Genomic DNA, 114,188 nt, shown 5'->3' on the forward strand with positions numbered 1-114,188 from the left:
CTCGATCCGCGCCCACTGCGCGTCAGTCAACGGCACAACCAGACCAACGATCGGATGATCTGAACGAAACGGCCTAGCGCCAAGGTCTCGGCGACTGGGCTCCGCCCGACGCCGAGTAGAACCGAAAGGGCACCGTTAGCCGAGGGAGTTCCCTGGGACTTCCAGCCCCACCAACCAGCAGGGGCGTGAAACAACTCGTGGCAGGTCACCGCTGGCTGGTCTCTTCCGGGACATCTGAGAGCTCTCTGGAAGAGCACCGCCGGTCCCCTCCTGCACTGCACGAATACAGGGCAGGAGGGGACTCGTTGGGCACCCCTGGGACTTTTCCGGGACTTTCCGGACACTGGTCAGCGCATCACGTCCCACAACACGTCCGGCGGTCATGGGGGGACGTTCCCGCGGCCCGTCACTCACGGAGGCCGTTCCGGCGTGCCGTTGCGAGTGACGGGCGGAGAAGGGCGTCGCCCCTGAGCCATGCGGACCTCACGGCCCGGCCATACCCGCGGCGAGTGTCATACCGTCACCGGGATCGATCAGCAGGAACGAGCCTGTACGCCGTGAGTCCGCGTACCCGTCCAGGGCCAGCGGTTCGGCGACCCTGATCCGCACCTGACCGATCTCGTTGGCCACGAGGCGATCGGGGCGGTGCCCGCCGGACAGATCGTCCAGATCGAGCCGGGAGGTGATCTCGTCGACGATCCCCTTGACCGTCCTGGTGGTGTGTTTGAGCAGGACCCGCTGACCGGCTGTCAAGGGTCGGTCGGCCACGTGGCAGACCGTCGCCCCGACGTCCCGCGTGAGGGGAGGGGCTCCGTCGACGGGCACGATGAGATCGCCTCGGGCGATGTCGATGTCGTCCGCCAGCAGCAGCGTCACCGAGCAGGGCGCCGACGCCACGTCGACGGGTTCGCCCAGCAGGTCGATCCCGGCGATCGTGGTGGTGGTGCCCGAGGGAAGAACGACGACCCGCTCCCCCACGCGGAACGAGCCGACCGCTATCTGCCCGGCGTATCCCCGGTAGTCCGGCAGGTCGGGCGTCCCGGGGCGGATGACGTACTGCACGGGGAACCGGGCGCCGCACGTCTCCGTGTCCGTGTCGACGACCACCGTTTCCAGGTGTTCCAGAACGGTCGGGCCGCTGTACCAGCTCATGGTCGTCGAACGGTCCACCACGTTGTCCCCGGTGAGGGCCGAGATGGGGATGGCGGTCACCTCCGGGATACCGAGCGCATCGGCGTAGGCGGCGAACTCCTCGGTGATCGCCGTGAACACCGGTTCCAGGTAGCCGACCAAGTCCATCTTGTTGACGGCGAACACGACGTGCGGTACGCGCAGGAGGGCCGAAATGGCGGCGTGCCTGCGGGTCTGCTCGACGACGCCGTTGCGGGCGTCGACGAGGATCACCGTCAGTTCCGCGGTCGAGGCCCCGGTGACCATGTTCCGGGTGTACTGCACGTGTCCTGGGGTGTCGGCGAGGATGAACCGGCGCCGCGGGGTGGCGAAGTAGCGGTAGGCGACGTCGATGGTGATGCCCTGCTCGCGTTCGGCGCGCAGGCCGTCGGTGAGCAGGGCGAGGTCGGGCGTCTGCTGTCCCCGGTCCTGGGAGGCGTGCTCGATCGCCTCCAGCTGGTCCGCCAGGACGGACTTGGAGTCGTGCAGCAGCCGGCCCACCAGGGTGGACTTGCCGTCGTCGACCGAGCCCGCCGTCGCGAAGCGCAGCAGCGTCCCGGTGGCGCGGTCCGTGAAATCGGCCGCGGTACGAACCGTCGGTGCGGTCATGGCTAGAAGTACCCTTCCCTCTTGCGGTCTTCCATGGCGGCCTCCGAGAGTTTGTCGTCGGCGCGTGTGGCGCCTCGTTCGGTCAGCCGGGAGGAGGCGATCTCCGCGATGACGGCCGCGAGCGAGGTCGCGTCGGAGTCGACGGCGCCGGTGCAGGACATGTCGCCGACGGTCCGGTAGCGGATGAGCCGGGTCTCCACCCGTTCGGACTCCGAGGGCCCTCCCCAGGCACCGGAGGTGAGCCACATACCCGACCGTTTGAACACCGGCCGCTCATGGGCGAAGTAGATGCCGGGGAGTTCGATGTCCTCGCGGGCGATGTACTGCCAGACGTCGAGTTCGGTCCAGTTGGAGAGGGGGAAGACGCGGACGTGCTCGCCGGGGGCGTGGCGTCCGTTGTAGAGCTGCCAGAGTTCGGGACGCTGGCGGCGGGGGTCCCACTGGGAGAACTCGTCGCGCAGGGAGAAGACGCGTTCCTTGGCGCGGGCCTTCTCCTCGTCGCGGCGGCCGCCGCCGAAGACGGCGTCGAAGCGGTGCTGCTGGATCGCCTCGGTGAGCGGGACCGTCTGGAGGGGGTTGCGGGTGCCGTCGGGGCGCTCGCGCAGGGTGCCGTTGTCGATGTACTCCTGGACGGAGGCGACGTGCAGACGCAGCCCGTGCTTCTCGACGGTGCGGTCCCGGTGGTCGAGGACCTCGGGGAAGTTGTGCCCGGTGTCCACGTGCAGCAAGGAGAACGGGACGGGGGCCGGCGCGAACGCCTTCAGCGCCAGGTGCAGCATCACGATGGAGTCCTTGCCGCCGGAGAAGAGGATCACCGGCCGTTCGAACTCCCCCGCCACCTCGCGGAAGATGTGCACGGATTCCGACTCCAGCGCGTCCAGGTGCGTGGGGACGCTCTGGGTCGCGGCGGCCGGGGCGACGAGCCGCGCGGTCGTTGTCATGCGAGATTCCTCTCGTCGAGATGTGCGTGGATGGCTGCCACGGACTCGGCCACGGTCAGATGCTGCGTCGGAATGCGCAGGTCAGGTGCGGCAGGTTCCTCGTACGGGTCGTCCACGCCGGTGAGTCCCGAGATCTCTCCCGCCGCCTGCTGGGCGTACAGACCCTTGACGTCGCGCACCGAGCACACCTCGACGGGCGTGGCGACGTGCACCTGTACGTACGGTGTGCCCGAGGCGGCGTGCCGTCGGCGTACGGCCTCCCGGCCGTCGGCGTACGGTGCGATGACAGGGACCAGGGCCAGCACGCCGTTGCGGGCCAGCAGTTCGGCGACGAAGCCCATCCGGCCGACGTGGGTGTCGCGGTCCTGTCGGCCGAACCCGAGTCCGGCCGACAGGAAGGTGCGCATCTCGTCGCCGTCGAGGACCTCCACCCTCCGGCCCTCGGCACGCAGTCGGCCGGCCAGCGCGAAGGCGAGCGTGGTCTTGCCCGCGCTGGGCAGACCTGTCAGCCACACGGTGGCGCCCTTGGTCCGGCTCGGGTCCGTCCCCGCGTGATCGGTCGTGTCCGTGCCGTCGGGTACGCCGACAGCAGTGGTCCGGGTCTCGGTCTCGTTCCCGGTCTCGGTCTCGGTCTCGTTCCCGGTCTCGTTCCCGGTCTCGTTCCCGGTCTCGGTCTCGCTCATGAGGGCGTCTCCGTCGCAGGGGGTGTCACATCGGCGAGGGCGGCAAGGATGCGGACGTGGTCACCGGGGTGACAGACGACGAGATCGGGCAGCCACGGGTGAGCCTGGTTGTAGCGCAGGGGTGAGCCGTCGATGCGGGAGGCGTGGAGTCCGCGGGCGACGGCGACGGCCACCGGGGCGGCGGAGTCCCATTCGTACTGGCCACCGGCGTGGATGTAGGCGTCGGCCGTCCCCTCGATCACCGCGGCGATCTTCACGCCGGCCGATCCCATGGGAACCAGCCGGGCGTCGAGTCGCCGCGCCACGGGGCCGATGAGCGCGGGGGGCCGGCTGCGGCTGACCGCGAGACGCAGCCCCCGCCCCGGGCCGGGGCCTTCGGCCCGGGGCCCGGTCCGGCGCCGGGGACCGGGCACCGGCGCCGTGGTGAGGAGGGAGCCCCGCTCGGGCAGGGCGACGGCCGCGGCGGTCAGCCGTCCCTCCTCCCACAGGGCGACGTGGACCGCCCAGTCGCTCCGCCACGCTTCGGAGAACTCCCGCGTACCATCCAGGGGATCGATGATCCACACCCGGGAGGCATTCAGCCGGCCCGCGTCGTCGGCCCCCTCCTCGGACAGCACCGCGTCGGCCGGCCGGTGCTGCCGCAGGGCGGCGGCCAGGTGGCGCTGCGCTCCCGCGTCACCGAGGCGGGCCAAGTCCTGCGGTGGGGCACCGGTGTGCTCGGCCCGCAGAGCGAGCAGGACGCGCCCGGCCCCGGTCGCCAGCACGGCCGCCAGCGCCGTGTCGTCGGCGATCCGCGAGGTGCCGTCCAGCAACGGCTCGGTCCGCCCACCGCCCTCCGGGAGGGCGGGGTCCGACCGGCCGGGCCGCGCGCCGCCGCTCACCACGGTGTCTCGTCCTTCTGCTCCCAGGGCGTCTGGTAGGGCAGGTCCCGGGCGTAGCCGACCAGGACGTCCCGCTCCGCCCAGACCTTCCGTACCGCCTGGGCGTACAGATCCAGCAGGGGCGCCGCGTCGGGGTGCAGGTGCGCCTTCTGGATGACGAAGGAACCCTCGATCACCCGGCAGGTGGCGGGGGTGTCGTGAGGGCTCCAGCCCTGTACGGCCCGCAGTGCGCCTGGCGGGTACCCGACGGTGTCCAGCGGCCGGCGGAACACGGGCTGGGCGGGCAGCGGAAGGTGCTGGTACATCGCCGCCGGAACACCCTCGGCACGCAGGGCCCGGATGACAGCGGCCCGCAACGGCCCCGTCATCGCGGCGGGCAGCCCGAAGGCTTCCGGGTCGAGGCGGAAGCGCAGGATGTGCCAGGCGTGGGTGCGGTCGTCGGGGACGCTCGGGACCAGCAGGCCGGGGAGATCCCGCAGCCGGCTCAGGAACTCGCGCACATTGGTGTCCCTGGTCGCCGCGTCGTCCGGGAAGCGGCTCAGCTGGCTGCGTGTGAACGCGCACTGCAGCGAACTGGGCTTGTGGTTCCAGCCGAGGGCGTGCGACACGTAGAGGCGCGGCTTGCCGCTCTCGATGACTTCGCCGAACTGCCTCAGTGCCAGGGCGCGTCGGTGCACGTCGGGGTCGTCGGTGTTGACCAGCCCTCCCTCGCCGCAGGTGGCGAGGTTCTTGCTGACGTTGAGGCTGAAGGAGTTGACCAGACCCAGGGAGCCGACCCGCGCCCCGCGGTAGAGGGCGCCGTGGGCCTGTGCGGCGTCTTCGACGACGGGAATGCCCAGCGGTTCGGTCAGGGCCAGGATCTCGTCCATGTCCGCCGGGAGACCGTGGAGGTGGACAACGACGACAGCCCGGGTACGGGAGGTGAGTGCGGCGGCCACGGATGCGGCATCGACGTTGAACGTCTCCGGGTCGATGTCGGCGAACACCGGGGTCGCCCCGATGTGGAGCGGGGCGATACCGCTGGCGACGAAGCTCAGTGCCGGTACGACCACCTCGTCGCCGGGCTGCACCCCGGCGGCGGCGAGAGCCAGGGAGAGGGCGGCGGTGCCGTTGCTGACGGCCAGTGCGTACCCGGTGCCCACGTACCGCGCCCATTCCGCCTCCAGGGCCGGAATCTCCGTCTCCCCGGCCGCCGCCGCGGTGAACGCGCCGCTGCGCAGACTGCGCAGGACGGCCGCCTCGTCGTCGGGCGTCACCCGGGGCCAGGCCGGGATCCGCCTGCCGCGGGGAACGCTGCGGGGGCCTCCGAGCATGGCCAGACGGGAGTCGACAGCTGCGGTCACAGTTCCTCCAGAAGGTCGCTCATGGCGGACAGCACACGTGCGTGGTCGAGCAGCAGGTCGCGGTGGCGCCGGGTCAGGCTGTCCGAGGACACCTCGTGCCCGCGGGTGAGGGCGGCCAGGATGCGTACCGCGGTCCAGTGGTGGGCGAGGCGTTCGACGTCCCGGCCCAGTTCTGCCAGGGCGGGGACGGAGAGCCTGCTCCCCGTCGTACGCAGCCATTCGGCGTGCAGTGCGGTGTTCGCCAAGGTGGCGCCGGCCACGATGAACAGCTCGTCCGCCACGGGCTGCCCGGCGCTGTACCGCGCCTCGACGTCCGTCAGGAAGGCGGTCATCCCGGGCAGCCCGGTGTAGTGAGGTCCGACCTCACCGGTCGTGAAGCCCTGGTGGTTGCGGCGCAGCGAGGTCGCGACGGCGGACCGGTCGGGGGCCGGGACCGGCTCTCCCAGGCGGGGTTCGAGCCAGCGGTGGGAGATGTCCTGGTCGGCGAAGAACATGTCCCGCTCGTGTTCCCCGCGGTTGCCCGAACCGCGGGCGGCGCGCAGGACCGACTGGGGGATGTCACCGTCGAAGCGGGGCGGGACGGTGTCCATGACCCGGGCGGTGCCGCGCTCGTCGTCGAAGCCGTACACGATGATCAGATGGTTGGCGTGCACGTCCCGGTAGGCGGGGCGGAACGGCAGGCAGTAATTGTCGACGGCCACCGCCACCGGTGTGCCCCGGAGCAACGCCTCGCGCACCTGCCGCCATCCCTCGTCGGCATCCATCGGGCGGTGCCAGACGCTGTCCACCGGGTGGTGCGGGGCCAGGGTGCCGAACAGGGACCGGTCGGGGGCCAGGGGGAGGTAGTACTCCTCGCGACGGAAGTCGCCCTGGCGGTAGAGGAAGTGCCATCCGGAGCCGAGGGCGTCGAGCGGCGAGTGGCCGCCCTGGGCGAGGAGGGTGCCCGCACAGGCGTGCAGGCATCCGGCGAGATCGTGGCGCCAGGGGGTGACGCGGTCCAGGACGACGCGCATCAGGCCACCACCCTCTCGGTCCGGGCGCCGGCGGTGGCGGACAGAGTGAGAGCGAAAACGTGGATCGCGGGGTTGTACGGGAAGCGGATCCCGGCGAGTTCGGCCTCGCGCGGTACAGGAACGCGAACCCGCCACAAGGACGGACCCATGTCGCGCTGGATGTGCCGCGGGTAGTGCATGACGGGGAAGGTGATGCCCGACGTGAAGCCGAAGTGGGGTGGTGTCTGGGGCCAGAAGTCGGGCACCCGGAGCCATTCGGGGTCGGTGGTGCCGTCGGCGAAGTGCAGGTGGAGGACGTCCTCGGTGCGGCGTTCACCGGCGGCCAGCAGGTAGATCCAGTCGTACCGGCCCTTCGGCACGTCCAGTCGCTGCCCGGAGCAGCGCAGGTTGTCCGGTCCCTCGGTCTGCGCGGGGAACCGGAAGCGCACTCCGCCGACGTCGACCGTGCCGTCCGCGTCGGCCTGCGGCAGGTGCTGCGCGGGAAAGGTGTTCGCCCAGACGTTGAAGGCTCCGGCACCGAGGTCGTCGGGGCGGGTGACACCGGTGTTGTCCAGGTGGGGCCGTAGGTCCAGCTGGGTCGGTACGGCGGCGGGCGGGGCGTGTACGGCCGCCGCCGTCGGGTCTGCGGTCACGGGATCATCTCCTCGCGTGTGGATGGCACGGCCCGTCCGTGCGGGCGGGGCGCGATCCGGGCCTCGCGACCCGGGTTGTAGCGCCAGACCGCGAACCGCCACGGGTCGGCGGTGCGGGGCATGACGTGTGTCGGGAGGCGTTCACGGGGACCGGCGTACCGGGTGATGTGGGTGTCGAGTGGCAGCCCTCCAGGGGCCGGAGGTTCGCAGGCGTGATCCGCCGGGTGGGGGTTCATGTGGGCATCGGTGCCCGCGTAACGGACCGGTGCGTCCGGCCCGAGGTGCGCGGCCAGCGCGTCGGCGCCGCCACGGGCCGCGTCGGCGACACCGCGGTGGCGGCCGGTGACCGCGTACACCTCTCCCGCCAGGACGAACCAGCTGACGGTGGGCAGGAGAGCGGGCCAGATCCATTCTTCGGCGAGAGGCGCCGGGATGCCCGGGGAGCCGGGGCTGCGTTCCATCACCAGTTCGCTCAGCGGTTTACCGGGCCCCGGTTCCAGCCCTGTGACGCGGTAGCCCAGGCGGGCGTAGAGAGGGGGCAGTCCGCGTTCCACGACCGCGTTGAGGCGGATGGCGGGGATGTCCCGGTCGGCTGCGGCTCGTTCCAGCGTCGACAGCAGGAGGCGGCCGACCCCGCCGCCGCGCAGGGCGGGGTCGACGACCACGCGGTGGACGCACCAGGACCCGTCCTCCGTGCCGGTCACCCGCATCGCACCGGTGATCTCGGCCGAGGGGCTGAGCGCGATCCACAACGCGTCGCCGGCGGCGAGCTCGTCGAGGAGCGGCGCGGCCTCGTCGCCGGCCCCGTCGGGGCACGGCAGTCCGGCGATCTCGCCGGTGTCCGAGAAGGCCCTTCTCGTCAGCGCGGCGACCCGGTCCGCCCAACGGCGGGCCGCCGGGCCGGCCCCGGTGACGGTGAGGACGCGGCCGCTCACCGGTAACGCCTCAGCAGCGTCTCGAAGCAGTCCGCTCCGAACCGCAGCGCGTCCACCGGAACCCGTTCGTCGGGGGCGTGCAGCAGCCAGCGGTGCGGGGCCCCGGCCGGCAGGAGCAAAGGGGTCCAGCCGAAGCAGGTGATGCCCAGCTGGGCGAAGAGGCGGGCGTCGGTCGAGGCCGTCGTCATCATCGGTACCGGCACGCCGCCGGGGTCCTTCTCGGCGAGGATGCCGGCCAGGGTGTCGTAGAAGCCGTCGAGAACCGGGGGCGGCATCTCCTCGCCGAGCACCAGGATCTTTGCGTCGAGGGGGAATCCGACCAGCTCCGAGAGGTCGGCGACGAACCGTTCCGGCGGGTAAGGGCCGGGGAGGAGACGGCCGTCGAGTTCGACGTCGATCTCGGCCGGCAGAACGTTGGTGGCGACGCCTCCCCGCAGGACCGTGGGGTTGACCGAATGGCGGATGACCGAGCGGAAGTACTGGGCGTCGCGGGCGGGCAGGGCGTCCAGTGCGGCGGGGTCCGCGGGGTTCTCCCGCAGTCGTGCGAGCCCCGCGGCCGCGGGGCCGGGCAGCCGGCTGGCCAGTGCGGTGAGGAGTTGCTCGACGACCGGGGTGATGACCGGTGGCAGTCCGCCCGGCTCCAGGGCCGACAGCAGGCGGGTCAGCCGGCGCACGGCGGTGTCGGGGCCGGCGACCCGCGAGCCGTGTCCGGCGGGCCCCCGCAGAGTGACACGCAGCCAGCAGGCCCGCTTCTCCGCCACGACGACGGGGTGCACACGCAGCGCGCCGCCCAGGTCGAGCCCCGCACCGCCCTCCTCGCCGATCGCGTAGCGGGCTCCGGCGAACAGTTCGGGATGCTCGCGGAGCAGGTACGAGGCGCCCGCGGTGGAGCCGGACTCCTCGTCGCTGACCACGGCCAACACGATGTCCCCGGCCGGCGGCTCGCCGCCTACGCTCAGGCGGTGCAGGGCCGCCGTCATCATCGCCAACGGTCCCTTCATGTCGACCGCGCCGCGCCCCCAGACCTCCTGGCCGCCGCGGCCGTCGGGTACGAGGTCGCCGCTGTGGGCGGGACGGCTCCAGGGCTGCCCCGCGGTGGGGACCACGTCGGTGTGGGCGTGCAGCACCAGGGGCGGCGCCTCCCCCCGCCCCTCGAGCCGGGCCACCAGGTTGGGCCGGTCCCGGTCACCGGCCAGGACACGCGTGTGCAGCCCGGCGTCCGAGAGCTGGTCACGCAGCCACATGGTGCACGCGGCCGTCTCGCCGGGCGGGTTGGTGGTGTCGTGGCGGATGAGCCGGCGGGTCGTCCCGACCACGTCCGCTATGGCGAGGGACTGCCTCGCGGGGGCGTTCACGCGTTCCCGCCGTCGGCGGCGGGGTGCGGGGAGACCGCCGCCAGGCGTGAGGACGCGTCGGCGAGATCGGTCCCGACGAGGTCGACCAGGGGGCCTGGGGCCGCCATGAAGGCGTGGTGGTCGCCGTCCATGTCAACGAGGCGGAACTCACCGGTGTAAGCGGACCACGCCTCCATGGCCGCGCGCGGTATCTCCGGGCGCTGCCGCCAGTGCAGGGCGGTGATGGCACTCGGCAGCCTCTCGGGAGCCGACATCGTGTAGTGACGACTGGCTTCCAGGTCGCCCTCCAGTACGTCCAGGGCCAGGTCGAGCAGGAGCGGCGAGGGCTCCTGGCCCAGGGCGCGGGCGATGCGGCTCAGCTCGTCCGTGAGCCCCCGCCGGTCCAGTTCGAGGAACCGGTCGCTGGGGCACAGGTGCGGAGGGAGCTGGGCGGAGACGTACAGGCGCTCGGGTGCCGGCAGGCCGTCACGGGCCAGGCGGCGGGCGGTGGCATGCACGGGCAGGCTCGCGGCGCAGTGCCCGAAGAAGGCGAACGGCCGGTCCAGGTAGGGCTCCAGGGCGGCTGCGGCCTCATCCGCGAACTCCTCGAACGTCGCGGGGTGCGGTTCGCGCATCCGGTTCTCCCGGCCCGGAGGCTGGAGCACCACCACGCCCGTCGCACCGATGCGCCGCGGCCACGCGGCGTACATGGAGGCGCCCATGCCGCCGTACGGGAAGCAGAAGAGGCGGGTGGCGGCCTCCGGGTCCGGGTCGCGCAGCAGCCAGCGGGAACGAGGCACGGTCATTCCTCCTCGGAGGGATTGTCGTCGGTGACGGTGGCGGCGAGACCGGCCACGGTCGGGGCAAGATAGAACTGGCGCATCGTCAGATCGCTGTCGTACGCGAGGTTGACCTGTTCGACGATGCGCACGGCGAGCAGGGAGTTGCCCCCGAGCTGGAAGAAGTCGTCGTCGACGCCGATGCCCTCGACACCGAGGACCTCCTGCCACAGCGAGGTCAGCCGCGAGCCGAGTGGGCCGTCGGGCAGGCGCAGGGGCGCGTCCAGGTCCGCGGGGCGTTGCCGGGTACGGGGGCGTTCCAGCTCGGCCCGGTCGACCTTCCCGTTCGCCGTGAGCGGCAGGGACTCCAGCAGGGTGACCGAGCCGGGCACCGCGTAGGACGGCAGGAGGTCGGAGAGTTCGGCCCGCAGCCGGGCGAGGTCAGGGGTGCGGCCGGGCACGGGCACGACGAACGCGGCCAGGATCTTGCCGCCGGGCGAGGACTGCCCGACCACCACGGCGTCCGCCACCGTCTCGTCGGCGGTGAACACCGCTTCCACCTCGCCCGGTTCGATACGGAAGCCGCGGATCTTCACCTGCTTGTCGGCCCGCCCCAGGAACTCGATCACGCCGTCCGGGCGGCGCCTGACGAGGTCCCCGGTGCGGTACATCCGCCGGCCGGGGTGCGCCGTGCGGGGGTCCGGGAGAAAGCGCTCCGCGGTGAGCGCGGGCCGGTTCAGGTAGCCGAGCGCCACACCGGACCCGGCGGCGTACAGCTCGCCCACCGCGCCGTCCGGCACCGGCTCCAGATCGTCGTCGAGCACGTACACACGGGTGCCGCGGATCGCGCGGCCGATGGGCAGCGGCGACTCGACCGGTGTGCGGACCGTTCCGCAGCAGGTGAAGGTGGTGTTCTCGGTCGGTCCGTAGCCGTTGATGAGCCGCACCCCGGGGAGGGCCGCAAGAACGCGCTCGGCATGGGCCGGCGACAGCACGTCACCGCCGGCGAGCAGCGCACGCAACGAGGTCATCGCGGCGACCGGCCCGTCCGCCATCTGGTGGAACAGCCCGGCCGTCAGCCAGAGGATCGTGACCCCTTCCGCGGCGACCCCGGCCGCCAGCTCCCGCAGCGACGGCTCGCCGGGGGGCTGTACGACCAGAGTGCAGCCGTTGCACAAAGCCCCCCAGATCTCCAGGGTGGAGGCGTCGAAGGCGAGCGGGGCGAAGAGCAGGAACACGTCGTCGTCGGCGATGTCCAGGTAGTCGGGCTCCACCACCAGGCGCGTCACACCGGCGTGCGGGACGGCGGCCCCCTTGGGCTTGCCCGTGGAACCGGAGGTGTAGGCGACGTAGGCGACGTCATCGGTGGTGACGCGCACCTCAGGGGTGGTCGGCGGGCACCGGCCGATCACCTCGTCCTCTCCGTCCAGCAGAACGGTCCGGCAACTCCCGGCGAGGTCCCCGGCGAACGCGGTCCGCGTCACGACGGCCCGCGCGCCGGCGTCGGCCAGGACGTCGCGGCGCCGGGAGGCCGGATACCTCAGGTCCAGGGCGAGATAGGCCGCCCCGCACTTGAGGATCGCCAGCAGGGTGGTGACCATGTCGAGCGACCGCTCCAGGTTCACCCCGACCACGTCCCCGGGGCGCACTCCCGTGGTCAGAAGGTGGTGGGCGATCCGGTTGCTCCGTTCCTCCAGACCGGCGTAGGTGAGGCCGGCCCCGTCGCTCCCGGCCATGCGTACGGCCGTCGCGCCGGGGCGACGGGCCACCTGGGCGGCGACCGCGTGGTGCACCACCCCGCGGAAGCCGTCCTCGTCGCCCGGCAGTCCGCCGCCGGGAGACCGCTGCGTGTTCCGGGCATTCGCGTGCGCCGGGCGGTCGTCGCCCGCCTTCTGATGTGTGGTCGCTGTCATTCCCACTCGCTCCCGTCACGCGCGGCCGATGCCGCGAGCGGCCTCCGAGGCCGCGAGAAATGAGTCCGATCAGGACGCTAGGCCGTGGCGAGGAGGGCGGACCAGCAACAGAACCGCGCTTCTGCTCGGAGGCCGGGGAGCACGGTGATGGCACGGGTCAACGTCCCGCTTACCTCCGAAACAAACACGCCACCCGGCACACGGTCCGGCCGCCGGCGCCGCAATGGGCCACGAGCTGGGAATAATGCGCGCCGATCACACGCGGTCGCGGTGCGAGATTCGGCCACTCCGAAAAGATCATGGAATAGGTGCGACGCTCACGTTTGTTCACTGCATGCCGGGGGACCCGACAAGGAGTTCCTTTGCCTTGCCGGAAGGGTGTCGAATTGCGTGGAGGAGTAGGCTCACTTGTTCGTGGGGCCGCCGCCCGGAAGCGCACCGTCGGACCGACAGGTGTAGGCACCAAGGCGAACACGGCAAGCACCTCGTGGGATTGACGCGTACGGTCTGAACGCACATCGAATCCAGCACACTGCAACTCAAAATGACGAACAAGGGAACCGCATTGGGCACCTTAATCGCTGCAGAAGATGGGCTTCACAACCATGCGACAGACGAGTCGGGAACCTCCGGCAGAATGCGCTCCGGGGGCTTACGGATTCCGCAGAATGCGACGCAGCGCATTCTCGTGTGCGGCCGCCTTCCGATCATGCGGGACGCGATCTGCGGCTTCATCCGCAGTGAGCCCGGCATGGAGGTCGTCGGCGCGACCGACAGCGGCACGGACGCCGTCTCGCTGGCGCGTACGGCCCTCCCCCATGTCGTCATCACGGAACTCGACCTGGTGAGCCTGTCAGGGGTCGGCCTCATCCAGAAGCTCCGCCAGGACGGGGGCGGTCCGGCACCGCGCGTCATCGCGTTCACCCTGGGCGTGGACGACGAGATGCTCACCAGGATCATCCACGCCGGCGTCAACGGCGTGCTGGCCGAGAGCGCGACCCGCCACGAGGTCGTCGCCGCCGTGCACGCCGCGGCGAAGGGGTACATGTCCCTCGCCCCGCAGCTCGCGCAGCGCCTGATCGAATGGTTCCGGCTGAACAACGGGCACTTCGACGAACGGCTGCGGCAATCTGCGAGTACGCTCACCTCCCGCGAGCGTGAGGTGCTGACACTCATGGCGCGCGGGCGCACCATGGAGCACATAGCCGAGAAGCTGTGCATCGAGATGACCACCGTGCGGACCCACATCTACCGCATGCGTACCAAGCTCGTCATCCACGACCGGGCCCAACTGGTGGCCTTCGCCTACCGAGCCGGTCTCATGCAGGCCGCCTGAACGCCTCCGCCGGCCGCATGTGCGCCGCGGGTCCCGCCGGCCGCCGTCGTCGTCGGGGCAGCGCGGTCGGCCGGGAGCGCGCCCACCTCCGTGCGGGGGCCCGCACCGGGCCACCTGCTCCGCGGTCCGGCCCCCGCGCGACGCCCGCCGTCGGCCCCCGCGGGCAGGACGTGCGGCGACATACAGAAGCCGGTGGCGATCCGCTCCGGACCATGACCAGTCCCGCGCGGCCGAAGCGGCCCAGGCCCGGTGGAGCAGACGGCGGTCGGCCGGTGGCATCAGCGGGATCAGCCCGTAACCGTGCCCGGGGAGGACCGACCACCCCCGAACCCTCGGCGGCACCCTGGATCTTGGGACGCGACCCGGCGGGCGGCACGGGGAACGTACCCTCCGCCCGGACCGGCAGAGGGCACGTCCGCATGCACGCCCCACCTGCCGCCGCGCCCGGACGAGCCGGCGGGGTCAGGGCTCGCTCCGGCACCGGCGGGACCGGACACGGGTCCGTGCCTCACGTCCGACGGCGAACGCCGGCTCCCCCCACGGCTACGCGGGCAGCGCCTCCGCCAGGAGCTTCTCGTAGAACGGCAGGTGGTGGCTGAGGTAGCCGGCCAGCCGCTCGTCGCTCTCCACGTCGATCGCGTAGGCGTTCTCCTTGGTGTGCACGCCACGGCTGACGCTCGCGTCGCGGTGCCAGCGGGCCGACGGCGCCCACTCGCCACGCTCCCCGCTGTTCCAGGTGAGGGCCCCGGCGTCGTAGGCCAGCCCCACCGCGTCGCAGTAAGCCCTGACGGTCGCCTCCGGCCGCTCGGCGAACCGGTCGCCGTCGATGACCATGGGGGTGCGCCCGGTCGCGTTCCGTACCGCCTCGAACAGCTCGTGAACGGCTTCGAACCCGATCTGGTGGAGCCGCACATCCGGATTCAAGGCGTGGTAGGAGGCGATGGTCTTCTTCGGATGCCGGATCAGGAACGTGTGGACGGCATCGCGTGCGAGGAATTCCCGATCGGCCAGCACCCCGGGGTACCGCTCGTCGGTGGTGTCCTTGAAGAAGACACGCCGCTCCCGGTTCAGGTCGCGCAGCGCCGCCACGAGTTCGTCCTCGGTGGCCGTTTCCCGCCCCCCCACCTCGCACCTGCCGAACTCGGCCAGGTAGGAGAACGGTTCGTGCACGACGCCGAGGTCGCCGCGCTCCCCCATCACCCGGAAAAAGGCCGTGGACCGGCTCCGTGGAACGCTCCACAGAGCCAGCATCGGCTTACCGGCGTTCTCTTCCTGTGCCATGGACCCTCCACAGTTCTGTGACGGAATCTCCGCGTCGAACGGATCTTATGTCCCGGACAGACGGTCCCAGACCTCCGAACGGCCAGGTGCGCAGGACGGATTACCCGGTGTCGTCACTGTGTTGAGGGCGGCAGCGATTGTTCCACCTGGTGCGCATTCCACAGCCGCCGGGGGCGCGGCAGAATGTGTCAAGGAAAGGCCGGCCGGACCGGATTTCCATATCTTCCGAAATGAACGGAGAGCGAATATGGCTTCATGCCCGGAATGCAACGTCGAAATTTCCGCGCCGAACGTCTCGGCGGTGAGCGAGATCATCGAGTGCGGGGACTGCCGCAGCGAGCTCGAAGTCGTCGGTGTCAGCCCGTTGCGGCTGGCGACGGCGCCCGAGATCGAAGAGGACTGGGGCGAGTAGGCGTGCCGCAGTCCGCAGTACGCCTCGCGCTCGTCGCTTCCCGGATTCGCTCCGACGAGAAGCTCCTGCTGGCCGCCGCGGAGAAGCAGGCGGTGCCGGTCACCGTGGTGGACAGCCGGACCCTCACCTGTGCTCTGGACGCGGGCCGGCCGGAGTGGGACCTCGCGCTCAACCGCGAGATCGGCTACGCCCGCGCCCTCTACGCCGCGCGCGGCATCGAGGCCGCGAACGGCACCGTGGTCAACAGCGCCCGTGCCACGGAGCTGTGCGGCGACAAGTGGCAGACCTCGGTCGCCCTGGCCCGCTCCGGGGTGGCGACCCCCCGCACGGTCCTGGCCCTCACACCCGAGGCCGCCCTGGACGCGCTGTCCGAAGTGGGGTATCCCGCTGTCCTGAAACCGCTCGTCGGCTCCTGGGGTCGGCTGGTGACCCCGGTCGCCGACGAGGCGACGGCCCGGCTGATCCTGGAGTACGTCTCCGCCCTGCCGCATCCGACGTCCCACATCGTCTACGCGCAGGCGATGGTGGACAAGCGGGGGCGCGATCTGCGGGTCGCCGTCATCGGCGGCCGTGCGGTCGCCGCGGCCCACCGGTCGGGTCCGGAGTGGCGCACCAACGTCCATCTGGGGGCCACCGCGCGGGTCTGCGCCCTCACTCCGGAACTGGATCGGCTGGCCGTCGACGCGGCCGCCGCCGTCGGCGCCGAGATCGCGGGCGTGGACATCGTGGAGGACGCGGACGGCCGTCCCTTCGTGCTGGAGGTCAACCACGGTTTCGAGTTCACCGGTCTCCAGCAGAGCCTGGGGCGGACTGTCGACGTCGCCGGGGAGATCGTGGCCTACCTGGCAGGGCGTTCAAAGACGCTCATGGCCCTCGACGCACAAGGAGCGGTCGCATGATCCGGGTCGGCGTGGTGGGTGGGTCCGGCTACATCGGCGGGGAACTGCTGCGCCTGCTCGTCGGTCACCCGCACCTCACCCCGGTGGCCACCGTCTCGAACCGTTTGGCGGGGAAGCGGGTGGACGGTGTACATCCCAACCTTCGCGGCCTGACCGACCTGACTTTCTCGTCTCCCGGGGAACTGGAGCACTACGACGTCCTGATGCTGGCGACCCCCCACCGGGAGACCATGGGGCGGATGCGGGAGTACCTCCGACGGGCCGACGTCCTCGTCGACCTGTCCGGTGACTTCCGGCTGCGCGACCCCGCCGTCTATGCCCGCCACTACGGCGTCGAGCACTCCGAACCGGCCCTGCTGGAGCGGTTCGTCACCGGTCTGCCCGAGCTCCACCGCGCCGAACTGCGCCACGCGGATCACATCAGCGTGCCCGGGTGCATGGCCACGGCGGGCATCCTGGCCCTGCATCCGGCGGCCCGCGCGGGGCTGGTGAAACTCCCCGTGACCCTGGACGCCAGGACCGGGTCCAGCGGATCGGGCGCCGCGGCCGGCTCCGGCAACCTGCACGCCGAACGCAGCGGCTCGCTGCGCGTGTTCGCCCCCACCTCGCACCGGCACAGCGCCGAGATGGAACAGGCCACCGGCCTGTCCGTGAAGATGACGGCGACCGGCGTCGAGGCGGTGCGCGGAGTCCAGGTCGTCGCCCGCGTGACCCTGGAGGGCGGGGTGGACGAGCGTGCCCTGCGGGCCGCCTACCGGGACGCCTACGCCGACGAACCGTTCGTCCGTGTCGTAGCACAGCGGCGCGGTGGCTACCGCCTGCCGGAACCGAAGATCCTCAACGGCAGCAACTTCTGCGACGTGGGCTTCGCCGTCGACGGCACGGACGCGGTACTGGTCGGGGCTCTCGACAACCTGGTCAAGGGCGGCGCCGGCACCGCGGTGCAGTGCCTGAACGTGCGCTTCGGCTGGCCCGAACGGCTCGGCCTCGAATTCACCGGACTCCACCCGGCCTGAGCAGGTGCCGGCCCACAGCGACAGCGGTGCGCTCCGACTGCGGACGCACCGCCCAGAGAGGGACAGCATGAGTGAGATCACGGTGGTCAAATGCGGCGGGAACGCCGCGGTCGACCCGGCGGCTCTGTGCTCCGACGTCGCCGACATGGTGCACGCGGGCCGCAGGGTCGTGGTCGTGCACGGAGGCTCCGCGGACATCGAGGACGTGGCCCGCCGGATGGGCGCGCCGTCCCGGACGCTGACCTCGCCGGACGGGGTCACCACCCGCTACACGGACGCGGAGGCCCTGGACATCGTCACCCTGGCACTGGCCGGACGCGCCAAACCGCGGCTGCTGGGCGAACTCTCCCGTCGCGGTGTCACGGCCCTCGGGATGACGGGGCTGGACGGCGGCCTGCTGCGCGCCCGGCGCAAGAGGGCGCACCGAGCCCGCGTGGACGGACGCCTGGTCGTGGTGCGGGACAACCACAGCGGCGTCGTCACCGAGGTGAACGCCCCCCTGATCATCCGATTGCTGGACGCGGGGCTCACCCCCGTCATCTCTCCCCCGGCGCTCGCCGAGGACGGGCGACCGGTCAACGCGGACGCCGACCGGGTAGCCGCCGCCGTGGCCGCCGGACTCGACGCCCGGCTCCTGGTGATGCTCACCGGGGCACCCGGCGTCCTCGAGGACCCGCGCGACGACGCCTCGGTCATTCCCGTCTACGCCGTGGCGAGCGACGGCGCCGTGCCCCGCCTGGGCGGCGGCATGTCGATGAAGCTGCTCGCGGCGCGGGACGCCCTGCGCAACGGGGTGTCCCGCGTGGTGATCGCCGACGGGCGGGTGCGCAACCCGCTGCGGGCCACGGGGGCCACCCGGGTCGTGCTGACGGGAGCGGGCCGGTGACCGTTCCCACCCGCGACCCCGGGACGCCGCCCCTGGCACAGGACCACGCGGCGGTGGACACCCTGCACCGCTTCCTGCGGATCCCGTCCCCGTCGGGCGAGGAAGGGCCGATGGCAGCGGAGGCGGTCGCCGTCATGCGCGGCCTCGGCTACCGGGCGGAGATCGACGCAGCCGGCAACGCCGTCGGTGTCATCGGCGCCGGGGGCGGCCCCCGCCTCATGCTGCTGAGTCACATCGACACCGTCAGCGGCCAGATACCGGTGCACCTCTCGGACGGGCGTCTCCACGGACGCGGAGCGGTGGACGCCAAGGCGGCCTTCGCCGCCATGGTCCACGCCGGGGCGGCCCTCGGTCCGCGCTTCCCCGGCAGCGTCACGGTCGTCGGAGCCGTCGAGGAGGAGACGCCAGGTTCCAAGGGGGCCGTCGCGGTGCGCGAGACGCACCGGCCCCCCGACGCCCTGATCGTCGGGGAACCGAGCGGCTGGTCCACCGTCGTCCTCGGCTACAAGGGCAAACTCGACCTCCGCTACCGCGTCACCCGGCCCCCGACGCATCCGAGCAATCCGGAGCCCAAGGCGTCCGAACTCGCGGCGCGGTGCTGGCACACGCTCCTCGATCTGCTCGGCCCCGACAGCGGCCACGGCGCGTTCGGCCGGCCGGGGGCCACGCTGATCGCCCTGCACGGTGACCCGGTCGCGGCCGAGGCGGAGTTCGACGTGCGGACCCCGCCCGGCTTCGACACGGACGCGCTCCTTCGGGCGCTGCGCGAACGCACTCCTCACGGCGAACTGACCGAGCTGCACGCGGTGTCCGCCGTACGCACCACCCGGCGCGACCCGGTCGTGCGGGCGCTGTCCGCGGCCGTCCGGGCGCACGGGGGCGAGCTCTCCCAGAAGGTCAAGACCGCCACGTCGGACATGAACACCCTGGCCCAGGCATGGGACGTCCCGATGGCCACCTACGGGCCGGGGGACAGCCGGCTGGACCACGCGGACGACGAACACATCGAGATCGACGAGTACCTCAAGGGCGTCTCGGTGCTGGCCCACGCGCTGCGGCGACTCGCCACCGACGAGGAACTCACAAGGAGCCACACATGCCTCTCTCCGTGACCCGTTCACCTTCCCTCGACGAACCGGCCTCCGACGACCTGACGGCGGCGGCCCTGCGCGTACGCGAACGAGTGCTGCGCCTGTGCGCCACTCCGGACGGCGCGCACGCGGGCGGTTCGCTGTCGGAGGTGGAGATCCTGCTCACCCTTTACCGCCGCGTCCTACGGGTCTTCCCGGAGCGGCCCGACTCCCCCGACCGCGACATCTTCGTGCTGAGCAAGGGGCACGGTGCCGCTGGTCTGTACGCCGTCCTCGCCGAATGCGGTTTCCTCACCGACGAGGTCCTCGCCTCGTACGGCGAACCCGGCAGCAGCCTCATCGCGCACCCCACCACCGTCGTCCCCGGTGTGGAGGCGGCCACGGGGTCACTGGGACACGGTCTGCCCCTGGGCGTCGGCTTCGCCCAGGGGGCCAGACTGGCCGGGTCCGCCCGGCGCTGCGTGGTCCTCACCGGGGACGGCGAGCTCCAGGAGGGGTCCGTGTGGGAGGCGGCGATGGTCGCCGCGTCCATGGGACTCGACTCGCTGACCACCGTCATCGACCGCAACGGTCTCCAGATCAGCGGCGACACCGAGAGCGTCGTCCGCCTCGAACCGCTGGCGGATCGGTGGCGCAGCTTCGGCTGGACCGTCCGGGAGACCGACGGACACGACGTCCGGGCCCTGACCGAGGTCCTGTCGGCGCCCCCGGAGGGCGGCCGGCCCACGGCCGTCATCGCCCACACCCGCAAGGGACGTGGCGTCCCGGCCATCGAGGGCCTGACCAAGAGCCACTTCGCCAAGCTCACGCCGCGGGCACACGCCCGCGCCGTGCGGTCGCTCCGCGGCACCGGGGAGGAGAACTCATGACCGCCCCCGCCCCCGCCCCCGCGACCGCCCCGGCCGCGGCCACACCGTCCGGCCGTGAGGCATACCGCGACGCACTGGTGCGGCTGATGCTGGAGGACGAGCGTGTCGTCTGCCTGGACAGCGACACCGGGCTGTTCTCCGGTGTCGACTTCGGCCTCGCGTCGGCGCGTTACACCAACCTGGGCATCGCCGAACAGAACATGATGGGAGTGGCCGCGGGGCTGGCCCGCTCCGGCTTGATCCCGTTCGTCAACACGATGGCCGCGTTCGCCAGCACACGTGCCGTCGAGGCGGTCAAGATAGACATCGCCTACGCCGGGCTGCCCGTCCGCGTCGTGGCCACCCACGCGGGGCTCTCCGCCGGCCACCTCGGACCCACCCACCACTGCCTGGAGGACCTGGCCGTCATGCGGCTGTTCCCCGGGATGACCGTGGCCGTGCCCGCGGACGCCGGCGCGGTGGAGAGCGTGCTGCACCAGGGCATGGAGCTGCCCGGTCCGCTCTACGTACGGCTCGGACGGGCCGCCACCCCTGCCCTGCCGGCCGCGGCGGAGACCCCGCGCCTGGGCCGGGCCCAGCTCCTGCGCACCGGCGAGGACGTCACGCTGGTCGCCTGCGGTCCCTATCCGGTGCGGTATGCGCTGGCCGCCGCGGACATCCTGGCCGCCGAGGGGGTGGATGCCTCGGTCCTGAACATGCACACGGTGAAGCCGCTGGACACGGCGGCGCTGGCGGCCGCGCGGGCCGTGGTGACGGTGGAGGAGCACTGGCGCAGCGGCGGCCTGGGAGGGGCGGTCGCCGAGACGCTCGCGCCGCGCGGGGTCCGCGTCGCCCGGGTGGGGGTGGACGACACCTTCGTCGCCGAGTCCGGTCCTCACGAGTACCTGCTCGGCCGTGCCGGACTCACTCCCGGGGCGGTGGCCGAGGCCGCCCACTCGGTGCTCTGAACGAAGTCCGGCGCCCCCGTACGGTCCCGGCCCGCGCGCTCGCATCGACGTCAGCCCCCTCGCCCGGAGCGAGGGTCCGAACAGTTGCCCGTGAAAGGTGGCACTCATGACCCAGCGAACGGAAGAGACCTACTCCGTCGTGGTCAACGACGAGGAGCAGTACTCGATCTGGCCCGTCCCGCGCCCGATTCCGGCCGGCTGGAAAGCGGTCCCGTTGGACGGCACCGGCACGGGCACGGGCACGAAGGAAAAGTGCCTGGAGCACATCGAGCGCGTCTGGCAGGACATGCGCCCGCGCGGTCTGCGCGAGAGTGCGGAGGGGACCCGGTGAACATTGCGACGCCTGCGACCACCGCGCTGGTGACGGCCCTGTGGGCGGAGACGTTCGCCCGCCCGGTGTCCGAGGTGGATACGGCGGAGGGCTTCTTCGAGGCCGGCGGCACCTCGTACCGGGCGCTGGCGCTGATGACCCGGATCGAGGAGACCTTCGGCCTGGAGATCCCGCTCGCCTCCATCCTCGCCGAGGGCACCGTGGACTTCCTGGCCCAGGAGATCGACGCCCGGCGCGGCGAGGCGCTGCTGGCCGAGCTGGACGGCCTGTCCGACGACGAGGCAGCCCGCCTGCTGGGCGCCGAAGAGCGAGAAGGAGCGTAAGACGGTGGACGACGTCAACGACGCACGCACGCGCACCCGCACATCCGGAACCTCGCAGTCCTCCGAAGCGCCCCTGTCGGACGTGAAGGAGAAGCTGCTGCGCATGCGGCTGGAACGGTCCCGTACACGGGCGGCCGCGCACACGCAGCTGCGGCCGGTCCCGCGCGACGGCCGGACCCCCCTGTCCTTCAACCAGGAGTACCTCTGGTTCATCGACCAGATCACACCGGGCCTGCAGGTCTACAACGTCCCTCTGGTCCTGCGGCTGACGGGCGACCTCGACCCCGATGCCCTGGGCAGCGCCGTGACCGCGCTGGTGACCCGGCACGAGGCGCTGCGCACCCGGTTCGCAGCCGCTCACGGGGTGCCCCACCAGGTGGTGCAGCCGGCTCCCGAGCGTGTCCCGGTACCCTGCGCCGACCTGCGCGGGCTGCCCGGGGACGAGCGGGAGGCCGCCTCCCGCGCGCACATGCGCGAGGTGCTCAACGCCCCGTTCGACCTCGCGGCGGATCTGCTGGTACGGATCGCACTGGTCCGCCTCGCCGACGACGAACACCTGCTCCTGCTCAGCGCGCACCACATCGTCGTCGACGGCTGGTCACTGAGCAAGCTGGCCGACGAACTCTCGACCCTGTACAACGCCTTCCTGAGGGGGGAGAGCCCCGAACTGCCCGCGCTCGCGGTGCAGTACGCCGACTACGCGGCCTGGCAGCGTGCCGTGCTCAGCGGAGACCAGCTGGACAAGCACCTGGCCTACTGGACGGAACGCCTCGCCGGTCTGCCCATCCTCGACTTCCCGACCGACCGGCCGCGTCCCGCCGAGCGCAACTGGCGCGGCCGCACCTACGAACGCCCGGTGGACGCCGCCACGTACCTCCGCGCGCGCGACCTGGCCGCCCAGGAGCGCTCCACCCTGCTGGGCGTCCTGTACGCCGCCTTCCTGGTGGTGCTCCACCGCTATTCCGGGCAGGACGACCTGGTCGTGGGCACGGTGCTCGGCGGCCGCACGCAGCGCGAACTCGAACCGCTGATCGGCTACTTCGTCAACAGCCTGGTGCTGCGCACCGATCTGTCGGGCGATCCCTCCGTCCGCGACCTCGTCGCCCGCGCCAACGAGAGCAGCACCGGCGCGCTCGCCCATCAGGAGGTGCCGTTCGGGAAGATCGTCGATGCGCTCCGTGCCGACCGGGACCCCAGCCGGAACCCTCTCTTCCAGGTGTCCTTCACTCTCCAGCCCGGCAGCAACAACGCCGCCTTCGCCTTCGAGGGACTGCACGCCGACCGGATGCCCGTCGAAGGCGAGACGGCCCGCTTCGACATCGCCTTCCAGGTCGAGGAGCAGCCCGACGACAGCGCGGTCATCTGGATCGAGTACGCCACCGACCTCTTCGACGACGACCGCATGCGCGCGCTCGCCGACCACTTCGTCACCGTCCTGGCGCAGATGACCGAGGACCCGGACCGGCGGGTCGGCGACCTCGTCCTCCTCGACGCACAGCAGTCGCGGGCGGCCCTGGCCCACAACCCGGAGGCGGCCCCGCACGACACGGACGGCATGTTGCTCCACGAACTCTTCGAGGGCCATGCCCGGCGCAACCCCGGACAGGTCGCCGTCGTGCACGGAACCACCGAACTCTCCTACGGCGAACTGGACGAGGCGGCCGAACGACTGGCCGGCATCCTGCGCGAGCGGCACGGGGTCGGGCCCGAGACCCTTGTCGCGCTCCTCCTCGGCCGCGGCCCGGACCTGCCCGTCGCCCAGCTGGGCGTCCTCAAGGCGGGCGGCGCCTGGCTGCCCCTGGACCCGTCCAATCCGGCGAACCGGCTCGCCTTCCAGATCAAGGACGCCGGGGCCGCACTCCTCGTCGGCACCGATGAAACGCTGAGCGCGGAACTGCGCGACGCCGTGGGCGTCCCCGTCATCGCCCTGGGCGATCCCGGCACCGGCGAGGAGGCCCACGTCCCCCTTCCCCCCGTCCGCCCGGCCTCCCCCGACAGCCTCGCGTACGTGATCTACACCTCGGGCTCCACGGGCGAGCCCAAGGGCGTGCAGATCAGCCACCGCAGCGCGGTCAACTTCGTCACGTCCTGCCGCGACCTGTTCTCCCTGACGCCCGACGACCGGCTGCTGCAGTTCGCCAATCCCGCCTTCGACGTCAGCGTCTTCGACATCCACGCCGCACTCGGCAACGGGGCCGGCGTCGTCACCGCCGCCAAGGACGACCTGCTCGACCCCGCCCTCCTGACCGCGCTGATGCGCGAGCACCGCGTCACCGTCAGCGACCTGCCTCCTACCGTGCTGGCCATGCTCGACCCCGGCGAACTTCCGGGTCTGCGCGCCCTGTTCGTAGGACTCGAGCCCTTTCCGGGCGACCTCGTCACGGCCTGGAACCGCGACGGCCGGCAGTTCCACAACGGATACGGGCCGACCGAGGCGACCGTCGCCTGCATCGACTTCCGCTGCCCGCCCGGCCCTCATCCCACGTCCCCGCCCATCGGCACCGCGATGGCCAACCACCGCGCCTACGTCCTCGACCCGCACGGGCGCCCCGCGCCCGACGGAGTGCCCGGAGAGCTGTACGTGGCGGGCGTCGGACTGGCCCGCGGATACCTGGGACGGCCGGGGCTCACCGCTGAGCGCTTCGTGCCCGACCCCTTCGGCCCGCCCGGGGAACGCATGTACCGGACGGGCGACCTGGCGCGTCGCCGGGCGGACGGCGTCCTGGAGTTCGTCGGCCGCGCAGACGGCCAGATCAAGATCCGCGGACTGCGCATCGAGCCGGGCGAGATCGAACACGTGCTGCGCGCCCACCCCGGTGTCAGCCAGGCGGTCGTGGTGGCCGCCCCGGTCACGGAGGGCGGCAGCCCGCAACTCGTCGCCTACGTGGTGGGCCCGGCGGCGACGGCGGAAGCCACCGATGACACGCTGCGCCGCTACCTGGCGGCCGAGTTGCCGCCGCACATGGTCCCCGCGGTCGTGATCGGCCTCGACTCGCTGCCACTGACGAACAACGGGAAACTCGACCGGTCCCGGCTGCCGGAAGCGGGCGCCGCCCGCGGCGGCACCGGCGCACCGGGCCGCCCTGCCACGAGCACGGAGCGCGCGCTGATCACGGTGGTGGAGGACATCCTGGAGTTGCGTCCCGGTTCCGTCGGCCCTGCCGCCAGCTTCTTCGAGGTCGGGGGTACCTCGCTGAACATGATGAGGCTCTTGTCGCGCCTGCGGAACGACTTCGGCGTGCCGCTCGACGCCCGGGAGATCCTGACGGCCCCGCGGATGCACCACATCGCCGCTCTCCTCGATGAACGCACCGACGCCGGGACCCCGGCGAAGCGAGCCGAGGACACGGCTTCCGGCGCTGCGGGCACGGCACCCCCGTGGATGGTGCCCATCACCGGCGGAGGCGGACGTCCGGCGCTCTTCTGCGTGCATGCGTCCGGCGGCTCGGCGGTCCCCTTCTTCTCCCTGGCCCGCTCCCTGGGCGGGGACCAGCCGCTCTACGGCATCGAAGCGGTCGGCCTGCACGGCGAGGAGGCGGCCACGACCGTCGACGCCATGGCCCGCCGTTACGTCGAAGGCGTACGGGCCGTCCGCCCGGCCGGCCCCTACCTGCTGGCGGGCTGGTCGCTCGGCGGCACCGTGGCCCTGGCCATGGCCGGCCTCCTGCGCGAACAGGGCGAGGAGGTCCCGCTGGTCGTGCTGCTCGACTGCGCCGTGCCGCCGGTCCTGCCCGAACCGCCGTCCCACACGGACATGCTCACCGGTTTCGTGCACGACATCGCCGGCCTCGCCGGCAGGCCGCAGGACGAACCCGATGCCGCCTTCCTCGCCTCGCTGTCCAGCGACGCCGAACGGGAGAGTGCGGTCGTCCGTCTGCTGGAGTCCTCGGGATTCGTCCCCGAGGGCATGGACCAGGACCTGCGCCGGAAGATATCGGCCTACCTGGACACGGTCCGTGTGGGGCTGACGTCGCCGGTGCCTCCCTTCGACGGCGTCCTGCACCAGTGCGTCGCCTCGGAAGGGGGCGGCGCGTACGCCGACGGCTGGGACGCCCTGGCGGCCCGCGTCGAAAGGCACGAGGTGCCCGGCTCGCACTACACGCTGCTCCAACCGCCGCACGCCGACCGGGTCGGCGTCATCGTGCGCGAGGTCCTGGACCTCGCCCTGACCCACCCGTCGGAGGGCTGACGATGCGCTTCGCCTTCACCGAGGAACAAGAGGAGTTCCGCCGGGAGGTCCGTGCCTTCCTCGCCGAGGACCGCGTCCGCGGGATCACCGACTCCGTGCACGGGCTGCCGCCCCGCGAGGAGCCCGGGAATCTGGACGTCTACCGCTGGCTGGGCGAGAAGCACTGGCTCGCCGTCAACTGGCCCGAGGCGTACGGCGGCCTGGGGCGCGGCATCGTGGAGAAGTCGATCCTGACCGAGGAACTGATCCGCGCCCGGGTCCCCGACCTGGTCCACATCGTCAGTATCGACATCGTCGGAGCGGTGCTGATGATGGCCGGCACCGAGGCTCAGAAGGCCGCCCGGCTGCCCGCGCTGGCGTCCGGCGAGCAGAACGCGGCCGTCCTCTACACGGAACCGCAAGCCGGTTCGGACCTGGCAGCACTGCAGACCCGGGCCGAGCCCGACGGAGACGGCTGGCGGCTCCACGGCCGCAAGGTCTACAGCCTCAAGACCCAGTTCGCCGACTTCGCCCTGTGCGCCGCCCGTACGACCGTGTCCGAGGTCGCGTTCCACGGCATCACCCTCTTCCTGGTACCGCTGCGCACACCGGGGGTGCAGGTGCGGACCGTTCCCAACCTGACGGACGAGCAGTTCTGCGACGTGACCCTCGACGGAATACGCCTCTCCCGCGACGACGTGGTGGGAGAGGTGGACGGCGGCTGGCAGGTACTCAACGAGGTACTGCCCGTGGAACGCACCGGCCTGGAGTTCCAGGCGAAGGCCCGTCGACTGCTCGACGAGATCGTGCGCCGCGCCGCGACGGACGGTTCCCTGGACGACCCCGCCCACCAGCAGAAACTGGTGGAGCTGGACTCGCACGCACGTGCCGCGCGCCTCATGGCCTGGCGGGTGATCTCCCAGATCCGGGCCGGTGACCTGGACGGCGTCTCCACGGCCATGTCGAAGCTCTACGCCACCGAGTTGTTCAGGCGGATCAGTGCCTACGGACTGGAGGCCGGCGGCCTGGAGGCGACCCTCAGCGCATGGGACGCATCCGGGGGCACCGGTACGCGCGAAGCGGCCCACCGCGAGGGGACCGGGATCACGCTGTCCGCCGGCACCTCGGAGATCATGCGCTATCTCATCGCCTCGGAGGGCCTTCGGCTGCTCTCCTGAGAGCGGAGCCCACTCCTCCCCCGCACCGGCCCAGGCCCCCTATCCCGCGAAGGACAGGACTCCATGGATCTCACTCCCAGCGCGCGACAGACACTGACCGAACAGACCTTCGCCTCGCTCTTCGACGCCGAACTCGTCACCGACCTGCGCCGGATGGGTCAGCGCGAACTGGGCGCCGGACTCGAAGCTGCCCCGGACGACGCCTCGGCCGACGCCAGGGAAGCCGTCTGGCAGACCCTGTGCGACCTGGGCGCCCTGCGGCTGGTCCCGGCCCTCACCCCGGGCTCCGGGGTGGCGGACCAGGTCGTGCTGGCCCGCCACGTCGGCGGGGCCCTCTACCAGAGCCCGTGGGCGGACACCGCGACCGCGGTCGACATCGCCACTGCGGCCCACCGGACGGACATCGTCTCGCGTCTGGCGGACGGCGAGGCCGTCGCCCTCGCCGTCCGGGCCGAGGCCGTCGACGAGCCCGACCTTCCCGGGCCCGTCGACGTCACGACGGAGCCGGGCCGCTTGCGAGCCGTTCGCCACTTCGTCCCCTTCGCACCGGACGTCCGTTGGTTGCTGCTGGCAGGCACCGGTTCCGACGGGGAGACCGCGCTGCTCCTCGTGCCGGCCGACCACGACGGCGTCTCCTGGCGCCGCCACGACGACATGGGCCGCGGGGACTTCTACCGGGTCGACTTCGACGGCGTTCCTCTGGCCGACACCGTCGACCTCGGCGGCCCGGGGGCCGGGGCGGTCTGGGCCGAGGCACTGCTGCGAAGCCGTATCAGGCACGCGGCCTACCTGACGGGCCTGGCGGGTGCGGCGCTCGACGGGACGAGCGCGTACCTGCGGACGCGGCGCCAATTCGGCCGCTCCCTCGCCTCGCAGCAGTCACCGGCCTTCCGGCTGGCCGACGCGGCGGCCGAACTCGACGCCACCAACCTGCTCGTCGAGGAGGCCGCCTGGCTCATCGACACGCAAGGGGACGCCCGTCTGGCAGCTCTGGAGGCTCTGGCGTGCGCGGCGGAGCTGGCGCGCCGGGTCGCCACGGAATCCGTGCAGTTGCACGGGGCGGTCGGCATGACCGAGGAGCACGACGCGCAGCTCTTCTACCGGCGGGCAGCCGTCGACTCACTGCTCTTCGGACGGCCCACCGAACTCCGGCGCCTGGCCGCCCCGCTCCTCGCCCACGCCTACGGCTGAGGCCCGGTGGCCAAGGCGCGCGGTCATCCGCGCTGCCGGGTGCGGGAGTAGTGCCGCCTGGCGCGGTCCCGGTTGCCGCAGTCCTCCGAGCTGCACCAGCGCCGGGTCCCGCTCCGGGACCGGTCGAGGAAGAACCAGCCGCACCCGGGGCCCGCACAGCGCCGGACCCGGCCCAGGCCGTCCCCGCTCAGCAGGTCCTCCGTCCGCAGTGCCAGCGCGTGGCCCAGATCGTCGAGACGGTCCGTACCGGGCTGCCACCGCAAGGGGAAGGCGGGGGACAGTACGGCGTCCTGGCGGGCCCGCACCATGTACCGGCGCAGTGCCTCCCACTCCGCGGCAGGGGGCTCCTGGTCGTCGACCAGGGCGTCCAGGGCCGCCCAGAGGACGGCGCGCAGGTCGACGAGCGCCGCGGTCGCGGCATGGGAGGGCGCGGAGTCCGCCGTCTCCGCCCGGAGCAGCGCCTCGGCGCGGTCGGCGGTGAACAGTCCGGCGGCGACGGCCCAGCGCGCCCATGCCTCGGCGCCCCGGACACGGTCGACGGTGCGGGCGGGGTCCAGGCGCCAGGCGACGGTGTTGGCGAAGTCGAGCACCGGATGACCGCCCACGAACGACACGCCGGAGTCGTGAGGGCCCGCCGACGCGCCAGGAGTGCGGGGAACAGCTTGCTTGCTCGTCACACTCCCCATCGTACTCGTTTTTCTAACAGCCATAAGCCCTTATGAGTGTTAGAGTGGGGTGATGGACAGTTCCCGTTCACCGAAGACCGCCGTCTCACCGCGTGCGAGCTTCCTCTCCGGGCTCAGAACCGGGTCCGGACTCGCGGCGGCTTCCTTCCTCCTCGCCGTCAGCTTCGGCGCGATCAGCGCCTCCCAGGGCTGGGGGCATCTCGCGCCCGTGATCTGCTCGATGGTCGTGTTCTCGGGATCCGCCCAGTTCGCCCTGCTGGCGACACTGGGATCCGGTGGCGGCCTGGTCGGCGCCGTGACGTCCGCGGCACTGATCAACAGCCGCTTCATCCCGATGGGCATCGCCATCGCCGGCGACCTGCGCGGCGGCCGATTCCGCCGCGCGCTCGAAGGCCAGGCGGTCGTGGACGGTTCCTGGGCCGCCGCCCATCTCGGGGGCGGACGGTTCGACCGGTACCTGCTCTTCGGCGCGACGGCCATCCAGTGGCCCGCCTGGGTCGCAGGCACCGCCCTCGGCGTGGTGGTGGCCCCCGACCCCGATCTCCTGCACCGGCTCGGCCTGGACGTCCTCACACCCGCGCTCTTCGTCGCCCTTCTCTTCGACGAGGTGCGCCGGGAGCGGATCAACCGGCTGCCGGCCCTGCTCGGCGCGGCGATCACCGCCGGCCTCATCGTCTTCCTGCCCGCGGGACCCGCCCTCGTGGGCGCGGCGCTCGCGGCCTTCGTCGCCCTGCTCAGGACACCCGCCCGGCGCGAAGAGACCGAAGAGACGGACGGGACGGCGGCGACCGGAACGACGGAAGCCGCAGGGCCGGGGCAGGCCGGAACACCTGAAAAGGCCCTGCGCTCCGCCCACTCCGACGAAGAGGTCACCCCATGACACTCTGGCTCACCATCGCCGCCGTCGCCGCCCTCAGCTTCACCTGCAAGGCCTTCGGCCCGGCCCTCTTCGGCGGGCGACCCCTGCCCCCACGCACCCAGTCGGTGATCGCCCTCACCGCACCCGCCCTGCTCGCCGGCTTCATCGTCGTGGCCGTACTGGGGCCCCGCTGGGACGCCCTGGATCCCACGATGATCGCCGGACTCGCAGTGGTTCCGCTGCTCCTCTGGCGCCGGGCCCCGCTTCCCGTGGCCCTGGTGGCGGCGGTCGCCGTGACGGCGGGTCTGCGCATGTGGGCGTAGGGACGGGGGCGGCACCGAAAGTCGTCCACCGTCAGTGGGAGCCCTCCGGGAGTTCTCCGGGACTCCCTGCCTCACATCGATCCGGATGCGACGATGCCGCCAGCTACCGGCTCAGGAGCGGGCTCGCCGCCGTCGCACGTGACACAGGCGCAGCCCGAGGCCGCTCACCCCGGTACGACGTGTCAGACCCTGCCTCGAGAGTGCGGCGGGATGGGGCCGGTTCCGAGGCCACCAGCACGGGAGAACGGCAGCCTCCCTGGTCTGCACGGGGGCGGTCACGGCCCAACCGGCGTCCGGGCAGAGTCGAGGGCCACGAGTGCCGCCTGCCGGCCCGGCCCCCTCTCTTCGACCTGTTCACTGCCAACACGCCACAACCGGTGCACTTTTACCTGTGGGGGCCGGTGGACGTGGTGCCGCGGCAGCCGCCGCGGGTCGGGACCGGCAGCGGCGGGGTCAGGGGCCGTGCAGCTCGTCGGCGAGTGCGAAGCCGTCCGCGATCCAGGCCAGTTCGGTGCGGGCGCGGGCGATGAGGCCGTCGTAGGCGTACACCTTGTAGCGCACCGCCGGCTCGGCCTCGCGCTCGGTCAGCTGGGACAGGCGGGCCGCCAGGGTCGGGTGGGTGCGCTCGACGAGCGCGGTCCGGGTGGCTTCGAGCAGGCCCAGGTGCTCCTGCCAGTACGCCTGTTGCTGCCGGAGCTGCTCACGCACCGAGGCGGGGTCGGCGAAGTCGAAGTAGGCGGCCTTCAGGTACGCGGGGTCACGCTGCCGCTGCGGGGTGAGCGGGGACTCCATCCAGGCCCGGAAGTCGGCCAGGCCCTCGTCGGTGACGTGGTACTCCTTCTTCGTCCCCTTCTGCCCCCATCGCACCTCGGTCGATTTGAGGAGCCCGTCGCGCTCCAGCCGGTTGAGCTCGGGGTAGATCTGCGAGTCCGGCGCGTGCCACACGTGGGCCACCGAGCGGCTGAAGCTCTTCGAGATGTCGTACCCGGTCATCGGGCGGCCGGTGAGCAGCGCGATGAGCGCGTAACGCAGCGACACAGCGCCTCCCCTCAGAAATCACCACGCTACACACCCTTGCCCTTTCACTATATCGATAGTTAGTTTGTGGCCCGCGTTACACATACCTCTCTTCATAGGGAGTTCCCGTGCCTGTCACCACACCGCCGCCGTCCACCGCGGCAGCGAAGATCTTCAACTACCCCCGCAACGCCTGGTACGCGGCCGCCTGGGACCACGAGGTCACCGGCAAACAGCCGCTGGCCCGCACGGTCGCCGGCGTTCCGCTGGCGCTGTGGCGCAACACCACGGGCCGCCCGGTCGCCCTCGCCGATGCCTGCTGGCACCGGCTGGGGCCGCTGTCGATGGGCAGGATCCTGGGCGACGAGTTGCAGTGCCCCTACCACGGCCTGCGCTACAACGCGGCCGGCCGCTGCACCGGGATGCCCGCGCAGGAGACCATCAATCCCAGTGCGACGGTCCCGTCCTTTCCCGTCGTCGAGCGGTACCGGTACGTCTGGGTCTGGGTCGGCGACCCCGACCTCGCGGACCCGACGACGGTGCCCGACATGCACCAGATGGACGATCCGGCCTGGGCCGGAGACGGCGAGACGATCCACGCCGAGTGCAACTACCAGCTCGTCCTCGACAACCTCATGGACCTCACCCACGAGGAGTTCGTCCACGCGTCGAGCATCGGCCAGGAGGAGCTGTCCGAGGCCGAGTTCGACGTGACCCACGAGGGCGACACGGTCACCGTCGCCCGGTGGATGCGCGACATCGACGCCCCGCCGTTCTGGCTGAAGAACATGCGGGACAAGTTCCCCGGCTTCTCCGGCAAGGTCGACCGCTGGCAGATCATCACGTTCCGGGCCCCCGGCACCATCTGCATCGACGTCGGCGTCGCGAAGGCCGGCACCGGAGCGCCCGAAGGCGACCGCAGCCAGGGCGTCAACGGGTACGTGATGAACACGATCACCCCCGAGACCGACCGCACCGCGCACTACTTCTGGGCGTTCATGCGCGACTACCGTCTGGACAGCCAGACCATCACCACCCAGCTCCGCCAGGCCGTGCACGGCGTCTTCGGCGAGGACGAGGAGATGCTGCGCGCCCAGCAGCGCGCCATCGACGCCAACCCCGGGCACGAGTTCTACAGTCTCAACATCGACGCCGGCGGCATGTGGGTACGCCGCATCCTCGACCGCATGCTCGCCGCCGAGGGACGCGATTCCTCCGCCCCGGCCGTCGGTCGGGGGGCCTGACATGGCGGTGCAGACACAGACCCGCTGGCAGCGGGCCCGGGTGGTCGAGGTCTCGGACGTCGCCGACGGGGTCCGCCGCATCGTCCTGACCCCGGAACGGCCCGAACACGCCGCGCCCGGCACGCACATCGACGTCCGGATTCCTGCCGAGGGCCGGACCGGCGAGGGGGTCCGCCCCGTGCGGTCCTACTCCGTGGTGCGCTCCGAGGACGGTGGCGGCCGGCTGACGCTCAGTGTGCGGCTCTCCCCCACCTCGTCCGGCGGCTCGGCGGCGATGCACCGGCTGCGGACCGGGGACGAACTCACCGTCACGGGACCGCTGCAGAACTTCCCGCTCGCCGTCGGCGCCGCCCGCTACGTCCTGGTCGCGGGCGGCATCGGGGTCACGGCGCTGGTCGCGATGGCATCCGCGCTCCGCCGGCGCGGAGCCGACTACGAACTGCGGCTGGTCGGCCGCAGCCGCACCGTGATGGCGTACGCCGACGAACTCGTGGGCGAGCACGGCGACCGGGTCCGTCTTCACGTCGACGACGAGGGCACCTCCCTGGCGGTCGACGACCTCGTCGCCGAGATCGCCGGGGCTCCCGCCGCAGCCGGAACCGAGCTCTACATGTGCGGCCCGATCGGGCTCATGAACGCCCTCTCGCGCAGCTGGGCCGGGCAGGCCCTGCCCGCCACCAACCTGCGCTTCGAGACCTTCGGTTCCAGCGGCCGCCACCCGGCCGAGGAGTTCGTGGTGCGCCTGCCCGAACTCGGCCGGGAGGTCACGGTCGCCCCCGACACCTCGATCCTCGACGCTCTCGAAGCGGCGGGCGTGGACACCCTCTCGGACTGCCGCAAGGGCGAGTGCGGGCTGTGCCTGGCGAAGGTGCTGGACTCCACCGGCACCGTCGACCACCGCGACGTCTTCCTGAGCGAGACCCAGAAGGAACGCGCGCAGCAGCTGTGCCTCTGCGTCTCCCGGGCAGTTGCGGCCGACGCCGGCCAGGCCGCCCCCGCCGTCCTCTCCCTCCGCCTCACCTGACCCGGCGAACCCCCCGCACGCCCGGCTCCCGCACCAACCTGGACACCCCATGAACATCACCGCGCGCATATCGCGGGCACCGATGAGCGGCTACCAATGGCTGATCGTCGCGCTCTGCACCTTCATGAACTGCCTGGACGGCTTCGACGTCATGGCGGTGGCCTTCACCGGGCCGTCCGTCACCGAGGAATTCGGACTCAGCGGATCGGAGTTCGGACTGCTGGTCTCCGTCGGCCTGATCGGCATGGCGATCGGCTCGATGCTGCTGGCCCCCTTCGCCGATCTCATCGGCCGGCGCCCGCTGATCCTGATCAGTCTCGCCCTCGGCACGGTCGGCATGTTCGGCGCGGCGATGGCGCCGTCGGTGACGGTGATGGGCCTCTTCCGCCTCGTCACCGGCATCGGGGTCGGGGGCATCCTGGCCAGCACCACCGTGATCGCCAGCGAGTTCTCCAACGCCAGGAACCGCGGCCTCGCGGTCGGCATCTACACCGCCGGGTACGGGATCGGCGCCACCGCGGCGAGCCTGGTCGCCAAGACCGCGGTGGGCGGGGACTGGCGGACCGTCTTCTACGCCGGCGGCACCGGAACGCTGATCGCCCTGGTCGTGATCGCCGTCGCCCTGCCCGAGTCGGTCGCCTTCCTGGAGCAGCGCCGTCCGGACGACGCGCTGCGGCGGATCAACCGGACGCTGTCCCGCATGCGCGTGGAGCCCGTCACCGACGCCGACCTCGACCGGGCCGCCGCCGCCGGGTCCGGCGCCGGGCGAGCCGCTTCGGGCTGGCTCAAGCAGTTGCTGACCCCGACGATCCTGCTCTGGCTCACCTTCATCACGATCATGTTCGGCTTCTACTTCGTGAACAGCTGGACACCCACGCTGCTGGTCGAGGAGGGCCTGTCCGAGAGCGCGGCGGTGACCGCCGGAATGGCGATCTCGATCGGCGGCACGGTCGGCTCGGTCCTCTACGGTGTCGCCGCCCGGGTGCGCCCGCCGCGCGTGGTGCTGATCGGGTTCGCCCTGCTCTCGGCCGCGACGATGGTCGTCTTCATCGTGAGCGCCTCCACCCTGTGGCTCGGGTTCGCCGTCGGCGCCGTCGTCGGCGCGCTGATCAACGGCTGCATCGCCGGCGCCTACACCGTCGGCCCGCCGCTGTACCCGGCCCACCTGCGCAGCATCGGCATGGGTTGGGCGCTCGGGATGGGCCGCATCGGCGCCATCCTGTCCCCGACCGTCGCCGGACTGCTCAAGGACGCGGGCGCCTCCGCGACGCAGCTCTACATCGGCGCCGCGGTGGTGGTCGCCCTCTGCGCGCTGGTCCTGGTGGCGCTGCGCCGGCACGACCCCGAGTCCCGCACCGAATCCCGCCCCGCTGCCGCCGGGGAGGCACTCTCCGCCTGATCTCCGCCCGGTTCTCCCCCGGCTCTCCGAGGGCGCCCGACCGGTGCTTCCACCGGTCGGGCGCCTCCACCGGGCTCCGCGGTCCGGGCCCGGCCCGTGACAAGGGGCAACCCGTACCCGGCGTCGTGGCCGGGCCGCCCGGTCCCGCCGCGGGGCCGGGCGGCCCGGAAGCCGGCCGGCGGCTCGCGCGGTGAACCCGGCGCGGTGGGCGTGAGCGGCCCTCTCCCCCGCCTCCGCCCGAGTACGCCTCTTCGCGCGGGCGGGCCGTCCCGCGTGCACGACCCCGTACCGCGCCCCGGTTCAGCCGGTTTCCGTCAGGGCCGTGTGGGCGGCGGCGAGGATCTCGTCCGAGAGCGGGGAGCCCTTGGTGGCCCGGGACAGGACCAGCGCACCGAACAGGGTGCAGAGGCGGGCGACGCCGTCCTGGTCGTCGGTGGCGAGGAAGTCGGCGAAGTCGGCCACCCCCTCCGCGTACACGCGACGCGCCTCGGGCCCGCCGCCCTCGCGGGCGATGTCGGTGGCGAGGGCGGCGACCGGGCAGCCGTCCGCCGGGGAGTCACGGTGCCCGGCGGAGAGATAGGTGTCGACCAGCGCCCGCTGGGCGGCGTCACGCTGCCCGTCGTACCGCTCCAGCCCCGCGCCGTGACGCCGGGCGAGCTCGGCGAAGGCGTGGGCGGTGGCCTCGTCGACGAGCGCCTCCTTGGAGTCGAACTGCTTGTAGAAGGCGCCGTGGGTCAGACCGGCCGCCTTCATCAGGTCGGCGACGCTGACCTGCGTGCCCCGCTCCCGGAACAGCCGGGACGCGGTGTCCACCACCCGCCTGCGGTTCTCCTCCGCCTGCGCCTGCGATACGCGGCCCATGACCACCTCCCGTTTGGATGTCGACTGGCATCTATCATAGACCCGTGTTTAGATTGGATGCATAATCCAATTGCGCCGCGGGTGGCCGTCGGCTCCCGCCGGAACCAGGAGAAGGCATGGAACTCACGAACGCGGTCGCGGTCGTCACCGGTGCGAACCGGGGGCTCGGGCGCCACCTCGCCGCCCAGCTCGTCGAGCGCGGGGCGAAGGTGTACGGAGCGGCCCGGCGCCCCGAGACGGTCGACGTGCCGGGCGTCGTCCCGCTGCGGCTGGACGTCACCGACGAGGCCTCGGTACGGGCGGCCGCACAGGTGGCGTCCGACGCGACCCTCCTGATCAACAACGCGGGCATCTCCACCGGCGCGAGCCTGGTCGGAGGCGACGCGAGCGAGATCCGCCGGGAGATGGAGACCAACTTCTTCGGCCCGCTCGCCGCGACCCGGGCCTTCGCCCCCGTCATCGAGAGCAACGGCGGCGGCGCCGTGCTCAACGTCCTGTCCGCCCTGTCCTGGCTCCACCCGGCAGAACTCGGCTCCTACGCCGCCTCCAAGGCCGCCGCCTGGGCGCTCAGCGACGCGACCCGCGAGGAGCTGGCGCCGCGCGGCATCGCCGTCTCGGCGCTGCACGTCGGCTACATGGACACCGACATGGCCGCCGCAGTGCCCGCCGACCAGAAGGCCGCCGCCGCCGACGTCGCGGCCCGGGCCCTGCACGGCATCGAGACCGGCCGGCCGGAGATCCTCGCCGACGAGACCAGTCGGTACGTCAAGCAGAGCCTGTCCGCCGCGCTCCGGCCCGACGCGGGCTGACGCTCACCCCCGGCACGACCGGCCGCGGAACGCCTGTCCCCGCCGACCGCGTCACCGCTCGGGTCGTATCCGTGGCCCGAGGGCTGAACGCGGCCGGGGACGCGGGTGCCCGCGCCACCGCGGCAAGAACAGCACGCACCCTCTCGTACGGGGAGAAGCCCGGCGCGAGCGGAGACCCGGCCCCGCAGGGACGGCAGACGGAACGGAGATGACGATGAGGGCTTTCCTGGTCGAGAAGTACGGCGGCGCAGCCGGGGTGCGCGCTGCCGACGTACCCGACCCGCGGGTGGGCGCCGAGGACGTCCTGGTCGAGATCCAAGCGGCCGGCGTCAACCCGCTGGACCTCAGGATCCGCAACGGGGACTTCAAGGCGTTCCTGCCCTACCGCCTCCCGCTCGTCCTGGGCAACGACCTCGCCGGGACGGTCGTCCGGGTCGGCCCGTCCGTCACACGGTTCGCGGTGGGCGACGAGGTCTACGCCCGGCCCGGCAAGGACCGCATCGGCACCTTCGCCGAACTCCTCGCCGTCCACCAGGACGACCTGGCGCCCAAGCCCGCCACCCTCACCATGACCGAGGCCGCGTCCCTGCCCCTGGTCGCCCTGACCGCATGGCAGGCACTGGTGGAGCGGGCCGGCGTGCGGCCGGGTCAGAAGGTCCTCGTCCACGCGGGCGCCGGCGGCCTCGGCTCGATCGCCGTACAGCTCGCCAAGGCGCTCGGCGCGCACGTGGCCACCACCGTGAGCACCGCCAAGACGGGTCTGGCCAGGGATCTCGGCGCGGACGTCGTCGTCGACCACCGCACCCAGGACTTCGAAGAGGTGCTCGACGGCTACGACGTCGTCCTCGACAGCCTCGGCGGCGAGAACCTCGCCAAGTCCCTGCGCGTACTCAGGCCCGGCGGCATCGCCGTCAGCGTCGCGGGACCGCCCGACCCCGCCTTCGCCCGCGAACTCGGCCTGAACCCGGTCCTCCGCCTGGTCATGACCGCCCTCAGCTTCACGACCCGGCGCAACGCCGAGCGCCGCGGGGTGAGGTACTCGTTCCTCTTCATGAAGGCCGACGGCGACCAGCTGCGCCGGCTCACCCCCCTCATCGACGCCGGAAGGATCCGCCCCGTCGTCGACCGCGTCTTCCCGTTCGACGAAGCGCTCCGGGCCATGGAGTACGTCGAGCAGGGACGGACGAAGGCCGGCAAGGTCGTCCTCACGATGCCCCCGCGATGACGTGGGGACGGCACGGATTCGACGCGCGCGACGGGTGCGGCGCGGCGGCATGACGGGGGTCCGGGCGGCGGAAAGGCTATCCGGCCCGTCGCGAGAGGTGCGGGTGGGTGAAGAGCTGCTGGACCCCGGTGATGTCGAGGAGCCGCCGGAGGAACGGGGGCTGGTGCTCCACGTGCAGACGTACGGAGTGCGCGGTGGTCTTGCGGTGGATCATCAGCAGGGACGAGATGCCGATGGAGTCGCAGAAGGTCATACCGGTGCAGTCGAGGATCAGGTCGCGCAGGCCCGGTCGCCCGGTGAGGCACTCCTCGGCCTGCTCGACCACGAGGTCGCCCGTGTGGTGGTCCAGGTCGCCGGTGAGGCGGAGGCACACGGTGTCGCGGCCGTTCTCGACGGTCAGGGTGAAGGGTGTGGGCTGCGAGGTCATGGGGGCGCTCCGAGGTGCGGTCCAGTGGGGGCGGGTGCGCGTTCCGGCGCCGGACGCGCGTGTGCGGAAGGCCGTTCGGTCCGGGGGAAGCCTCGGGGACGACCGTGGGCGAGGGCGGCGGCACGGTATCCGTCGCGGGCGTGGACGGCCCCGCGCAGGTCGCTTCGCGGGGCCTCGGGCGCCGGCGGTCGTGTAGGTCATCCCGTGCTCCTACCCCGGCCGCGGCCGTCCACCGCGCGGGCGGGGTGAACGCCGCGCGGTGCGCCGATGGCGATCACGGCCATGTCGTCGTGGGGGCCGCCGCGCACCCACTGGGAGGCGAGCATCTGGATGTGGTCGACGACGGCCTCGGGCGGCATGCCGGCGCATTCCGACAGGGCGTGGCGCAGGCGTTCGTCTCCGAACAGTTCGTCGCCCCGGGGCCCGCCGCGGGCTTCGGTGAACCCGTCGGTGTGGAGCAGGCAGGTGTCCCCCTGCCGCAGGACGGTCTCCACGGTGCGGGCCTCGATCGTGGGGAGGACCCCGATCAGCGAGCCGTGGGTGTCGGCCTGTTCGACGGTTCCGTCCGCGCGGACCACGAGGGGGTGGGGGTGGCCGGCCGACGTGAGGCGCAGCCGCACCTCGTCGCCCGCACGGTGCACCGAGGCCAGCACGAGGGTGACGAAGCGGGTGTGGTGGGAGTTCAGCAGGGCCCCGTTGAGGAGTCCCAGCATCCGTGGGTGGTCGTCGGCCATGGGCAGCAGCGCCTGCAGGGTGTTGCGGATCTTGCCGGTGAGGACGGCGGCTTCGAGTCCCTTGCCGCACACGTCTCCGAGGACCACCAGGGAGGCGTCCGCCGGGGTGCTGCCGGGGTGCACGTCGTAGAAGTCGCCTCCCACCGGCTCGGTCGCGCCGGCGGGACGGTAGCCGCCGGCGATCTCCACGCCGTCCAGGCGCGGCAGGGCCGGCGGCAGCAGGTCGCGCATGAGGATCCGGGTTATGGCGTTCTGCTCGCTGTAGAGGCGTGCGGCGGACAGTGCCGCGCCGGCCCGGGCGCCGAACAGGCGGGCGAAGACCTCGTCGCTCTCGCTGAACTCGGCGCGTCCGCTGCGGCGGAGCAGTACGAGGGCCCCGGCCGGCACGCCGTGGCCGGGCAGCGGGGTCACGACGACCGAGCCGATCGTCGCGCCGAAGCCCTCCGGAAGCACCCATGCGGGCATGGCGGCCGGGTCGATCCACCGGGAGGGCGCGGGCGGGAACCCCTGCAGCGCCTCCGCGAGGCCCGGCAGGTCGGACGGGGCGCCGGCGAGCGGGACACGTTCGGCTTCCTGACCGGCGAGGGCTCGGGCCACGGACAGCGTGCGGCCCTGCGCGGGCGCGACGACGACGAGGGCGATGTCCGCGAGGTGTTCCGCGGCGAGTTCCGCGGTCGTGGCCATGCACCTGTCGGTGTTCAGCGAGGTCAGCAGGGTGTGGGACGTCTCCGAGAGAAGCCTGGTGCGTTCGCGCTCCGTGGCGAGCGCTTCTTCCGCGAGACGCCGGCCGGTGTCGTCGACCAGCCACCACACCACGCTTCCGTCCGCCGTGAGCGACGGGTGCGCCTCGAAGCTGCGGACCCCGATCCGCCCCGCCACCGGATCGGGAACGGTCCGGTCCGGGTGCGTGGGGGCCGCGGAGCCGGCGTCCGCGCACACGGCCCGGTGGGCCTCGGCCAGCCATGCCGGTGCGACCTCCGCCACGGGCGCCCCGGGTGCGGCGCCCGGGAGCAGCAGCCCGGCCGCGTCGTTCGCCCCGACGACGGCTCCGGACGGGTCGGCGACGACGACGGGGCAGGGAGCCAGGTCCCACACGCTGGTCCGCAAAGCGGCGCTTCCCCTGGTTGAGGCCATGGACAGGGCCCGCCCTGGGCGAACCGCACCGCCTTCCCCTGCTCGTCGAAAATTACTTGCCGTGCGGCAAGCATCCTCCAGGGGTGTGCCGCGTGGCAACCCGCCCCCGCGTACCGTGCGCCCGCAGAGGTGTGCTGTGCGCGGACCACACGCCGTGGCCGCACCACCTTCACCTCGCGATCACGGGCGAGCGTCCGAAGGCGGGCTCTCCCGTTCGACGGCGGGACGTCCGTGCCAGTCCAGACACATCACCAGGGAGTCGTCGGCGGCCGGGCCGGAGCCGCGGTGCCCCAGGAGTTCCTGCAGCATCGCCCGGGGCACCTGCGGGGCCGGCAGCAGCCGGGTGCTGGTGATCGACTTGGCCAGGGCGCGGAGGCTGTACTTCTCCCCGCCGGGCGACAGGGCGTCGTAGACGCCGTCGCTGATGAAGAACAGGCGGTCCCCGGGCTCGACGTCGAGGCGCTGGGACACGTAGGCCGTCTCCTCGAACATCCCGAGGGGGTTCTGGGCCTCCAGCTCGATCATCTCGACCGCGCCCGCGCGCAGCCGCCACACCCGTGGCGAGCCGGCGTCGATGATCTCGACCTCTCCGGTGGGGAGGTGGAAGCGCAGCAGCAGCGTCGCCAGGTACTTGTCGCCCCGGTACTGCCCGTGGACGGCCTGGTCGGCGAGGTAGGCCTGGTCGCTGAGGCTCAGCCCGGCGCGGCGGGCGTTGCGCAGGGCGTTGACCGCGAGATTGGTCAGGAGTGCGGCGTCGATGCCCTGCCCCATGCCGTTGCTCACGGTCAGATAGAGCTCGTCGGCGGAGGCGGACCAGTCGAAGCTGTCGCCGAAGATGGCGTACGCGGGTTCGAGCTGTGCTCCGAGGCTGTACTCGGGGCGTGCGCACGAGCGTCCGGGCAGCATCTGCCACTGCATCTCCGCGGCGAGCGTCAGGCGCTCGGCCCGGCGGGCCTGGAGGAAGACGTCGGTGTCGCGTTCGGCGACGACCACCTCGTGCGCCAGGGCGTCGGCGCACAGGCGGAGCTCGTCCACCACGTCCGGCTCCACCTCGCCGCCGGTGGCCGGCAGGGTGACGCTCAGCACGCCGAGGCGGTCCCCCCGGACACTGACCGGCAGGTGCACCGTTACGGTGGAGGCGGGACCGTCGTACACGCAGTGGGGCTCCTGGGCCCCGAACGCGCGGCCCGGTGCGCTCTCGTGCACCGGGAGCGACCGCAGGGTGTGCGGCAGCACACCGACGGGCTGCAGCCTCGTCATGGCGTAGTCGGCCATCAGCAGTTCCACCGCGTCGGCGCGGAAACGGTCTTCGATCAGGGAACGGAGCACGTCGAAGATCTCGTGGGGCGCGGCCTCGCGCAGAGCACGCTCAACCGCACTGGGTCTGTCCACCGGTACCGGTCTCTCTTTCCTTCACATATCTTCATCTATGCGACTGCTCACATCGACCAGCCGGAACGGGCACGAATCGCCCACTCGGGAGTGTCACATGCGCGAGGCCCACGCCTCCCAGGACCAGCACACCTCCCGACCCGCGCCCGAAATCGGCGAGGTGCTGGAACTCCTCGAAATAGCGTGGGAGCACAACCGCGAAACGCTCAGCACCGCACCGCTCTCCTCGGTCCAGACCCGTGTGATGTACATCATCGACCGCGAGCCCGGGATCAACCTGAGCTCGCTCGGCCGCCGCCTCTCCGCGGCCGCACCCTCCGTCACCCGCCTGTGCGACCGCCTCCAGGCCGCCGGATTCCTCCGCCGCATCCCGCACACCGAGGACCGGCGCGCCATGCACCTGGAACTCACGGAGGCCGGCAGCGACCACCTCGACGGCATCCGGCACCGCCGGGAACAGGTACTCCGGCAGGCCATGGAACGCATGAGTCCCGACGCCCAGCACGCCCTCGCCACCGGCCTCAGCGCGTTGTGCGACGCCGTGGGCGAGCCCACCCGGCCCCCCGAACACCGCGAAAGCGCCTGACCGGCCGGCCCCGGCCGTACGGGTGCGCGGGGGAAGGGCCGTTCCGCCCGGCGGAGTGCTTCCGGTCCGCGGGCGGCGGGCGGCTACGCCTCCGCGAGGGGCGGGCTCTGCGCACACGCCGCGAGGGCGCTTTCGAGCGTGGGATGGATGCGCAGCACCATGTCGGCCCCGGTGATGCTGAAGATCCGGCGCATGGCGGTGGGGGGCGCGGCGATGTGCAGGCGGGCTCTCTGGTGGGTGGCCACCACGAGCTGGAGGAACACCGAGTCGCTGAACGTGATGTCGCTGGCGTCCAGGATGAGGCCGCCGTGGCGGGTCACGGCGGCCTCGATCTCCCTCTCCAGAGGGGCGAGGGTGTCCTCGTCCAGCTGTCCGGACGGCGTGAGCACCGGCAGAGGCCCTCCGGCGGGAAAAGTTGTCATGCGGCAAGTATTGCCTGTCCGCGTCCCTCCGACGCGGGCGGGGCGGCGGGAAAGCCGGACGCGCCGGTTCCGTCCCCCGGGAGGGCTTCGGGTGAAGCCCCCCGCCGCCGTCAGTCCAGCCGCGCCTCCAACAGATCCGCCGCCCGGAGCGTGCCGCCCTCGGCCAGGGCGTCGGCGCGCAGGCGGGCGGAGCGGCGGGCCACCTCGGGGTCGGCGACGAGTTCGGTGAGGGCGGCGCGCAGGGCCTGTGCCGTGGCGTCCTCGGTGTCGATCCGGCGCGCGACGCCCAGTTCGACCAGGCGGTCGGCGTTCGTGAACTGCTCGGCGGCCTGGGGGACGGCGATCATCGGTACCCCGGCCAGCAGCCCTTCGCCGCAGCCGCCCATTCCGGCGTGGGTGACGAAGGCGTCGGCCTGTCCGAGGATCTCCCGCTGCGCGACCCAGGGGTGCACCTCGACGCCGGACGGGACGGGGCCCAGCTCCGCCGGGTCGGTGTACTTCCCGATCTGGAGCACGGTGTGCCAGCCCGGCAGCCCGCCGAAGGCCCGGAGGCACTGGCGGTAGAACTCCGGCTGCCGCGTGTAGGCGGAGCCCAGGGAGACCAGCAGGACGTTCTCGGCTCCGGGAGGGCGCGTCCAGCTTGCGGACCCGCCGTTCCCGCCACCGCTGCCCCCTTCGCCGTCGCCGGCCGGCCGGAAGCACGGCCCGACGAAGGTCACGGCGTCGGTGTCCACCTCGTCGGCGTGCGGCTGCATGGCCCGGGGGATCAGGGCCAGGGCATGCGCGGGGCGGCCCGAGAAGGCGTCCACGTCGGTGGTGGTCGCCCCGCTGCCCGCGAGCCACCGCGCGAACGCGTCGCGGTACGCGTCGGCGCCGGGCAGTCGCCGCAGGTGCGCGCCGACGTCCTGCTCGTAGCCCTTCCAGCCGACGAAGGTCGGGGAGAGCTGCGTCAGCGGCCGGTTCTGCGACTCGGCGAGGGCACGCGCCGCGTAGGCGCCGATGTCGTACAGGTAGAGGTCGGCGGGATCCTCGTCGTAGACGGCGCGCAGGTGCGGGAGTGCCTGGACGGCGTCGTCGAGGAAGAGGCGCATGGCCGCGACGGGGTCGTCGGGCCAGTTGTTGTCGGCCACCGGCAGCACCGAGGCGCAGGGGACGAGTTCGGCGCCGGTGCCGGCGACGAGGTGGGCCACCGAGGGATCGTTGGCGTACGTCACCCGGTGGCCGCGGGCCACCAGCTCGCGGATGATCTCCAGGCTCGGGAACATGTGGCTGACGGCGGGGATGCCGATCATCGCGATGTGGGCGCGGCGACGGGACATGGACGGTCCACTCGATTCGGGGTGCGGCGGTGCGGGGCGTGGAGGGGGCGGCGGCGCGGGGCGTACCCCGTCCGGTCGTGCCGGGCGGGGCGCCCCGGGGGCACGGCCGGTCAGGTTGCGGCCGGGGCGGCGGCCTCCAGGGCGTCGAGGGTGCCCGACATGACCGTCCGGATGTGCGCGGTGAGGTGCTCCGCCGGCCAGTCCCACCAGGCGACCGCGAGCAGCCGGGCCACGTCGTCGGCGTCGTACCGGGTGCGCACGAGCCGGGCCGGGTTGCCGGCCACGATCGCGTAGTCGGGCACGTCGGAGGCGACCACGGCACCGGCGCCGACGACGGCGCCGTGCCCGATGCGCACGCCGGGCATCACCGTCGCGCCGTGGCCGAACCAGACGTCGTTGCCGACGACGGTGTCCCCGCGGTTCGGCAGGCCGGTGAGCAGGTCGGCGTGCTCGGCCCACGAACCGCCCATGGTGGGGAACGGGAAGGTGGAGGGGCCGTCCATCCGGTGGTTGGCGCCGTTCATGAGGAACCGCACCCCGGTGCCCAGCGCGCAGAACTTGCCGATGACCAGCTTCTCCGGGCCGTAGTGGTGGAGCACGTTGCGGGTCTCGAAGCCGGTCGCGTCGTCCGGGTCGTCGTAGTACGAGTACTCCCCGACCTCGATCAGCGGCGAGGTCACCAGCGGTCGGAGCAGCACCACCCGCGGCTGTCCCGGCATCGGGTGGAGGACGGTGGGGTCGGCGGGGAGCACAGGCATGGCACACGCTTCCTCGTGGGGGCGGTCTCGGCGTCCGGGCCCATGATCACACCCTCCGCGCGGACGGCCACGCGCTTTTCGCCATAGGACGGGAGGGGTCCCGCCGCCGTTGACACGGCCGAGGGCGCCGTGCCCCGCGGAACCGGCCCGCCTGTCCGGGAGGGCGGGGTGGCGGGCGGAGCGGGGCCTGCGCGCGAGGACCCGCCCCCACGGCCGGGGGCGGGTCCTCGGGGGTTCAGGGGATCACTTGAGGGCAGGCGGCGCGGCGGCCGGTGCGGTGCCCCAGGTGGAGGGCTCGGCGGCGACGGTGAAGCTCAGGTCCCGGGTGGACCGGATGTCGTCGGTCGTCAGGTAGGTCTTCCCGTACGCGGCGCCGTCGGTGCGGGCGGACTGGATGTAGCGCGCGGTGCCGGAGGTGCCCGGGGCCCGCACGGTGAGCCCGCCCCTCGGGTAGTACCGCCGGTCGAGGGTCAGGTCGACCCGCTCGAAGACGGGCGTGGACAGGCCCCAGGTGTCGGTGCCGGGCTGGACCGGGAAGATCCCGATCGAGGACAGCACGTTCCAGGCGGACATGGTGCCGAGGTCGTCGTTGCCCGTCATGCCGGTCGGGGTGTCGGTGAAGAGGGTGAGCGCGGCGTGCACCACGTCGGTGGTCTTCCACGGCTGGCCGGTGGAGAGGTAGGTGTAGGGGGCGATGAGGTCGGGTTCGTTCTGCGGGTTGTACTTGTCGGCGTTGTAGTAGGCGTACGGGCCGTTGACCCACACCTCGCGGGCGGTCTTCGCGGGGTCGGCCAGCAACTGCGGGTAGGCGAAGAAGGAGTCGAGCCGGGCGTTGGCGGCCCCGGTGCCGCCGATCAGGTCGACCATGCCGGGCAGGTCCTGCGGGACGAGCCACTGGTACTGCCAGGCGGTGCCCTCGTGGAAGCCCTCGCTCTGCGCCGGGTCGGCGGGGCCGGTGAAGGCGCCTGCGGCGTCGCGGGCCCGGAAGAAGCCGGTCGAACTGTCGAAGATCTTCCGGTAGTTCTGGGCGCGGGCGGCGTAGCGGGCGGCGTCGGCGGGGTGTCCGAGCTCCTTCGCCATCTGGCCGAGCATCGCGTCGGACAGCGCGTACTCCAGGGTCGCGGAGGCGCCGTGGTCGTAGTCGGAGTCGCCGGGCTTCACATGGGCGCGGCCCTTGATGTACGGGGCGTAACCCTCGGCCAGGTACTCCTTGTTGGCCTCCCGGCCCACGGGCGCGGAGGCGGCGGGCGGGACGCCGTCGGCGTTCTTCTTCAGCGCCCGGTAGGCCTGCTCCTCGTACCCGTCCAGCAGGCCCTGCTGGTAGGCGTTGGTGAGGAAGGGGGTGACCGGGTCGCCGGTCATGATGTTGGTCTCGACCGTGCCGTAGCCCCACTTGGGGAGCCAGCCGCTGTCCCGGTCGATCGCGAGGACGGAGATCGCCATGTCCCGCGACTCGCGCGGAGCGAGCAGAGCCAGGAGCTGGGCCTGGGTGCGGTAGGTGTCCCAGAGCGACCAGTTCTGGTAGTAGGTGAAGCCCTTCGCCCGGTGGATCTCCTGGTCCCAGCCGGTGTAGCGCCCGTCGACGTCGCTGCCGATGTTGGGCGCGAGGAACGAGCGGTACAGGGAGGAGTAGAAGGTGCGGCGGAGCGTCTCGCTGCCGCCCCGGGCACGGACGTCGTCGAGGCGGTCCTCCCAGGCGGCCTGAGCGGCACGGGCGACCTTGTCGTACGAACGGCCGCCTTCGGCACGGAGGTTGAGGGCCGCGCCCTTCGCGTCGACGTAGGAGATCGCGGTGGTGGCCTCGACGGTGCGGTCCTTCGTGGTGTCGAAGCGCAGGAAGGCGCCGTTGCGCTCGCCGGCGGCGGACGAGGCCGTGGAGCCCTCGGTGACCGCGTCGCCCTTCCAGGTGCCGGACGTGGTGAAGGGCCGGTCGAAGCGGGTGAGGGTGTAGAGCGTGTACGGCTTGGTGTCCTGGCAGAAGCCGCTGCCCGTGAGGGCGGTGCGCACGGTGCGGTCGTCGAGGATCTCGACCTCGGTCTTCACCGTACGGTGCAGCGACTGGCCCGCGTTGATCAGGACGTTGGCCCGGTCGGTGGCGGGGAAGGTGTAGCGCTGCACGCCGGTGCGCGCGGTGGCGGTCAGCTCGGCCTCGATGCCCGCGTCCAGGCCGACGCGGTAGGTGCCGGGGGCGGCCTGCTCGTCGTCGTGGCTGAACCCGGCGGCGTAGACGGCGTTGTCGGTGGAGGTGATGTCGCCGGTGGTCGGCAGCATCGGAAGGTCACCGCCGAGGCCGCAGCCCACCCCGGAGATGTGCACCGTGGAGAAGCCCCGGATGTGGGTCTCGGAGTAGTCGTAGCCGGTGTTGTGACCGGTGTCGGGCGAGAGCTGCACCATGCCGAAGGGCACCGCCGCGCCCGGATAGGTGTTGCCCTCGTTCTCGGTCCCGATGAACGGGTTGACGAGATCGGTGAGCCGGTCGCGCCCGTGGCTCCCGCCGTCCGCCACGGCGGGCGCGGTGACGGCGCCGCCGAGCAGCGCGGCCGTCGCGGCCACCGTCCCGGCTCCGCGAATCCAGTGGGTCCATCTCATGAAAAGAACGCCTCTTCCGACGTAGACAACGTTGTCAAGCCGTGCTGAGCGATCATTCTTCGTCCGGGGATGTGTACGCGTCAATAGGCGGGACGTGGACCGGTCCCTCCCGGCGGCCGCCCGGCGGCCGCCCGGCGGGCCGGACGCGGGTCAGTGGAGCCGGGCCGCCAGCAGGGCGATGTCGTCGGTCTTGCCCTTGCCGAAGGCGTCCAGCAGCCCGTCGCAGAGCGCGTCGAGTTCCGCCGGGGCGCCGGCGAGGGTGCGGGCCAGCGCGGCCATGCTGTCGTCGAGGTTCTCGCCCGGCACCTCGATCAGCCCGTCGGTCAGCAGCAGCAGCGTGGCCCCCGGCGGCACCGGGTGGCGGACGGCCGGGGCGTGCGGCAGGTTGAGGCCGAGCAGCGGGCCGTGCTCGGTGAGATAGCGGGTGGAGCCGTCGGGGTCCTTCAGCAGCGGCGGGATGTGGCCCGCGTTGGCGATCTGCAGACAGCGGCCGCCGGGCTCCACCAGGACCAGGCACACGGTGACGGTGATGGAGGGCCGCAACCGTACGAGGAGGGCGTCGAGGCGGACCAGGAGCGTCTGCGGGTCGTGGCCCTCGATCGCGTACGCGCGCAGGGCGTGGCGGACCTCGCCCATGATCATGGCGGCCTTGAGGGAGTGTCCGGCCACGTCCCCGATGGCCAGCAGCAGCCCGGCCGGGGTCTCGATGGCCTCGTAGAAGTCGCCGCCGATCTCGGCGTGGTCGGCTGCCGGTTCGTACCGTACGGCCATGTCCACGCCGGGGACCTCGGGCAGCCGGTCCGGCAGGAAGGTGCGCTGCAGGGTGAGGACGAGGGCGTGTTCCTCGCTGTGGCTGCGCAGCGCCTCCAGCGCGAGGGCGCAGGCCTGGGCGAGCTGGGAGAGGAGTTCGCCGTCGTCGGTGCCGGCCAGCGTCGTCGCGTCGACCGCGAGCGCGATCGGCGGCCGGCCGCGCTTGGTGCGAGCGAGAACGAGCGCGACCCCGTCGGGGAACACGTCGGCGCCGCGGTCCGCGTCCGTGCCCGTCAGCTCCCGCCATTCGGCGCCGGTGAGCACGGTGGTCTCCGTGCCGGTCCCGTCGCCGAGCGCCTTGCCGGTCAGCAGGTCCAGCAGCCGGGGGTCGGCTTGGGCGAGGGTGACGGGCGATTCCTCCGCCGGGCGGCTGCGGCCCGACGGCGTCCGGGCGGCCGCGAGATGGACGGCGCGGCCGTCGGGACTGAGGGCGACGGTCACGGCGGGCGAGCCCATCAGGGTGGCCGCGCCGACCGCCGCCGCGTGGATGAACGTCTCGCCGTCGGGGGCCGCGTAGACCGCCAGCGTGCTGCTGTTCAGCGCGGCGACGCGGGTGGCCAGCCGCTCGGCGCGGCGGCGGGCGCGGGCGTAGCGGAGGGCGGCCGTGACGGTGGCCAGCAGTTCGTCCGGAGCGATGGGCTCGGTGAGGTAGGCGTCCGCGCCCCGGTGCAGGCCCTGGGTGCGGTCGCTCACCTCGATCGCGGTCGCGGAGACGTGGATGACCGGCAGGTGGGCGGTACGCGGGTCGGCCTTGATCTGCTCGCACACCTCGAAGCCGCTCATGTCGGGCAGCCGGACGTCGACGACGGCGAGCTCGGGCAGCAGCGCGTCGGGGGCCTTGGCCAGCAGGGCCAGGCCCTCGGCGCCGTCGGCCGCCTCCACCACCGTGTGTCCGGCGCGGCGCAGCCAACTGCCCACGATGTAGCGGTTGGTGTCGTTGTCGTCGAGCACCATGACCGTGGCCACGGCGCCGTCGGAGAGGGAGTGGGGACTCATCGCGTGCCGTCTTCCGGGGACTCTTCCTGGAGCGGGGGGTGGCCCGGCCGCGGCGGATGCTCCGGGCGCGGCGGGTGGTCGGGGCGGGGCGGATGGGGCGGGAGCGGCGGGGGTTCGGGTGCTCCGTCGAAGGCGCGGGCGAGCCGGCCGAGGGTGAGCGACGCCTTGTCCAGGACCGCACGGGCGTGGCGCAGCCGGGCGTGGTCCAGGGTGCCGTCGGCCGCCGAGGTGATCACGATGACGGGGATGCCCGCGGTGCCGGGGTCGGCGGCCAGGTCGGCCAGCACGTCGTAGCCGTCGAGGTCGGGCATGTGCAGGTCGAGCAGGACCGCGTCGGGGCGTTCGCGGCGGATCGTGTCGCCCGCGCGACCGCCCTCGCCCACTTCCACGACGCGGTCGGCCAGTTGGCCGAGCACCGGGCGGATGGCGCCGCGGAAGACCTCGTCGTCGTCGACGGTGACGAGGACCGCGCGCCGGGTCACGGCCGCGTCGTCGGGGCCGTCGGCGCCGGGCCGGGCGGCGGGCAGCCGCACGGTGACCACGGTCCCGCGGCCGGGGCTGCTGGTGAGGACGAGGCTGCCGCCGAGGAGTTCGGCGAGGCGCCGGGCGTAGGGCAGGCCGAGGCCGGTGCCGGAGCGGCCCCGCTGGTGCGAGCCGCGTACCTGGTAGAACTCCTCGAAGATCTGGTGCTGTTCCTCCGGGGGGATGCCGACACCGGTGTCCGACACGGTGAAGACCACCTCGCCGCCGGCCGGCCCGGGCTCGGCCGCCACGTCGAGCCGCACGGTGCCCTCCTCCGTGAACTTCAGGGAGTTGGAGAGCAGGTTGCGCAGGATGCGGGTGACCATCACCTCGTCGCTGACCAGGGTGAGGGCCGGGTCGGGCTCGGCCACCGCGAGGGTGACGTCGCCCCGTGTCTCGTAGCCGCGCAGGGTGCCGCGGAGCTGGCCGAGGGTGGCGCGCAGGTCGACGGGCTCCCAGTGCGGCTCCAGCCGGCCCGACTCCGCCTTGGCCACGTCCAGCAGTTCGTCGACCAGGGCGAGAAGGGTGGCGCCGGAGGCCGAGATGAGCGCGATCTGCCGCCGCTGCTCCTCGTCGAGGCGTTCCCCTTCGGTCTCCAGCAGCAGCCGGGCGAGGCCCACCACCGAGTTGACCGGGGTGCGCAGTTCGTGGCTCACGTTGGCCCAGAAGCGGGTCTTCGCCTCGCTCGCCTCGCGCAACTGGCTGGACTTCTCCTCCAGTTCGGCGTAGAGCGCGACGACACCGCGGTTGGTCTCCTCCAGCTCCGCCGAGAGCTCGGAGTAGAGCGCCACCACGCCGCGGTTGGTCTCCTCCAGCTCCTCGTTGAGCCGGTGCAGTTCCTCCCGCTGGGCGCGCGACTCCTCCAGTGCGGCGATCAGGTCGCTGGTCTGGGCGCGGGCGTCCTCCAGCACGCTGGAACCGCGGTGCGCCCGCAGGGCCTCGCGGGCGCGCCGCAGGGTCTCCGGGTCCGTCGCGTCCACCGAGAGCTGCTGCTCGATCGTCACCCTCCGTTCGGCGGCCTCGTGCCGGACGGGCACCAGGCGGGCGGCGGCCTTGACCGCCTCGGGTCCGGGGCCGGGGCCGGTCCGCCACAGGAGATCCACCCGGAGCACCGGCACCACACCGGCCACCACACCGAACTCGACACACAGGCCCGGCGATCCGAGGGTGTCGCGGCCCAGTTCGCTGAGTGCGGTCGCGAGCCGGATCTGGTCCTGTCTCTCCACCCCGAGGGCCTCGGCCGCCGCCTTGCCGCTGCGGCGGAGCACGAAGACGTCGTGCTCGGTGGCGAGCGCGACGGTGGCCAGCGGGGCGGTTCCGTCGGCCGCCGGAGCCGTCACCACGCCCCCTTGGCGACGGCGACCCCGGCGTCGTCGCGGCGGATGCCCGCCTCGCGCAGCAGCAGGGCGGCGGCGACGAGCGGCGAGTGTGCGAGCAGGCCGGGCAGGTTCTTCGGCTGCCAGCGCTCGGTCAGCCCGTCGGAGTGCATGATCACGCCGCTGCCACGCGGGAGTTCCTGGCGGACCGTGCGCAGGGTGGGCATCTGGTGGCCGACGATGCCGGGTGCGGAGAGCAGCGAGCGGCGGGTGCCGGCGTCGGCGTCGACGACGAAGGTGCTGACGTTGCCGACGCCGCAGAAGGAGACCGTGCGGGTCTGCGGTTCGATGCGTACGACCGCCACCGCTCCGCCCCGGCCGCCGCGCAGGGCGCGGTGGATCTCGGCGATCACGCCTTCCGGATGCCGGGCGGTGCCGTCGCGGAAGGCCGCCGCCGCGGCGTCCGCCGCGCGGGCGGCGAGCGGGCCGTGCCCGAGGCCGTCGCAGAACATCAGCAGCAGGGCGGGTTCCACATCGGTGTCGGTGTCGGGTGCTCCGGCCGGGCGCGGGGTCCGGTCGGGCGTGCGGCGGGCGTCGCCCGCCGACGGCCGGAAACCGGTGAGCGCCGTCCAGTCCAGCGGGTCGGGCGCGGACGGCTGCCGGGCGGGCCGCCGGGCGGCGGCCGCTTCCTGCTCCGGGGCGCCGACGGCACGGGCCGCCCAGACGTCTCCGCAGGTCTCCTCGCCGGTGATCGGCCGGGTCAGCCCGGCCACGACGGGTTCACCGAGGGCGGCGGCCCTTCGGGCTGCCTCCTTGGTCCAGAACCTCGCGGCGAGGACGGTCCCGCGGTCCGGGAGGGAGTGGATGTCGATGGTGTCGGCGAGCCGTGAGATGGCGCCGAGTCCGATGCCGAGGGTGCCGGCCGAGGAGACGCCGTCGGTCAGCGAGTGCGGTACGTCGGCCATGCCGGGACCGGAGTCGATGGTCACGCACTCCACGCCCGCGTCGTCCGCCGTGCGCACGACGCGCAGCAGCAGGGTGCCGTCGACGGCGTGCCGGCGCAGGTTGGTCCCCGCCTCGCTCACCGCGAGGGCCACCTCGGCGCAGCGCTGCTCGTCGAAGCCGATGCGCCGGGCGAGCGCGGACGCCGCCCCGCGCGCGGCGGCGGGGAGCGACTCCGCGTCGCGGAACCAGGCGATGTCCTGCGCGTCGAGCACGGGCAGCGTCAACGGGCCCATTTGGTCACCGCGATCTGGGTGCCGCGGCCGACCTCGGTGTCCAGGGTGAAGTCGTCGACCAGCCGGCGGGCCCCGCTCAGGCCGAGGCCGAGGCCGCCGCCGGAGGTCCAGCCGTCGGTGAGGGCCAGGTCCAGGTCGGGAATGCCGGGGCCCGAGTCCTCGAAGACCGCGGTGACGCCGAGACGGCCGTCCCGGCGCACCAGGCCGGTGCGCATGACGCCGCCGCCGCCGTACACCAGTGTGTTGCGGGCCAGTTCGCTCGCCGCGGTGACGAGCTTGGTCTGGTCGACCAGCGACAGCTTGCAGCGCTGGGCGAGGGTACGCACCAGTTGGCGGGCACGGACGACGTCGTCGTTGGTGGCGACGGTGACCGTCTCGTGCTCGCCCTCGGGAACGCCCGGGAGCCCGCTCACGGCCGTGCCGGCCGGTCGTCGTCCGACCGGGCCAGGATGTCCAGCCCCTTCTCCAGGGTCAGAGCGGTGCGCACACCGCCGAGGGAGAGTCCGAGCTCGACCAGGGTGATCGCCACGGCCGGCCGCATGCCGACGACGACGGTCTCCGCGTCGAGCATCCGGGAGATGGCCGCCGTGGTGGCCAGCATCCGGCCCACGAACGAGTCGACGATCTCCACCGCGGTGATGTCGATGACCACGCCGCGGGCGCCGGTGGCGACGATGCGGGCCGCCAGGTCGTCCTGGAGGTCCAGAACGGTCTGGTCCTCCAGATCCACCTGGATGGAGACCAGCAGGACGTCGCCGATCTTCAGAACGGGTACGCGTTCGGTCACGCCTGACCGCCGGAGCGTGCGGAGGAGGCGTCCGCGCGGCGCAGCGCGTGCTTGAGCGCGTCGGCCAGCGTGGCCTTGGTGACGATGTCGCCGAACTGGATGCCGAGCGCGACGATGGTCTGCGCGATCTGCGGGCGGATGCCGGAGATGGTGCATTCGGCGCCCATCAGCCGGGCGGCCACCACGGTCTTCAGCAGGTGCTGGGCGACCTCGGTGTCCACCGCGGGGACGCCGGTGATGTCGATGATGGCCTGGTCGGAGCCGGTGTCGACGAGCGTCTGGAGCAGCTTCTCCATCACCACCTGGGTGCGTGCGGAGTCGAGGGTGCCCACCAGCGGCACCGCGACCACGCCCTCCCAGAGCTTCACCACGGGCGTGGAGAGCTCCATGAGCTGCTCGGACTGCGCGCTGATGATCTCCTCGCGCGTCCGGGAGTACACCTCGATGGTGAACAGTCCGAGCGCGTCCAGGAGGTTGCTGAACTGCAGGTACGCGCGGATGTCCACGGCCGAGCTGTCGGCGGACGGCGCGAGGATCGCCTTGCCCGCGAAGACGCTGGTCGCCGTCTCGGTGGGGGTGAACCCCTGGCGGGCCCGGTTGCGGGAGAGCTCGCCGAGCAGGGCGCGGACCTCGGCGAACTCCTCGCCGTTCCAGTCCAGGCCGCCGCGGCGCAGACCCTCCAGAAGGGCCCCGTACAGTTCGCGCAGCTCGCGGTCGAGCTCCGCCACGGAGACGCGTCCGCGCAGCGTGTGCGAGACGCTCTCGACCCAGGCGGCCTCCAGTGGCTTCCGCTGCTCCGCGAGCAGCTCCACGAGTCTGGCCGATATGTCTTGTTCCGCCATCAGGCGATCCCCTCCAGTAGCGCCCCGCCGACGCGGGCCGTTCCTCGCAGCGTAAGCCATCGCCCCATGCCGACGAGCGCCGTGTGAGCTGCGACGATCACCACACATTTCGGACCCGTGCCCGAGAACCGCGGGGCCTCGAATTCGAGCCCCCCACGACCTTCGCACGGACCCGTGGCACATGCCCCCCGCATCCACCCGTGCGGCGTACCGGAGGCGGGAGCCCTACGAAGGCTCCCGCGGGCGCGGGCGCACCCTCCCCGTTCACCGCCCGTGCCGTCTGCCCCGATGGCCGACGACTAATCCTCGGGAGCGGAGCAGGTGCGCGCGGGGGCGGACGGAGGGCGCCGGAGGGGGCCCCGGGAACAGGCGGACGCGGAGGGCGGGGCGGACCGGCAGCCGGGGGCGGATGGAGCGCGGAACGTGACCCATGGCCACAGAGCGGGATGTACAGGCGTGAGCGCGGGCGGCCGGGGGCGGCACAGACGGCGACGCGGTCCGGCTCCGCGAAAAGCGACAGGGTGCCCGCCTTTTCGTCGCTCACACCCCCTGGACCCCTGTCGATAAAAAGTCCTTCCGTCCCCGGAATTCGATGTGTACAGCCCCGCTCGACGGGCACCAGGATCCCAGCGGAACTTACACAGCTTTTCCAGAACCACCGCACCATGAAGCCGACCGAATGAAGGAGCGCATTTACATGAGCGAGAACATCTGGGGCTACCGTCCGGCCGCCGGCCACGTCACGGGCAGCAACCTGGCGGGCTACAAGGTCGAGGCGACCGACGGCAGCATCGGCAAGGTGGACAAGCACTCGGACGAGGTGGACGCCTCCTACCTCGTGGTCGACACGGGTGTATGGATCTTCGGCAAGCACGTCCTGCTGCCGGCCGGCACGATCACGCGGGTCGACGCCGCCGAGGAGAAGGTCTATCTGGACCTCACCAAGGAGCAGATCAAGGACGCGCCGGAGTTCGACAAGGAAAAGCACCTGACGGACCCGGCCCACCGTGAGCAGACCGGTGAGTACTACGGCCGCCACCGTCGCGTCTGATCGCCGCGGAACACACGGGTGGGGCCGGACGGGGAATTCCCTGTCCGGCCCCACCCGTTTTCGCGCGCATGCAACGCATTCCGCATTCCGCATTCCAGCCGCATCGAATGCACCGGAATGGGTGGGGCGGGATACGGGGCGCGGAGGCGTCGCGGACACCGACGGGGCAGGGCCCCCTGGCCGCGGTCGCCGGCCCCGGGACCGGACCGGAACCCCGAATCCGGCCACCTGGACCCGCAGGCCCCGGCAGCCCCGGCAGCCCCGATGACCGGCCGATCCCCGGCACCGCCGACCGGTCGGACCCCGCCGTCGGCGCGTCCGCCGGCCGGCGCACCCCTGCGCACCTCCCGCCCACCACCGCCGTGCGCCCTCGGTAGCCGGGTCTGCGCGCAGTGTGACGCAGATAACTCCCGCACGGACCGGCCGACTTGGACCGTCACAGTCCACATATGCGTTCGTGAAGCGGAGAGTTGAGTTTCGGACTCTTTGACCCGGTTACCGCGCATCGACAAGCGCTTGCCCCTATCCTGCGAACCTCAACAGTCGTACACAGAAGCAGAGATGACCGCCACGCCGGGAACCTGGCGAAGTCTCCGTTGTGTCTGAACTTCACGGGAACTCCAGCGAAATGGCACGTGTGTGGATATCGTGCACCGAGCGATGGCGCATCCGCCGGTCCCGAGGATCGGCGGATGCGCCGCGTTCGGTGGGGATGCGACTGTGACTGGGGGGTTCATGGGGCATGTCGAAATACCCGGAACAGACCTATCCGGACCTGTGGGGCTCCGGGGCGCGCCACGCCCCCGGACCGCGACGTCCCGGAACCGCACCACGGCGCTGGAACAGCTCTGGCGGGCGCCCACGGCACAGCGCGATCTGACCAATCGCGCGCCGAGGGCGTACGGCCGGGCCCGTCCGCCGCTGCCGCTCGCCGCCCTGGCGGAGGCGGCCGGCCTGGGCGTTCCCGCCTGGCTGGTGCTGTCGGAACGCGCCCAGCCGTGGGCACTGCCCTCGGCGTGCCTGGCGGCCGCCGCCTGGACCGGGGTGCGGATCGCCCGCGGCCGGTACGCCTCGCGGCCCCGGTCCGACCGCGGCGGCCTGTCCGGCGTCCTCGCGGACTGGCTGGTCTACGTCGGCCTGCTCGCGGTGGCCTGGACCGCCGTGCGCCCCGCGGTCGATCCCGGCGCCGCGCTGGCCGCCTCCGTGCCGGGACTGCTGGCCGCCTGCGCGGTGACCGTGCTCGTGCGGCGGCGCGCGGTGGCCCAGCGGGCGCGGTGCGGGCAGCGCCGGGTGCTGCTCGTCGGCGCCGCTGCGGGCGTGGACGAGGTGGCCGGCGCCCTGTGCGCCCGTACCGCCGCCCACGGCTACCGGGTGGTGGGCGCGGTGCCGGTGGGGGCCGCGGAGCCGCACACCGACACCCCGCTCGCGGGACGGCTGTCGTCGCAGGCGGCCAAGGACGACGTGTCGACGGTGCTGGGCGGCGCCTACGCCCAGGGGGCGGAGCTGGTACTGGTGGCGCCGGGGGCGGAGCTCACCGGCGACCGGCTGCGAAGACTCGGCTGGGGGCTGCACGACGCGGGACTCGCGTGGTGCGTGCTCTCCGACCTGCCCGGCGTCGCCGCCGAGCGGATACGGCCGGCCTCGGTCGCCGGACTGACCCTGCTGCACGTCTCCCCGCCGTTGCGGCGGGGGCTCCAGGCGTCGCTGAAGTCCCTGCTGGACCGGGCGGGGGCGGGCGTCGGACTGCTGCTGCTGGCGCCGCTGATGGTGGCCGTCGGCATCGGGATAAGGGCCACCTCGCGGGGCCCGGTCTTCCACCGGCAGACCCGGCAGGGGCAGCACGACCGGCCGTTCACCATGTGGAAGTTCCGCACCATGGTCCAGGACGCGGAGGCCCGCAAGGCGGAGCTGATCACCGCCAACGAGGTGGACGGGCCGCTGTTCAAGATGCGGCGCGATCCCCGGATCACCCGGATCGGGCGGGCGCTGCGGCGCACCTCGATCGACGAACTGCCGCAGTTGTTCAACGTACTACTGGGTGACATGTCCCTGGTGGGACCGCGCCCTCCGCTGCCCGAGGAGGCTGCCGCGTACGACGAGCGGGAGCGCCGGCGGCTGGCGGTGAAGCCGGGTCTCACCGGCCTCTGGCAGGTCAGCGGCAGGTCCGACCTGTCGTGGCAGGAGTCCGTGTCGCTCGACCTCTGGTACGTGGACAACTGGACGGTCTCCACCGACATGGGGCTGATCGCCCGGACGCTGCGCGCCGTCACCGACGGGCGCGGGGCGTACTGAGGTGGCCGGGCGGAGGGGGGCCGGGGTGCGCGGGGACGGTTCCGCGCCCCGCCCGGGGCGGGGCGCGGAATCACACCGCGGCGGCGGTGTGCTCCAGCCACCACGCGTAGGTCCGGGCGATGCCGTCCCGCAGCGGGATCCTCGGGGTAAAACCGAGGGCGGTCAGCCGGTCCACGTCCAGCAGCTTGCGCGGGGTGCCGTCGGGCTTCGTGGTGTCCCAGACGATCTCTCCCCGATACCCCGTCACCTCGCTGACCAGTGCGGCGAGTTCGCTGATGGGGAGGTCCTCGCCGCAGCCGATGTTGACCGGCTCGTCCCCGTCGTACCGCTCCAGCAGGAGCGCACAGGCGGCGGCGAGGTCGTCCACGTGCAGGAACTCGCGGCGTGGGCTGCCGGAGCCCCACAGGGTGACGGAGGGGGCGCCGTCGCGCCCGGCCTCGTGGAAGCGCCGGATCAGGGCGGGCAGGACGTGCGAGGTCTCCAGGTCGAAGTTGTCGCCGGGCCCGTAGAGATTGGTGGGCATGGCGCTGATGTAGGAGGCGCCGTACTGCCGCCGGTAGGACTGCGTCTGCACGACGCCCGCGATCTTGGCGAGGGCGTACGCCTCGTTGGTCGGCTCCAACGGCCCGGTGAGCAGCGAGCTTTCGCTGATCGGCTGCGGGGCGTGCTTCGGGTAGATGCAGGAGGATCCGAGGAACAGCAGCCGTGCGACGCCGGCCGCGTGGGCGCCGCCGATCACGCTGAGCTGGATGCGGAGGTTGTCCTCCAGGAACTGCACCGGCCAGGTGCTGTTGGCCATGATGCCGCCCACCTTGGCCGCGGCCAGCACGACGGCGTCCGGCCGGACGTCGCGCAGGTACGCCTCGGTCCGCCCGCCGTCGCGCAGGTCGAGGAGGTCGCGGCCACGGGTGAGCACCTCGTGGCCGTCGGCGGTGAGGCGGCGCACCACCGCCGAACCGACCAGTCCGCGGTGTCCCGCCACGAATATGCGGGAGCCGGGGGGGAGTAGGGGGCGGGCGGATTCCCGGGGTGGGCCGGGGATGTCGGTCGTCATGGCTCGGATTGTGCCAGCAGGAGCGGACGTCGGTGCATCTTTGCCGCCAATCGCTCACTACATGAGATACACGTTCAAACGCCGCTGCGGCGTGAACATCTGGAGGGGGAAGTCGTGGGGAAGACCGCGCTCATCACCGGGGTGACCGGACAGGACGGCTCGTACCTGTCCGAGCTGCTGCTCGACAAGGGCTACACGGTCCACGGGCTCATACGCCGCTCGTCGAGCTTCAACACCGAACGCATCGACCACATCTACCAGGGGCCGGAGGAGGCGAACCGTTCGTTCGTCCTGCACCACGCCGACCTCAGCGACGGTGTCGCGCTGGTGAACCTGCTGCGCGAGGTGCGGCCCGACGAGGTCTACAACCTCGGCGCGCAGTCGCACGTCCGGGTGTCGTTCGACGCCCCGCTGTACACCGGCGACGTCACCGGGCTCGGTGCGATCCGGCTGCTGGAGGCGGTGCGCGCCAGCGGCATCGACACCCGGGTGTACCAGGCGTCCTCGTCGGAGATGTTCGGCTCGACCCCGCCGCCGCAGAACGAGAGCACGCCGTTCCACCCGCGCAGCCCGTACAGCGTGGCGAAGGTGTACGCCTACTGGGCGACGGTCAACTACCGTGAGGCGTACGGCATGTTCGCGGTGAACGGCATCCTGTTCAACCACGAGTCGCCGCGCCGCGGCGAGACCTTCGTGACCCGCAAGATCACCCGCGGGGTGGCCCGGATCAAGGCCGGGCTCCAGGAGCGGCTGCACCTGGGCAACCTCGACGCGGTGCGGGACTGGGGATACGCCCCGGAGTACGTCGACGCGATGTGGCGGATGCTGCAGCGGGACACCCCGGACGACTACGTGGTGGCGACCGGCCAGGGCGTCAGCGTCCGGCAGTTCCTGGAGCACTCCTTCGAGCACGCCGGCCTCGACTGGCGCGAGCACGTGCGCTACGACCCCAAGTACGAACGCCCCAGCGAGGTGGACGCGTTGATCGGGGACGCGTCCAAGGCGGAGGAACTGCTCGGCTGGAAGCCGGAGGTCACCTCCATGGAGCTGGCCCGGATCATGGTCGACGCGGACGTGCGCGCCCTGGAGGCGCAGCTCAGCGGCGCGGCCGTGCGGGTGGACCGATGAGCGCCCCAGGGTGGGGACGCGGCGTCGGGTACGCCGCGTCCCTCGCCCTGGCCGCGGGGGCTCTGGGGGCCTCCGCGGTCACCACCGCTCCCCCGGCCGGTGCGCTGACGCCACCGGTGGGGTTCACCGCCGACCACCTGTCCACCTACCAGACCAACGGCATCGTCTGGGCGCTCGCCGAGGCGGGCGGCGTGGTGTACGCGGGCGGCACCTTCTCGCAGATACGCCCGGCGGGCACGGCGGCCGGCGGCGCGGGTTCCGCCCCCGCGGTCAACTTCGCCGCGTTCGACGCGGCCACCGGGGCGCCGACCGGCTGCTCGCTCTCCTTCACCCGCAGCAGCGGCACCGCGACCGTGCGGGCGCTGGCCGTGTCCCCCGACAAGTCCACCCTGTACGTCGGGGGTTGGTTCAACGCGGCGAACGGGACGGCGGTCAACGGACTGGCCGCCGTCAACACCGCGACCTGCCAGGTCCGCACCGGGTTCGCCCCGGGCTTCAGCGCCACGGTCCGCGCGCTGGACGTGGCGGCGGACGGGACGGTCTACGCCGGCGGCGACTTCCAGTCGGTCGGCGGACAGACCCGGCGGTTCTACGGCGCGGTGACCCCCGGCGGCACACCGACCGCCTGGAACCCCGACGTGGACGCGCCCGGCCGGACCCTGCGGGTCACCCCGGACGGCGCGTCCGTGCTGATCGGGGGCGACTTCTTCACCGTCGGGGGCGCGGCCTCGCACGCGCTGGCGGTGACGGACGCCGCCACCGGTGCGCTCGACCACGGCTACCCGGGCACCTTCATCCCGCCGACGGCAGTGATCAAGGACATCGTCACGGACACCGCCTCGGGCGGCTGGTACGCGGCCGGCGAGGGCCGCGGCGGCAACTCCTTCGACGGCCGGCTCGCCATGGAGCTGGACGGCTTCGGCCAGCGCTGGCGGGACACCTGCCAGGGCGCCACCCAGGCGCTGCGGGTGTACCGGGGCGTGCTGTACGCGGGCAGCCACGTGCACGACTGCTCGTCCATGGGCGGCTTCCCCAACCAGGTGCGCAAGCACCTCACCGCCCAGTCGGTGGACGATCCGGAGATGCTGGGCTGGCTGCCGGACACCAACGACGGCATCGGCGAGCCGGTCGGGCCGCGCGCCCTGACGGTCGCCTCCCGCGACGGCCGGGACTTCCTCTGGGTGGGCGGCGAGTTCACCACCGTCAACGGGGTCTCCCAGCAGGGCCTGACCCGGTTCGCGAACTCCCCGGACACCGGCGCGCCCGCCGCCCCGGCGGTCAGCGTCTCCGCCCCGCGGGCCGGTGAGGTGAAGGTGAGCTGGCGGTCGTCGCTCGACCTGGACGACTCGCTGCTGACCTACCGGGTGTACCGCAACGGCGGGGCCGCACCGGTGTACACCACCACCGGGTCCTCGCGGTTCTTCGACCGTCCGCAACTGACGTTCACCGACACGGACGTGGTGGCCGGGCAGACGTACACCTACCGGATCTCCGCGAGCGACGGCACCAACACCGGGGCCCAGTCGGCCGCCGTCTCCGTGACGGCCGCCGCGTCCGCGTCCCCGTACCGGGAGAAGGTCCTGGCGGACGGCGCCGAGCTGTACTGGCGGTACGACGAGGCGGGCGGGGCGTTCGCCGCGGACGCGTCGGACTCCGGCGACGGGGGCGTCTACGTCAACGCCCCGGCGTACCGCTCGACGCCCGCCGCGGTCACCGGTTCGGCGGCGCTGACGCTGAACGGCACCGACGAGTACGTGTACAGCGACCGGCTGCACCACTACACCGCGCCGTCGCCGTACTCCGTGGAGACGTGGTTCCGCACCACGTCCACCACGGGCGGCCGGATCATCGGCTACGGCAGCAACATCGGCACCGCGCAGGGCCAGACCAGCACCGTCGCCGACAAGCTGGTCGACCTGACGGACGACGGCCGGCTCACCTTCGGGGTGCAGGTCGGCAACTCCCCCGACCGGCCCACCATCACCACCACCGGCTCGTACAACGACGGCGCCTGGCACCACGTGGTGGCCACCCAGGGCGCCGACGGTATGGCCCTCTACGTGGACGGCGAACCGGCGGGCACCGACCCGGCGACCGGGGGCCGTTCGTACAACGGCTTCTGGCGCGTGGGCGGGGACGCGATGAGCAACGCCTGGCCGGACCGGCCGACCAGCACCTACTTCGCCGGCCAGGTCGACGAGACGGCGGTCTATCCGACGGCGCTGACCGCCGCCCAGGCCGCCGAGCACCACGATCTCGCCGACGCGGTACCCGGTCCCGGCGGGGGTGGCGGGGGGACGACGGTCGCGCTGACGCCCACCGAGGACGCCTACGTCAACGGGGTGGCCGCCAACACCACCTACGACGACACCCAGCTCGCCGCCCGCGGCACCACTCCCTACCTCGGCTACCTGCGCTTCGCGCTGCCGGCGGCCCCCGCCGGTCAGCACGTCACCGCCGCCCGGCTGACGTTTCGCACCTCGTCGGACGCCACGGCGGGCAGCGCGGAGAGCCACGACGTGGTGCCGGTGACCGGGGCGTGGTCCGAGTCCTCGGTCACCTACAACACCCGCCCGGCGCTCGCCGGGACGGTGCTGGGAACGATCTCCGGCGCGACAGCCCTCTCCACCGACTACGCGGTGGAGCTGGACGCGTCGGCACTGGGCGGGGCCCTCGGCTCCTCCTTCTCACTCGCCCTGACCGGCAGCGGTACGGACAGCCTCCGTGTCTGGTCGGGCGAGGTCGCAACCGCGGCTTTCCGGCCGCAGCTCATCCTCACCTTCGGAGCCGAATGATGAACGGAAGTACACGGCGGAGATCCGTCGGACGCGGGCGCACCAGGGCCGCGTCCGCCGTGCTCTGCCTGCTCGCCGGAGCCCTGACCGCGTCCGTCGCGGCCGGGGCCTCCCCGGCGGCCGCGCTGACGCCCCCGGTGGCGCTCACCGCGGACGACCTCTCCACCTGGCAGACCAACGGCATCGTCTGGTCCATGGCGGCCGGCGACGGCGTCGTCTACGCGGGCGGCACCTTCTCCACCGTCCGCCCGCCCTCGGCCGCGGCCGGGACGGGCGAACAGCCCGCGGTCAACTTCGCCGCGTTCGACGCGGCGACGGGGGCGCCGACCGGCTGCGCCCTGTCGTTCACCCTCACCTCGGGCACCGCGACCGTGCGGGCGCTGGCGCTCTCCCCGGACGGCGCGACGCTGTACGCGGGCGGCCAGTTCGGCGCCGTGAACGGTGTCGGGGTCAGCAACATCGCGGCGATCGACACCGCCACCTGCACGCCGAGGAACGACTTCAAGGTGGCCGTCTCGGCGACCGTGCGGGCCATCGCGCCCACCGAGGACACCGTCTACTTCGGCGGCGACTTCAACAGCGCGGGCGGCGCGACCAGGAACAAGTTCGCCGCCGTGACGGCGGACGGCGCCGACCTGCTGCCGTGGACGGCCAACGCCGACGAGGTCGCCCGCGCGGTCGATGTCACGCCCGACGGGCAGCACGTGCTGCTCGGCGGCGACTTCTTCACCGTCAACGGCACCACCTCGCACGCCCTGGCCGTCGTCGACGCCACCACCGGCGCGCTGACCACCGCCTACCCCGGCTTCATCCCCAACACCTCGACGGTGCAGGACCTCACCACCGACGCCACCGGCTTCTACACCGCCAACGAGGGCACCGGCGGCGGCGTCTTCGACGGACGCATCGCGCTGGACCTGGACGACTTCCAGCAGCGCTGGCGGGACACCTGCCTGGGCGCCACCCAGGCCGTCCTGGTCCACTCGGGGGTCCTCTACAGCGGCAGCCACGCCCACGACTGCGCCTCCATGGGCGAGTTCCCCGACCAGCCGCGCAAGCACCTGCTCGCGCAGTCGGTCGACGACCCGCAGTTGCTGCCGTGGTTCCCGGACACCAACGACGGCATCGGCGAGCCGGTCGGGCCGCGCGTGATGGCGCAGACGGACAAGGGCGGCCGCCACTACCTGTGGGTGGGCGGCGAGTTCACCACCGTCAACGGGGAGGCGCAGCAGGGGCTGACCCGCTTCGCGGACGGCCCGGACACCGGGGCGCCATGGGTGCCCAACGTCTCCCTGAACACGGTGGTCCCCGGTCAGATCGAGGTCAACTGGCAGACCAGCTTCGACACCGACGACGGCGAACTGACCTACCGGATCTACAAGGACGGGGCGGCCACCCCGGTGTACACCACCACCGGGTACTCCCTGTTCTGGGACCGGCCGCAGCTGCGCTGGACCGACACCTCGGTCGCGCCGGGCGAGACCCACTCGTACCGGATCAGCGCAAGCGACGGCACCAACACCAGCGCCAAGTCGACCGCGGTCTCCGCCACGGTCGCGGCGACCGCCCCGTCCTACCCGGCGCAGGTGCGCGCCGACGGCGCGTCGCTGTACTGGCGCTACGACGAGGCGACCTCCACCTTCGCCGCCGACTCCGGCAGCGGCCTCGACAACGGTTTCCTGCGCAACGCCCCCTCCTACCGGCAGACCCCGGCCGCCGTCGCGGGCGACTCCACCGCGATCGGGTTCAACGGCACCGACGAGTACGCGTACAGCAACGCCCGGCACGCGCGGCCGACGGCCTTCACCCTGGAGACGTGGATCAAGACCACGACCACCAAGGGCGGCCGGATCATCGGCTTCTCCAACCTGACCATGCAGACCAGCACCAGTTACGACAAGCACGTCTACATGGCCAACGACGGGAAGCTGGTCTTCGGCGTCTACGACGGCGCCACCCGTACGGTCACCAGCCCCGCCGCGTACAACGACGGGGCCTGGCACCACGTGGTCGCCACCCAGGGCTCCGGTGGTCTGGCGCTCTACGTGGACGGCCAGTTGCGCGCGTCCAACATCCTCTACAAGACCAACGAGAACTACTCCGGGTACTGGCGGGTGGGCGGCGACAACCTCAACAACTGGCCCAACCGTCCCACCAGCAACTTCTTCGCCGGGCAGATCGACGAGACCGCCGTCTACCCGACGGTCCTGCCGGCCGCCAAGGTCAGCTCGCACTACGCACTCAGGAACGGATGATGAAACGCCTCTTCCTGGCCGGCGCCGCCGTCTTCACGGCGGTGGCGCTGGCCGCGTGCGGTTCGTCCGACGACGGGAAGGACCCGGAGGCCGGGGGCGCTCAGCGCTCCCCGGCCTCCGGGCCGTCCGTGGCGGGCCCCGCCTCCACGCCCACCGCCGTCCCCGGCGCCGGGGACGGCGGCGAGGACGGTTCGGGCGCCGGCCCCGACACCGGCTCCGACGCCGCGAAGACGCCGGAGGCCCCGAAGGTGCCGAGCGACGAACTGACCCCCGCCACCGGCACGTTCACCGAGCCGCAGAAGGAGTACCTGGTCGACCGGGTGCCCCGGGGGATGGACCCGGCGGCCGTCCTGCAGACCGGGCAGGAGACCTGCGACAAGCTGCGCTACCTGGCCAAGGTCGACCGCCGGACGGCCGTCGCCTCGATCGTGACCGGCGAGGTCCCCGACGCGGCGCCCGCCGTCGCCCACCTCTGCCCCGACCGCCAGGACCTGGTGGACGAGGCCGCGAAGGGGTACGCCGACGGCACCCACACCGGCAAGGCGCTGCGCCCCGGCCGCTACCGCTCGGCCGCGCCCACCACCGCCTGCACCTGGGAGATCCGGGGCGCGGGCGGCAAGGCGCTGGGCGGCGGCACCTCGCACTCCGGCGAACCGGTGCGCATCACCCTCGCCCCCGCGGCGCGCACCTTCACCTCCACAGGCTGCTACGCCTGGCTGCCCGAAGGAGACGACAGTTGAGCAAGCTCCCGATAGCCGTGGCGATCCCCACCAAGAACGAGGGGCTGAACATCGCCGAGGCGGTGAACTCGGTCATCGACCACTTCGAGGCCGTCGTCGTGGTCGACTCGCACAGCACCGACGACACCGCGAAGATCGCCGCCGAGTGCGGCGCCGAGGTCGTCCTGTACACCTGGGACGGCGGGCACCCCCGCAAGAAGCAGTGGTGCCTGGACCACGTCCGCACCGACCTCGACTGGATCCTGGTGCTGGACGGCGACGAGCGGCTCAGCCCCGGTCTGCTGGCCGAGCTGCGGGAGGTCTTCGCCGACCCCGCCGCGCCGAAGCCCGCCGCCTACGACATCCCGCTCGGGTACTGGTTCGCCGGGAAGCGGCTGCGTCACGGCTACACCATCCGCAAGCGCTCGCTGACCGACCGCACCCGGTGCGCCTACCCCGAGGTCGGCGACCTGGCGGCGCCAGGGATCGGGGAGGTCGAGGGTCACTACCAGCCGGTCGCCGCGACCGCCGCCGCGCTGCGCAACCCGATCGAGCACCAGGACCTCGACCCGGTCACGGCCTGGTTCGAGCGGCACAACCGGTACTCCGACTGGGAGGCCTGGCTGGAACACCACCCGGAGGTCAAGGAACAGGTCCGCAGGGTCAAGTCCCGCCAGGGGCAGCTCTTCCACAAGGCGCCGTTCAAGCCGGTGCTGTCCTTCGCGTACATGTACCTCTACCGGCGCGGGTTCCTCGACGGCCGCGCGGGGCTGGACTTCGCCCTGGCGATGAGCTTCTACCGGTGGCAGATCGCCCTCAAGTCGCGGGAGAAGCCGTCGGCTTGAGGCTCACGCGCGGTCGGGGGGCCGTACGGGCCGGGTAAGGTGCCCCGGTCGGCGGGGCGCGCCGCCACGGTCCGGCCCCGTTCCCCGACGTCGTGAGGAGCGCGCGTGGCGACTGGACGGCAGGACGATCCGGCGGTGGCTCCCGTCCCCGGCCGCGCGGGCCGGGGACGGCGGCCGGACAAGGCCCGCCGCCCCGTCGGATCGGCCGGCTTCGCCCGCTTCTGGTTCGGGCAGACCCTCTCGCAGTTCGGCGCCCGGATCGGCACGCTCGGCCTGTCGGTGACGGCCGTGGAGGCGCTGGACGCGGGCAGCGGTGAGGTGGGGGTGCTGGGCGCCGCGTCCACGGTCTGCTACCTGCTGGTCGGCCTGCCGGCCGGCGCCTGGGTGGACCGGGCGCTCAAGCGCAGGACGATGATGTGGGCCGCGCTGGTGCGCGGCGCGGTCGTGCTGTCCGTCCCCGTGCTGTGGCTGGCGGGCGGCCTGCACATGGGCGTGCTGTACGCGGTGGCGCTCGTGGTGGGACTGGCCACCGTGTTCTTCGACGTCGCCTCCCAGTCCTACGTCCCGTTGCTGGTGCCGGCGGACGACATCGGCCCCGCCAACGCGCGGCTGGAGGCGACCGCCCAGGTGTCGGCGCTCGGCGGGCCGGCGCTGGCCGGGCTGGCGATGCGGGTGGTGAGCGCGCCGGTCGTGCTGCTCGCCGACTCCCTCGCGTACCTCGGCGGCTTCCTCGTCCTCGCCGGGGTCCGGGACGACGAGCGGAAACCGGCGCCCGTCGCGGCGGGGGCGGGGCGGCTGCGGGCCGACATCGCGGAGGGGCTGCGGTTCGTCCGGGACCAGCCGGTCGTCCGGCGGCTCGCGGTCTCGATGGGGGTGTCCAACTTCTTCGCCACGATGGTGGCCACGCTGATCCCGGTCCTCGTCCTGCGGACGCTCGGTTTCGACCCGTTCACGCTGGGGCTGATCATGACGTGCGGGGCGGCGGGCGGGGTGCTGGGGGCGTTGCTGGCCCCGGTGGCCCGGCGGCGGTTCGGCGACGGGAAGGTGATGGCGGCGGGGCTGCTGACGGCGGCGCTGTTCACGGCGGCCGGTCCGGCGGCAGCGACGGTCGCCCCGCACCACCGGGCGGTGGCGGGCGCCCTGCTGCTGGCCGGCGAGTTCGGCATGACGGCCGGGGCGCTGCTCTTCAACGTGACGCAGGTCAGCCTGCGCCAGCGACTGTGCCCCGCGCCGCTGCTGGGCCGGATGAACGCGTCGATCCGCTTCGTGGTCTGGGGCGGCATGCCGCTCGCCTCGCTGGCCGCCGGATGGCTCGGCACCCACGCCGGGGTCACCGCGGCGCTGTGGGCGGGGGTCGTGGGCGGCGTGGTCACCGTGCTGCCCGTCCTGGGCATCGACCGGATCGTCGCGGCGCACGGCGGCCCCGCGGCACGGCCGGGGCGCGCGGCCCACCGCGAGGTGGCGTGAGCGCCCGCGCCGCGGGCCCGCGCGCGGGCGGTGTTCAGCTCCGGCGGGCGACGACCTCCTCGTAGGTCCGCCGCAGCGAGGCGGTGACGGCATCGATGGTGAAGTCCGCGTTGACCAGGTCCCAGGCGGCCTTGCCGGCGGCCGCGCCGGCGTCGGGGTCGAGCAGTTCGAGGACGGCGGCGGCGACCTTGGCGGCGTTGGCCGCGTCCTGCCCCACCCGGCTGTCGATCACCCGTCCGGCGCCCGCGCGGGCGACGTCCGGGCCGAGGCCGCAGGTCCGGGTGATGACCACGGGCGTGCCGACGGACATCGCCTCCAGCACCGAGACCCCGAGCGGCTCCTCGATCGACGGCAGCACGTAGACGTCGGCCTTCCGTCCCGCCTCCAGCACCTCCTCGTGTCCGAGCGCCCCCACCACGTCGAGCGAGCCGGTCACCCCCAGTTCCCCGGCGCGGGCCAGTGCGGAGGCGAGCCCTCCGGTGTCCGGGCCGGCCAGTACGAACCGGGCGTCGGGGTACACCTCGAGCACCGCGGGCATGGCGGCGACGAAGTCCTCGGGCCGCTTGCGTTCCTGCACGCGGGCGAGGAAGAGGACCGTCGGCGGGCCCCCCGGCTCCCGTTCCGGCTTGCGTTCCTGCGGGCGTACGCCATTGACGAGGCGGGCGGTCCGGGTGAGCGGCACGGGGGCGGCGACCGCTTCGACGTCCACGCGTTCCGCCTCGGTGAGGTGCAGCACGACGTCGGCGCGGCGCAGCACCCGGCGGACCCCGAGCAGGTCGGTGAGCTTGGCGACCGGCTTCTCGGTCGGATCGACCATGCCGTGGGTCTGCACGACCAGGGGGGTGCCGGAGGCCAGGGCCAGCAGGGCGGCGGGCAGAGTCACCAGGTCGCGCATCAGGTGCACGTGGACGAGGTCGGCGCCGCGCATGGCGCGACGGGCGTCGCGCAGCAGGGCGGCGGAGGTGATGCCGCTGACCTCGAACATCGGCAGCACGTGCCGGGCCGGGTACAGCAGGGCCGGGACCCCCTCGATCTCGTCCGGGAGCCCGCCGGGGCCGAAGCCGTCGCCGAGCGCCATGACGCGGGCGTCGTCGCCGCCCGCCCGCTGGGCCTTCGACAGATTGAGCGCCACCCGGGTGGGCCCGCCGAAGGCGTGGTCCGGAGTGTGGAGCGTGACAACGTGCAGGATCTTCACCAGGGTTCCCCTCGACCTCGGCCAACTGTTCACAGCCTAGGGGCTGTCGGGCCGGCCCGCCCGAGGTCCCGCGGACCGGCCGGACGCGCCCCGCACGCGTTCGGGCGGCCGGGGCGCAGGGGCGCCGCGGGCAGGCGACCGGAAGATCACGACTCCCGGTCTTCCCTCCCCAAGTGCGGCGATTCGTTAAGGTGTTCCCAGGTTCACGGAACGGGGGGCGCATGACGTCCGTGCACGAAACGGTCCCGCGCGCACCCACCGGTGGCGGCGGGCCGCGCGGGGTGCTCGAACCGGTGGCCCGGCCGCTGGCCTGGGCGATGCTGTCGCGCGCGGTCGCGGTGCCGCTCATCCTCGGGCTGGTGGTGTTCCTGCCGGCGGTGATCGCCGCGCAGCCGGGCACCGGCGCCCGCGACACCGTCTTCTGGCTCCAACTGGTGCTGACCTGCTACGCGGGGGCCCGGCTGGCGACGATGATCCTCTCCACCCGGCGGCGGCTCCTCCAGGGCGTCTTCTGGATGTTCGTGTACATCGCGATGGGCGTCGCGCCGCTGGCCCAGGCCGTCATCGGCCAGACCCCGACCCCGCTGGTCGGCCCGCGCGAGGACCTGGTGACCGCCACCGCGATGATCCTGCTCGGCTGCACGGCCTTCGACCTGGGCGCGCTGCTCGCCTCCCGGCGGCCCCTGAAGCGCCGGGACGCCTCCTCGGTGCGGCTCGGCGGCCGGCCCGCGCTGGCGCATCCGGTGCGACTGCGGCTGCTGGTGCTGGTGGCGTTCGCGGCGAGCGGCTACTACGTGATGAAGCTGGGCGGCCCGGCGATCTTCTTCACCAGCCGTCAGGAGATCAGCGCGTCGGTCGCCGAGAGCGGCATCGCCGCGACGGAGTCCAACGTGGGATCGGCGTTCCTCAAGGGGTTCGGCACGGTGCCCGCACTGCTGGCCCTGCTGTTCTACACCAGGCGCCTGGTGACCACCCGCCGCGCCCGGCGCACCCCGTCGACGGTGCTGGTGTGGACGGCGCTGCTGGTGCTGAACTGCGTGGTCAACAACCCGATTTCGAACGCTCGTTACTGGTTCCTGACGGTGCTCGTCTCGATGCTGTTCACCGCCTTCCCGAGCAGCGCGGCGATGTACCGCACGGTGCTCACCATGGGCGTCGTCGGCGCCCTGGTGCTCTTCCCGTACGCGGACCGGTTCCGGTACGACGACTCGGGCTACAAGCCGAAGGAGTCGGCGTCCGTCTTCGAGCCGCTGGCCACCAAGGACTACGACCAGACGGTGATGTTCGCCAACACCATCTCCTGGGTCGACACCCGCGGCCACACCCTCGGCCGTCAACTCGCGGGCTCCGCGCTCTTCTTCGTGCCGCGGGCGGCGTGGAGCGGCAAGCCGGAGGACACCGGGGTCCGGGTCGGGCAGTGGATGGGGATGAAGATGACCAACCTGTCCGCGCCGCTGTGGACGGAGTTCTGGGTCGACTTCGGCGGGGCCGGCATGGCGGGCGGACTGGCCCTGGTGGGGTACGCGGCGGCGCGCACCGACCGCAGGTTCGCGCGGGCGGTGACCCGCGAGGGGCCGGGACCGGCGGGGGTGCTGGCCATCGCCACCCCGCTGGTGGCCGGCTACACCTTCATCCTGCTGCGCGGCCCACTGCTCCAGGCGGCCGGGAAGCTCGCCATCGCCGCGCTCTGCCTGATGCTCGTCACGACGTACGGGGAGCGGGTGGCGCGGCGCCGGCGGTGACGGGGACGGCCGGAGCGGGGCGGCGCCGCAGCCGGGCCACGCGCGTCCAGGTGGCGGCCGCCTTGCAGACCGAGCCCAGGCACAGGCCCCAGGCCGCGCCCTCGATCCCGGCCAGGGCGTAGCCGCCGGCCAGGAAGGCGACGGCGGTGAGCGAGAAGACCACCTGGATGGCGAGGGTGGTCTTCGGGTCGAGCATCCGCAGCGCGAGCAGCCCGCAGGTGCCGACGGCCATCGCGGCGTACTGGCTGCCGCTGGCGGGCAGCAGCGCCGAGGCCGGCCCCCAGGTGTCCCCCAGCAACTGGCGTCCCGCGCCTGCCGGAAGCAGGGCGAGGGCGGTGGCCCAGAGGGCGGCGACGGCGGCCAGCACCGCGCCGAGCGCGGCTGCGGCCCGGACGCGGCGGCGGTCGCCGTCCAGCCGGCCGATCAGCGGCGGGCCGAAGCTGGTGGCCGAGGTGAACAGCACGTTGAGGGGCCCGAACAGCGTGGTCGCGCCGCGCAGCGCCCCCACCACCAGCGGATTGCCCACCGCGCCGAGGCCGAGAACGGAGAGCTGGCTGGTGGCGTTGCCGACACCGAACTCGACGACGAACCGGCGTCCGAGGTGGCCCCGCCGCAGCAGCGGCCGCAGATCCGTCGGCGCGTCCGAGGTCCTGCGGTGCAGGAGGGCGAGCGAGAGCAGCAGGGCGGGCAGCGCGGACAGTCCCCAGACCGCCACCAGCCGCCCGGTGCCGGCGCCGTGGGACTGGACGCCGAGGGCCGCCAGCACACAGACCAGCCGCACCAGGTCGCCGGTGAGGGCCAGGTGGGGCGCCTGGAGGGTGGAGAACGCGTACCGGGTGGCGTCTTGGCCGAGGACGACGGGCAGCACCAGGCCGAGGGCCAGCAGGCCGCGGGCGGTCTCGCCCGGTACGAACAGGCAGCCGGCGGCGAGCAGCGCGCCGAGGGCCGCCGCCGCGAGCAGGGTGAAGGCGACGGCCGACCGGCACGCGGCACGGGCCCGCCCCCCGTCGCCCCGGGTGAGCACCAGCGGCTGTCCGGTGTACGCGCCGGAGACCCCAAGCAGCACGGTGAAGACGAGGTAGACGGCGGAGAAGCGGGCGAAGTCCGGCACGGTGGAGAGCCGGGCCGCCGCCACCAGCACCAGGATGTTGGTGAGGGCGGCGACGCCCTGGTCCGCGACCGAGCAGACGATCGCGGTCCGCGCCCTCACCGGCCGGCGGTGGGCAGGGTGAAGGTGCGCAGCCCCATCGTCTCGGCGGGATCGCCGGTGTGCTCGGGTCCCTGGGGTCCGTCCGGCGGGCCGCCGGCCTGGCCGCCGCCGTTGCGGCGGCGGGTGGGCTTCTGCCGCTTGCGGTCCTTGCGGCCGAAGCGCCTGCGGTCACCGTGCAGCAGCACGCCGAGCACCTGTCCGCCGGAGGCGCTGATGATCTCGCGGATGCGTTCCAGGTCGCTGCGGTGCACCTCGCGCGGGTCGCACACGATCATGACGCCCTCCACCCGGTCGACCAGGGCCACCGCGTCGGCGTAGGACAGGACGGGCGGAGCCAGCACGATGACGACCGCGCCGGGGCGGTCGGCGGTGCTCATGATCCGGCCGAGTGGGGCCGAGGTGAGGGCACGGGGCACGTTGTCCACCCGGGAGCCGGTGACCAGCGCGAAGGCGCCGGAGCCGGGCACGTCCACGTTGGTGCGGCTGCCGGCCGGCCAGCTCCGGTCGCTGTCCTCGGAGGCCCAGCGGGCCCTCGGCTCGCTGACCGCGGCACCGAGTTCGTCGGCCAGGGAGGGGGTCCGCAGGTCCGCCTCGACGAGGAGCACCTCGCGGCCCATCTCGGCGAAGGCGGCGGCCAGGTTGGCGGCCGCGGCCACCGCGGCGGTGTTGTCCCCGCGCGGTGCGGTGACCAGCAGCCTGCGGTGCTCCGCGAAGGCGGGGTCGTAGGCCAGCCGGAAGGCGACCGCCCGGTACTCCTCCGCGAGCCGGCTGCCGCTGCGGCCGATGGCGAGCAGCTCCTCGGAGCCGCCGCGCTCGCGCGGCAGGGTGCCCAGCAGGGGTGCGCCGAGGGAGCGGACCAGTTCGCGGGGCGAGCGGACGGTGGGGTCGAAGACGAGGCGCACCCAGGAGAGCAGCAGCCCGAGGGCGAGGCCCACGACGCCGCCGAGGCCGACCAGCAGCGGCAGCCCGGCACCGGTCGGGGCGGTCGGGGCGACGGGCTTCTTGTTGAGGTAGCCCGGCGTGGTGTCGAGCGCCTGCAACTCCGATATCTTCCGGCTGAGTTCGGAGATGGAGACGATGAGGTTGGCGCGGGCGCTGGTCACGTCGTCGGACGCGCCGAGCTGGCTGTCGAGCTGGTCGCGCTTGCCCTCCAGCAGCTTGAGCTGGGAGCGGTAGCCGGCCGCCATGTTGTCGATGCTGCCCTCGGTGCGCTGCTTGCGGTGCTTGAGGTACGCCTCGGCCAGCGCCTCGGCCCGCGCCTTGGCCTGCTGGGGCGTGGCGCCGGTGTACGAGAAGCGCAGGGAGAGGGTGTTGGGCGGGTTGGTGACCTGGAGTCCGGCCAGCAGGTCGCGGGAGGAGACCTTGTCGCCCTCCTTGGCCAGCGCGCCCGCCGCCAGGGTGCCGACGGTGTCGCTGACGGCGGTCTGGCGCTCGGAGCCGATGTTGATGCCCTTGTCGGCGGAGGCGCCGGTGGCGAAGGGGTCGGCCGTCGCGGACCTGACCAGCACCTCGCCGGTGGCGGCGTAGGTGTCCTCGCCGCCGACCGCGAGGTAGCCACCGCCGAGCAGGCCGACGAGTACGCCGGCGGCCAGCAGCGACCGGTAGCGCAGGAGTTGGCGGAACTGGTCGCGCAGGAGTGCGGGCTCGTCCTGTTCGTCCAGGGCGCGGATGGGATGCGTCATCGGCGTGTGCTCCTTCGTGCGTGCCCGAGGACCTCGGCGAGCAGGGCGTCGAAACGGGCGAGGCCCGCCTCGCGGCTCAGGTGGAGGGTGACGTAGTCGGCGCCCCGGGCGCCGAGTCCGTCGGCCCCGGCGGGGTCGGCGGCCAGTTTCCGTACGGCGGCGAGCAGGGCCGACGGGTCTTCGGGGGCGACGAGGACGCCGGCGCCGGAGCGGCGCACTTCTTCCGCGGTGCCGCCCCCGGCGGCCACGGAGGCGACGACGGGCCGGCCGGAGACGAAGTAGGAGGTGAGCTTGGAAGGGACGCTCATGTCGAGGACGGACGCCCGCTGGGTGACGGCGAGCACGTCGGCGGCGGCGAGCACGTCCGTGAACCGGTCGGCGTCGGCGGGTGGCGCGAACTCGACGTTGGACAGTCCTTCGGCGCGGGCCCGCAGCGCGTCGCGCTGGTTGCCGTCGCCCATCAGCACCACCTTGACGTCGGGTGCCAGCCGCCCCGTCTCGACCAGGACCTCCAGCCCCTGCTTGAGACCCATGTTGCCGGAGTGCAGCACCACGACGGTCCCCGGATTCCAGCCGAGCCGGGCCCGGGTCGCCTCCCGGTCGGCCGTGGGGGGCCGCACGTGCGTCCAGTTGGGAACGACCCGGATGCGGGCCGGGTCGACGCCGAGGGCGGTGACGCCGGGCACGAAGCTCTCGTGGATGACGCCGACCAGGGCGGCGCCGCGCAGCGCGTACCGCTCCGCCGCCGCGGCCACCGAGGCGGCCCTGCCCCCGCCCTTGATGCCGCTCTGCGCCGCGGCGGCGCCCATCAGGTCCTGCACGACGGGTATGTGCGGCACGCCGTGGCGGCGGGCGATCCGGGCGGCCAGCACCCCGCCCGCCAGGCTGGGCATCTGGGAGACGACGACGTCGGGGCGGACCCGGGGCGGCGCCAGCAGTCCGTGGCCGAGCACGCTGGCCTCGAACAGGGCCCGGCGCAGGGCGCTCTGGCGCGGCGGCACGTAGTGTCTTCGCCGGTGCACGGTCGCGCCGCCGCGGACCTCCTCGGCCCGGCGGACACCCCGGTACGCCTCGTCGACGCGCCAGGCCGGGTAGTGCGGCATTCCGGTCAGTACGTCGACGCGTGCCCCCGACTGCGCCCAGTGCTCCGCGAGTTGCGTGGCGTACGGGCCGATGCCCGTCAGTTCGGGCGCGTAGTTGGTGGAGACCACCAGAACGGCGTGGCCCTCCACCGTCGCGCTGCGGTCGTTCGTGGTCATCGTTCGATCGCCTTCCCCCCGGAACGGCTTCTGTCCCCCGGGGAACAGCCCCCACGAGCTTATCCGTTCACGGCTTGCACAAGTGTTCTTCACAGTAAGGTCGTCGGAAACATCACCACATAACGTTCACCTGGGGGGAGAGAACGCACATGGTGCAACACAGGGTGGGTTACGCACCGGGGGTCTACGACCTGTTCCACGTCGGCCACCTCAACATTCTTCGCCACGCACGGAGTCAGTGCGACTACCTGGTCGCCGGCGTGGTCTCGGACGAGATGGCCGCCCTGGCGAAGGGGCACCGTCCGGTGATTCCGCTTCCCGAGCGTCTGGAGATCGTCCGCAGCGTCCGCTTCGTGGACGCCGCCTTCGTCGAGACCGTGCCGGACAAGGTCGAGACCTGGCAGCAGGTCAGGTTCGACGTGATCTTCAAGGGCGACGACTGGCGGGGCACCGAGAAGGGGAAGAAGCTCGAACGCGACTTCGCCGAAGTCGGCGTCGAGGTCGTCTACTTCCCCTACACCGTGCACACGTCCAGCACCCAGTTGCGCAAGGCGCTGGACGTGCTCGTCAGCCCTCCGCCCGGAGCGCTCTCAGCTCCCTGAACCACTTGGCGAGGAACGCCACCAGGAACAGGGCGTGCACCGCCGCCAGCAGGGCGTATCCCGCCCGGAAGGCGGCGGGCGCGCCCAGCAGCAGGAAGACCAGGCAGAAGACCCCGTAGTCGGCGGGCAGCAGTGCGACCGCCCGCACCCGGGAGACCGGTGCCGCCGGGGCGGGTTCCGGCGGGCGTGGCGCCGGTACCGCGACCGCGGCGGCGGCCGCCTTGCCGAGCTGTTCACGCAGCAGCCCCGCGCAGAAGGTGAGCACCGCGACGAACAGGAAGCCGAGCGGCAGCAACAGCCACGCCCCGCCGGTCCGTTCGCCGAACCGGTAGAAGGAGATCAGCACGGCGGTGTGCACCAGGATCATCTTGGCGCAGTCGACCACGTGGTCCAGCCACTCGCCGTCCGGGCCGCCCCTGCCGGTGAGCCGGGCGAGCTGCCCGTCGGCCGAGTCGAAGGCGAAGCCGACGACCAGCCCCGCCCAGACGAGCAGGCCCAGCGCCCAGGACGGGGCCGTCGACGCCACCGCGGCGATCGAGGCGAAGGTGAACGCCGCGCTCACCAGGGTCACTTGATTGGGCGTCAGTCCGCACCGGTAGGCGCCGGTCGCCAGGACCCGCCCCGCGGGCCGGTTCACGTACCGCGAATAGAGCGAGACGCCCTTGGACGTCTTCTGTGCCCCGCGCAATGCGCGCAGCACCGTACCCGTGCTTTCCATACGCCCCCCAGCGTCCAGCGGTGACCGAATCATGACACGTTCCGTTTCGGTCCACATGCCGTACATCGGCCCCGGAGTCCTCCTCCCGGTCCGAACGCGGGTGCGGGCGGGGCTACTTCTCCTCGGTGAGCTGCTCGTCGAGGTCGTCGAAGAGCAGTTCGTCGTGGTCGATCTGCCCGGTGCGGTACGCGGACCGGGCGACCAGGTGGGCGGCGACGGGGCCGGTCATCATCTGGAAGAAGACGATCAGTCCCAGGGTGGCGAGGTCCATCCCGCTGCGCAGCCGCATCGCCACTCCGGCCAGCACGAGCAGGATGCCGAGCGTCTGCGGTTTGGTCGCCGCGTGGCTGCGGGAGACGACGTCGGGAAACCGCAGTATCCCGATGACGCCCAGCAGGCAGATGGCCGCGCCCAGCAGGACGAGTGCGGCTCCGGCGGTGTCCACGATCTGCAGCCAGGTGTTCATCGGGAGACCTCCTCGGAGCGGCCGGCCGGACCGCCGCGGCGCCGTCGGCCGGGGCGGTCCCGCACGGCGATGAAGCGGGCGATGCCGACCGAGCCGGTGAAGCCGAGGAAAGCCAGCACCAGCATGATCGGGAAGTAGAACGGGTCGCGGGCCAGGGCGGACCGGGCGCCGAGGCCCGCGATGATGAGGGCGGCGCAGACGTCCAGGGACAGGGCGCGGTCGAGCATGGAGGGGCCGCGCCAGATCCGGTACAGCAGCAGGAGTCCGGCCACGGCGATCAGCGCCACGGCGGCGTACAACAGGAACCGGTCGACGTGCTCGGGTGCGCTCACGCGTCTGGCCTTCCGGTGTCGGGGCGGGGCGGCTCGGCGCGGGACGGCTCCCGCGCCACCCGGTCGATCTCCTCGCGGGTGCCGAAGGCGCGCACGGTCAGCTCCTCGATCCTCCAGACGGAGGTGCGGGCCGCCTCCAGCTCGGCGGGCCGGTCCGCGTCGAGCACGTGCAGGAACAGGGTGGCGGTGGCGCGGCGCACCTCCACGATCGCGCCGCCCGGCACGTTGGAGACGGCGACGGCGGTCGCGGTCAGCATCAGGTCGCTCCGGCACCGCAGCGGCACCGCGACGACCGCGGGCCGGTGCGGGCGGCCCGAGAAGATCTGCCGGGTCACCTTCACCCCGGAGGTGAACATGTCGTAGACCAGGTATCCGGCCAGCACCACCATGCCCACCGGGTGCAGCCGCAGCCCGAGGTCCACGCGGGGCAGCGGGAAGGCCATGCAGACCACGAACGCGACCACCACCCCGGTGATCACGTTCGCCCAGGTCAGGGTGGACCACAGCAGCACCCAGATCACGGTGAGCCAGGCGATCAGCGGCAGGTCCAGGACGCGGCGTCCGCGGCCCAGCGCCCAGCTGAGCGGCGGCAGGGCCGGTTCGGCCCGCGACTCGGCGGAGGGGTCCTCGCTCACCGGCCGAGCACCTCCTCGATGTACGGGGTACGGGCGAGCAGTTCGGCGGCCGCCCGGTCGGTGTACCCGGCCAGTGGTCCGGCGAACACGGTGAAGGCGACGCCGAGCACCACGGCCGCGGCGGTCGCCCCGACCATGGGGCGGGGCAGCTTGCTGGTGGTGGTGATGGAGCGTCCGTGCAGGGTCGCCGCGACCGCGCGGCCGGCGGGCTGCGGCTGCCCCTTGATCCCCTCGTCGCCGGTGCCGGGGATGGCGTCCGGGCCGAGGTCGGGGTCGTCGTCGTCCTCGTCGGAGTCGGACTCCAGCACGGTGCCGTCGAGGGCCTGGCCGGGTGGGGCGTCCCGCCAGAACGCGAGGTTCCAGATCTTCGCCATCACGTACAGGGTGAGCAGGCTGGTCACCGCGGAGCCGCCCACCAGGATCCAGGCCCAGACACCGCCGTCGGCGACGCCGGCCCGCATCAGGCCGAGCTTGCCGATGAAGCCGGACAGCGGCGGGATGCCGGCCATGTTCATCGCGGGGACGAAGAAGAGCACCGCGAGCAGCGGCGCGGCCCGCGCGAGACCGCCGATCCGGGTGAGTTCGGTGGTGCCCGCCCGGCGTTCGATCAGCCCCGCGACCAGGAACAGGGTGGTCTGGACGGTGATGTGGTGGGCGACGTAGAAGATCGCGCCGCCGTAGGACAGCCGGGTGGCGAGGCCGATGCCGAAGACCATGAAACCGATGTGGCTGATGAGCGTGAACGAGAACATCCGCTTGAGGTCGGTCTGGGCGACCGCGCCGAGGATGCCGATGAGCATGGAGGCGAGGGCGACGGCCATCAGCAGGTCGCCGAGGCGGTTGCCGGGGAAGAGGAGCGTCTCGGTCCGCAGCATGCAGTAGACGCCCACCTTGGTCAGCAGCCCGGCGAAGACGGCGGTGACCGGGGCGGGGGCGGTGGGGTAGGAGTCGGGGAGCCAGGCCCCCACCGGGAAGACCGCCGCCTTGATGCCGAACACGGTGAGCAGCATGCCCTGGATCAGCGTCTGCACGCCGAGCGGGAGTTCGGTCAGGCGCTGGGCGAGCTGCGCGAAGTTGGCGGTGCCGGTCGCCGCGTAGGTCATGGCGATGGCGGTGAGGAAGAGCATCGAGGAGAACAGCGAGATGATCACGTAGGTGGAGCCCGCCCGGACGCGCGGGGCGGTGCCGCCGAGGGTGAGCAGCACGAAGCTGGCGACCAGCATGATCTCGAAGCCGACGTAGAGATTGACCAGGTCACCGGCGAGGAAGGTGCAGGAGACCCCGGCGACGAGGATCAGATAGGCCGGGTGGAAGACGGCGACGGGGGTCTCCTGGTCCCGGTCGGACATGCCCTGGCCGAGGGAGTACACCAGCACGCAGAGGGTCACCGCCGAGGAGACCGTGAGCATCAGCGCCGAGAGCCGGTCGGCGACCAGGGTGATGCCGAGCGGCGGGGCGAAGTCGCCGAGGTGCACGGAGAGCGGCCCCTGGTCGGCGGTGGCGAACATCAGCGTCGCGGAGAGCGCGAGCACGGCGGTGAGCACGGCGACGCTGATGAACCGCTGGAACCGCTTCAGCCGGGTGCCGAAGGCGAGGCTGAGTCCGGTGGCGCAGAGCGGCAGCAGCACCGGAAGCGGGACGAGGGCGTTCATCCGGTGGCTCCTGGGTCGGGCCGGCGGGGTTCGTCGCCGGCCGGTGGGTCGTCGGGGTGCTCGGGGTCGGGGTGCTTGGGGTCGGGGTGCTCGGGGTCGGGGTGCTCGGCGTCGGGGTGCTCGGCGTCGGGCCTGGCGGAGTCCGGGTGCGCGGGGTCGGAGGGTTCCGGGGCGGGCGCCTCGGAGCCCGGGTCGTCGCCGTCGTCCGCCGCGGGCCCCGGGCCGCCGGCCGGGGCGCGGTCGTCGGAGGAGGGGCCCGAACCGTGGTCCCCGCCGTCGGGCGCGTGCCCGCCGGCGCGGGCGGCGTCCCGGCGCGCCTCGGCCGCCTCGGCGTCGGCCGCCGCGTAGTCCTCGGGGTCGGCGCCCAGCACGTCGTGCCAGAGGTTGCCGGTGGCGCTGCGGCCCCGGGCCTGCAGGGCGCGGTCGGCGCGCAGCCGGTGCCGCAGGTGGCGCCGCCGCTCGCGGTATCGGTCGCGCTCCTCCTCCGTGGGCGCGTCGCCCGTGCGGTACTCCTCACGCAACTGGGCCCGCTCGTCCATCACTTCGACGCGCAGCGCGATGCGCCGGTCCTCCAGGTCGTCGTGGACCTCGTCGGAGCCGGTGATCTGGTGGCTGCGGTAGGCCATGGCCAGGAGGAAGGAGGTGGTGGCCAGCGTGATCACGATGGCGGTCAGCGCGATGGCCTGCGGCAGCGGGTCGGTCACCTCGCGGAACGGCACGCCGTAGAGCAGCGGCGCCTCGCCCGCCGCGCCGGTGGAGGAGAGGACCAGGAGGTTGATGCCGTTGCCGATGATGACGGCGCCCAGCAGGATGCGGGTGAGCGGCCGGGTCAGCATGAGGATGCCGCCCACCGCGCAGAGCACCACGGCGGTGAACAGGAGCGAGGCGCTGACGATCATCGGGCGTCACCTTCCGAGGGGCCTTCGGCGGCCGGGCCGTCCGCGGCGGGCCCGCGTCCCGGCCCCCCGGAGGTGGGGCCCGCGGGCGCCGCGAGCACGCCGGCGGCCCGCTCGATCTGCCGGTCGACCTTGGCGCCGAGGGCGCGGACGATGTCGAGCACGACACCGAGCACCAGCAGATAGACCCCCGCGTCGAAGAGCACCGACGTCCCGAGGTGGTACTTCCCGAAGACGGGGAGGTCGCCGTGGTAGGTCCAGGCGTGCAGCACCGTTCCGTCGAACAGGCCGAGCAGGGCCACGCCCGTGGAGAGGAACAGGCCGAGGCCGGTGACGAGGCCCGGCGGCAGCGGCGCCGCCTCGGCCAGCTCGAACCGGCCGCCCGCGAGGTAACGGGTGATCAGCGCGACGGAGGCGACGAGCCCGGCGACGAACCCCCCGCCGGGCATGTTCTCGGCGCAGAACAGCAGGTAGACGGAGAGGACGAGGATCGGGTGGAAGAGCAGCCGGGCCACCACCTCGAAGATGACGGACCGGTGTTCGGGGGCGAGCGTCGAGCCGGCGGCGAGCCAACTGCGCTCCGGCGCCCCCTCGTCGCCCTGCGGCAGCCCGGTCATCCCCGGCCGGGAGAGCGACCAGGCGGTGTCCCGGCCCCGGATCTCCTCGCGGGAGGCCGTGACGCCGTCCGCCCGGGAGGCCGTGGCGCCGTCGGCGCGGGGCGTCGAGGCGCCGTCGGCGCGGCGGTGCAGGTAGATCAGGCTGGTCACGCCGATGGCGGCGGCGGCGAGCACCGCGGACTCCCCCATCGTGTCCCAGGCCCGCAGGTCGACCAGGATGGTGGCGACCACGTCCTTGAGGCCGTGGTCGGCGGCCTCCTGGACCATGGCCGCTCCCGCGGGCTCCGCGGTGCGCGCGGCGGCGGCCACCCACACCACGACGCCGAGGGTGGCGGCGGCGGCGAGCGCCACCGGGATGCGCACGGCCCGGCGCCAGTTGCTCACCGACTCCTGGAAGTGCACCGGCATGCGACGCAGCACCAGGACGAACACGATCATCGACACCGTCTCGACGCAGAACTGGGTGAGCGCCAGGTCGGGGGCTCCCTGGACGACGAAGAGCAGCGCGGTTCCGTAGCCGGTGAGGCCGGCGAGCACCACGGCCTTCATGCGGCGGCTGACGGTGAGGCAGAGCAAGGCGGCGAGCGAGGTCAGCACGGCGAGCGCGCCCTGCAGCGGGGCGTCCCACAGCCGGGGGGCGACGGCCCCGTCCCAGGGCCGGTCGGTGGCGAGGACCGCGAGCTGTCCGGCGAGCATGACCATGAGGGTGGTGGCCAGGTAGACGGAGAGGGAGCCGCGCTGGACGAATCCGGTGACCTGGAGGGCGAACCGTTCCAGCCCCAGCAGCAGGTGGCCGAAGACGCCGTCCGCGGTCGGCCACGCGATCCGCCGGGACAGCCGGGTGACGCCCGAGCGGGCGGCGAACAGCGCGGCGCCGCCCACCCAGGCGAGCACCGACAGCAGCAGGGCGACGCCGAAGCCGTGCCAGATCTCCAGGTGGTACGGGTGGGCGGGGACCGGGAACTCGTCGGCGTACTGGGAGAGCAGCCGGTCGGTCCAGACGACGCCGGGGCCGAGCACCAGCCCGCACAGGGCGAGCAGGGCGGGCGGGGCGAGGAAGGCCGCGCCGACCCGGTGGGTGGGGGTGTCGGCGACGCCGGGCTTGCGGGCGAACGCGCCCCAGACGAACCGTACGGTGTACGCGGTGGTGAGCGCGGAGCCCACGACGGTGGCGGCGAGCACCCAGCGGTCGACGGTGTCGCCGTGCAGCAGTGCGTCGAAGGCCGCCTCCTTGGCGGCGAACCCGAGCATCGGCGGGAGGGCGGCCATCGAGGCGGCGGCGAGCGTGCCGACCGCGCACACCCAGGGCGCCGCCCGGCCGACTCCGGACAGTCTCCGCAGGTCGCGGGTGCCGGTGGCGTGGTCGACGATGCCGATGACGAGGAAGAGCGGGGCCTTGAAGAGGGCGTGCCCGAGGATCATGGCGACGGCGGCGAGCGCGGCGTCGTAGTTGCCGGCGCCGGCGAGCACGGTGAGGAAGCCGAGCTGGCTGACGGTGCCGTAGGCCAGGACGAGTTTGAGGTCGTGCAGGCGCAGGGCCCGCCAGCCGCCGAGCAGCATGGTGGCGGTGCCGAGGACGAGGACGGTCGGGCGCCAGACGGGCACGTCGGCGAAGGCGGGGGCGAGGCGGGCGATCAGGTAGATCCCGGCCTTCACCATCGCCGCGGCGTGCAGGTAGGCGCTGACCGGCGAGGGGGCGGCCATGGCGTTCGGCAGCCACATCGAGAACGGCCAGATCGCCGACTTGGAGAGCGCCCCGCAGAGCACGAGCACGAGGGCGACCTGGACGGCGGCGGTCGCCTCGGGCGGGTCGGCGACCAGCGCGGAGATGCGGAAGGTGCCCGCCGCCTCCCCCAGGATCAGGAAGCCGACGAGCATCGCCAGCCCGCCGAACGTCGTGACGGTGAGCGCCTGGAGCGCGGAGCGGCGGTTCTGCTTGCGCTCGCTGCCGTGTCCGATCAGCAGGTAGGAGAAGACCGTGGTCAGCTCCCAGAACACGTACAGCGTGATCAGGTCGTCCGCGAGGACCAGCGCGAGCATCGCGCCGGTGAAGGCGAGGAGGTTGCCGGCGAACCGGGCGAGCTGCGGGGTGTCGCGCTCGAAGTAGGACGCGCAGTAGAGCAGTACCAGGGTGCCGACGCCCGCCGCGAGCAGCACCATCAGCTCGCCGAGCGCGTCGAGCCGCAGATCGACGGAGACGCCGTACGTCTCGATCCACTGCCAGGACCAGGTCTCCGCGCGGCCGGACGCGGTGACGGTCCATTCGGTGGCGGCCCAGACGGTGGCGGCGGCCGGCGGCAGCGCGAGGACCACGAAGGCGCGGGGACCGAGCCGGTGCACCAGGGGACCGGCGCACGCGGCCAGCAGGAAGTGGCAGGCGACGAGTGCGATCACAGGGAGGCGTCCGAAGTCAGGGGCACCGACTACAGATATCCCCCCGCGCGGCGTTCACCCGTCCGGCGCGCCGGTTTGTGCGCCCGTTGCGCCCCGGCGGAACCGGGCGGCCGTGCGGGAGCCCGGAAAGTCCGGTGTCGGGGCCCCGCCGGCGCGGGTGCGCTGGTCACCGGGGCGGCCGTGCCGGGCCGTTGGGCCGTGCGGGCGAAGGGCGCGGGCGTCGGCCGGGCGGCCGAAGGTCCCACCGACGGCGGACGCCCGGCCCTGGGTGACGCCCGACACGGTCCGTAAGGTGGGGCAAGGAAAGCGTTCCCGCGCCGCCCGGCCGTCACGGCCGCGGCCCCCTGGCCGGCCCCCCGGCTTTTCCGCGCATGATCCTCCAGTGACCGGAACAGACCTCCGCCTTGACGCCCGTCGACCCCGCCCCCACCTCCTGGCGCGTCGCGCTGCCGCACTCCGCCGAAGCGGTGCCGATCGCGCGCGGCCTCGTCCGCTCGGCGCTCGCGGACCTCGACGCCGCCGCGGACGGCGACACCGCGGAACTCCTCACCGCCGAGCTGGTCGCCAACGCCGTCGAGCACACCGGCGGCCTCGGGCCCATCGAGCTGGTGGTGGAGCTGCTGCCGACCCGCTGTCAGGTCGAGGTCCACGACTACGACCCGGCGCCGCCCGGTGACCTGACCGCCGGCGGTCCGGTCACCATGCCGGACCCCCTCCAGGAGCACGGCCGGGGTCTGCTGCTGATCCGGACGCTGAGCACCGCCTGCGGGCACCGCTCGACCGAGCACGGCAAGGCCGTCTGGTTCACCCTGCCGGTGGTCACTCCTGCGTCGCCGGCGGCTCCGCGGAGCTGACCAGCCGCGAGTGACCGCGGCCGTAGCAGGAGTACAGCAGCACGCCGACGGCGAGGAAGACCGCGAACTGGACCCAGGTCGTCCAGCCCGTGCCGTACATCAGGTACACGCAGAAACCGACGCCCAGGATCGGGCTGAGCGGGTAGAACGGCACCCGGAAGGACCGCTTCAGGCCGGGGTGGCGGCGGCGCAGCGAGATCACCGCGACGTTCACGACCGCCATGGCGGCCAGGGTGCCGATCGTGGTCAGGTTGACCACCGCGTCGAGCGACGAGAAGGCGGCCGGGACAGCGAAGACGATCGCGACGATCCAAGTGTTGGCGACCGGCGTGTGGGTCCGGCGCGAGACGCGCTCGAAGACGCGCGGGATCAGGCCGTCGCGGGACATCGACATCAGGATGCGGGTCTGGCCGTACATCACCGCGAGCACCACGGACGCAATGGCGACGACCGCGCCGAAGGCCACGATCCCGCCGCCCACCGTGGAGCCGGTGACCTGGTTGACCACGACGGAGAGCGCGGCGGGCGTGCCGGCCACGTCGCCGGCGCCCAGCGCGCCGATGGCGGCGAGGGCGACGGCGCAGTAGAGCAGGGTGACCAGGCCGATGCAGATCATGATCGCGATCGGGATGTCGCGCCGGGGGTTCTTGACCTCCTCGCCCGCGGTGGTGATGGCGTCGAAGCCGATGTACGAGAAGAACGCCAGCGAGGCGCCGGAGGTGATGCCGGCGACACCGCTGTCCGCGAACGGCGAGAGGTTGCCGTCGTGGAAGGCGGTGAAGCCGATGACGCAGAAGGCGATCAGGATGCCGATCTTGAGCACGGCCATCGCGGCGGTGGCGGTGGCGCTCTCCCGGACGCCGCGCACCAGCAGGGTCGCGGCCATCATGATGACCACCACGGCGGGCAGGTTGATCACCCCGCCGTCGGCGGGACCGGCGGCGAGCGCCTCGGGGATGTTCCAGCCGGTGAGGCTGTGCAGCAGCTCGTCGACGTACTGGCTCCAGCCGACGGCGACGGCGGAGACGGACACGCCGTACTCCAGCAGCAGGCACCAGCCGACGAGGAAGGCGACGCGTTCGCCCAGGGTCGCGTAGGCGAAGGAGTAGGAGCTGCCGGATACGGGGATCGCGCCGCCGAGCTCCGCGAAGGAGAACGCGGTGAAGACGCAGGTGATCGCCGCCAGTACGAAGGAGATCACGACGGCGGGTCCCGCCTCGGCCACGCTGTCGGAGAGGCCGACGAAGATGCCGGTGCCGACCACCGCGCCCACGCCGAAGCAGACGAGCTGGAAGAGGCCCATCGTGCGCTTCAGGCCGTGTCCCTCCAGGTCCGCCCCGGACTCGGCGACCAGTTGCTGGGGGCTCTTGCGGCGGAGGCCCGGCCGCGCCGGGCCCTTCCCGGACGTGCGCGACGCGCTCATGGGGGGCTGTCTCTTCTCTGGTGGTGCAGTGGGGGGAGCATGCGCGGCGGTTGGCGTGGGGGCCGGGCCGCACATGGGAAGGGGGCCCGAGCGTGCGAGCCCGAACCCCACCGAGACGGGACATGTTAGCCACTGCCCCGCATTTTCACCCAATCGGGTGCATGACCATGCGCCCTCAGTCGTCCGCGAGGGCGGCCACCAGGACGGCCTTGATGGTGTGCAGCCGGTTCTCGGCCTCGTCGAAGACGACGGAGTGGGCGGACTCGAAGACCTCGTCGGTCACCTCCAGCTCGGTCAGCCCGAACTCGGCGTGCAGGTCGCGGCCCACCTTCGTACCGAGGTCGTGGAAAGCCGGCAGGCAGTGCAGGAACTTCACGCCGGGGTCGCCGGTGGCCCGCAGCACGTCCATCGTGACGGAGTACGGCGCGAGGGCGGCGATCCGCTCGGCCCACACCTCCTTGGGCTCGCCCATGGAGACCCAGACGTCGGTGGCGACGAAGCCGCAGCCGGCCACACCCTGCGTGATGTCCTCGGTGAGGGTGACCCGGCCGCCGGAGACCGCGGCCAGTTCACGGGCCCGGGCGACGACGTCCTCGTGCGGCCAGTACGCCTCCGGGGCCACGATCCGCACGTCCATGCCGAGCAGGGCGCCGGTGATCAGGTAGGAGTTGCCCATGTTGAAGCGGGCGTCGCCGAGGTAGGCGAAGGAGAGCCGGGGGCCGGAGATCGCGCCGTCGGCGATCTCGCGCCCCGCCTGTTCGACCATGGTCAGCACGTCGGCGAGCATCTGGGTGGGGTGCCAGTCGTCGGTGAGCCCGTTGAGGACGGGGACGCCCGCGTGCTGCGCCAGCTCCTCCACCGCGGCCTGGCTGTCGCCGCGGAACTCGATGGCGTCGAACATCCGGCCCAGCACCCGGGCGGTGTCCTTGACGGACTCCTTGTGCCCCATCTGGGAGCCGGACGGGTCCAGGTACGTCGTGGAGGCGCCCTGGTCCGCGGCGGCCACCTCGAAGGCGCAGCGGGTGCGGGTGGAGGTCTTCTCGAAGATCAGGGCGATGTTCTTGCCGCGCAGCCGGCGGACCTCGGTCCCCGCCTTCTTCGCCGCCTTGAGCTCGGCGGCCAGCCGGACCAGCCCGAGGAACTCCTCCGCGGTGAAGTCCAGCTCCTTGAGGAAGTGGCGGCCTGTGAGGTCTATGGCCATGGTGGGCTGCTCCTGGATCGGACGAGAACGTCGACGTACCGTAACCCTGGAAGTCTATACGACGCAATGCATCCCTATACGGTCCGGTGCCGTCCCGGCCCGCTCCCCCGGCCCCGGTCCGGACCGTCCGGGACGGGCCGGCTCCGCGCACGGCCCGCCGCGCCGCTCCTCCCCCCGTCGCCTCCGCACCGCCCCTCCCCCACTGCCTCCGCGCCGTCCCTCAGACCGCGTCCCGGACCACCGGGCAGCTCATGCAGCGGGGGCCGCCGCGTCCCCGGCCGAGCTCGCTGCCCGGGATCTCGATCACCTCGATGCCCTGCCTGCGCAGATGCGTGTTGGTGGTCACGTTGCGCTCGTACGCCACGACCACGCCCGGTTCGACCGCCAGCACGTTGCAACCGTCGTCCCACTGCTCCCGCTCGGCCGCGTGCACGTCCTGGGTGGCGGTCAGGACCCGGACCGCGTCCAGGCCGAGCGCCGACGCGATCGCCCGGTGCATGTGCTCCGGCGGATGGTCGGTCACCTTCAGCTCCCTCGGTCCCCCGCCCGGCTGGATGGTGTACGAGCGGAGCATGCCGAGCCCGGCGTACTGGGTGAAAGTGTCCCCGTCGACCATCGTCATCACCGTGTCGAGGTGCATGAACGCCCGCCGCTTCGGCATGTCCAGCGCCACGATGGTGTGCGCGGAACCCGCGTCGAACAGGCCCCGCGCGAGCATCTCCACCGCCTGCGGGGTGGTCCGCTCACTCATCCCGACCAGCACCGCGCCGTTCCCGATCACCAGCACGTCGCCGCCCTCGATCGTGGAGGGGTAGTCGGCCTGTCCCTGCGACCACTGGTGGAAGACGCCCGCCTCGGGCCCGGTGAACAGCGGGTGGTGACGGTAGATCGCCTCGAAGTGGACCGTCTCGCGCTGCCGGGCCGGCCAGCGCATCGCGTTGATCGACACCCCGTCGTAGATCCACGCCGAGGTGTCGCGGGTGAACAGGTGGTTGGGCAGCGGATCGAGGAGGAAGTCGTCCAGGTCCATGACGTGGAAGCGGACCGAGAGGGGCTCGGCGTGCGCGGCCAGGAACTCCCGCTTGGTCATCCCGCCGATCAGCGCCTCGGCCAGCGCGGCCGAGTCCAGCGCCTCGAAGGCGGACCGCAGGTGCTCGGTGGCGAGCGGGCCGTACTCCTTCTCGTCGAAGACCCGGTCCAGCACCAGCCTCCGCGCCACCGGGACGTCGAGGGACTCCCGCAGCAGATCGCCGAAGAGGTGCACCTCGATGCCCCGGTCCCGCAGCACGTCCGCGAACCCGTCGTGCTCCTGCCGTGCCCGCCGCACCCACAGGACGTCGTCGAAGAGGAGCGCGTCCTTGTTGCTCGGCGTCAGCCGCTTCAGTTCCAGATCGGGGCGGTGCAGGATCACGCGGCGCAGCCGCCCGGCCTCGGAGTCGACATGGAATCCCATCCCCTCATCCTCACCGGACGGCGGGCGGTTCACCCCACGAACCGCCCGCCGATCTCGAAGACGTGCGGACGGGCGGTTGGTGGGGGCGGGTCACAGCCGGGGGTCGACCGGCTCCGACTCCAGGGCGAGCACCGCGAAGACCGCCTCGTGGACCCGCCACAGCGGCTCCCCGTCGGCCAGCCGGTCCAGCGCCTCCAGACCGAGCGCGTACTCCCGCAGCGCCAGCGAGCGCTTGTGGCCGAGGAACCGGGACCGCAGCCGCTCCAGGTTGTCCGGGCGGGTGTACTCGGGGCCGTAGACGATCCGCAGGTACTCCCGGCCGCGCACCTTGATGCCGGGCTGCACCAGCCGGGACGCGCCGTCGCGGACCAGGGCGTCCACCGGCTTGACGACCATGCCCTCGCCGCCGCGCCGGGTCATCTCCAGCCACCACTCGGTGCCGGCCCCGACGGAAGCCTCGTCGCCGGTGTCGACGACGAGCCGGCGGGTCTCCTGCACCAGCCCGGTCGGGTCGTGCTCGACCAGCCGGTCGAGCCAGGCGAGCTGCCGGTCGTGCGGGACGGACGCGAGGGAACGGCCCCGCACGGCGAGCACCTGGAACGGCGCGAACCGCACCCCGTCCAGCCCCTCGGTGCTCCAGCAGTAACGCCGGTACGCCTCGGTGAACGCCGCCGCGTCCTCGGCCCGGCCCCGCTGCCGTCCGGCGAGCGCGGCCACGTCGGCGCCGCGCGCCGCGGCGGCGTCCAGGGCCGCGAGGGCGGGCGGGAACACCGCCCCCGACGCGGCGCCGACCGCGGCGTACTGGGCACGCAGCAGGCCGGACGCCTTCAGCGACCACGGCAGCAACTCGGCGTCGAGCAGCACCCAGTCGGTGTCCCACTCCTCCCAGAGCCCGGCCGCCGTGACGGCCGTACGGAGCCTGCCGAGGACCACCTCGGTGAACGCCGGGTCGTCGAAGAACGGCCGGCCGGTACGGGTGTGCAGGGCCCCGGTCGGAGCCGGCCCGCGGTTCGACCCTCCCGCACCGTTCCCGGCCGCGGCCCCGGCTTCGGCCCCGGCGCCGCCGACGCCGACGCCGAAGCGCTCGCGCGCGGCCTCCGCGTCGCGGCAGACCAGGGCCACGGCGCGCGAGCCCATGTGCTTCTCCTCGCACACGACGTGCGTCACACCGTCGGCCCGGTACTGCGCGAAGGCCTCCGCCGGGTGCTCCAGGAACCCCTCCTCGTGCGAGGTGGCGGTAGGGGCCATGGTCGGCGGCAGGTACGCCAGCAGCCGGGGGTCGACCGCGAACCGGCTCATCACTTCGAGCGCCGCCGCCGCGTTCTCCTCCCGGACCGCGACGCGGCCCAGGTGCCGGGTCTCCACGATCCGGCGGCCGGCCACGTCCGCGAGGTCGAGCGGCCTGCCCTCCCGGCCGCCGGGGGCCGCGGACTCCAACGGCTTGGCCGGCTCGTACCAGACGCGCTCGGCGGGCACGTCCACCAACTCGCGCTCCGGCCAGCGCAGCGCGGTCATCTTCCCGCCGAACACCGCGCCGGTGTCCAGGCAGATGGTGTTGTTGATCCACGAGGTGGTGGGCACGGGCGTGTGGCCGTAGACGACGGTGGCCCGGCCGCGGTAATCCTCCGCCCACGGATAGCGGACCGGCAGACCGAACTCGTCGGTCTCGCCGGTGGTGTCCCCGTACAGCGCGTGCGAACGGACCCGGCCGGACGTGCGGCCGTGGTACTTCTCGGGCAGCCCGGCGTGGCAGACGACCAGCTTGCCGTCGTCGAGGACGTAGTGGCTGACCAGCCCGTCGATGAACTCGGCCACCCGCGCGCGGAAGTCGGGGTCCTTCGCGCCCTCCCGTTCCAGCTGCTCGACGGTCTCGGCCAGTCCGTGGGTGTGCTGGACGTTGCGGCCCTTGAGGTAACGGCCCAGCTTGTTCTCGTGGTTGCCCGGCACGCAGAGCGCGTCGCCGGAGGCCACCATCGACATCACGCGGCGCAGCACGCCGGGGCTGTCCGGCCCCCGGTCCACCAGGTCGCCGACGAACACCGCGGTGCGGCCCCCGGGGTGGGAGCCGTCCACGTAGCCGAGCTTGGCGAGCAGCGTCTCCAGCTCACCGCTGCAGCCGTGGACGTCGCCCACGATGTCGAACGGCCCGGTGAGGTGGCGCAGGTCGTTGTACCGGCGCTCGCGCACCACTTCGGCCTGCTCGGCCTCCTCCTCGGAGCGGAGCACGTGCACCTTGCGGAACCCCTCGCGCTCCAGGCCGCGCAGCGAACGCCGCAGCTCGCGCCGGTGGCGCTGGACCACGTGGCGGGGCATCGACGCCCGGTCGGGCCGGGTGGCGTTGCGCGCGAGGCACACCTCCTCGGGCAGGTCGAGCACGATGGCGATGGGCAGCACGTCGTGCTCCCTGGCCAGCCGCACCAGCTGCTTGCGGCTCTCGGACTGCACGCTGGTGGCGTCCACCACGGTCAGGCGGCCGGCCGCGAGCCGCTTGCCGGCGATGTAGTGCAGCACGTCGAAGGCGTCGCCGCTGGCGCTCTGGTCGTTCTCGTCGTCGGCGACCAGGCCCCGGCAGAAGTCCGAGGAGACGATCTCGGTGGGCTTGAAGTGCCTGCGCGCGAACGTCGACTTCCCGGACCCGCTGGCGCCGATCAGCACCACGAGGGAGAGGTCGGTGACGGGCAGCGTGCGAGGGTGGGCGGTGGTGGCGGTGTCAGTGGTGGTCATGCGGCCTTCGCCTCCTTCTTCTTCTCGTGCGTCCGGTGCGCCTGGTGCGCCTCGTGCGTCTGGTGGGGGTCCGGGACGTCGCGGGCGGCACCGGCCTCGCGGGCGTCACGGTTCCGGTCCCGGTCGGTGCGGTCCCGGTCGGGGCGGTCCTGGTCGGTGCGGTCCTGGTCGGGGCGGTCCCGGTCGGGGCGGTCCTGGTCGGTGCGGGTGAAGACGGCCATCTGGGTGGGCGGTCCGACCTCCGGGTCCTCGGGGCCGACCGGTGTCAGGGTGACCGTGTAGCCGTACCGACCGGCCACCTCGTCGGCCCAGGTGCGGAACTCCTCCCGGGTCCACTCGAAGCGGTGGTCGCCGTGCCGGACGTGCCCCGCGGGCAGGGTCTCCCAGCGGACGTTGTACTCGACGTTCGGCGTGGTCACCAGGACCGTCCGGGGCCTCGCGGAACCGAACACCGCGTACTCCAGGGCCGGCAGCCTCGGCAGGTCCAGGTGCTCGATCACCTCGCTGAGCACTGCGGCGTCGTACCCCCGCAGCCCCTTGTCGGTGTACGTGAGCGAGCCCTGCCGCAACGTGACCCGGGCGGCCTGCCGCTCCCCGAGCCGGTCCAGCTTGAGCCGGCGCGCGGCGAGGGTGAGCGCCCGCATCGACACGTCGACCCCGGTGATCGCGGTGAACCGCACGTCCTTCATCAGGGCCTGCACCAACTGGCCCTGGCCGCAGCCGAGGTCGAGCACCCGGGCCGCGCCCGCGGCGTGCAGGGCGTCCAGGATCGCGGTGCGCCGCGCCACCGCGAGCGGCACCGGCCGCTCCTCGGTGTCGGCGGTCTCGTCGACCGCGTTGTCGACGCTCTCCACCTCCAGGTCGTCGGACTCGGCGAGCCGGACCAGTTCCAGCGCCTGCTCGGCCTGGCGGGTCAGCCCCCACCGGCGCGAGAGGTACCGGCTGGTGATCAGCTTGTGCTCGGGATGGACGGCAAGCCAGCCCTCTCCGGCCCGCAGCAGTTTGTCCACCTCGTCGGGCGCGACCCAGTAGTGCTTCGCGTCGTCGAGCACCGGCAGCAGCACGTAGAGCTGCCGCAGCGCGTCCGCGAGCCGCAACTCGCCCTCCAGCACCAGCCGTACGTAACGCGAGTCGCCCCACTCCGGGAAGCTCTCGTCCAGCGGCACGGGCAGCGCCTCGACCGTCGACCAGCCCAGCGGCGCGAACAGCTTCCGCACCAGCTCGGCCCCGCCCTTGGCGGGCAGCGCCGGCACCTCGATCCGCAGCGGGAGCCGCTCCTCCACCCGGTCCGGCAGCGCGCGGCACACCCCCTTGAGGGCGGACTTGAAGACCGTCGTCATGGCGACCGACATCAACGACGAGGCCGCGTACGGCCGGTCGTTGACGTACTGCGCGAGGGCCGCGTCGGGCGCGCCGCCGCGCCCCTTGCCCTTGCCGCGCCGCACCAACGCCACCGGATCCACTTCCAGGAGCAGGGCGGCGGTGCAGCGGTCGGCGGACGCCTCGGGGTAGAAGACGTGCGCGGTCCCGTGCGAGGTGGAGAACGACTGCGCCTTGTCGGGATGCTTGTGCAGCAGGAATCCGAGATCGGTCGCGGGTCGGTCCGGGGCGCCGGTGGTGCTGATCGTCAGGAACACCCGTCCGAGTATGGTGCGCGCGTCCCGTCCCCACCAGGCATTTTCCCGGCCCGCTCGCCCCTTCTCGCCGGGGCCCGACCGGCCCCGTGCCCGCCCTGGGCCACACTCGTCCGGCAGCGGCGACACGGCCCCCCGCCGCCTGCCTCGCCTCCCCGCAATCCACCCCCGCCGTCTGCCTCCTCCGCACGCAGCGCCCCGCCGCGTGCGCACCTTCCCCAAGGCCCGTCCCAGGCCGCCCCTGGCACCACCCGCCTCCCGGGCGCCCTCACCGCCCCGGTGCCGGCCCCGACGGCGGGTGTCGCTCCGCGAGGGCTTCGACGAGCGCGGCGATCTCCGCGGGGCCGACCCGGCAGCATCCGCCCACCAGCCGGGCGCCGGCCCGCGTCCAGGCCACCGCGCGCCCGGCCGCGAAAGTCGGCTCCCCCGCCCAGCCGCGCGCCGCCGCGTCCCACCGCTCACCGCTGTTGGGGTAGGCGACGACCGGCTTCCCGGTCGTCTCCGCCGCGGTCCGCACCGCCGCCTCCATCTCGTCCGGGTCGCAGCAGTTGACGCCGACAGCCACCACCTGGTCGTTCCCCGCCGCGAGGGCGAACGCCTCCGCCAGCGACTGCCCCGCCCTCGTCCGGCCGCCCGCGACGCTGTACGACAGCCACACCGGTAGGCCGAACTCCCCCGCCACCTCCAGCAACGCCCGCGCCTCGTCCGTGTCCGGCACCGTCTCCAGCGCGAGGACGTCGGGCTCCGCCCGCGCGTAGGCGGCCATCCGGGGGCGGTGGAAGCGGGCCAGTTCCGCCACCGTGAGGCCGTAGCGCCCCCGGTACTCGCTGCCGTTGGCCAGCATCGCCCCGTACGGGCCGACGGACGCGGCCACCCAGGTCTGCCGGTCCGGGGCCCCGGCGGCGGCCCGGCGCGCCAGCTCCACGCTCCGCACCAGGAGTTCGCCGGTGGCGGCCGGGCCGATGCCGCGCCGGGCGAACCCCTCGGCGGTCGCCTGGTATCCGGCGGTGATGAGCACCTGCGCGCCGGCCCGCACATAGGCGGCGTGGGCTGCCTCGATCTGCTCGGGGGCGTCGAGCAGCAGTCGCGCCGACCAGAGCGCGTCCGACAGGTCGCAGCCCTGGGCCTCCAGTTGGTTGGAGAGTCCTCCGTCGAGGACCACGGGCCCGGCCTCCAGCGCCGCTCCGAGGGAACGGGAGGGCGACGCCCCGGCGTCAGGCCCGTCCCGTCCGGACGCGCCGGCCCCGCGGCCGGGGCCGGCCTGGCCGCCCGGCGTCGTGGTGGGCATGGTCCTCAGGCTCCTTCCGGCGGGCGCGTCGGCAGGGTCACGGCCTCACTCTCGGCCGAGCTGCGTCTGGACCTGCGAGGAGATCAGCTCCAGGTGGTCCAGGTCGTCGAGGTCGAGGATCTGGAGGTAGATCCGGGAGGAGCCGATGGCCGCGTACTGGCCGATCTTGTCCACCACCTCGGCCGGCGAACCGGCGAGGCCGTTGGCCTTGAGCTCTTCCGGCTCGCGCCCGATCGCCGCCGCCCGGCGGGCGACCTCCGCGTCGTCCTTGCCGACGCAGACGACCAGCGCGTTGGAGTAGACGAGGTCGTCCGGCGCCCGTCCGGCCGCCTTCGCCGCCTCCCGGACCCGGCCGAACTGCTTCTCACTGTCCGCCAGCGAGGCGAACGGGATGTTGAACTCGTCGGCGTACCGGGCGGCCAGCCGGGGCGTACGGGTCGCGCCGTGGCCGCCGACCAGGATCGGGATCTTGCGCTGCGCGGGCTTGGGCAGGGCCGGCGAGTCCTTCAACTGGTAGTAGGTGCCGTCGTAGTCGAAGGTCTTGCCGGGCTCGGTGGACCAGAGGCCGGTGACGATGGCGAGCTGCTCCTCCAGCCGGCCGAACTTCTCCTTCGGGAACGGGATGCCGTAGGCGGTGTGCTCCTCCTCGAACCAACCTGCCCCGAGACCGAGTTCGACCCGGCCTCCGGACATCTGGTCCACCTGGGCGACCTGGATGGCCAGCACGCCGGGGAGACGGAAGGTGCCCGCCGTCATCAGCGTGCCGAGGCGGATGCGCCGGGTCTCGCGCGCCAGGCCGGCGAGGGTGATCCAGGCGTCGGTGGGGCCGGGCAGCCCGTCGCCGGCGCCCATTTTCAGGTAGTGGTCCGAGCGGTAGAAGGCGTCGAAGCCGAGGTCCTCGGTGGCCTTGGCGACCGTGAGCAGGGTGTCGTAGCTCGCCCCTTGCTGGGGCTCGGTGAAGATTCGAAGATCCATGCATCCATCCTGCCCCCTCCGGCACCCCGGACGCCGCACGGCCCGGACACGCGCTCCCGCGGCGCCCCACCGGAGCCTTCCCCCGGGCCACCGGAGCCCCGAGCCACCGGGCCACCTGCCCCCCGAACCACCCGTCCCCCCGGACCGCCGGACGGCGGTGCCCCACCGCGGCGCTTCCCCGCCCGGACGACCGCGCGACGCTCGGCCCCACCCCGGCGCACCCATGCCTTACCCCCGCAGTGCGCCGTACGGGCCGTCCCGCTCCCTCGCCCGGTCCCGTTCCTGGTCGGTGAGGCGCCTCAGCATCGTGTGGAGGTGGTCCACCGATTCGTCGGCCGCGTCTATCGCCTCTATGCACTGCCAGTACAGGGAGTCGTCCCCCGTCTCGCAGGCCACCGCGACCAGGGCGATGCCCACGTCGCCGAGGAGCAGGCCGAGCCCCGTCAGCGTCGACCGCACGTCGGCGACCTCCGTGAGCCGGGCGGCCCTGGCCCCTCCGGCGGGCACGGTCGGATGGTCCGGCCCCGCCCCGGCGGCCCCGCCGGTCTCACTGAGCCCACGTGCCTCGGCGCGCAACTCGGCGGGTCCGGCGGCGGCCAGCCGGGCGCCCACGGCGGCCGCCAGCGTCTGGGCCTGCCAGACCTCGGCCATGACGTCGGGCGCACTCCGGCTCCCGGCGAGTGCCCGACGGCACATGTCGACAAGTCGTTCCGCTTCCATGGTCTTCCCCCGTCCGTACGAAACGCGCTCACCTCGTTCATTACCCAGCGTGAGGTCGACAGCACCGAAAGACCAGAGGAATTCGGAAATCTGTGGATACCAGATCTCATGTGGATAACTCGATCACTCCGAAGAGTGATGCCCAGGGGTGGGAGAGCGGACTCCAAGGTCGGGCCGGACACGGGACCCCGGTCCGCCGCCCCGGACCGGCGGCCGGGCGGCTCCGGCGCACGCCGCCCGGCTACTCCCCCGGAGTCGCGCTCTCGCCCGCCGCGCCCCCGCCCGCGACCACCCCACCGCCTGCCCGGCCGCCGCCCGCACCCGTACCCCCGCCCGGCCGGCTGTCCCCGCCCACACCCGTATCCGTACCGCCCGCGCCGTCCGTACGCCCCCCGCCCCCGGCCCCCGGCACGGGGAAGCGCGACTCGTTCCGCTCGATCTTGGCGGCCAGCGCCGCCGCGGGGTCCACGCCCAGCACCGTGCAGAGCTGGAGGAGATAGGCGAGCACATCGGCGATCTCGTCCTCGACGCGGTGCGCCGAGCCCGGGTCGTCCATCACCCGTGCCGACTGTTCCGGCGTCAGCCACTGGAAGATCTCCAGCAGTTCGGACGCCTCGACGCTGAGCGCCGCCACCAGGTTCTTCGGGGTGTGGTATTGCTCCCAGTCGCGCGCCGCCGCGAACGCGGTCAGCCGACGGCCGAGTTCGGTCAGATCGATGTCGTCCACGGTCACAGGTCTACCACCGCCGCCCCGGGCACCGTGCGGGCCGCCTCCCCGGCCTCCGCGCCGACCGCGGCCAGCAGCCGGGTGTGGCCGTCCCCGCAGACCGTGGACGCGAGCCGCAGCAACTCGTCCGCCTGGCGCCCGTCGAGACCCCGGTCCAGTCCGTCCGCGAGCACCGTCAGCACCCGGACCGCCTCCGGCACCTCGGCCGGGGTGTCCACCTCCAGCACCGCAGGACCGTGCAGCAGGGCGAGTGCGAGGGCGAGGTAGCGCAGTTCGCCGTCGCCGAGCAGCCCCAGCCGGCCGCTGCGTCCGTCGTTCCGGCCCACCGAGGCGTGCACCGTCCCGTCCCCGGCGTCCTCGGGCGACAGCGCCGTCACCGGTTCCGCGAAGCCCGCGGAGGCCACCGACACCAGTCGGGCGTGCCGCACCGCGTGGCGGGCCCTCGTGCGGCCGAGCACCGCGGCGATGTTGTCGCAGCCGCCCCGCAGCAGGTCGTCGCCGAGCAGTGCCGGACCGCGCATCCAGGCCGGCTGCGGGTCGCAGACGAAGGCGGAGTGGAGTCCCACCACGACCTGTTCGGCGGCGGCCAGCACCTGTAACTGCCCCGTCGTGGTGCCCGCGACACGCAGCGGCAGCAGGGCCGTGCCGAGCCGGTCGTCGGGGAACGGGGCGCGGGTCACCGGAACGTGGCCCGCCGTGTGCCAGGCGGCCTGGACGGTGGGCCTGCGGGGGTCGCGCAGGGCGGTGGAGAGCAGCGTCTCGCCCCCGCCGGTCAGCCGTTCGCCGACGATCCGCAGGGTGGGCTCGGCCTGGACGGCCAGGTCCAGGCAGACGGGTCCGGCGGGCCCGTCGACGGTGCAGCCGATCCGGAATCCTCGCCGCCCCTCCGCGTCGGGCGCCCCCCGTTCCGGGATGTTCCCCGAGGGGTCGGGGAACACCTCGTCCAGCGGCAGTCCCGCACCCAGCCGGGCCAGCGCCTCGTACGCCTTGAGGGCCACGGACTTGCCGCTGCCGCTGGGGCCCGTGAGCACCGTCAGCGGCGCGAGGGGGATCACCGTGCGCCGGTGGGGACCGAACGCCGCCAGGCGCAGCTCCGTGACGACGGGCCTGAGCTGCGGGGCGGCGCGGGGCGGGCCGGCGGTCGGGCGGTGGGTTCTGGTGGTCATGGGCGGACCGTACGCACGCCCCGGTCCGGCGAACCGTTTTGCCCGTCCCAGCTTCCTACGATCGGGGTACGGCACGGTACGGAAATCAGCGCGGCCGGCCCCGTCCCCCCGCCGTCCGTCTCCGGCGCGGTCCGGGTGCGCCGCGGGGCTCACCGCCGGTTCACTCGTGGGTCACTCCGGCGGGGGTGACGCCTTCCACCTCCATGCCGAGCGGGGCCAGCAGGAAGACGTTGCGGTCCACCCGGTGCATGGCGCTGCCCAGCCCGAACACGACACCGCTGCTGAAGTCCAGAATGCGCTTGGCCACGTCGGACTCGGCGGCCGTGAGGTCCAGCAGCACCGGCACCTGCGCCACCAGGTACTCGGCCACCTCGCGGGCGTCCGCGAACACCTGGACCCGCAGGACGACGAGCCGCCGCTGCTCCTCGGGGACCTCGGTGGGGACGGTCTCGTGGTCGACGCGCGAGGGCCACTCGTTGCGGCCCCTCAGGGGCACCACCTGCGCGAGCCCCTCCCACTGCGCGTCGGTGGCGTCATACCTGTCATACCTGTCGTACCTGCTCACCGAGCCACCCCGTCCGTGCTCCGGCCGTCCGTGCGCCTGTCGCGCCTGTCCTGCCTGCTGTTCATCGGGCAATCCTCTCGCCCCTCACCCGTTCGGCGTACCAGCGACACGGCCGGGAACGGGATCGGCAGGCCCACGGTACGAGATTCCGGGCACTTCGGGCGCCGCGGCCGGGGCCCGGCACGGGCCCTCGATCTCGTCGGCGAGCACCGCGACGTCGGCCATCAGCGCGAGGAGGTCCGGCGGCCCGGTGCCGTAGAGGTGCCGGTAGTCGGTGCCGACCGACGTGCCGCGTGCGGGCTCCGCTGTGCGTGTGTGGGCGTTGGCCGTGGCGCGTGCAGGCACGCGACGTGCGGCGCGCGGCCTCCGGCGCGCCCGGCGGCGCGCCCCGGCCCGCGGACGCGCGTCAGGGGCTGTGCGACCTCCAGCGCGGTGCCCCCGGCCCGTCCTCACACCACCACGACCTCCACGCCGCGCTCCGCCAGCAGCTCCGCGGCCCGGTCCCCGATGCCCGCGTCGGTGACCAGGACGTCGACGCGGTCGAGGGCGCAGACGCGGGCGAAGGCGCGGGCGCCGATCTTGGTGGAGTCGGCGGCCACCACCACTCGCCGGGCGCGTTCGGCCAGCAGCCGGTTGGTGCCCGCCTCCCCCTCGTGGTGGACGTACGCCCCGGTGACGACGTCGAGGGCGTTGACGCCCAGCACCGCGGTGTCCAGGGCGATGTCACGCAGCACCGCGTCGGCCAGCGGGCCGGTCAGCTCGTAGGACTGAGGCCGGGCGACGCCCCCGGTGACCACCATCTTGATCTGCGGACGGATCGTCAGCTCACCGGCGATGTTCAGGGCGTTGGTCACCACCGTCAGGGCGGGCCGTCCGCCCGCCGCCCCGGCCTCCCCGACGATGTCCGCGCGGACGGCGAGCGCGCGGGCCACCTCGGTGACCGTGGTCCCGCCGGTCAGGCCCACCACGTCGCCCGGCGCGATCAGTTCGGCGGCGGCGCGGCCGATGGCCCGCTTCTCGGGGGCGCGCCGGCCCGTCTTGTAGCGGAGGGCGAGCTCGTAGGCGACGCCGTGGGCCACCGCGCCGCCCCTGGTCCTGGTGAGCAGCTGCTGCTCGGCCAGTTGGTCGAGGTCGCGGCGGATCGTCGCGGCCGAGACGTCGAGTGCGGTAGCGGCGTCCTCGACCTCCACCCGGCCGTGCTTGCCGACGAGTTCGAGCAGTGCGTCCCAGCGGGCGTCCCTGGACACGGGTGCGTATCTCCTCCCGTCCGGCGCGCCGCCGCTGAGCCCCGAGGGGGACGGGGCCGTCGGGGGCCGGACAGCCGCAAGCGTCGCACAGTCGCGAACCCGCTGGCCCTCTCGGCCCGGTGACCGGGCGCCTTCCGACGCATGCTTGATTTTGCTCGTTGCACACGGCTAGCGTGCAGTTTCGAACATGTAACTGCCTGTCAGGCAGCTTTACCGATCATGCGGAGTGCAGACGTGTCGTTCGTCGAAACCGAGACAGCCAGTCAGCCCTCGTGCTGGCGCCGCGCCGCCGCCCTCGCCGGCGACCACGAGGAGACCCTGCCCGCAGCGGGTGAGCGGGTGGCGGTCGTCGGGTGCGGCACCTCCTTCTACATGGCCCAGGCGTACGCCTCGCTCCGCGAGGGTTCCGGCCAGGGCGAGACCGACGCCTTCGCGGCCTCGGAGTTCCCCTTCGGCCGCGGCTACGACCGGGTCGTCGCGCTGACCCGGTCCGGCACCACCACCGAGGTGCTCGACCTGCTCACCCGCCTCAAGGGCACCACCCGCACCGTCGCTCTCACGGCGGACCCGAACACGCCGGTCAGGGCGGCGGCCGACGACCTGGTGGTCCTGGACTTCGCGGACGAACGCTCCGTCGTCCAGACCCGGTTCGCCACCACGGTCTTCACGCTGCTCCGCGCGCACCTGGGGCTGCACACCGAGGAGGCGGTCCGGGACGCCGGAACGGCTCTCGCCGAGCCGCTGCCCGAAGGGCTCCTGGAAGCGACGCAGTTCACCTTCGTCGGACGCGGCTGGACGGTGGGCCTCGCCAACGAGGCGGCGCTGAAGATGAAGGAGGCGTCGCTCTCCTGGACCGAGTCGTACCCGGCGATGGAGTACCGTCACGGCCCGATCAGCATCGCCACCACGGGCACGGCGACCTGGATGTTCGGCGCGGCGCCCGAAGGGCTGGCCGACCAGGTGCGCGCGACGGGCGCGCTGTGGGTGGAGAGCGGCCTCGACCCGCTGGCCGACCTGGTGCGCGTGCAGCGGCTCGCGGTGGCCCGCGCCGTGGCCGCCGGCATCGACCCGGACCGGCCCCGCCACCTCACCCGCTCGGTGGTCCTGGACGAGGGCTGACGGCCGGCACGAAGCGTGTCCCGTACCCGTACCCGTGGCGCTCAGGGGTACGGGTACGCGCGGGCGTGGACGAGCGGCCCTCGGCGCGCACCCGGGGCCGCGGGCCGCCGCCAGGACACCTACCGGTTCAGGACCGGCTCAGGACCGGCTCAGGACTCTTCGAAGTACGAGTCCAGCACCGCGTCCAGCTCGTCGGGCCAGGACTTCAGCCGGTCCCGGCTCTCCGCCTCGACCTCGGCGTTGAACCACCGGCGCGTCGACAGGTGCACGGTGATGGTGAACCGGCGGCCGAACCGGGCGGACTTGGACTCGACCGCGCCGATCTCGGACCAGTCGAACTCGGCCTCCTGGTCGTCCAGCGTGAAGCGGACGCCCTCCGGGCCCACGCGGATGGACCCCCGGCGGTCGCTGACCTCGAAGACCGGCTGGTCCTCGTCCGCGGCGGCGCCGTCCGTGTCGGACGCGTCGCCCTCCACGTCCGCCTCCGCGGCTGTCTCCGCCTCGGCCGTCGCGTCCTCGGGCGCGTCGGCCCCGGTGTCCCCGGACGTCCCGCTGGTCTCGTCCCTGCCCGGCACCCGATCTTCGGGCACCCCGCCTTCGGGCGTCCGGTCTTCGGGCGCCGGGCCGGCCGCCTCGTCCCCGTCCTCCGATCCGACGGAAGTCGGGGCCGTGAGGCCGGGGATGAACGCCGGATCTGTTCCTGCGGCGAACACGGGCTTCTTGTTGGAATCTATGCTCTGCTCCACGGCGCGAAGTATGGACGACGAACCTGTACGGGGCCAGTCACCGCGGCGCTCCCGGTTCACAGGACGCCCCGACGCCATTCCCTGACCAGCAGATGGCCCAGGTACAGCCCGCCGATCGCCATCGTGTAGATGCCCACCGGCAGGTCGTCGAAGAGCGGCAACTGCTGGGCGCACAGGTCCGCGACGACCAGCAGCAGGGCGCCCGACAACGCGCCGAGCAGCAGGTGCGGACCGGACGCCCGGGTGAGGCGCTTGGCGACCTGGGGGGCGGTCAGGGAGACGAAGGCGATGGGCCCGGCGACCGCCACGGCGCCGGCCGACAGCACGATCGCGAGGACCACCGCGAGGCTCTTGGTCTTCCTCGGTTCCGCGCCGAGCCCTTCGGCGATCTCGTCGCCCATCTCCACGACGGCGAGCCGCCGGGCGACGGCCGCCACGAACGGCGCGGCCAGCAGCAGCACCACGCCGATGGTGGCGGCGTCACCCCACGAACGCGCGGTGAGGCTCCCGTTGACGTACGAGGTGAGCGCGGACGCCTTGTCGCGCTCGATGGCGTACACGACGTACTGGGTGACGGCTCCGCCGATCGCGGCGACGCCGATGCCGGCCACCACGAGCCGGGCGGGGTTGCGGAACCCGGTGCCGGTGGACACGTGGACCAGCGCCATGGCGACGACCGCGCCGAGCAGCGCGCCGACCGCCACCGGGACGTCCCCGGGGAAGTACATGGCGACGATCGCCGCGCCGGCACCCGCTCCGGCGGCCAGGCCGATGACGTCCGGGCTGCCGAGGGGGTTGCGGGTGACGGACTGGAAGAGCGCGCCGGAGAGCCCGAGCGCCGCGCCGGTTCCGAGGGCGACGACCAGCCGGGGCCCGCGCAGCCGCTCCAGTACGAAGTGGTCCTTGCCCTCCGCACCGCCGGTGAGCGCGGTCGGCAGGTCGGCGAGGCCGACGCCCAGCCGGCCGAGCGTCAGCGTGGCGACGCAGGCGGCGAGCAGCAGGACGAGCAGCACCAGCGCGACCACGACGGAGACCCGTCGCACCGGCAGCGCGATGCTCCGGCCGATCCGGAGATACCCCTTCGGACCGGATTTCCCAGACTTTCCGGACTTCCCGAGCCGCCCGGACGTGTCGTCGGGACGGGTGCCGGCGGTGGCGTTCATGCGGTGCCCCTCATCCTGCGTACGGCGACGAGCAGCGCGGGCGCGCCGATGAAGGCGGTCACGACGCCGACCATCAGTTCGGTGGGCCGCATGACGACCCGTCCCACCACGTCGGCCAGGAGCAGCAGGGTGGGCCCGGCGAGGGCCGAGAACACCAGTTGCGCCCGGAAGTCGACGCCGACCAGGGCCCGTACGACGTGCGGCACGGCGAGTCCGACGAACGCGACCGGGCCGACGGCCGCGGTGGCGGCGGCGCTCAGCAGGGTCGCGGCGATCAGGCCGCCGGTCCGGGTCCTGGCCGGGCGGGAGCCCAGGGAGACGGCGGTGGCGTCGCCGAGGGCGAGCGCGTTGAGGCCGGGCCCGAGGGCGAGCGCCAGCAGGAGGCCGGTCGCCGCGAACGGCAGGACCGACCAGAAGACGTCGAAGTCCCGTCCGCCGAGGGCCCCGACCACCCAGTAGCGGTAGCTGTCGAAGACCTTCGGCTTGCTGAGGGTGACCGCCTGGATGTACGCCGTGAGGACGGCGGAGAGCACCGCGCCGGCGAGGACCAGCCGCACCACGCCGTTACCGGAACCTGCGGATCCGACGACGTGCACCAGCACTCCGGCGAGGAGCGCGCCCGGCAGCGCCCACCACATCGTCGCCGTCGAACCGGAGGCGCCGAACCACGCGGTGGCGGTCACGATGCCCGCGGACGCCCCGGCGTTGATGCCGAGGAGGCCCGGTTCGGCCAGCGGGTTGCGGGAGACGCCCTGCATCAGGGTGCCGGCGACGGCCAGGGAGAGCCCGGCGAGCACGCCGAGCGCCGTGCGGGGGTAGCGGCTCTCGACGATGGCGGTGACGTTGGGGTCGGCGCTGCCGGTGAGGACGTCCAGCACGTCGCCGAACGACGTGCTGCGGCTGCCGAACATCACGCTGGCGCAGAGCGAGAGCGCCAGTGCGGCGAGGGCGACGAGGAGGAGGAGCGCCGTACGGGCGGCGCCGGTACGCGGGGTACCGGCGCCGCTCGCGGGCGCGACCGTGGTGGTTGCCATGAGGTGGACCGGGGCTCCCGGGGGCCGAGGGCTGCTGCCGGGGCTACTTGCCGGCGGCGGCGACGGCCTTGTCGATGAGCGGGAGGTAGCGCTCGATGACCCACGGGACGGTCAGCGGGTTGATGATCGAGGAGGCCGTGACGAAGGGGTTGTCGTTGCTGGCGACGATCGCCCCGCTCTTGACCGCCGGCATCGCGGCGTACAGCTTCTGCGCCTCGATCTCCTTGCGGGTCTTGGCGTCCGTGTAGAAGGTGAAGAGCAGGTCGCTGTCCTTCAGCTTCTCGGCGTTCTCCAGGCCGATGAGCGCGGAGTCGGTGCCCTCGGTCTCCTTGAAGGTGTTGACGACCGGGTCGACGGTCAGGCCGAGCTTGGAGACCATGGTCACCCGCTGCTCACTGGGCTTGAAGATGCCGAGGGTGCCGGGGCCGGAGGTGTAGATGTACGAGAACGTGACGTTCTTGTACTGCGGGCGGCTCGCGGCGGCGTCGGAGAGCTGCTTGTCGATCGTCTTCTTCAGGCCGTCGGCGTCGGCGGTCTGGCCGAGCGCCGTGCCGATGATGTCGATCTGCTGGTCCCAGTCCGTGCTCCAGGCCTGGTCCGGGTAGGCCACGGTGGGCGCGATGTCCTTGAGGACGTCGTACTGCTTCTGCGTGACGCCCGACCAGGGGGCGAGGATGACGTCGGGCTCCAGCTCGGTGATGGCCTCGAAGTCCAGTTCCTCGCCACCGGTGAACTGGGTCGGCAGCTTGTCGCCCTTCTTCTTGACGGCCTCGTTGATCCACGGCAGGTAGCCGGAGTCGTCGCTGCCCCACTCGTAGCTCTCGATGCCGACCGGAGTGGTGCCGAGGGCTATCGCGGTCTCGGCGGACCCCTGGCCCAGCGTCACGACGCGCTTCGGCTTCTCGTCGATCGTCGCGGTGCCGAGCGCGCTCTTGATCGAGACGGGGAACGCTCCGTTGCTCTTCGCGGCGGCCGCGTTCTTGGTGTCCTCGCCGTCGCCGTCGGAGGAGCAGGCGCCCAGCACCAGGGTGAGGGCTGCGGCCGCGGCGGAGGCGGCGATCGTACGACGGCGCGCGCGAAGGGTCCCGAACATGGAGTTCCTCATGGTTCTGTGGTGGAGCAGTAAAAGTTAGGTAAGGCTAAGCTATGCGGAACCCAAGGTTCAACAGGGGGTGGGGTAACGATCCGCAAGGCGCACGCGCACCGTTGCGCGCCGGTTCACCGCACCGGGACAACGGGCACGGCGGGATGCGCGGAAGGGGCGGAAAGCGCCCAGCCTGTCGGCACGCACCCGGGGAAAAGGCCGTGAGGGAAGGGCCATACCGCCCTACGCCGCACCCCGCCCCGCGCGGAACCCGCCGTTCGGGGCAGCGGGTCGGGCGCTCGGGGCGGCGGGCCGGGCCGCGGCGCACCGGCGGTCGCTGGAGTGGATGCGGGGCGCGAGGAGGAGGCCGAGGAGGAGGGAGGCGGCGGACCAGACGAGCAGCACGACGCATGCGGTGGTCACGAGGGCCTCGATTCCGCGGAAGGGGGCGGTGCGGCGATCTTCTGCCACCTTGCCCGGATGGCCGCCAGTATCCCTGTGAGCAACGTCACCGTGCACCTTGCGTCAACACGCCTCTCACCACCTCCCCTGGCGAGTGACGACCAGGTTAGCTATGTTGACATACCTATTTCTCCATACTTACACTCCTCATATGACCTCCACCAGCGCGTCCCCCCAGGACCTCGGCCGGATCGCCTCCGCGATCACCACGGCCGTGCCCGCGCTGCACCGGGCCCTGGACCGGCGCGTCCAGCAGGACTTCCCGCTGCCCAAGCCCTCCGACGGCCAGATGGCGCTGCTCCGGCTCGTCCGCGAGCACGACGCGATCACGGTCCGCAAGGCGGCGGAGGCGCTGCTGATGAAGCCGAACAACGTGAGCGCCCTGGTCTCCCAGATGGTGGTCGACGGCCTGCTGGAGCGGCGCCCCGACGCGGCCGACAAGCGCGTCATCCACCTGTGCCTCACGGACCTGGCGCTGTCCCGCGTCACCGAGGTCGAACAGTTGATGGACGGTTACGTCGTCGAGGCGCTGCACAGCCTGAGCGACGGCGAACGCGCCGCCATCGGCTCGGCGCTCTCCGCCCTGCGCACCCTGACGCACCACCTGCACCCCGCCGCGCACTGACCCTCCCCGCCTCCGGCGGCCACCGGGCCGCGCGGCCGCGTGCCGGGCGTGTCCCTGCTCCCGTACACCCCGGGGCGGACGCGCGCCCCTCCCGTACCCCTCGTACCGCCCTCGGCGGGTCCCGTCCCGGGCCCGTCGCGGATCCCTTCCCAGAGAACAAGGCACTTTCATGTCCTCCACCGCCGTGGACCGTCCCACGCCGCCCGCCGGCGCCCCGCCGGAACCCGCCCGCGGGCGTCGCGCCAACCCCTGGCTGACGCTCGTCGCCGTCGCCTTCGGCCTGTTCATGGTCGGCCTGGACGGCAGCGTCGTCTCGATCGCCAACCCGGAGATCGGCCGCGACCTCCAGGCTTCGACGAGCGACCTCCAGTGGGTCACCAACTCCTATCTCCTCGCGCTCGCCGCCGCGTTGATCCTCGGCGGCAAGCTCGGCGACCGGTTCGGCCGGCGCACCTTCTACATGGTCGGCGTGGCGGGCTTCACCCTCGCCTCGGTCGCCATCGGACTGATGCAGTCGGTCGAGGGCGTCATCGCCTTCCGGGCCGTCCAGGGCTTCTTCGGCGCGCTGCTGATGCCGAACACCCTCGGCATGCTGCGCGCGGTCTTCCCGCCGAAGAAGTTCGGCATGGCCGTGGGCATCTGGGCGATGGTCTCCTCGGTGTCCACCGCCCTCGGCCCCATCGTCGGCGGACTGCTCGTGGAGCACGTCAACTGGGAGTCCGTCTTCTACATCAACGCCCCCATCGGCATCATCGCCCTCGTGGTCAGCGCGATCGTGCTGCCGCAGAGCAAGAGCCCCACGGGCCACCACCGCTTCGACGTCCCCGGCGTCGTGCTGCTGGCGCTCGGCATGCTGGTGCTGGTCTTCGGCGTGGTCAAGGGTGAGACGTGGGGCTGGAGTTCCGGCTCGACCCTCGGAACGCTCGCGGCCGGCCTGGTGATCCTGGTGGCGTTCGGCTGGTACGAGACGCGGATCGAGCACCCGCTGCTGCCGATGCGCCTGTTCCGGAGCCCCGCGCTCACCATCGGCACGATCATCACCGCCATCAACTTCTTCGTGCTGCTGGGCTCGATCTTCTTCGTGATGCTGTACCTGCAGAACGTGCGCGGGTTCACCCCCGTGGAGGCGGGCGTGCGCACCCTGCCGCTCAGCCTGGCCTCGGTCGTGGCGTCGCCGCTCGGCGCGAAGCTGACGGAGAAGTTCGGCGCCCGGCTGACGATGCCGCTCGGCATGGTCCTCCAGGGCGGGGCGTCGTTCGCGATGCTCGGCTGGGGCGTGGACTCCTCGTACACGGCGCTGTGGCCGTGCTTCATCGCGCTCGGCCTCGGCGTCGGCATGGTGATGGCCGCCTCCTCCGACGCCATCGTGGGCAACGCCCCGGTGCGCGACGGCGGGGTCGCCGGCGGTCTTCAGGCGACCGCGCTGCAGATCGGCGGCGCGCTCGGCACCTCCGTGCTGATCTCGCTGATCAGCAGCCGGGTCGGCTCGACCCTCACCGGCGAACTGACCTCGGCCGGTGTTCCGGCCCCCGTCGCGCACGGGCTGGAGAGCGCCAAGGACGCGGTGTCGATGGGCGTGTCGCCGGTCTCCGGCGACATGCCGGCCCAGCTGAAGTCCGCGGTGATCGAGGGCAGCGGCCAGGCGTTCATGAACGGCGTGCACACCTCCGCGCTGGTGACCGGGGTGCTCTGCCTCCTCGGGGCCGTCGTCGCCGTCGTCGGCGTACGGCGCAACCCGGAGGCCGCCGACCACTGATCCCCGCCGGCCGCCGGCCGCCGGCGGCCCGCCCGCACGGGAACCGCGCAGGGGCCCGGTCCGGACGCGCGGGCGCCCCTCCCCGGAGGCGGCGCCGCACGGCCCGGACCGGGCCCCTGCGCGTCCGGGCCTCCCCTGCGCGTCCGCGTCACGCCCCCGGCGGACCCTCACCGCCCCGCCGCGTCCACCTCCGCGCCGACGCGCGCCACCGTCTCGCGCAGCCACTGGTGGGCCGCGTCCTGGGTGTGGACGGGGTGCCACCACATCGCCTCCTGGACCGGCACGGCCTCGAAGGGGCACTCCAGCACGCGTACCGCCGCCATCCCCTCCAGCCGGCGGGCCAGCCGTTCCTGGATCATCGCGACCCGGCGGGTCCGCTCCACCAGGTGGGGCAGCAACTGAAACGTCTGCACCGAGACCTCCACCCGGGGCTGCACGCCGATCATGCTGAGCTGCCGGGTGGCCGGGGCGTCGTAGGGGCGCTGGTAGACCGCCCACGGGAGCCGGGCGAGGTCGTCCAGGGTGAGGGTGTCGCCGATCTCGGGGTGGTCGTCGGCGACGAGGCAGACCCAGCGGTCCCGGAGAAGTTCCACGGCGGGGAACCCGTCGATGATCCCGTGCGGCATCAGCAGGCCGTCCACCGCGCTCAGCACGGCCCCGGTGTTCTCCACGATCGCGGGCCCGCTCTGCTGGAAGGTGATGCGGATGCCGGGCGCCTCCTCGTGCAGCAGCCGGGTGAGCGCGGCCCCGAAGACGGTCGCCCCGTAGTCCGAGCCCAGCAGGGTGAACTCCCGCGTGGCGACGGCCGGATCGAAGACGGCCTGGCTGCTGAAGACGCGTTCGAGCAGATCGCAGGCGGCGGCCGCGCGGTCCCGGAGGTCCGCCCCGAGCGGGGTCAGCTCGTAGGTGTTGCCGGTACGGGCGATCAGGTCGTCGCCGAAGTGGCGGCGGAGCCTGCCGAGCGCGGCGCTCATCGCGGGCTGGCTGAGCCCCACCCGCTCCCCGGCCCGGGTGACGTTGCGCTCCTCCAGCAGGGCGCGCAGGGCCACGACCAGGTTGAGGTCGAGGCGGGACAGGTTCATCGCGCTCATGCGGCTCGCTCCGCTCTCCGGGGGCACCGGGGCCATCCACCGGGCAGATGCAGGGTATACCGATAATCGATTTCCGTGATCCTTCGGGGCGGGTCCACAGTGGTCCCAGTCAGCGGAAGGAAATCTCGTGGCAACACTCCGGCAACCGTCGGTCCTGACCGTCCCGTTCGCACTCGGAACCTTCGAGGTCCCGGGTTCGGCACCGTTCCCCGGCCTGGTGGTCGAGGACAGGGTGCGGGACCTGCGCACGGCGCTGGACTCCGCGCCGCACGACGTACGCGCCCTGGTCGAGGAGTGGGACGCGATCCTTCCGGCCCTCACCGAACTGGCCGCGACGGCCGGGACGGGCGGCGACTGGCTGCGCCTGGACGAGCTCCTGGTGCACGCGCCGCTGCGGCCGCAGCAGATCTTCCAGTCCGGCGCCAACTACCGGCAGCACGTGATCGACCTGGACGTCGCGCACCGCTCGCCCGACGACCCGCGGACCGTCGAGGAGGCGCGCGCGGAGGTCGCGGCGCTGATGGACCGCCGGGCGGCGGAGGACCTGCCGTACGTCTTCATCGGCCTGCCCAGCTCCCTCACCGGCCCCTACGACGACGTGGAGCTGCCCGCCGACTGCGCGAAGCCCGACTGGGAGCTGGAACTGGCCGCGGTGATCTCCCGGCCGGCCTACCGGATCTCCACCGAGGAGGCGCTGGAGTACGTCGCGGGCTACACCATCGCCAACGACCTGACCGACCGGGCGACCGTGTTCCGCCGGGACATGGCGGCGATCGGCACCGACTGGCTGCGTTCGAAGAACCTGCCCGGTTTCACTCCGCTCGGCCCCTACCTCGTCCCCGCGGCCTTCGTGGCGGACACCGACGACTTGCAGGTCACGCTGAAGCTCAACGGCGAGACGATGCAGGACGAGTCGACGAAGGACATGCTCTTCGGGGTCGCCCGGATCATCTCCTACATCTCGCAGACCGCCCGGCTCCTCCCCGGCGACCTGGTGCTGACCGGCAGCCCGGCCGGCAACGGCATGCACTGGGGCCGCCTGCTGCGCGACGGCGACGTCATGGACGGCTCGATCACGGGGCTCGGCGCCCAGCGCACCCGCTGCGTCACGGAGGAGGCCCGGTGATCGACCGCCAGAACCCCGAGGCCGAGATCGCCCGCGCCGCCGAGGCTTATTCCAACTGGGGCCGCTGGGGCGAGGACGACGTGCTCGGCACGCTCAACTTCCTGGACGCGCAGAAGCGGCGCGAGGGTGCGGCCCTGGTGCGGCGCGGAGTGTCGTTCTCGCTGGCGCAGTCCTTCGACATGGACGGTCCGCAGAAGGGCTGGCGCCGCCGGACCAACCCGGTGCACACCATGCTGGACACCGGCACCGACGCCGCCCTCGGCATCCAGGGCTTCCCGCACGGACTGGGCGGGGCGGACGACGTCATCGCCATGCCGTTGCAGTGCTCGACGCAGTGGGACGGGCTCGGCCACATCTTCGACCACGGCAAGGCGTGGAACGGCCGCCCGGCCGAGCAGGTCGTGACCTCCGACGGCGACCTGGTCACCGGCATCCAGCACATGGCGCCGTACGTCGCCGGGCGCGGGGTCCTGCTGGACGTCGGCCGGGTCTTCGGCGGTCCGGACGGCGAACTGCCGGACGGCTTCGCGGTCACCGAGCAGCACCTGACGGCGACGGCCGAGGCGCACGGGGTCACCGTCGGGCGCGGCGACCTGCTCGTGGTACGCACCGGGCAGCTCTCCCGGGCCCGCCGGCAGGGCTGGGGCGAATACGCGGGCGGGCCCGCCCCCGGCCTGTCGTTCACCGCCGCCGGCTGGCTGCACCGCACGGAGATCGCGGCGATCGCCACCGACACCTGGGGTTTCGAGGTGCGGCCCAACGAGTTCGAGACCGCCTTCCAGCCCCTGCACCAGGTCGCCATCCCCAACATGGGGCTGCTGATCGGTGAGATGTGGGACCCGGACGCGCTCGCGGCCGACTGCGCCGAGGACGGCCGCTACGACTTCTGGCTCACCGCCGCTCCGCTGCCGATCACCGGCGCGGTGGGTTCCCCGGTCAACCCGGTCGCCGTCAAGTAGCCAGCCGAGAACGGCACTTCGCACCGGCGCCACGGGATGGGCGCCGGTGACGGACGCCGTCACCAGCCCGGGGCGGATCCGGTGGAGCGCGTCCTGGACAGCCGCGCTCCACCCCGCCCCGTCGACACACTTCCACGCGGAGGAACTCATGAGCCGTACCCCATCCGTCCTGGTCGTCGGCGGTGGCACCGCCGGCAACAGCTTCGCCGTACTGGCCCGCCGGGCCGGGATGGACGTCGACCTCGTCGAGGTCAAGGAGGACTGGAACGCCTACGGTTCCGGGATCACCCTCCAGGGCAACGCGCTGCGGGTACTGCGCGAGGTCGGTGTCTGGGACCGGGTGGCCGAGCAGGGCGCCTCCACGGACGGCGTCTCGATCGTGACGCCGGCCGGCGACGTGGTCTTCACCCAGCAGGACGTGCGCACCGGCGGCGACGACCTCCCGGCCACCGTGGGCATGCAGCGCCCGGCGCTCCAGCGGATCCTGATCGACGCGGTCCGCGCCTCCGGGACCCGGGTCCGGCTCGGCACCACGGTGGAGAAGCTGACCCAGGACGGTTCCGGCGTGGACGTCGTCTTCACCGACGGCACCTCGGGGCGGTACGACCTGGTGGTCGCCGCCGACGGCATCGGCTCCCGGACCCGCGCGGCGATCGGCGTCACCGAGCGCCCCGAGCCGACCGGGATGGCGATCTGGCGGGCCCCCGCGCCGCGTCCGGCGGGCGTCGAGCGCACCCATCTCGCCTACGGCGGACCGGCGTTCATCGCCGGGTTCTGCCCGACCGGCGAGGACACCGTCTACGCCTACCTGGTGGAGGCCAACCGCGACCGCGCCTCCATCGACCCGGCCACGTACGCGGACGAGATGCGGGCGCTGGCGGCCGGGTACGGCGGGCACTGGACGCAGATCCGGGAGAGCCTCACCGACCCCTCGCAGATCAACTACACCTGGTTCGACCGGCACCTGGTCGAGGGCGACTGGCACCGGGGACGGGTGGTGCTGGTGGGCGACGCCGCCCACGCCTGCCCTCCCACCATCGCGCAGGGCGCGGCGATGTCGCTGGAGGACGTCTCGGTCCTCGTCGAACTGCTGCGCACCCACGAGGTCTGGGACGACGCGTTGCTGCGCCGGTACCGCAGCCGCCGCATCGAGCGGGTCCGCACGGTCGTGGACGCCTCGGTGCAGATCGGCCGCTGGCAGCTCGACGGCGTCCGCGACGCCGATGTACCCGGCCTGATGGGCCGCACGATGAACATCCTCAAGGAGCTGCCGTGACCACCCCCGACCACACCCCCGGGACCGGCGCCGACCCGGCCGCCGCACCGACCATCGACGTCCACGCGCACCTGCTGGTGCCGGCCGTCGAGGCGGCGGTGGCCGCGGCCCCCGGACTCGCCGCCCACCGGGCGCTGGACGCCCGCCGCAACGGCGCGGAGGCGCTCGCGGTGAGCGGGGAGATGGTGCGCGCCCGGATACCGAAGCTGACCGACGCCGCGGTGCGTCTCGCGGCGATGGACGCCGTCGGCGTGGACGTCCAGCTCGTCTCCCCCTCGCCGTCGCACTACCACTACTGGGCGGACGAGGAACTGGCCCGCACCGTCTGGGAGACGGCGAACACCGCGACCGCCGCCCACTGCGCCGAGGCCCCCGCCCGGCTGCACGGGCTCGGTCTGGTACCGCAGCAGCATCCGAAGCTGGCCGTCGAGGCCCTCGACCATGCGCTCGGCCTCGGGCTGCTCGGCGTGGAGATCTCCTCGCACGCGCCCCGCCCCGGCGCCGACGGCCGGGGGATCGAACTCTCCGACCCGGCGTACGAACCGTTCTGGGCCAGGGCCGAGGAGACCGGCGCGCTGCTGTTCCTGCACCCCTTCGGCTGCACCCTCGACGAGCGGCTGGACCGCTGGTACCTGTCCAACACCGTGGGCCAGCCCACCGAGAACGCCGTCGCGCTCTCCCATCTGATCTTCTCCGGGGTGCTCGACCGGCACCCCGGTCTGAAGCTGGTCGCCGCGCACGGCGGCGGCTACCTGCCCACCCACATCGGCCGCTCCGACCACGCCTGGCGGGCCCGGCCCGACGCACGCGGCTGCGCCCGCGAGCCCAGCAGCTACCTCCGGCAGATCTGGTTCGACTCGCTGGTCCACGACCCGGCGGTGCTGCGGGCGCTGGTCGCGTCCGCCGGCGCGGACCGGGTCCTTCTCGGGTCGGACTTCCCGTTCGACATGGGCGCCGACGACCCGCTGGCGGCGCTCCGGGCGGCCGGACTCGACGCCGCCGACTTCCACGCCGTACGCGGCGCCAACGCGGCTGCCCTGCTGCGCCTGTCCTGAAGGAGGAACCATGAACGGCCGTCTGCTCACCCACCTGCGCCACGTCGACCTCGCCGTGCCCGACTACGAGAAGCAGCTCGACTTCTACGCGGGCGTCTGGGGCCTGACCACCGTCACCGAGGACTCCGGGATCTCCTTCCTGGCCGCCGAGGGCTCCCCGGAGAACTACGTGATCCGGCTGCGCCGCGCGCAGGAGAAGCGCCTGGACCTGGTGTCGTTCGGCGCGGCGAACGCCGCCGACGTCGACACCCTCGCCGAGCGGCTGCTCGCCCAGGACGTCCAGCTGGTGTCCCGGCCGGGGCACATCGACACCCCGGGCGGCGGGTACGGCTTCCGCTTCTTCGACGTCGACGGCCGCACCGTCGAGGTGTCCGCCGACGTCGAGACCCGGCAGCACCGGCGCATCGAGGAGAAGGAGGCCGTCCCGGTCCGCCTCTCCCACGTCGTCCTCAACTCGCCGGACCTGAACCGGACGCGGGCCTGGTACGAACGGCACCTGGGCTTCGCCCTGTCCGACACGCTGAGTTCCCCGCACATGGGCGAGGTCATGCACTTCATGCGGATCTCCAACCAGCACCACTCGATGGCCATCGCGCAGGGTCCGCACACCTCGCTCCACCACGTGTCCTTCGAGATGCGCGGGCTGGACGAGTACATGCGGGGCTCGGGCCGGGTCATGCGGGCCGGGTTCAAGAAGATCTGGGGGCCCGGCCGGCACATGGCGGGCGACAACACGTTCACGTACTTCCTCGACCCGCACGGCAACACCGTCGAGTACACCACCGAGCTGGAGGAGCTCGACGAGGACACCTGGCACCCGCACGTCTACGACTTCTCCAAGCCCGAGGTCACCGACCAGTGGGGCACCGCCAACGCGATGAACGAGATCGTCGCCAAGGAGTCCTTCAACGACCCCGACCGGGGCGTCTTCGTGGCCCCGCCGGTCTGACCGCGCACGGCCCGGCCCGGTACGGCGCCGACCTGCCCGGCCGGCCCAGCCCGCCGGCTCCGCCCGTTCGCCCCCGGAGCCGGCCCCTCGCCCCGGGGGCGCGGCGCCTCTGTCAACGCCCTGACGCCCGCCGCGCCCCCGGTCCTTCCCGTGAACGGACTTACGGAGCCCCATGCGTTTCGCCCGCTACGCCCACCTCGACGACCCGGACCGCACCGCCGTCGTCCAGGACGACGGCACCCTGCACCCGCTGCCGGACGGCACCCCGCTGCTCGCCCTGATCGAGACCGGCGGCCTGCCCGGCCTGCTCGCCGCCGGGACCGCCGCGCTCGCCGCACCCCCCGGACCGCACGTCTCCGAGGTGCGCCTGCTGCCGCCCGTGCAGCCGCCGACCGTCCGTGACTTCGTCACGTTCGAGGAGCACATGAGCGGGATGCGCCGCTCCATGGAGGGCAGCACCGAGATCCCCGCCCAGTGGTACGCGGCGCCCACCTTCTACTTCACCAACCCGTACGCCGTGATCGGCGCGCACGACGACGTTCCGGTCCCGCCCGGCTGCCACGTGCTGGACTTCGAACTGGAGGTCGCCGCGGTGATCGGCCGGGAGGGCCGCGACCTCACGCCCGAGCAGGCCCGCGACCACATCGTCGGGTACACGGTCTTCAACGACTGGTCGGCGCGCGACCTCCAGGGCGCCGAGATGCAGGTGGGCCTCGGCCCGGCCAAGGGCAAGGACACCGCGACGACGCTCGGCCCCTACCTGGTCACCGCCGACGAACTGGAGCCCCACCGCGACGCGGACGGCTTCCTGCGGCTGTCGATGCGCGCCGAGATCAACGGCGAGGTGGTCGGCGAGGACCTGCTGTCCCACATGAGCTGGACGTTCGAGGAGATGACCGCCTACGCCTCGCGCGGCACCCTGGTGCGGCCCGGCGACGTGCTGGGCTCCGGGACCTGCGGCAACGGCGGCTGCCTGGGCGAGCTCTGGGGCGTACGCGGCGAGCGCACACCGCCCCCGCTGGTGCCGGGCGACACGGTCACGCTCACCGTCGAGGGCCTCGGCAGCGTCTCCAACACGGTGGTGGCGGGGGCCGCCCCGGTGGAACTGCCGGCGGCCCGCAGGCGCATGCCGGTGCGCCCGTGAGCACCGGCGAACTGGCGGGCCGGGTGGTGGTGGTCACCGGCGCCGCCCGGGGCCAGGGCGCGGCCGAGGCGGCGGCGCTGGCGGCGGCCGGGGCGACGGTGGTCGCCACCGACGTCGTGGCGGCGCCGGGATGCCG

Annotated in this window: 99 protein-coding genes and 2 pseudogenes (1 of these 101 running past the window's edge); 42 read left to right on the top strand and 59 right to left on the bottom strand. The window is 72.9% G+C overall.

All coding sequences use genetic code 11. The annotated features are described in order from the left end of the window. Positions 1-483: 483 nt before the first annotated feature. From Q0994_RS24795 to Q0994_RS24845, 11 genes are read right to left on the bottom strand one after another with little or no spacing between them, the layout of a single operon-like run. Entirely contained in the window at positions 484-1,779 is a 1,296-nt protein-coding gene (locus Q0994_RS24795) for a sulfate adenylyltransferase subunit 1 (RefSeq protein ID WP_299538435.1), read from the bottom strand. A gap of 2 nt (positions 1,780-1,781) precedes the next feature. Further along, positions 1,782-2,720, bottom strand: coding sequence for a sulfate adenylyltransferase subunit CysD (gene cysD / locus Q0994_RS24800; protein ID WP_299538437.1), 939 nt, complete (start codon positions 2,718-2,720; stop codon positions 1,782-1,784). Further along, positions 2,717-3,403, bottom strand: a complete 687-nt coding sequence (cysC, locus tag Q0994_RS24805) for an adenylyl-sulfate kinase (RefSeq protein WP_299538438.1) — start codon at positions 3,401-3,403, stop codon at positions 2,717-2,719. The genes cysD and cysC overlap by 4 nt, the downstream gene beginning before the upstream one ends. Continuing rightward, the gene (locus Q0994_RS24810; protein WP_299538439.1) at positions 3,400-4,287 is read right to left on the bottom strand and encodes a 3'(2'),5'-bisphosphate nucleotidase CysQ; all 888 of its coding nucleotides are present in this window, start codon (positions 4,285-4,287) and stop codon (positions 3,400-3,402) included. The genes cysC and Q0994_RS24810 overlap by 4 nt, the downstream gene beginning before the upstream one ends. Continuing rightward, positions 4,281-5,627, bottom strand: a complete 1,347-nt coding sequence (locus tag Q0994_RS24815; RefSeq protein ID WP_299538441.1) for a DegT/DnrJ/EryC1/StrS aminotransferase family protein — start codon at positions 5,625-5,627, stop codon at positions 4,281-4,283. Before Q0994_RS24815 ends, Q0994_RS24810 begins: the two co-directional genes overlap by 7 nt. After that, complete coding sequence (locus Q0994_RS24820; protein ID WP_299538442.1) at positions 5,624-6,640, bottom strand: BtrH N-terminal domain-containing protein; 1,017 nt, start codon at positions 6,638-6,640, stop codon at positions 5,624-5,626. The genes Q0994_RS24815 and Q0994_RS24820 overlap by 4 nt, the downstream gene beginning before the upstream one ends. Beyond that, positions 6,640-7,272 (bottom strand): hypothetical protein, encoded by a 633-nt coding sequence (locus Q0994_RS24825; protein ID WP_299538443.1) that lies wholly within the window; start codon positions 7,270-7,272, stop codon positions 6,640-6,642. Before Q0994_RS24825 ends, Q0994_RS24820 begins: the two co-directional genes overlap by 1 nt. Continuing rightward, complete coding sequence (locus Q0994_RS24830; protein ID WP_299538444.1) at positions 7,269-8,207, bottom strand: GNAT family N-acetyltransferase; 939 nt, start codon at positions 8,205-8,207, stop codon at positions 7,269-7,271. The genes Q0994_RS24825 and Q0994_RS24830 overlap by 4 nt, the downstream gene beginning before the upstream one ends. Beyond that, positions 8,204-9,562 (bottom strand): M20/M25/M40 family metallo-hydrolase, encoded by a 1,359-nt coding sequence (locus Q0994_RS24835; RefSeq protein WP_299538445.1) that lies wholly within the window; start codon positions 9,560-9,562, stop codon positions 8,204-8,206. Before Q0994_RS24835 ends, Q0994_RS24830 begins: the two co-directional genes overlap by 4 nt. Further along, entirely contained in the window at positions 9,559-10,347 is a 789-nt protein-coding gene (locus Q0994_RS24840; protein ID WP_299538446.1) for a thioesterase II family protein, read from the bottom strand. The genes Q0994_RS24835 and Q0994_RS24840 overlap by 4 nt, the downstream gene beginning before the upstream one ends. Continuing rightward, the gene (locus Q0994_RS24845; protein WP_299538447.1) at positions 10,344-12,233 is read right to left on the bottom strand and encodes a non-ribosomal peptide synthetase; all 1,890 of its coding nucleotides are present in this window, start codon (positions 12,231-12,233) and stop codon (positions 10,344-10,346) included. The genes Q0994_RS24840 and Q0994_RS24845 overlap by 4 nt, the downstream gene beginning before the upstream one ends. 709 nt (positions 12,234-12,942) lie before the next feature. Here Q0994_RS24845 and Q0994_RS24850 point away from each other — a divergent pair. After that, the gene (locus tag Q0994_RS24850) at positions 12,943-13,569 is read left to right on the top strand and encodes a response regulator transcription factor (RefSeq protein WP_363325572.1); all 627 of its coding nucleotides are present in this window, start codon (positions 12,943-12,945) and stop codon (positions 13,567-13,569) included. Positions 13,570-14,112: 543 nt separating this feature from the next. Here Q0994_RS24850 and Q0994_RS24855 read toward each other — a convergent pair. After that, positions 14,113-14,850, bottom strand: coding sequence for a sulfotransferase family protein (locus Q0994_RS24855; RefSeq protein WP_299538449.1), 738 nt, complete (start codon positions 14,848-14,850; stop codon positions 14,113-14,115). A 247-nt stretch (positions 14,851-15,097) separates the two neighbouring features. Here Q0994_RS24855 and lysW point away from each other — a divergent pair, with 247 nt between their 5' ends. The 12 genes from lysW to Q0994_RS24915 all read left to right on the top strand — a co-directional run bounded on the left by lysW (position 15,098) and on the right by Q0994_RS24915 (position 28,161). Continuing rightward, on the top strand, positions 15,098-15,262 hold the full coding sequence (gene lysW / locus Q0994_RS24860) for a lysine biosynthesis protein LysW (protein WP_299538450.1): 165 nt from the start codon (positions 15,098-15,100) through the stop codon (positions 15,260-15,262). Between the two features lie 2 nt (positions 15,263-15,264). Further along, positions 15,265-16,161 carry a RimK family alpha-L-glutamate ligase gene (locus Q0994_RS24865; RefSeq protein ID WP_299538451.1) on the top strand — a complete coding sequence of 299 codons (897 nt, stop codon included), beginning with the start codon at positions 15,265-15,267 and terminating at the stop codon, positions 16,159-16,161. After that, a complete protein-coding gene (gene argC / locus Q0994_RS24870) occupies positions 16,158-17,177 on the top strand; it encodes an N-acetyl-gamma-glutamyl-phosphate reductase (RefSeq protein WP_299538452.1) in 1,020 nt (339 codons plus the stop codon). The genes Q0994_RS24865 and argC overlap by 4 nt, the downstream gene beginning before the upstream one ends. A 67-nt stretch (positions 17,178-17,244) precedes the next feature. After that, complete coding sequence (locus tag Q0994_RS24875) at positions 17,245-18,063, top strand: [LysW]-aminoadipate kinase (protein WP_299538453.1); 819 nt, start codon at positions 17,245-17,247, stop codon at positions 18,061-18,063. Beyond that, positions 18,060-19,175, top strand: coding sequence for a M20/M25/M40 family metallo-hydrolase (locus tag Q0994_RS24880; RefSeq protein ID WP_299538454.1), 1,116 nt, complete (start codon positions 18,060-18,062; stop codon positions 19,173-19,175). Before Q0994_RS24875 ends, Q0994_RS24880 begins: the two co-directional genes overlap by 4 nt. Next, a complete protein-coding gene (locus tag Q0994_RS24885) occupies positions 19,160-20,023 on the top strand; it encodes a transketolase (protein ID WP_299538455.1) in 864 nt (287 codons plus the stop codon). The genes Q0994_RS24880 and Q0994_RS24885 overlap by 16 nt, the downstream gene beginning before the upstream one ends. Then, positions 20,020-20,970 (top strand): transketolase family protein, encoded by a 951-nt coding sequence (locus Q0994_RS24890; protein WP_299538456.1) that lies wholly within the window; start codon positions 20,020-20,022, stop codon positions 20,968-20,970. The genes Q0994_RS24885 and Q0994_RS24890 overlap by 4 nt, the downstream gene beginning before the upstream one ends. 106 nt (positions 20,971-21,076) lie before the next feature. Next, a complete protein-coding gene (locus tag Q0994_RS24895) occupies positions 21,077-21,301 on the top strand; it encodes an MbtH family NRPS accessory protein (protein WP_299538457.1) in 225 nt (74 codons plus the stop codon). Beyond that, a complete protein-coding gene (locus tag Q0994_RS24900) occupies positions 21,298-21,624 on the top strand; it encodes an acyl carrier protein (protein ID WP_299538458.1) in 327 nt (108 codons plus the stop codon). The genes Q0994_RS24895 and Q0994_RS24900 overlap by 4 nt, the downstream gene beginning before the upstream one ends. Before the next feature lie 4 nt (positions 21,625-21,628). Continuing rightward, positions 21,629-25,813 (top strand): amino acid adenylation domain-containing protein, encoded by a 4,185-nt coding sequence (locus Q0994_RS24905; RefSeq protein WP_299538459.1) that lies wholly within the window; start codon positions 21,629-21,631, stop codon positions 25,811-25,813. A 2-nt stretch (positions 25,814-25,815) separates the two neighbouring features. After that, positions 25,816-26,970 carry an acyl-CoA dehydrogenase family protein gene (locus Q0994_RS24910; protein ID WP_299538460.1) on the top strand — a complete coding sequence of 385 codons (1,155 nt, stop codon included), beginning with the start codon at positions 25,816-25,818 and terminating at the stop codon, positions 26,968-26,970. A 63-nt stretch (positions 26,971-27,033) separates the two neighbouring features. Continuing rightward, positions 27,034-28,161: an acyl-CoA dehydrogenase family protein gene (locus Q0994_RS24915; RefSeq protein ID WP_299538461.1), complete on the top strand. Its 1,128-nt coding sequence runs from the start codon at positions 27,034-27,036 to the stop codon at positions 28,159-28,161. 23 nt (positions 28,162-28,184) lie between these two features. Here the strand turns inward: Q0994_RS24915 and Q0994_RS24920 are convergent, their stop codons facing one another. Continuing rightward, positions 28,185-28,838 (bottom strand): CGNR zinc finger domain-containing protein, encoded by a 654-nt coding sequence (locus tag Q0994_RS24920; RefSeq protein ID WP_299538462.1) that lies wholly within the window; start codon positions 28,836-28,838, stop codon positions 28,185-28,187. Positions 28,839-28,899: 61 nt separating this feature from the next. Here Q0994_RS24920 and Q0994_RS24925 point away from each other — a divergent pair, with 61 nt between their 5' ends. Together Q0994_RS24925 and Q0994_RS24930 are read left to right on the top strand one after the other, a co-directional pair. Next, positions 28,900-29,727, top strand: coding sequence for an AzlC family ABC transporter permease (locus Q0994_RS24925; RefSeq protein ID WP_299538463.1), 828 nt, complete (start codon positions 28,900-28,902; stop codon positions 29,725-29,727). Then, positions 29,724-30,029 (top strand): AzlD domain-containing protein, encoded by a 306-nt coding sequence (locus Q0994_RS24930; RefSeq protein WP_299538464.1) that lies wholly within the window; start codon positions 29,724-29,726, stop codon positions 30,027-30,029. Before Q0994_RS24925 ends, Q0994_RS24930 begins: the two co-directional genes overlap by 4 nt. Before the next feature lie 453 nt (positions 30,030-30,482). Here the strand turns inward: Q0994_RS24930 and Q0994_RS24935 are convergent, their stop codons facing one another. Beyond that, positions 30,483-31,067 (bottom strand): PadR family transcriptional regulator, encoded by a 585-nt coding sequence (locus Q0994_RS24935; RefSeq protein WP_299538465.1) that lies wholly within the window; start codon positions 31,065-31,067, stop codon positions 30,483-30,485. A 107-nt stretch (positions 31,068-31,174) separates the two neighbouring features. Between Q0994_RS24935 and Q0994_RS24940 the strand changes: the two genes are divergently transcribed. The 3 genes from Q0994_RS24940 to Q0994_RS24950 are packed head-to-tail and all read left to right on the top strand — an operon-like array spanning position 31,175 to position 34,713. Continuing rightward, on the top strand, positions 31,175-32,290 hold the full coding sequence (locus tag Q0994_RS24940) for an aromatic ring-hydroxylating dioxygenase subunit alpha (protein WP_299538466.1): 1,116 nt from the start codon (positions 31,175-31,177) through the stop codon (positions 32,288-32,290). Position 32,291: 1 nt separating this feature from the next. Further along, positions 32,292-33,314, top strand: coding sequence for a PDR/VanB family oxidoreductase (locus tag Q0994_RS24945; RefSeq protein WP_299538468.1), 1,023 nt, complete (start codon positions 32,292-32,294; stop codon positions 33,312-33,314). A gap of 49 nt (positions 33,315-33,363) precedes the next feature. Next, positions 33,364-34,713 carry an aromatic acid/H+ symport family MFS transporter gene (locus Q0994_RS24950; protein WP_299538469.1) on the top strand — a complete coding sequence of 450 codons (1,350 nt, stop codon included), beginning with the start codon at positions 33,364-33,366 and terminating at the stop codon, positions 34,711-34,713. A 300-nt stretch (positions 34,714-35,013) separates the two neighbouring features. Here the strand turns inward: Q0994_RS24950 and Q0994_RS24955 are convergent, their stop codons facing one another. Next, positions 35,014-35,574, bottom strand: a complete 561-nt coding sequence (locus Q0994_RS24955) for a TetR/AcrR family transcriptional regulator (protein ID WP_299538470.1) — start codon at positions 35,572-35,574, stop codon at positions 35,014-35,016. A 116-nt stretch (positions 35,575-35,690) separates the two neighbouring features. Between Q0994_RS24955 and Q0994_RS24960 the strand changes: the two genes are divergently transcribed. Continuing rightward, positions 35,691-36,383: an SDR family oxidoreductase gene (locus Q0994_RS24960; protein ID WP_299538471.1), complete on the top strand. Its 693-nt coding sequence runs from the start codon at positions 35,691-35,693 to the stop codon at positions 36,381-36,383. A 214-nt stretch (positions 36,384-36,597) separates the two neighbouring features. Beyond that, positions 36,598-37,608, top strand: a complete 1,011-nt coding sequence (locus Q0994_RS24965) for an NADP-dependent oxidoreductase (RefSeq protein ID WP_299538736.1) — start codon at positions 36,598-36,600, stop codon at positions 37,606-37,608. A 76-nt stretch (positions 37,609-37,684) separates the two neighbouring features. Here the strand turns inward: Q0994_RS24965 and Q0994_RS24970 are convergent, their stop codons facing one another. The 3 genes from Q0994_RS24970 to Q0994_RS24980 form a co-directional block, all read right to left on the bottom strand. Further along, complete coding sequence (locus tag Q0994_RS24970) at positions 37,685-38,035, bottom strand: STAS domain-containing protein (RefSeq protein ID WP_299538472.1); 351 nt, start codon at positions 38,033-38,035, stop codon at positions 37,685-37,687. A gap of 197 nt (positions 38,036-38,232) precedes the next feature. Next, complete coding sequence (locus Q0994_RS24975) at positions 38,233-39,876, bottom strand: PP2C family protein-serine/threonine phosphatase (RefSeq protein WP_299538474.1); 1,644 nt, start codon at positions 39,874-39,876, stop codon at positions 38,233-38,235. 207 nt (positions 39,877-40,083) lie between these two features. Further along, positions 40,084-41,295, bottom strand: coding sequence for a PP2C family protein-serine/threonine phosphatase (locus Q0994_RS24980; RefSeq protein WP_299538475.1), 1,212 nt, complete (start codon positions 41,293-41,295; stop codon positions 40,084-40,086). A gap of 97 nt (positions 41,296-41,392) precedes the next feature. On the opposite strand from Q0994_RS24980, the gene Q0994_RS24985 reads away from it, so the two are divergent. Continuing rightward, positions 41,393-41,881 (top strand): MarR family winged helix-turn-helix transcriptional regulator, encoded by a 489-nt coding sequence (locus Q0994_RS24985; protein WP_299538477.1) that lies wholly within the window; start codon positions 41,393-41,395, stop codon positions 41,879-41,881. An 83-nt stretch (positions 41,882-41,964) separates the two neighbouring features. Here the strand turns inward: Q0994_RS24985 and Q0994_RS24990 are convergent, their stop codons facing one another. The 10 genes from Q0994_RS24990 to Q0994_RS25035 form a co-directional block, all read right to left on the bottom strand. Next, complete coding sequence (locus tag Q0994_RS24990; RefSeq protein ID WP_299538479.1) at positions 41,965-42,303, bottom strand: STAS domain-containing protein; 339 nt, start codon at positions 42,301-42,303, stop codon at positions 41,965-41,967. Between the two features lie 110 nt (positions 42,304-42,413). Next, complete coding sequence (locus Q0994_RS24995) at positions 42,414-43,622, bottom strand: macrolide family glycosyltransferase (protein ID WP_299538480.1); 1,209 nt, start codon at positions 43,620-43,622, stop codon at positions 42,414-42,416. Between the two features lie 110 nt (positions 43,623-43,732). After that, complete coding sequence (locus tag Q0994_RS25000; RefSeq protein WP_299538482.1) at positions 43,733-44,380, bottom strand: CatB-related O-acetyltransferase; 648 nt, start codon at positions 44,378-44,380, stop codon at positions 43,733-43,735. Between the two features lie 243 nt (positions 44,381-44,623). Beyond that, positions 44,624-46,969 (bottom strand): GH92 family glycosyl hydrolase, encoded by a 2,346-nt coding sequence (locus tag Q0994_RS25005; protein ID WP_299538483.1) that lies wholly within the window; start codon positions 46,967-46,969, stop codon positions 44,624-44,626. A 150-nt stretch (positions 46,970-47,119) separates the two neighbouring features. Further along, positions 47,120-48,775: a fused response regulator/phosphatase gene (locus Q0994_RS25010; protein WP_299538484.1), complete on the bottom strand. Its 1,656-nt coding sequence runs from the start codon at positions 48,773-48,775 to the stop codon at positions 47,120-47,122. Then, entirely contained in the window at positions 48,772-50,637 is a 1,866-nt protein-coding gene (locus Q0994_RS25015) for an ATP-binding protein (protein ID WP_299538485.1), read from the bottom strand. The genes Q0994_RS25010 and Q0994_RS25015 overlap by 4 nt, the downstream gene beginning before the upstream one ends. Continuing rightward, on the bottom strand, positions 50,634-51,851 hold the full coding sequence (locus tag Q0994_RS25020) for an ATP-binding SpoIIE family protein phosphatase (RefSeq protein ID WP_299538487.1): 1,218 nt from the start codon (positions 51,849-51,851) through the stop codon (positions 50,634-50,636). The genes Q0994_RS25015 and Q0994_RS25020 overlap by 4 nt, the downstream gene beginning before the upstream one ends. Then, positions 51,839-52,264, bottom strand: coding sequence for an anti-sigma regulatory factor (locus Q0994_RS25025; protein WP_299538488.1), 426 nt, complete (start codon positions 52,262-52,264; stop codon positions 51,839-51,841). The genes Q0994_RS25020 and Q0994_RS25025 overlap by 13 nt, the downstream gene beginning before the upstream one ends. Then, positions 52,261-52,638: an STAS domain-containing protein gene (locus Q0994_RS25030; protein WP_299538489.1), complete on the bottom strand. Its 378-nt coding sequence runs from the start codon at positions 52,636-52,638 to the stop codon at positions 52,261-52,263. Before Q0994_RS25030 ends, Q0994_RS25025 begins: the two co-directional genes overlap by 4 nt. Beyond that, positions 52,635-53,480, bottom strand: coding sequence for an STAS domain-containing protein (locus Q0994_RS25035; protein ID WP_299538490.1), 846 nt, complete (start codon positions 53,478-53,480; stop codon positions 52,635-52,637). Before Q0994_RS25035 ends, Q0994_RS25030 begins: the two co-directional genes overlap by 4 nt. Before the next feature lie 697 nt (positions 53,481-54,177). Here Q0994_RS25035 and Q0994_RS25040 point away from each other — a divergent pair. Both Q0994_RS25040 and Q0994_RS25045 read left to right on the top strand, forming a co-directional pair. Further along, positions 54,178-54,531 carry a PRC-barrel domain-containing protein gene (locus Q0994_RS25040; protein ID WP_299538491.1) on the top strand — a complete coding sequence of 118 codons (354 nt, stop codon included), beginning with the start codon at positions 54,178-54,180 and terminating at the stop codon, positions 54,529-54,531. A gap of 735 nt (positions 54,532-55,266) precedes the next feature. Further along, positions 55,267-56,823, top strand: coding sequence for a sugar transferase (locus tag Q0994_RS25045; RefSeq protein WP_299538492.1), 1,557 nt, complete (start codon positions 55,267-55,269; stop codon positions 56,821-56,823). 70 nt (positions 56,824-56,893) lie between these two features. Here the strand turns inward: Q0994_RS25045 and Q0994_RS25050 are convergent, their stop codons facing one another. After that, on the bottom strand, positions 56,894-57,877 hold the full coding sequence (locus Q0994_RS25050) for a GDP-L-fucose synthase (protein ID WP_299538493.1): 984 nt from the start codon (positions 57,875-57,877) through the stop codon (positions 56,894-56,896). A 114-nt stretch (positions 57,878-57,991) separates the two neighbouring features. On the opposite strand from Q0994_RS25050, the gene gmd reads away from it, so the two are divergent. From gmd to Q0994_RS25085, 6 genes are all read left to right on the top strand, one after another. Beyond that, complete coding sequence (gene gmd / locus Q0994_RS25055; RefSeq protein WP_299538495.1) at positions 57,992-59,005, top strand: GDP-mannose 4,6-dehydratase; 1,014 nt, start codon at positions 57,992-57,994, stop codon at positions 59,003-59,005. Then, on the top strand, positions 59,002-61,800 hold the full coding sequence (locus tag Q0994_RS25060; RefSeq protein ID WP_363325573.1) for a LamG-like jellyroll fold domain-containing protein: 2,799 nt from the start codon (positions 59,002-59,004) through the stop codon (positions 61,798-61,800). The genes gmd and Q0994_RS25060 overlap by 4 nt, the downstream gene beginning before the upstream one ends. Further along, positions 61,797-64,055, top strand: coding sequence for a LamG domain-containing protein (locus Q0994_RS25070; protein ID WP_299538497.1), 2,259 nt, complete (start codon positions 61,797-61,799; stop codon positions 64,053-64,055). Before Q0994_RS25060 ends, Q0994_RS25070 begins: the two co-directional genes overlap by 4 nt. Next, entirely contained in the window at positions 64,055-64,795 is a 741-nt protein-coding gene (locus Q0994_RS25075; RefSeq protein ID WP_299538498.1) for a hypothetical protein, read from the top strand. The genes Q0994_RS25070 and Q0994_RS25075 overlap by 1 nt, the downstream gene beginning before the upstream one ends. Continuing rightward, positions 64,792-65,619, top strand: a complete 828-nt coding sequence (locus Q0994_RS25080; RefSeq protein WP_299538499.1) for a glycosyltransferase family 2 protein — start codon at positions 64,792-64,794, stop codon at positions 65,617-65,619. The genes Q0994_RS25075 and Q0994_RS25080 overlap by 4 nt, the downstream gene beginning before the upstream one ends. 105 nt (positions 65,620-65,724) lie before the next feature. Beyond that, positions 65,725-67,086, top strand: coding sequence for an MFS transporter (locus Q0994_RS25085; protein WP_299538500.1), 1,362 nt, complete (start codon positions 65,725-65,727; stop codon positions 67,084-67,086). A 34-nt stretch (positions 67,087-67,120) separates the two neighbouring features. Here the strand turns inward: Q0994_RS25085 and Q0994_RS25090 are convergent, their stop codons facing one another. Continuing rightward, positions 67,121-68,281 carry a glycosyltransferase gene (locus Q0994_RS25090; protein ID WP_299538501.1) on the bottom strand — a complete coding sequence of 387 codons (1,161 nt, stop codon included), beginning with the start codon at positions 68,279-68,281 and terminating at the stop codon, positions 67,121-67,123. A 221-nt stretch (positions 68,282-68,502) separates the two neighbouring features. On the opposite strand from Q0994_RS25090, the gene Q0994_RS25095 reads away from it, so the two are divergent. After that, entirely contained in the window at positions 68,503-70,023 is a 1,521-nt protein-coding gene (locus tag Q0994_RS25095; protein ID WP_299538503.1) for a hypothetical protein, read from the top strand. Here the strand turns inward: Q0994_RS25095 and Q0994_RS25100 are convergent. From Q0994_RS25100 to Q0994_RS25110, 3 genes are read right to left on the bottom strand one after another with little or no spacing between them, the layout of a single operon-like run. Continuing rightward, positions 69,983-71,233, bottom strand: coding sequence for a hypothetical protein (locus tag Q0994_RS25100; RefSeq protein ID WP_299538504.1), 1,251 nt, complete (start codon positions 71,231-71,233; stop codon positions 69,983-69,985). The genes Q0994_RS25095 and Q0994_RS25100 overlap by 41 nt on opposite strands. Then, positions 71,230-72,915, bottom strand: coding sequence for a lipopolysaccharide biosynthesis protein (locus Q0994_RS25105; RefSeq protein WP_299538505.1), 1,686 nt, complete (start codon positions 72,913-72,915; stop codon positions 71,230-71,232). Before Q0994_RS25105 ends, Q0994_RS25100 begins: the two co-directional genes overlap by 4 nt. Then, entirely contained in the window at positions 72,912-74,174 is a 1,263-nt protein-coding gene (locus tag Q0994_RS25110) for a glycosyltransferase (RefSeq protein WP_299538506.1), read from the bottom strand. Before Q0994_RS25110 ends, Q0994_RS25105 begins: the two co-directional genes overlap by 4 nt. A 149-nt stretch (positions 74,175-74,323) precedes the next feature. Between Q0994_RS25110 and Q0994_RS25115 the strand changes: the two genes are divergently transcribed. After that, positions 74,324-74,776, top strand: coding sequence for an adenylyltransferase/cytidyltransferase family protein (locus Q0994_RS25115; RefSeq protein WP_299538507.1), 453 nt, complete (start codon positions 74,324-74,326; stop codon positions 74,774-74,776). Here the strand turns inward: Q0994_RS25115 and Q0994_RS25120 are convergent. The 7 genes and pseudogenes from Q0994_RS25120 to Q0994_RS25150 all read right to left on the bottom strand — a co-directional run bounded on the left by Q0994_RS25120 (position 74,742) and on the right by Q0994_RS25150 (position 82,486). Next, positions 74,742-75,494: a CDP-alcohol phosphatidyltransferase family protein gene (locus Q0994_RS25120; RefSeq protein WP_299538508.1), complete on the bottom strand. Its 753-nt coding sequence runs from the start codon at positions 75,492-75,494 to the stop codon at positions 74,742-74,744. The two genes, Q0994_RS25115 and Q0994_RS25120, sit on opposite strands and share 35 nt — an antisense overlap. 112 nt (positions 75,495-75,606) lie before the next feature. Continuing rightward, positions 75,607-75,960 (bottom strand): monovalent cation/H(+) antiporter subunit G, encoded by a 354-nt coding sequence (mnhG, locus tag Q0994_RS25125; RefSeq protein WP_299538509.1) that lies wholly within the window; start codon positions 75,958-75,960, stop codon positions 75,607-75,609. Beyond that, complete coding sequence (locus Q0994_RS25130) at positions 75,957-76,292, bottom strand: monovalent cation/H+ antiporter complex subunit F (RefSeq protein WP_299538510.1); 336 nt, start codon at positions 76,290-76,292, stop codon at positions 75,957-75,959. The genes mnhG and Q0994_RS25130 overlap by 4 nt, the downstream gene beginning before the upstream one ends. Then, positions 76,289-76,885: a Na+/H+ antiporter subunit E gene (locus Q0994_RS25135; RefSeq protein WP_299538742.1), complete on the bottom strand. Its 597-nt coding sequence runs from the start codon at positions 76,883-76,885 to the stop codon at positions 76,289-76,291. The genes Q0994_RS25130 and Q0994_RS25135 overlap by 4 nt, the downstream gene beginning before the upstream one ends. Before the next feature lie 38 nt (positions 76,886-76,923). Next, entirely contained in the window at positions 76,924-78,579 is a 1,656-nt protein-coding gene (locus tag Q0994_RS25140; RefSeq protein ID WP_299538511.1) for a Na+/H+ antiporter subunit D, read from the bottom strand. A 317-nt stretch (positions 78,580-78,896) separates the two neighbouring features. After that, positions 78,897-79,478: pseudogene (locus Q0994_RS34180) on the bottom strand (Na(+)/H(+) antiporter subunit C); the annotation flags it as partial. Further along, positions 79,475-82,486 (bottom strand): Na+/H+ antiporter subunit A, encoded by a 3,012-nt coding sequence (locus Q0994_RS25150; RefSeq protein WP_299538515.1) that lies wholly within the window; start codon positions 82,484-82,486, stop codon positions 79,475-79,477. The gene Q0994_RS25150 and the pseudogene Q0994_RS34180, both read right to left, overlap by 4 nt. 404 nt (positions 82,487-82,890) lie before the next feature. Here Q0994_RS25150 and Q0994_RS25155 point away from each other — a divergent pair, with 404 nt between their 5' ends. After that, positions 82,891-83,340: an ATP-binding protein gene (locus Q0994_RS25155; RefSeq protein WP_299538518.1), complete on the top strand. Its 450-nt coding sequence runs from the start codon at positions 82,891-82,893 to the stop codon at positions 83,338-83,340. On the opposite strand, the gene Q0994_RS25160 is transcribed toward Q0994_RS25155, so the two are convergent. The 13 genes and pseudogenes from Q0994_RS25160 to Q0994_RS25220 form a co-directional block, all read right to left on the bottom strand. Next, complete coding sequence (locus Q0994_RS25160; RefSeq protein ID WP_299538520.1) at positions 83,306-84,763, bottom strand: amino acid permease; 1,458 nt, start codon at positions 84,761-84,763, stop codon at positions 83,306-83,308. The two genes, Q0994_RS25155 and Q0994_RS25160, sit on opposite strands and share 35 nt — an antisense overlap. A gap of 175 nt (positions 84,764-84,938) precedes the next feature. Further along, entirely contained in the window at positions 84,939-85,964 is a 1,026-nt protein-coding gene (argF, locus tag Q0994_RS25165; RefSeq protein WP_299538522.1) for an ornithine carbamoyltransferase, read from the bottom strand. Between the two features lie 220 nt (positions 85,965-86,184). After that, on the bottom strand, positions 86,185-87,417 hold the full coding sequence (locus Q0994_RS25170; RefSeq protein ID WP_299538524.1) for an arginine deiminase: 1,233 nt from the start codon (positions 87,415-87,417) through the stop codon (positions 86,185-86,187). Positions 87,418-87,507: 90 nt separating this feature from the next. Next, positions 87,508-90,141, bottom strand: coding sequence for a polynucleotide kinase-phosphatase (locus Q0994_RS25175; RefSeq protein WP_299538526.1), 2,634 nt, complete (start codon positions 90,139-90,141; stop codon positions 87,508-87,510). Beyond that, positions 90,138-91,778: a 3' terminal RNA ribose 2'-O-methyltransferase Hen1 gene (locus Q0994_RS25180; protein ID WP_299538528.1), complete on the bottom strand. Its 1,641-nt coding sequence runs from the start codon at positions 91,776-91,778 to the stop codon at positions 90,138-90,140. The genes Q0994_RS25175 and Q0994_RS25180 overlap by 4 nt, the downstream gene beginning before the upstream one ends. Before the next feature lie 265 nt (positions 91,779-92,043). Continuing rightward, positions 92,044-93,063: a homocysteine S-methyltransferase gene (gene mmuM, locus Q0994_RS25185; RefSeq protein ID WP_299538531.1), complete on the bottom strand. Its 1,020-nt coding sequence runs from the start codon at positions 93,061-93,063 to the stop codon at positions 92,044-92,046. A 45-nt stretch (positions 93,064-93,108) separates the two neighbouring features. Beyond that, positions 93,109-94,038 carry an LLM class F420-dependent oxidoreductase gene (locus Q0994_RS25190; RefSeq protein ID WP_299538533.1) on the bottom strand — a complete coding sequence of 310 codons (930 nt, stop codon included), beginning with the start codon at positions 94,036-94,038 and terminating at the stop codon, positions 93,109-93,111. Between the two features lie 228 nt (positions 94,039-94,266). Continuing rightward, positions 94,267-94,758, bottom strand: a complete 492-nt coding sequence (locus Q0994_RS25195; RefSeq protein WP_299538535.1) for a DUF6099 family protein — start codon at positions 94,756-94,758, stop codon at positions 94,267-94,269. A gap of 400 nt (positions 94,759-95,158) precedes the next feature. Further along, positions 95,159-95,485 (bottom strand): annotated as a pseudogene (locus Q0994_RS25200) (nucleotide pyrophosphohydrolase); the annotation flags it as partial. A 2-nt stretch (positions 95,486-95,487) separates the two neighbouring features. Next, entirely contained in the window at positions 95,488-96,651 is a 1,164-nt protein-coding gene (locus tag Q0994_RS25205; RefSeq protein ID WP_299538537.1) for an ATP-binding protein, read from the bottom strand. Between the two features lie 160 nt (positions 96,652-96,811). Then, complete coding sequence (locus Q0994_RS25210) at positions 96,812-97,216, bottom strand: cell division protein SepF (protein WP_299538540.1); 405 nt, start codon at positions 97,214-97,216, stop codon at positions 96,812-96,814. A gap of 84 nt (positions 97,217-97,300) precedes the next feature. Further along, positions 97,301-97,561, bottom strand: a complete 261-nt coding sequence (locus Q0994_RS25215) for a hypothetical protein (protein ID WP_299538543.1) — start codon at positions 97,559-97,561, stop codon at positions 97,301-97,303. Positions 97,562-97,665: 104 nt separating this feature from the next. Beyond that, positions 97,666-98,463 carry a DeoR/GlpR family DNA-binding transcription regulator gene (locus tag Q0994_RS25220; protein WP_299538546.1) on the bottom strand — a complete coding sequence of 266 codons (798 nt, stop codon included), beginning with the start codon at positions 98,461-98,463 and terminating at the stop codon, positions 97,666-97,668. 234 nt (positions 98,464-98,697) lie between these two features. Here Q0994_RS25220 and Q0994_RS25225 point away from each other — a divergent pair, with 234 nt between their 5' ends. Further along, positions 98,698-99,582: an SIS domain-containing protein gene (locus Q0994_RS25225; RefSeq protein ID WP_299538548.1), complete on the top strand. Its 885-nt coding sequence runs from the start codon at positions 98,698-98,700 to the stop codon at positions 99,580-99,582. A 149-nt stretch (positions 99,583-99,731) separates the two neighbouring features. Here the strand turns inward: Q0994_RS25225 and Q0994_RS25230 are convergent, their stop codons facing one another. The 5 genes from Q0994_RS25230 to Q0994_RS25250 all read right to left on the bottom strand — a co-directional run bounded on the left by Q0994_RS25230 (position 99,732) and on the right by Q0994_RS25250 (position 104,032). Next, complete coding sequence (locus Q0994_RS25230) at positions 99,732-100,328, bottom strand: hypothetical protein (protein WP_299538551.1); 597 nt, start codon at positions 100,326-100,328, stop codon at positions 99,732-99,734. A 56-nt stretch (positions 100,329-100,384) separates the two neighbouring features. Then, positions 100,385-101,491, bottom strand: a complete 1,107-nt coding sequence (locus Q0994_RS25235; RefSeq protein ID WP_299538553.1) for an iron chelate uptake ABC transporter family permease subunit — start codon at positions 101,489-101,491, stop codon at positions 100,385-100,387. After that, entirely contained in the window at positions 101,488-102,525 is a 1,038-nt protein-coding gene (locus Q0994_RS25240; RefSeq protein WP_299538555.1) for an iron ABC transporter permease, read from the bottom strand. The genes Q0994_RS25235 and Q0994_RS25240 overlap by 4 nt, the downstream gene beginning before the upstream one ends. Positions 102,526-102,568: 43 nt before the next feature. Continuing rightward, positions 102,569-103,618 carry an iron-siderophore ABC transporter substrate-binding protein gene (locus tag Q0994_RS25245; RefSeq protein ID WP_299538557.1) on the bottom strand — a complete coding sequence of 350 codons (1,050 nt, stop codon included), beginning with the start codon at positions 103,616-103,618 and terminating at the stop codon, positions 102,569-102,571. A gap of 234 nt (positions 103,619-103,852) precedes the next feature. Then, positions 103,853-104,032 carry a hypothetical protein gene (locus Q0994_RS25250; RefSeq protein ID WP_299538560.1) on the bottom strand — a complete coding sequence of 60 codons (180 nt, stop codon included), beginning with the start codon at positions 104,030-104,032 and terminating at the stop codon, positions 103,853-103,855. 190 nt (positions 104,033-104,222) lie between these two features. Here Q0994_RS25250 and Q0994_RS25255 point away from each other — a divergent pair, with 190 nt between their 5' ends. Then, complete coding sequence (locus Q0994_RS25255; protein ID WP_299538562.1) at positions 104,223-104,696, top strand: MarR family winged helix-turn-helix transcriptional regulator; 474 nt, start codon at positions 104,223-104,225, stop codon at positions 104,694-104,696. A 169-nt stretch (positions 104,697-104,865) separates the two neighbouring features. Continuing rightward, positions 104,866-106,452, top strand: coding sequence for a DHA2 family efflux MFS transporter permease subunit (locus tag Q0994_RS25260; RefSeq protein WP_299538566.1), 1,587 nt, complete (start codon positions 104,866-104,868; stop codon positions 106,450-106,452). Between the two features lie 167 nt (positions 106,453-106,619). Here Q0994_RS25260 and Q0994_RS25265 read toward each other — a convergent pair whose 3' ends face one another. Beyond that, the gene (locus tag Q0994_RS25265; protein ID WP_299538745.1) at positions 106,620-107,534 is read right to left on the bottom strand and encodes a LysR family transcriptional regulator; all 915 of its coding nucleotides are present in this window, start codon (positions 107,532-107,534) and stop codon (positions 106,620-106,622) included. 136 nt (positions 107,535-107,670) lie between these two features. On the opposite strand from Q0994_RS25265, the gene Q0994_RS25270 reads away from it, so the two are divergent. From Q0994_RS25270 to Q0994_RS25300, 7 genes are all read left to right on the top strand, one after another. Then, positions 107,671-108,669: a fumarylacetoacetate hydrolase family protein gene (locus Q0994_RS25270; protein WP_299538568.1), complete on the top strand. Its 999-nt coding sequence runs from the start codon at positions 107,671-107,673 to the stop codon at positions 108,667-108,669. After that, positions 108,666-109,628, top strand: a complete 963-nt coding sequence (locus tag Q0994_RS25275; RefSeq protein ID WP_299538570.1) for a cyclase family protein — start codon at positions 108,666-108,668, stop codon at positions 109,626-109,628. The genes Q0994_RS25270 and Q0994_RS25275 overlap by 4 nt, the downstream gene beginning before the upstream one ends. A gap of 148 nt (positions 109,629-109,776) precedes the next feature. Then, positions 109,777-110,904, top strand: coding sequence for an FAD-dependent oxidoreductase (locus Q0994_RS25280; RefSeq protein ID WP_299538572.1), 1,128 nt, complete (start codon positions 109,777-109,779; stop codon positions 110,902-110,904). After that, on the top strand, positions 110,901-111,959 hold the full coding sequence (locus Q0994_RS25285) for an amidohydrolase family protein (RefSeq protein WP_299538574.1): 1,059 nt from the start codon (positions 110,901-110,903) through the stop codon (positions 111,957-111,959). Before Q0994_RS25280 ends, Q0994_RS25285 begins: the two co-directional genes overlap by 4 nt. A gap of 10 nt (positions 111,960-111,969) precedes the next feature. Beyond that, positions 111,970-112,908: a VOC family protein gene (locus tag Q0994_RS25290; protein ID WP_299538576.1), complete on the top strand. Its 939-nt coding sequence runs from the start codon at positions 111,970-111,972 to the stop codon at positions 112,906-112,908. A gap of 172 nt (positions 112,909-113,080) precedes the next feature. Next, entirely contained in the window at positions 113,081-114,052 is a 972-nt protein-coding gene (locus Q0994_RS25295) for a fumarylacetoacetate hydrolase family protein (RefSeq protein ID WP_299538578.1), read from the top strand. Beyond that, positions 114,049-114,188, top strand: the 5' end (the start) of a protein-coding gene (locus Q0994_RS25300) for an SDR family NAD(P)-dependent oxidoreductase (protein WP_299538580.1). Its footprint extends 598 nt past the window's final position; 140 of the gene's 738 nt are visible here — the first part of the coding sequence; the start codon lies at positions 114,049-114,051; the stop codon falls past the right edge of the window. Before Q0994_RS25295 ends, Q0994_RS25300 begins: the two co-directional genes overlap by 4 nt.

Source organism: uncultured Streptomyces sp. (assembly GCF_947488945.1).
GTDB lineage: Bacteria > Actinomycetota > Actinomycetes > Streptomycetales > Streptomycetaceae > Streptomyces.

What these genes read in the sequence shown, in the direction of transcription:
- Q0994_RS24795 (WP_299538435.1), bottom strand. Translation starts at nt 1,779, where the DNA reads ATGACCGCACCGACGGTTCGTACCGCGGCCGATTTCACGGACCGCGCC.
- cysD (WP_299538437.1), bottom strand. Translation starts at nt 2,720, where the DNA reads ATGACAACGACCGCGCGGCTCGTCGCCCCGGCCGCCGCGACCCAGAGC.
- cysC (WP_299538438.1), bottom strand. Translation starts at nt 3,403, where the DNA reads ATGAGCGAGACCGAGACCGGGAACGAGACCGGGAACGAGACCGGGAAC.
- Q0994_RS24820 (WP_299538442.1), bottom strand. Translation starts at nt 6,640, where the DNA reads ATGCGCGTCGTCCTGGACCGCGTCACCCCCTGGCGCCACGATCTCGCC.
- Q0994_RS24840 (WP_299538446.1), bottom strand. Translation starts at nt 10,347, where the DNA reads ATGACCGTGCCTCGTTCCCGCTGGCTGCTGCGCGACCCGGACCCGGAG.
- Q0994_RS24845 (WP_299538447.1), bottom strand. Translation starts at nt 12,233, where the DNA reads ATGACAGCGACCACACATCAGAAGGCGGGCGACGACCGCCCGGCGCAC.
- Q0994_RS24850 (WP_363325572.1), top strand. Translation starts at nt 12,943, where the DNA reads ATGCGGGACGCGATCTGCGGCTTCATCCGCAGTGAGCCCGGCATGGAG.
- Q0994_RS24855 (WP_299538449.1), bottom strand. Translation starts at nt 14,850, where the DNA reads ATGGCACAGGAAGAGAACGCCGGTAAGCCGATGCTGGCTCTGTGGAGC.
- lysW (WP_299538450.1), top strand. Translation starts at nt 15,098, where the DNA reads ATGGCTTCATGCCCGGAATGCAACGTCGAAATTTCCGCGCCGAACGTC.
- argC (WP_299538452.1), top strand. Translation starts at nt 16,158, where the DNA reads ATGATCCGGGTCGGCGTGGTGGGTGGGTCCGGCTACATCGGCGGGGAA.
- Q0994_RS24875 (WP_299538453.1), top strand. Translation starts at nt 17,245, where the DNA reads ATGAGTGAGATCACGGTGGTCAAATGCGGCGGGAACGCCGCGGTCGAC.
- Q0994_RS24885 (WP_299538455.1), top strand. Translation starts at nt 19,160, where the DNA reads ATGCCTCTCTCCGTGACCCGTTCACCTTCCCTCGACGAACCGGCCTCC.
- Q0994_RS24890 (WP_299538456.1), top strand. Translation starts at nt 20,020, where the DNA reads ATGACCGCCCCCGCCCCCGCCCCCGCGACCGCCCCGGCCGCGGCCACA.
- Q0994_RS24895 (WP_299538457.1), top strand. Translation starts at nt 21,077, where the DNA reads ATGACCCAGCGAACGGAAGAGACCTACTCCGTCGTGGTCAACGACGAG.
- Q0994_RS24910 (WP_299538460.1), top strand. Translation starts at nt 25,816, where the DNA reads ATGCGCTTCGCCTTCACCGAGGAACAAGAGGAGTTCCGCCGGGAGGTC.
- Q0994_RS24915 (WP_299538461.1), top strand. Translation starts at nt 27,034, where the DNA reads ATGGATCTCACTCCCAGCGCGCGACAGACACTGACCGAACAGACCTTC.
- Q0994_RS24925 (WP_299538463.1), top strand. Translation starts at nt 28,900, where the DNA reads ATGGACAGTTCCCGTTCACCGAAGACCGCCGTCTCACCGCGTGCGAGC.
- Q0994_RS24930 (WP_299538464.1), top strand. Translation starts at nt 29,724, where the DNA reads ATGACACTCTGGCTCACCATCGCCGCCGTCGCCGCCCTCAGCTTCACC.
- Q0994_RS24945 (WP_299538468.1), top strand. Translation starts at nt 32,292, where the DNA reads ATGGCGGTGCAGACACAGACCCGCTGGCAGCGGGCCCGGGTGGTCGAG.
- Q0994_RS24950 (WP_299538469.1), top strand. Translation starts at nt 33,364, where the DNA reads ATGAACATCACCGCGCGCATATCGCGGGCACCGATGAGCGGCTACCAA.
- Q0994_RS24955 (WP_299538470.1), bottom strand. Translation starts at nt 35,574, where the DNA reads ATGGGCCGCGTATCGCAGGCGCAGGCGGAGGAGAACCGCAGGCGGGTG.
- Q0994_RS24960 (WP_299538471.1), top strand. Translation starts at nt 35,691, where the DNA reads ATGGAACTCACGAACGCGGTCGCGGTCGTCACCGGTGCGAACCGGGGG.
- Q0994_RS24965 (WP_299538736.1), top strand. Translation starts at nt 36,598, where the DNA reads ATGAGGGCTTTCCTGGTCGAGAAGTACGGCGGCGCAGCCGGGGTGCGC.
- Q0994_RS24970 (WP_299538472.1), bottom strand. Translation starts at nt 38,035, where the DNA reads ATGACCTCGCAGCCCACACCCTTCACCCTGACCGTCGAGAACGGCCGC.
- Q0994_RS24985 (WP_299538477.1), top strand. Translation starts at nt 41,393, where the DNA reads ATGCGCGAGGCCCACGCCTCCCAGGACCAGCACACCTCCCGACCCGCG.
- Q0994_RS24990 (WP_299538479.1), bottom strand. Translation starts at nt 42,303, where the DNA reads ATGACAACTTTTCCCGCCGGAGGGCCTCTGCCGGTGCTCACGCCGTCC.
- Q0994_RS24995 (WP_299538480.1), bottom strand. Translation starts at nt 43,622, where the DNA reads ATGTCCCGTCGCCGCGCCCACATCGCGATGATCGGCATCCCCGCCGTC.
- Q0994_RS25000 (WP_299538482.1), bottom strand. Translation starts at nt 44,380, where the DNA reads ATGCCTGTGCTCCCCGCCGACCCCACCGTCCTCCACCCGATGCCGGGA.
- Q0994_RS25005 (WP_299538483.1), bottom strand. Translation starts at nt 46,969, where the DNA reads ATGAGATGGACCCACTGGATTCGCGGAGCCGGGACGGTGGCCGCGACG.
- Q0994_RS25010 (WP_299538484.1), bottom strand. Translation starts at nt 48,775, where the DNA reads ATGAGTCCCCACTCCCTCTCCGACGGCGCCGTGGCCACGGTCATGGTG.
- Q0994_RS25020 (WP_299538487.1), bottom strand. Translation starts at nt 51,851, where the DNA reads ATGGGCCCGTTGACGCTGCCCGTGCTCGACGCGCAGGACATCGCCTGG.
- Q0994_RS25035 (WP_299538490.1), bottom strand. Translation starts at nt 53,480, where the DNA reads ATGGCGGAACAAGACATATCGGCCAGACTCGTGGAGCTGCTCGCGGAG.
- Q0994_RS25040 (WP_299538491.1), top strand. Translation starts at nt 54,178, where the DNA reads ATGAGCGAGAACATCTGGGGCTACCGTCCGGCCGCCGGCCACGTCACG.
- Q0994_RS25045 (WP_299538492.1), top strand. Translation starts at nt 55,267, where the DNA reads ATGGGGCATGTCGAAATACCCGGAACAGACCTATCCGGACCTGTGGGG.
- Q0994_RS25050 (WP_299538493.1), bottom strand. Translation starts at nt 57,877, where the DNA reads ATGACGACCGACATCCCCGGCCCACCCCGGGAATCCGCCCGCCCCCTA.
- Q0994_RS25060 (WP_363325573.1), top strand. Translation starts at nt 59,002, where the DNA reads ATGAGCGCCCCAGGGTGGGGACGCGGCGTCGGGTACGCCGCGTCCCTC.
- Q0994_RS25070 (WP_299538497.1), top strand. Translation starts at nt 61,797, where the DNA reads ATGATGAACGGAAGTACACGGCGGAGATCCGTCGGACGCGGGCGCACC.
- Q0994_RS25075 (WP_299538498.1), top strand. Translation starts at nt 64,055, where the DNA reads ATGAAACGCCTCTTCCTGGCCGGCGCCGCCGTCTTCACGGCGGTGGCG.
- Q0994_RS25095 (WP_299538503.1), top strand. Translation starts at nt 68,503, where the DNA reads ATGACGTCCGTGCACGAAACGGTCCCGCGCGCACCCACCGGTGGCGGC.
- Q0994_RS25105 (WP_299538505.1), bottom strand. Translation starts at nt 72,915, where the DNA reads ATGACGCATCCCATCCGCGCCCTGGACGAACAGGACGAGCCCGCACTC.
- Q0994_RS25110 (WP_299538506.1), bottom strand. Translation starts at nt 74,174, where the DNA reads ATGACCACGAACGACCGCAGCGCGACGGTGGAGGGCCACGCCGTTCTG.
- Q0994_RS25115 (WP_299538507.1), top strand. Translation starts at nt 74,324, where the DNA reads ATGGTGCAACACAGGGTGGGTTACGCACCGGGGGTCTACGACCTGTTC.
- Q0994_RS25120 (WP_299538508.1), bottom strand. Translation starts at nt 75,494, where the DNA reads ATGGAAAGCACGGGTACGGTGCTGCGCGCATTGCGCGGGGCACAGAAG.
- mnhG (WP_299538509.1), bottom strand. Translation starts at nt 75,960, where the DNA reads ATGAACACCTGGCTGCAGATCGTGGACACCGCCGGAGCCGCACTCGTC.
- Q0994_RS25140 (WP_299538511.1), bottom strand. Translation starts at nt 78,579, where the DNA reads ATGAACGCCCTCGTCCCGCTTCCGGTGCTGCTGCCGCTCTGCGCCACC.
- Q0994_RS25160 (WP_299538520.1), bottom strand. Translation starts at nt 84,763, where the DNA reads ATGAGCGCGTCGCGCACGTCCGGGAAGGGCCCGGCGCGGCCGGGCCTC.
- argF (WP_299538522.1), bottom strand. Translation starts at nt 85,964, where the DNA reads ATGGCCATAGACCTCACAGGCCGCCACTTCCTCAAGGAGCTGGACTTC.
- Q0994_RS25170 (WP_299538524.1), bottom strand. Translation starts at nt 87,417, where the DNA reads ATGGGATTCCATGTCGACTCCGAGGCCGGGCGGCTGCGCCGCGTGATC.
- Q0994_RS25175 (WP_299538526.1), bottom strand. Translation starts at nt 90,141, where the DNA reads ATGACCACCACTGACACCGCCACCACCGCCCACCCTCGCACGCTGCCC.
- mmuM (WP_299538531.1), bottom strand. Translation starts at nt 93,063, where the DNA reads ATGCCCACCACGACGCCGGGCGGCCAGGCCGGCCCCGGCCGCGGGGCC.
- Q0994_RS25190 (WP_299538533.1), bottom strand. Translation starts at nt 94,038, where the DNA reads ATGGATCTTCGAATCTTCACCGAGCCCCAGCAAGGGGCGAGCTACGAC.
- Q0994_RS25195 (WP_299538535.1), bottom strand. Translation starts at nt 94,758, where the DNA reads ATGGAAGCGGAACGACTTGTCGACATGTGCCGTCGGGCACTCGCCGGG.
- Q0994_RS25205 (WP_299538537.1), bottom strand. Translation starts at nt 96,651, where the DNA reads ATGACCACCAGAACCCACCGCCCGACCGCCGGCCCGCCCCGCGCCGCC.
- Q0994_RS25235 (WP_299538553.1), bottom strand. Translation starts at nt 101,491, where the DNA reads ATGAACGCCACCGCCGGCACCCGTCCCGACGACACGTCCGGGCGGCTC.
- Q0994_RS25240 (WP_299538555.1), bottom strand. Translation starts at nt 102,525, where the DNA reads ATGGCAACCACCACGGTCGCGCCCGCGAGCGGCGCCGGTACCCCGCGT.
- Q0994_RS25245 (WP_299538557.1), bottom strand. Translation starts at nt 103,618, where the DNA reads ATGTTCGGGACCCTTCGCGCGCGCCGTCGTACGATCGCCGCCTCCGCC.
- Q0994_RS25255 (WP_299538562.1), top strand. Translation starts at nt 104,223, where the DNA reads ATGACCTCCACCAGCGCGTCCCCCCAGGACCTCGGCCGGATCGCCTCC.
- Q0994_RS25260 (WP_299538566.1), top strand. Translation starts at nt 104,866, where the DNA reads ATGTCCTCCACCGCCGTGGACCGTCCCACGCCGCCCGCCGGCGCCCCG.
- Q0994_RS25265 (WP_299538745.1), bottom strand. Translation starts at nt 107,534, where the DNA reads ATGAACCTGTCCCGCCTCGACCTCAACCTGGTCGTGGCCCTGCGCGCC.
- Q0994_RS25280 (WP_299538572.1), top strand. Translation starts at nt 109,777, where the DNA reads ATGAGCCGTACCCCATCCGTCCTGGTCGTCGGCGGTGGCACCGCCGGC.
- Q0994_RS25290 (WP_299538576.1), top strand. Translation starts at nt 111,970, where the DNA reads ATGAACGGCCGTCTGCTCACCCACCTGCGCCACGTCGACCTCGCCGTG.
- Q0994_RS25295 (WP_299538578.1), top strand. Translation starts at nt 113,081, where the DNA reads ATGCGTTTCGCCCGCTACGCCCACCTCGACGACCCGGACCGCACCGCC.